Here is a 115,343-nt window from a genome sequence, read left to right on the forward strand (position 1 = left end):
ATACAAAACTAAAAATGGGAGCTTTAAGCTCCCATTTTTGCTGAGTTTTTCAATTTTTAGGTAGTAGCCTAGGCTTCAATAAATTACGCACCTAAACGCATTAACTTTTCTTGAATCGCATCACTGACAAAGGCATTTAGAGAATTACTTGATGCTAAAACCGCCTTACGGTGCAATTCAGGGCTAATACGGACATTAAAAGTGCCTTTGAATGGTTGATCAGGAGATTTTCCTAGTTCAGCACATGATTCTAAATAGCCGTCTACAGATTCCTGAAAAGCTTTCTCAAGGGCTTTTAAAGTTTCCGCTTCATAGGTGATAAGATCACGAATAAAAGCAAGTTTTCCAAATAACTCACCTGTTTCAAGATCAGGCTCAATTGTTCCGAGATAACCTTTGTATTTTAAATAGCTCATAAAAATCCCTCCTGCTTGAGTGCCTGTTTTACAGCTTTCAATGCCCCACCTTTGATTTCATTTTCAGGGTGTGGTCTATGCAGTAAAATCATATGTTCAGTTTTTTCATTAAAAAACCGAACACGAGAGCCTGCCATTTCAAATTTTTCATAGCCGAGCTGGCTCAGTAAAACGACTAAATCTTTATATGGAAACGTATTTTTTGAATTTCCAAATTTTTCCAATAACTTTTCCGTTTTACCCATATTTTAGCCCTACTCAGTTACGACTAAGTATAGTCCCCTGAAATTAAAAAATGCAACTGAATTTAGTTGCATTTCATATAACAACCATTATGTTAAATGGAATATAAAAAACAGTTGACATAAATACATTGTGTGCAATTATATTGCACACAATGTATTTATTTAAAGGTAATCAAAATGAGTAATCTTTATTCTACCCAGGTTAAAGCAATCGGTGGACGTTCAGGAAATATTCGTAGTGAAGATGGTATCTTAGAACTAAAATTGGCTTTGCCAAAAGAATTAGGTGGTAAAGGTGATGCAACGAATCCTGAACAATTATTTGCAGCTGGCTATGCTGCATGCTTTGGAAATGCAGTGATCCATGTAACTCGTAGCAATAAAGAATATAAAATCCGTGATAACGATGTAGAGGTCCTGAGTACTGTTGGAATGGTTGCTAATGGCAATGGTGGATTTGCCTTGACAGTACACTTAGATGTCACACTTTCAGGTATTTCACAAGCTGATGCAGAGAAAATCGTGGAACAAACGCATCAAGTATGTCCTTATTCCAATGCTATTCGAGGTAATATACAGGTGTCTACCACTGTCTATACCAAATAAAAAGCTATGTCCAAGAATCAGCTTTGCTTAGATGAGCAACTATGTTTTCCTATTTATGCTGCATCTAATTTAATCGTAAAAGCTTATCGCCCTTTTCTTACACCTCTCGGACTCACTTATCCTCAATATTTAGTGATGTTGGTTTTGTGGGAAAAAGAATGTGTAAGTGTGGGTGATCTTGGACAAATTTTACATCTTGATAGTGGAACATTAACCCCACTATTAAAAAGAATGGAGACATCTGGTCTAATTAATCGATCACGTGATCCTAATGATGAAAGACGAGTTCTTATTTCATTAAAAGATAAAGGGCGAGACTTATCTGCTGAAGCAGAAAAGATTCCTAAAGAGCTTACCAAGAACATTGAGTTTGATAACTTAAATCAATTACGAGATGAATTAAAAGTATTAGTTAATCTATTATCAGAAAGAATTTGAGACCTCTTAATATCTGATAATGGAAGCCTGTTTACTTTCAAGAATCAATTAGTTTTTCTAAAATAAACATAATACACCTTATACGAAGTCAAAAAAATATATCTATATGATAATTAATGAAATTGTAATAACTATTCATAATGACCATTATGTAAAATGGATATGATAGAAGTGTACTAGTGAGTACACTTCTATCATAAAAAAGAGAGCTGCTAGCTCTCTTTTTTATGTTTTATTCAAAATGAAGTTGATATTTATCCGTCGTAATCTTGATCTTGAGGTTCTTATATTTTCGTTTTGTGGCACTCAGGGCTGAATCTGTCACTTCTGCATAAAATTTAGGGTCATTCATTAGATCATTAAATAGTTTATATCCAATCAATAACTTACTAGATTTTTTCTTTTCCTTTAGATCATTTTCAATCAACTGATCCAATTCTTTTACAGAAAAACTATGCATATTACCCTCTATAGTATCTTTCTGATAAAACAGCATACAGACTTAGCAAGAGGATTTAAAGCTTATTAGATAATTGATATTTATGAAATTGTGAGAAAGATAATATATTAGATTTATCTATTTAAGTTAAGTTTTTCTAAAAATAACATAATACACCTTATACGAAATACTTGATATTTATCATTAAATTTCAGTATATTAGATCAAGCCGTTGTGGGGCATAGGGTACCAGAGCGGCTTTTTATTGATTATTTATGTTCCACGCTTAAAATTCGAACAATGTTTCATGATTTTTATAAGTTAAACTAAATTTAGTTGCCAATCCCAATAAGCTATTCACTAACTTGTAAATATCGGTATACCGCCTGACGACTAATCCCAAAAGCTTTTCCTAATGCCATTTTTGATGGATACTTCCCTTCCCTCCATGCTTGTCGTAAAGCTTCAGCTTGGTCAGGCTTTAGTTTATGCACCCGACCTTTGTACTTCCCCTGAGCAGAGGCGAGTTTTATTCCTTCCTTTTGCCGCTCTAAAATTATCTCACGTTCGAACTGTGCAAAAGCACCCATCAATTGCAGCATCAAATTATCCATCGGGGTGGATTCGGCCGTAAAAGTAATATTTTCTTTTACAAACTGGATGGCAATCCCTCGTTTGACCAGTTTATCTACTTCAGTGACCAAATCTTTCAGGCTTCGCGCAAAACGATCCATGGAATGTACAATCACCCTGTCCCCTTCCCGGACATAGTTCAACATTTCCTGAAATTTAGGTCGGTCAGTATTTTTACCTGAAGCACGGTCAACAAAAATCCGGTCGACTTCAATTCCCTCAAGTTGACGTCCAGTGTTTTGCTCGACAGAACTTACCCGGATATACCCTACTTTTTGGCCTTTCAATTTTTCACGCCCCAATTGGATAAAAATGAACAATTTCGTAAATTATAAATCCTTAATACTAAAGTTACATGTTATTTATGATTAAAAATCATTTAAATGATACATAATTTCATGAACTTTCAGATTGTAACTTTAGGGTATACCCTATTTTTACATATAAAAATAACACTTCTTACTTTTATAAACAAGCTTATAAAAAGTAAGTTATCTAGAATTGGGATTAGGTAAAGAATCTAACTAAATTCATGAAATATTGAACGAATAGTGGTCTCCGACAAACCCGGTACGGTTCAGTTTGTGGAGGGTGGTTCAATAAGCAGCACACCATTCTTGTGTGCTAATTCCTGATGCATTTGCTGTGCAGCAGGAATTAGTCCACCATGTTTCGCAATATATTCTGCCTTTCTTTGCATGAACTCTGCTTCTCTTTGTTGAGCTCGCTCTATTGATTCATCAGGCTGTTGTTGCGGTTGTATCCCCTTATAATTATAGAGACCGACACCACAAAGAAGCAGAATAAAAAAAGCGATTTGTTTTTTAAGAACTTTATTCACTTGTGCTCATCTCTATAAAATACCATCGCTTGTCCAAGCAGGAAAATTCCATTCTTTTTAAGAAAAATGACTCTGTTATCTTATTCATCAATATATTGATATTGTTAAATATTTACAGAGCCATTTCCTTATCATCTTAAAATACGACTACATTCAATCCACTCCCAGCCCCTTAAACACAGCATCCACCGGATCTGCATAGAAACTGGTCTGGAACTTGGTAAACAGTTCCACAGGAATCGTAGGGATATCTGCCGCACTACTCATTGGCAAAGCAACCTTCTTGGCACCAGCATCAAAAGCAACTTGCAGACATTCGGCAATACTTTCCACCGGAGTCACAGAACCACCCAAACTCATATCACCCAGTACCACCATCTGACTTTGTACCGATCGTCCTAACAGGCCAGAAGCGAAAGCCACTAAACTTGGTAAGGCAAGATGGCTGAGCGGCCCGGTATTCTGTAATTCAACCACATGTAAGTGGAAGTCATGTTCCAGCACCTTACTGCCACCCGAAATCCGGGATGCATTGGCCTTGAAGTAATCAAAAGCAATCTTGACCTGTTCTTTGGCACTGCTTGAGTTCCATAAGCCAGATGTCGCCAACTTTCCTGAACCTTTAGTGACTTGAAGTTCTAAGCGGTATAAGCCTGGCATGCCCTTATTACTGAGGCCAATGGTATACAGGAAACCTGGTTTAGCAGGACCTTCAGGAATCAGTCCACCTCCCCCCTGCTCTTTTACCGATACAAAATGTTCTTCTAAGGTATCATTATCGATATAGCTGAAATGCACATCATAGAATTCCATCCCTCCAATTTTCTTCAGCTGTTCTTTGACCCGACGGCGCACCTGCAGCGCATATTCCAAGCATTGCCGTACATCTTCTTTATTAAACTGACCGTGTGGGTAGAGCAACTTCATCAATCCAGAAACCGTCTTGCGAACGGCAATCACATCGCGCTGATTCAGGTTATTTCCGAGTTTGAAGTACTTCTCAATGGCATCCGCAAAACTACGCTTACGCATTTCCCGGAAGAATTCAGCCAGATAATCAACGATTAGACCATAACGGTTGGTGAAGAACTCCGGACGCATTTTTGGAATTTCCCAACCCGGGATATAGGCATGAAAGCGATCAAAGAATGCTGAATCGATCATTGCTTCAGGGAAAGGTGCCAATAGATGGCTGGTTTTGACCAGGGATTCAACACTTTGGTTAATATTACCCACAAAAACCATCGAAGCTGAGGCTTCCATCTGTTCACGACCACGGGCAAAAGATCCTGAGGCCATGTAGTCTTTCATGATCTGAACGCCATCTTTATCCTTAAAGGAAATACCGGCAACTTCATCAAAGGCCACCACATCCCACAACCCCACCAGACCAATACGGCGGCTACTCATGTTATAGAACAGATTGGCGACAGTGGTTTGCCCACCTGAAACTAGAATACTATTCGGTGAACACTCTTTGTAAATATGGCTTTTCCCGGTACCGCGTGGTCCAAGTTCACAGACGTTATAGTTATTTTCAACGAACGGAACCATACGCGCTAATAGGTGCCATTGCACGTCCTCTTTTAACGAAGCCGGTTCCATGCCGATCGAACGGATTAAACTCTCGCGCCACTGATCAGTGCTTAATGCTGCTCTGCCACTGAAAAGTTCATCCATATTCATATTCGGCATTTGAATCGGCTTGAGTAAACTCACCCCAAATGGAGAATTGGTTTGTCCTTCTTCAAAATAGTAACTGAGCGTAGCAATGACCCAGATACCACCAACAAGTAATTTTTCATACTCTTTGACGATGCCTGCCGAGATTTCGGCATCTTTGATGCCCAGATTACTAAATGATGCTTCGTATTTGTCTTTACGCTCATTCAGCTTTACAGTCACCCGATCAATGACCTTATAACTGCCCCGTTCACGGACCAGGGATTTCACCTTCTCGGCTTCATCCGGTCGGACGTAGTTCTCAGCCAGTACGGTCTTTACGTTACGTAGTCCCTGTTCAATGATCTCTGGATCATCCGAAGCACAGTACATCCCTAGCAGGTATTCGAGTACATAGACCGGGACATTGGCCCCTTCTTTGATCAGTTTAGTTAGATCCTTGCGTACCACCCGCCCAGCAAAGTGTTCATTCAGCAGCTGATCCAGTTCTTTATCGTTAGCAGATTCCATGTAGGCTACGCTCTATCGTTAATTCGTTATTAGAAGAAGTCATCGGTAAATGCCAAATCAATGGTGACCTTATAGCGTTGCATCTCGATATTCAGGTCTTTGTCCTTCAGTACCAGGAAGTAATCTTTCTTACGGTCAAAATCAGTGCCAGACAATGACAGCCTGACCTGCTTGACCCGATCGGCAACAGAGTCTGTACTGCTATCAAAAGTCAAAGTTTCTTCACTGGAAACTTTGAGATCCCCATCATAAATGGCAATGGATAAAGTCACTGGCATGACCAGCTCACTGACAGCTTCAGTTTGCATCAAATCAAACTTCTGGATGTTATTGACCATCTTCAGCGTGGATTTGGTAGAAATGACCTCAACTTTACGCTTGGTGCGCTGTCCAGCCTTTTCACCACGTAGCTGTTTTACAGTCAATACCGGCACCACAATTTCCTGAGGCATGATGCCGCCATGCACGAAACGTGAGCCTCCTACAAAATGGAAACGGTTCGCCCCTTTTGGAATCCAAAAATCAGTCGCAGATAATGTGCCTGCCGTAGCTTGGGTTGAGCCTTTCCAGGCTTCCTTGCTCTCTGGTAAACCATGCCCAATCACATAGCGTTTTTTGCTCTTCAATGTATTGGTAGGTTTTTCAGTCAAGCTTGAACGATCCGCAGATTCCAGTTTACTTTGCTGGAACAGGAAGCCATGGTCGGCTGTAATCAACAGGGTAGAAATATTGAAGTGCATTAAGATTTTGCGGCTGAGTTCGGTCAGCTCTTCAATGGCATGTTCTACCGCCATAAAGGTTTCTGATTCTGTCGAGGCGCTGTCACCGCGTGCATCAATCACGTTGTGATAAACGTAAATCAGCTCATGGTCTTTCAGCGCTTCACGGCCTTCATCACGCGACCAGCCTTTTACCATTTCAGCGGTGACTGCCAGACCATTATAGGCCGCCAGAATTTTGGATCGTGCTGCAGTACCCTTGCTGGATTGTCCATCTACTAAAACATCATCCCCTGCGGCCTCTTTGTACTCCAAAGTTTGATGCGGCAACAACGAGGCCATGCCAAGTGTGGTGTAACTGGGTACAACACCCAGCTGTGAAGACAAGGTCGCTTCAGAATAACGCTTTTCATTGATACGATCACGCAATTCTACCGCAGCTTCATAGCGGAAAGCATCACTGATAATTACCACAATACGGCGTTTCGTTGCAGAACTGAGTAAGGATCTGACGTGAGTATCGTAGAAGTTCTGCTGATTTGGGATATCTGCCACTTTCCAAACATTCAAGCGTTGCTCAGCTTCAACCCGCTCTCCCCAGTTACGTGCCAAGTGGTCAATAAACCAGTAGGAATAGCAATTTTCGACTTCTTCATCGAGTTTTTTCAGGATATCGACATGAGCGCGTTGAGAAGCAGCACTGTAGTGGCGATAGGCCATATCAAAGCGATACAACTCTTGCTCGTAGGCTTTATACAAGGCTTCGCTAGAGTCGAAATAGAAACCGGCATCAAACAGCAGTCGCAGGCTGAACAGCTCAATCGCTGCCTGCAACGCTGTATAGACGGTACGGTATTTACGGCGGGTTGCATCGTCCTTATGTTTGGACGCCCAATAGCCATCCAGACGGGTAGAAATAATCGTTCTGAAATGTTCCAGTTCAGCTTTGGCTGCTGCAGGGATATGACTGGCCAAATCAACAATGATCTTTTGTTCAATCACTTCAAAAGTCATGACATCGAGCAGCTGCTCCAAATCAAAAGCCCCGACCTTTTCTTGGATCCGCAGTGCATTGGCCACGGTCTGGGAGAGTGTATCGAAGGTTGGGTAGTATTTGGAGCTGTCTCTCCAGCACGACAAAAAGGCTCTAGCTGTTGCACGTGAACTGACAGATGACATCACCAGTTCTTGAGCCCATAGCGGTATATCGCCCAGGCTTTCACAGAAACCTGTGCTCATCAAACGGATAAAGAACGTACCGAGCTTGAATGGTGCTTCCCCATTCAATTCTTCAACCGATGCTGGATAACCAATTTCCGCCTGTAATGCGGTGACTAAAGCTGGCACCAGTTGGAATTTTTCCAGTTCAGCAAAGGATTCCGGATTGACTTCCAGAGCCAGGTTCTGCTGTACCATTTCATCTGCCAGTGCCAGAACGATATGCATAAGTTCGGCACTGTCGGCCTTGACCACAGCTGCAATCATGGCCATATCCAGATTCTGTTCATCTGCATCAGACTGAATATAGCGTTTCAAGGTGCTCAGACGGGCTTTGGCTTTAAGGAATTCTTCACGTTTGGCCAGATGTTCTCTTAGACTCTGCTGCTGTAAACCCAGCTCATTGAAAATAATCGAGAAACGATCGGCATAGAAGCTGCGTGAATACAGCTTGATATCCAGTAACCAGTCTTTTTCGGTCTCAGGCTCTGGGCTTGGGAAATACAGCAAGTATTTGCCCTGCTGATCCTCAAGTTCCAGTTTAAGCTTAATCGCAAGGCTGGATTCTTCTGCCATATTCAGAATCTGGACATCATTTAGCTCTAGGGCTTTGATTTCTTCAGTAAATGACTGTTCTGCATCATACCAAAAGACAATTCGGTTCTGTTCAGTATAAAAGGCTTGTTCCAGGCCTTGTTGAAGTTGACTTAAGTTCATGCAACCACCTCTGCATGATCTAGTGTGGAAGAAAAGCTATTCATCACTTTTCCCCCGTCACAGCTTTCACTTCAGCCAACAAGTCCCCAAACTTACCGTAGTTCACTTTCACCCCATCATCTAGATCCAGTGATATACGCTGATCGGCATAGTGACGCAGTTTTTCCTCAAAGCTACTCAGTTCAGCCTGTTGTTTATGTAAGTTCTGTAATTCTTTCTCTTTACGTTTAATTTCAGCAGCTGAATCACTGTTTTCGATTTCACTTTGCAAAGAATTAACCATCGCTGCCATTTTTGAAATCAGTGGCATCACGTATTCGGTACGCATACGTGCCAAAGTACTTTCGTTATAGCGGTGCAAGTATACCAACGCCTGGAAAGCGCCTTGTTTACCACTGCTAAACAACCAGTAGATCGGTCGCTTTTTATAGGTCTGCATGTGGTCTTTATAGAACTTGCTTGCTAAGTAACGGCGGATTGTATCTTCAGCGGTTTCATTGGCTTTTTTGTCCAAGCTTTCTGCCAACCACAGCATATTAGCGTCTAGTGTGTCTTTACCCCAAACCGCAGTTAAGAACTCTCGAATACGGTGTGTAGCATCGTCTTCAAACCAGTGCATTTCGGTCAGTGGAATAATACCGTCTGCATCGGCTGGGAATGTTTGATAACGGTTGGCATCAAAGTCTTGATTGCCTGCATGGGCATAGATCAGACCTGGTTCGTCCAAGCTATAACGCCCCATCATGCAACCAAGTGCATAAGACACTAAACGCTGGCTGTCTTTTTCACGGTTGGCACGGGTGAGCGTGATTTGCGCATCAGGAACTTCTGGAGTCAGTTCATCCTGTAAACCATAAGCGTCAATAAACAGCTTATTGTTTTCTTCTTCCAGACGTTTCATTTCAGCCACGGCATCAGCATTTTGCTGTTGCCATGCATTAAACGCTTGTTCTAGATTTAGCTGCTGAGTACGAATAACTGTATTTTGAGTAAAATCCCATGAAGTTTCGTAGGAATCCCAGTTAAATTTAGCTAAATTTACTGCTTTACAAGCATTTATTTGGACATTGTCTGCGACTAGAACTGGAATCTTATTAACATCACCTGTAGTGAAATTTAAAGTTGGGCATAAATCTTTAGCAATCATTCTGCCTAACTTAGAGTTCAATGATGCTGATAACTTCATCCAACTAAATTCATCATTCTTAGAAAAAATCGCGGACCCTCCTTGGTCAAACAAGAACCCAGAAGGTAAATACCTGACGCTAAATCCACCTGATGTAACTACAGTCCAAGTTAGACCCTCTTGGAAATATTTTTCAGAATTCCTTAAATTAGCTTTATTTTCACGTAGTTGCTTTCCATTTTCTTCATAATTAATAAAATAGTCATGATTACCATACCATTTACGATATTCTCCCCCTTTAGCTAATGGAAACCATTTTTTCCCTCCTAATATTGAACTTTTATTTATACTAATTTCTTGCCACATTCGTAAAAAGTAATCTATAGAACCATTGGTATCTAATCCCTTTACAGCCCTATCATTAAGTAAGTTACATTTTTCGAATAACTTATAGCTCCACGATTCCACCCAATACGCCACTGGACTACCTGGAATTTTCTTAAAATCATCTGGTTTTGCTGTTTTTAGTCGCTCATTTTGTACAGGGAAATGTTTGGGAACCCCATTTTCATTTAAATCATTATTTTCACAATAGGAAAAACTACCCGAATAATTCCTTATATGGTTATTTATCATGACTGTAGCAGCTGTACCAAAGGCAATTCCCATTACCCCATTGCCCATATGCACCATACAAGACAAAGTCCGATCCTGTAGCAACTTTTCACGCATTGCTTCATAAGACGACAAGAACATCCAACTTTGCATGGTGACCATGCTATTAAAGCCACTGTCCTTACACCAGTTAAAACCACGTTCAATAAACATGGCAAACAAATCTGACTTGCTGTCTGGGAATTGCTTTTTGGCAAAATCTTTAAGTGCTGTATTCATGCCCTTACCACCCATATAAGGCGGGTTGGCAATGACAGCATCATATTGTTTAGCGAGTAATTTAACTTGTTGTAATAAAGGTAATAATTCTTGTGCTGATTGCTGCGAAAAAATATCCCCTGATTCTACTGCTGTATTTAGCTTTGTTTCTAAATCAGACAGTTTCTTAGCGAATGCTTCAGGGATTTGAATCAAAGAACCAAAGGTCGAGGCATGTTCAAACAAGTCCAGCAGCTCTTTTAAATCAGCCTGAGCAATACCGGTATTTGCCAAATCCTGATTCAATGCGTCTAAACGTTCAGGTTGACTATCTTGCAGTGCAATAATATTCAGCTTCGGTGGATTGCTAAATAAACGGCGGTCATCCTCACGTGCTTTCATCAATAGCGCAAAACTCGCCAATTGTGCCGCACGGGTATCAATATCAATGCCGTACAGGTTATTCTCCAGAATCAAACGTGGAATATCCCGGCTACGGTAACCACGTTCTAAATAAATCGCTTTTAAGCAGTCATAAGCTTCCACCAGAATATGCCCCGAACCACAAGCTGGATCGAGTACCGTAATGCTTTCAGGGTTTAAAGTATCGCCATCTTCACTGATCCTCACATCAATCAGCTGTTTCAGCTGTGCATTGACTTCGTCGCTTTGCTCAACTGGCTGAATATAGTATTCCCACTCACTGGCAAGCGTACTATCCGGCTGTGCCATCATCCATAGACAACCGACACTATTCTGTACCAGGTATTTCACAATCCAGTTCGGGGTGAAGAGTTGCGTCGCTGCAGGAATATCCTCACTCTTGACGACTTTACCAATCACCTGGTCTTTCTTTTCAGAAATATAGAATTGATATAACCAGCCAATAATCTGCACATCCGACCAATCTTCTTCCGGAATACTGGTCACTAAATCACGTATCAAAGAGTCGGTTTTGGTCAGGTTATCCGGTAACAGTAGTTCAGACTCATCCGACACCTGTTCGAACAGGAGTGGCATGACTTGATTCAACGCATGACATTGAGCCAGTAACAGCTCACGATACAGCTCTTCGTCTTTATTGCCATCCAGCTTAAGCTCAGCCACACGGCTAGCATCTAAACCCGGTAGGTCGATATCCAGACATTCTTCCAAAATCTGTGGCAAGCCGGCACTGCCATCAGCACTACTCAACACACGGCGGCCATGATCGAGTAAGCCTTTGCATTCCATGTAGCGAATCGCACAGAGACGGTTAAACCAGCTGTAAGCGATATAATCAATCGTCTGCTCAAAACTGCTGGTTTGAATGCGTTTGATCAGCTTCTCACGTGGTTTCATGACTGAGAGTGGAAAAACCTGATCGCCAATCAGCAGCAAGTCGCCTTTCTGTTCAGCCGGTAAAATGCTGTCTGCGGTGATGCCATACTTGGCGGCCTGCTTGCGCATGGCTGCGATAAAATCATTTCGTGCTTGCGGTGCGTATTTTTTAATATTACTGGTATTCATCTTTAAACCTTTAATTAATGACTGATGCTGATATCCCTAACCCAAGTTAGCGGATACGCACACGCTTTTTATCACTCACAATTTTTTTCAATTCAGCTTTAAGTGCGTCTACAAACTGATCCACTGATTCTTCTGTTTCCAGATAGACACTGCTGGAGGTTTTGCTGTAAATGCTAGCAACATCAACTTCTACCACTGGTTTCGGTGGCACTACGGCGATTGCGGGCTTTACAGGACTCGCAGCAGGTGCTGATGTAGCTGGGCTGGAGGTGGTTGCAGTGTTGGTTACACTCTCGGCTTTGCTCTGAGCCAGTTGTGCCGCTTTGGCCTGACGCTGGATTTCCGCCTCAACTTCGCTTTCCAACTCATACAAGGCTTCATCAAAACGCTCGACGCTGGTTTGGGTTTGCAGCATATAGATGGTGGACAGGCTAGTTTCCACTTCAATATCCGTTTTCAGCAGTTGTAGTGGGCGTAATAGCTTGTTACTCAGCTCAGCGGTAGCGATGCCACTGTTTTTAATCTCGGCTTCCAGCTGCTTGATCTTGTCATCAATGTGTTCTATCGCCTGGTTGCGCTTCTCAGTCAGCAATTGCTCATTGACGCTTTCCACTGTGCGAACCAAATCAGCCACTTTATTTAACAGGCCATAGGGCGATTCAAGGGTGGCAATACGATGTAATTCGGAGAGGGCTTTTTTTGCCACCTCATCACTGCCCAATGCCTGTTTGTTCTTCTCAAAATGACGTAAGGCCTGTTGCAGTTGTTGCCAGCTCGGCATCTGGTTACTAAAGAATTCATGAATATCACGGTAGTCTTCTTCCAGATCCAGATAGTCGTCCTTGTTCTCAACCACGGCCTTAAAGAAATCGAAGCTGTCGCTATTGGCCAGCAGACGTTCCAAAGTCAGAATCGACTTTTCAATCACTTTCTTACCCGGGAACTGCCCGACATCAGTTTTACTCTTATACGACTTAAAGTTGGCTAACCAGTTTTTAAAATGTTGGGTATAGAATTCAAACAGCTCTTTTTCTGTCGCTGGTCCCATGGCCGAGAATAGGTCTTGGGTCAGTTGGCGTGCCTGTTTCAACACCTGATCATCAGTCTGGCGTTTTTTAATGATCGACACATCACGGCGACGGCGGCTGTTTTGTAAAGGCTCAAAGGCATCTTTTAACTGTAAGCTGCCGCCATTTAGCTGCAGTGAAACCCGCCCCATTGCCGCCAACTGCCCCACCAGCAGTAAAATCTCGGCATCCGGCCAGCCATAAGGACGTTTGGCAAAACGATCTATCACATCTGAGACTAGAATACGCTCTGTACCAGTGGCCCGTAGTGCAATGTACTGCTCCACTTCCTGTAGGGCTTTCGGATTGCTCTGTCCGCCATCCAGAGACAATCCGAGCTGCGCCATATCATCCACAGTCAAGACGGCGTTCAGTTCACGCCAGGCATCCTGCTGATAGACCTGCAAATAGCTCAGTTTGGTATAGGTGTTTTCCAGCAAATAACGACAAGCCTCATCCAGCTTGGTGGTTGGACTTGAAGATGAAAGTTGTAGATGTTGACCCAAGGCATAACTTTCCGCGTCCAGCAATATTTCTTCGACCCGGGCACGCAGGCGTTTTTTACGCTCCTGATTCTCACGACCACGGTCTGCCAGAATACGGGAAATATCGGACTGAGTGCCATCATCATTTAAGCGGATGAATTTATTGGTTTTCAGCCAGGTGCGCAGTTCATTAAAGAACTGTTTATCGTCTGCCAGTTTAAACAGCACTTGTCCTTCGGCCTGAGTACTTTTACCAATACAGTAAGCTTCAGTGTAGAGGTTGTATTCCGTATCCAGTGGAGAAATGATTTCAACTTTCAAATCGCTCTCATACTTGCCATCCAGGCTATGGCTATCTAGGAAACGACCAATCTGATAGTCCATCTTGTTGGCTTGATGGCGGTATTTGTTCTGATCGCGCAGTAAATCTTTAAAGATCAGATTGGCTAACTCTTTATTTTCTTCTGAAGCTGCTAAGTCAGTGGCTTTAATTTTGCGGGTAATGTCCCGCTCTTCATTGGTCAGGAACAGGAACTCATCACCATTGCGGGTAATCAGGCTCTCTTTTTCCAGACGCTGCAGGCTCTCTTCAATCCGCTTGCGCAATGCCAGCTTATCTTCATCAATTTTCTCAATCGACAAAGTCACCAGGTTATCCAATGTGCCTTTGATGATATCGACATAGCGGATCATGAACAGGGTACGCAGCATCTGCACATCAAAACCATCCAGGGTCTTATTCTGCCCTGCCTGGTCGATGGTACGCTTCACTGCTGTATCCAGGAAGCCTTCCACTGAAGTATAGAAGCGGTGGAAAGGAACCAGTGCCCCGACTTCATCTGTGGCAATCGCATTCGCGGCCATCTGGAACGCATCCAGCATGGACCGTTCACCATAGGCCAAGTGTGCACCGGTCGCACCGACTTTACGGATTTCTTCAAATACTTTTTGCACCAGCTGGAAATGGTACGGCGCAAAAGGATAGTTATGAATAAAACTTTCTGGCCCCTCATAGTTCTTGAGGGTTGGACCTGAACGGTCAAAGGTAATCTGATTTTTTAAGATATCGCCCTTTTGCTCAAACACCGATCTGAGCAATGCTTCTGCTTCTGGGGTTTTGCGTAATAAACGTTTCTGGATGACTTCATCGGTATTGGAACTGGACAGTGATAAACGGGTTTTAAAACGTCCAGCAATCTTGGAGAAGTCATTGGCTTTGGAAGAAGACATCTCACCTAAAACAGCATCGATGTCTGCCTGTGAGGTGACAATAATCCAGGCCCGACCTTTACAAATCGTACCCAGGTTTTCAGTAATGGTTTGCAGTGTCAGCATCAAGCGGGTATCGCTTCCAATAAACTGCCCCACTTCATCTACCAAGAACAACATGCGTTGCTGGGGTCCTTTGCTATCTAAGTATTCTTTCACCCACTGACAGAAGTTTTCAACCGAAACACTAAAGGTCTGCTCAGAATCTTCAAACCATTTATGCGCAGCTTCTGCTGATAAGTTGAGGGCTTGGGAAATTGCGGTTTCGACATCATCCTGATAGAACTGATAGCCGTCACGTTCTTCTAGCCAAGACATGCCGCTAGATTCTTCAAAAGCCTGTTTAAAGCGCTCATACACCCCTTTCTGGCTCAGGTGACGTTCCATATGTGCAATATGTGGATGGTCAGCACTAAAACCCTGATACTCGTTAAACACGCGTAAAAACACATTCAGAATCGGATTGCCGTCATCATTGGAGCTGGCTTTACTGTCTATATTAAATAGGATGACATCGGCATGATGACTAACCGCTTTACCAATATCCGCACGGATAAACGCATCCCGGATTTTGCTTTCATCAAAGAATTCTGCAGCACTGCGTTCGTTACCTTCCGCGTCACGTGCCACTTTATTGGCCAGAATATACGACAAGGTTTTCAGGAAATGTGATTTACCAGAACCAAAGAAACCTGAAATCCACACACCGACTCGGTTGGCAATCGAAGGATCGCTTAGATCTGTGCCATAAGACTGGAAAAAGTCACGAAAATGCTTTTCCAGCTCATTGGTGACCACGTATTCATCGAGTTCCTGATATACCGTGGTATTGTCATTCTGGTCTGCCTTGACCACCCCGTTTATTGCACGATCTAATGGCTTGTAAAAAAGTTCTTTAATGTTCATCTCAATCCATTCCCCCGAATTCTTATTTCTATTTGCCGTGTTTAAGGCACTAATCTGAATGCTCTGTAGTAATTGTTGCTTGGAATTTTTCCAAATAAACTCATCGCTTGACCGTCGTAATAGCCTGGGTAAAACAGCACCACTGGCTTATGCCCCAGTAACGAATGCAAACTATTCAATAAGTGATGGGCACGTAACAGTGGCCAAACCGACCCTACCCCAGTCATCAACACAATATCTTGCGCATTGGTGGCATATTTACTCACCAGATAAGGCGCGAACTTATCCATATGCAGTGGGCCCTTTAAGGCTTTGAGCAGCGCTTCATCGCCTTTGGCTTTTTGCATTTGAATGGCTTTATCGATGAAGTTACGCTCAGCCAGATAATCCACCACGGCTTGCAGCAGGTTGATATTCACCACCTTCAGCTGACTGTGTTTTTTCTCCAGCATCCCGTCTAGAAAATGCAGATATTCGCGCACTTTCAACTCATCTTCAGGTGCATAATCAAAAATCCAGAAGCCAATTTCATTGCCCAGTCCTTGCCCGGTGAGAAACTCGGTGGAAAGAATTCGCTCTGGAATCTGGTTCAGACGCTCATGTATTGTTTGACTCATTGCTGCCCCTCTACAACTAACGCGTCCATACCGACACTTCCATAGATCTTTTAATGCGTTGTTTATAATGTTCTTCCAACAGGCTACGCAGCTCTGCTCTGACGATCACGCGCTGCAACTCCAGCTTACGGGTACTTTTTAAGTAACCGGCTTCTGCCAGCATGCGAAACACCACCTGCCCCATTTTTTTCTTGCTGGACTCTTTCCAATCACAGATATCCGGATCACGTTGTGAGCGTTCATCCAGAAAATCTGACCAGATATAACTGTCCAAGTATTGCGCCTGGGAGATATAGGCATCCCTCATCACCGTTTCCATAAACTCAAGCAGCAACAGGTTGCGTTCCAGTGCGCCACAAAAAGCCACCTGGGTCGCCAGCTCATCATCCCCATCACGCAAAGCTTTCCAGAAATCAGGCTCTAAGCGCTCAAGACGCTTACGAATGGCAGTGGCGTTACGTTGGGCTGAAGCAGGCGTTCTTTTTTGCAGAATATTGTCAATCTGAATTGCCTGATGCCATTGTTCTGGAGTCGCTTCTCGTAATAACAGATCAGCGATCAGCCGGCTTTCACGCACCATCAGGGAGCCACCAATCAGGTCACTGTCATAATGAAATTGTTCTAACATGGCCAATCTCCTATGAGGCCTGATCAAACAGGTAAGACGACAGCTTTTCGATATCTGAGCGTTGTAGTACCAAGGGATATTTCAAGGCATCATCCGCCTCAGCCAGCGTGATCGCGGCCTGATATCGCTGCAAGGTATAGTGAGCCAGGGCTTTTTTCACCGGAATCTGTAATCTGCCATCAGGCATGCCGAAGTCTTTTTCGACCAGCACTTGTTGTGATGAGTTCAATTTTGGATTAGGGATCAGCGTCAGTACAATTTCTTCATTCCATTGCTGATCCTGAGCAGGGTCTACTGACTCAATCGCCACCACAACAGGTGTGCGATCAATCCTGGAGAGTAAAAAGTCCTTAAACTGCTTGCTCTGATGGCAATAGGCACGGACATGCCAGCGAAAACCGGTATACACCAGGGTGTGTGGGGAAATGATGCGTTCATGCCACTGCGGATTCTGCATCGAGGCATAAATCATTTTTAAAGTGTTTTGGTTTCGGCAGGCACGCAAAACTTCCCGAATCACTTCAGGACGTACACTGCGATCAGGTAATTGAACTGCTGCAAGATTCGGTTCTGGCATCGCTATCAGGGCATGCGATTCACTAACCAAGCCTGACAGCATATTGAGATATTCATTGATATGCGCTGTAGTCAGTACAGGCTGGAAGCTGGCTTTAGGCACATAACCCTTGACTGAGGGGTCATGAATCAAGGCATCGGGGTTATACAGCGTATTATAGCGCTTGATATCCGCAGAAGCCTGCTGTCGACTGAGCCCAAACCAGCTCATCAAACGATTGGTAACCAAACGACCTTCCCAGTAAGCAAGCAGCTCGATCGCTCGCATTCGTAGCAGGACTTCATGCTTATCTGTCGTCATATACCAATCAGTCAATAAATAGCAGCTTTAAGATTACCCTACAGCAAATATACAGTAAACATTTTTGACGGTATTTAAAGGTAGTATTGCAATCATCAGATAAAAAATATACTAGTATCCTGATGATAGCCGTCAAAGTACGATCTCTAGCAGATCATGGATCCTAGTATAGCGCGTGAATTGAGCTAAGTTTTAGAATGAGAGCAATATGGGTTTTAGATTTCGTAAAAGTATTAAATTATTCCCGGGTTTTAAAATTAATCTGACCCATAAAGGCATCAGCAGTGCCAGCATTGGCAAACCTGGTGCTTCTCTAAATATTGGGAAAAAAGGTACGCGAACCAGTGTCGGTATTCCAGGTACGGGACTATCTTACTCTAAACACCAGCCTTACTCTAAAAAGACCCGTGTTCCACAACCGACATCGCTAGAACACACGGAATATAATCCTCAGAATTTAGAACAACCGAAGACAAAGATCTGGCCTTGGATTATTTTTGGAATATTGTGTTTTATGGTGGGTGCCGTCATTTTTTAGCAAGAACAGCATTGTATTTTAATCAAAAAAAATGCCCAGATGGATGAATGGGCAAACTAAGGAATTAATATCCTTCAGAAACTCCAGCGCAATTCTCGCTACTTTCAGTAAGCGACTCTGGCTCAATCATGATGATCTGACTCAATCGAGTCGAGGTAAATCAATCCATCACAAATGGAGCAGAAATTATGCTTGATCACACTCTTGGTTAATGCTGAAAAGTCTTTGAGTTTTAATTAATAAATAAGAGTATCCATGTCTACCCTCAACTTTACTTATTTTCAGATAGCAACCAATCGAGAGCACTCATTTTTACAATACCATTATAATTCGCTTCAGTCCCTATCGTGTCTAAGGTAAGCAAATACTTGGGATACGAATCAGAAATTTTCTGTAATGGACGTAACTCTCGGCTGAGTGTCTCCTCATTGAGCGTTTCTAATGCCACCTGATAATAAGTTAAATTCTGTAAAGTATCGACAGCAACAAAATCAATTTCATATTCATCAACCCGCCCTACATAGACCGTATAACCTCGTCTGACAAGCTCAAGATAAATCACATTTTCTAAGATATGACCTTGATCAGCATTAGCATCAGGCAACATAATCCGGCGCAATCCGACATCAACTAAATAGTATTTTTCAGAGGATTGTAATAACTCACGCCCGCGTACTTTAAATTGTGCGGCACTATAAAATAACAAACTGTCCTGTAAGCCCTGAATATAGCGTTTCACTGTTTCAAATGAAATTTTAACCCCACTTGAAACAAAGGTATTTTTAATTTTATTGATGGAAATAGGTGAGCCTGTCACGCTTGCCAAATATCTTGCGACACGCTCGAGAGAATTAATATCGGCAGTATTCAAACGGGGAATAACATCTTTAAACATTACACTGGCATAGACCGCTTGCAAGTAATCATAAGTTTCCTGCTGGCTAGTCATGGCAAGCGTATAAGGGAAACTACTGCGCGTATACATGGCATACAAATCACGATTGGATAATTGTTGGATGATCGGATTATTTTCAATATGCCACTGTTTAAATTCTTGGAATGACAGAGGTAGAACATGTTGCTCGATATAGCGTCCTGTAAGTAAAGTCGCAAGTTCTCCACTTAGAAAGAATGCATTTGAGCCTGTAATATATAAATCGATATAATCCCGAACATATAAAGAGTCGACTACTTTCTCAAAATTTGTAACATGTTGTATTTCATCTAAAAAAACATAGTTTTTTTTACTTTTATCAACTTTGGACAATACATAATCATGTAGTTTACGGTAATCGGTGAGTTCTTCAAATTCCATAAATTCGAAGTTGATGGCAATGATGTTTTCGGCTTGTACACCCTGTGCTTTTAGGTCTTGTTGAAACATCGCCAATAAGGTGGATTTTCCAGAGCGACGCACACCTGAAAGTACTTTAATGACATCACGGTCTTGCCATGTATTCAGAAATTTTAAGTAGCCATCACGTCGAATATTAGCGCTTCTCATTATTTACACTTAGAATCTAAAGTTTTAATAAATTCTATCAAAGTTTAGAACCTAGATGTAAAAATATTCAATTTTAAAAAAATTTAAAGTTTAAGTGAAACATTCAAAGCTACTGTTGAAGCATGCAAACAGTAGATCTGATCAAAATCCAAATTCTGTCTTTTTGATTATTTTCCATGTTATGTTATTTCATTGATGCTACGAGTTAACTGCTATATAAATTAAGTGAAAAGTAAAAGGAATTAATATGTTAACTAGAGTGGAACTCATTTTTGTTGTGCTGATGGTCTCAGCCTTAATCCTCATTGCTTATGAAATGCTAAAAGGTTTATTTTAGGGCATCTATACAATTTTTGATCAAAAAAAAGCCCACAGAGGGAATCTATGGGCGAAACTAAGGACCTTGACGGTCATTCAGAAACTACAGCTAGTTTCTGGTTGTGATTCTAAAGTGAATTAAAAACAACCACATTGGCTGAATATATCAAAAGTTAAATCATTGATAAATTTTAGAAAATTAATTTACCCCCTCTGCTGCTCAATACAGTAATTCACCAAACAAATCCGCTCTAATCTCTTCCAGGCTCAGATCTGATTTCATCCTATTACAGATGGGATGAACTAGCAGGCCATTCTCTAGAACGCCTTGCCCACCTACGGCTTTGGCAATCCTATGATCCGATTCAGTAGAATCAAGATAGATCAATCCATCACAAATGAGGCAAAAGTTATGATTACCCACCAGAAAATTGTGCTTAAGCAGACTCTTGGTTAATGCCGAAAAGGCCTTTGGCTTTGACCGAGAAATTGGACTAATCGACTCCACATATCCCACCACATTCTTGACTACTGCATCATCATAACCACCCAAAAACCTTTCGACATAGAACTCGTTAAAGTTTATGTACTTGAAGGCCTTAGACATGGACAGAATAAAGGTATTCAGGCATTTCTCATCATCAAGATCAACATCCATTTCCAAGCTTAAGCAAATAAAGGCTTTATAGACAATTTGTAGCCGATCATAGCCCTTGATACCACTGCCGAACTTGCCGACCGTTTCGGTGGTCGCCACGGGGAAATTGGCGATCAAGAACTCAATACTACGGCGTACCCGGGTGAAGTCCTTGAAACTAATCGTTCGATGATGAATCTGCATGCGGCTTTCATGAATTTCATACACAATTGAAAACCATGCAAGAAAAGAAGTAATCTGAAAACGCTGATCCTTATAAAAATATAAGTATGGATGTAAGCCCAAACTCGGAACCCCAGCATTTTTTACAGGCGTCGCTATTCTGCAAAGAATAGTCAACAGATGCGACATTAGGTTTTCAACGCGCTCCCCCTGATTCAGACTCATAATATTATGAATCTGATCACCCGCAATGATATTCATCAGCTCATTGACCAAGCCAATTTTTTTGCCATGACTCATTTCATTGTCTAATAAAATGGTCGAAAAAAGTAGCTGGTGGATCCTCTCCCCTAACTCAATCAACTCATTTAAACGTGTATATTGGAGCTCTTCTAGGTTAGATTTATTGTCATTGATATAACAACAGGCATAGATCGCATAATACGCGTCACTACCGCGATTTCTTAGGTGATATTCCTCATATTTATCTAAACGTTTAGTATCTGAGTTAATCGATTGAAATACCCGTCGCGCATCTTCCGGAGTTCCCAGTACCTGCCTGAAACTGATTTTAATATCGCCTAATTTCGATTTTTTTTCTGCGAATTCGGCATCAGTACAAATTTTTTGAAAATCAGCGAGATCTCCTAAATAATTGCGGAGGTAACGAATATCTTGTTTTTGTGGATCATTGAAATTAGGTGATTGAGTGACTTGCTCATCCGCAAAATATCTATTAATCCACGCATAGATACAGGAAAGACGATGTGCTCCATCAATAATGTAAATATTGCCGTGTATATCTTTCCAATACAAAATGCATAAATTGATGTTTTGATCTTCTGTGCAATCCTCAATAAAGTTTGCAATTTCTTGCACGCTCCAACATTCCGTAGAACGCTGGTTATCCGCCTTAAATAAACATTTGATGATTGGATGCTTTTCAAAATCAGTCAGTGCCACTTCAAAATTGTCACGCTGCATTGAAGGTGACATTTCTTCTGGCAACATGACTTTACGCTGAATAATATTGGTCAATAGTCGTGTAGAACCCATTTCTTATTTTCTCCAGGCAACACTTTCCTACTTTCGCTCAAGTACGAAATTTGAAAATGTATATAGTTCGATTTGGTTAAAGCTGTGAATTAAATGACCGTCAATATCCAGTCAGCGCTAACAAAAGAGACCTAAGAGAAATGGGGGGATTAGATAATAAAATCTTCATGTTTAGTACCTGTAGTTTAGAATTAACTATCTACAACCATCTTTTCCACGAGATGGAGGTAGACCAAACAGGGGTGGAAATACCGCACTACAGAAGACGGCCAGTCATAGACTGCCCTGCCTGGCCTACCATAATGGCAAACTAAGCATAATAAGCACAAAAAACCGCTAAAGCGGTTTTAATGCTTCTGTAGTAATTTTCAGGTTTCCACGCCCGATTACAGATTTTGCTGTAACGTAATTATCATATGGGTATCTTTTTCTTTGGTCAAACCGAATTAGAATTTTTTTATTCATTTTTAAATAAAAAAATATAAATCGATAACATATGGATCAAATTGAAAGCAAAGAACAAATCAAAGTCGCTGATTCCTAGGCCCATTAGGTTGAACGATATATGCTTAGGCTATTTGCACAAGGAAGGATGCTATCTTAACGTGAAAGAGGACTCCACCCGACAGTCAGGGTAGAGGTGAATTTCACAGATTTTAACCTTGTTGGTTTTGAATATATGTTTTAATAATGTCCAAAGAAGCACCACCACACGACCCTGCAAAATATGAGCGTGACCACAAAACAGGTTTTGCATAACTACCACGTAAATCTAAAAACTCATTCCTCATTTTTCTGCTTGTTACTGATTTTAAGTTATTCACCAATTTACTAAGCTGAACTGTCGGTGGATACTGAATAAGCATGTGAATATGGTCAGCTTCACCATTACATTCCTTTAATTCCGCATCAAATTCTTTGCAAATTTCAGACACACACTCAGTAAAATATTTATGATGCAACTCACCTAAAATTTTCTTTCTGTACTTGGTAATAAATACTAAATGTACGTGTAAATTAAAGGCTGAATGTCGATTTTTATATATTTCAGTCATTGTTTGAATGCTTGTTTAATGCTAGTATTTATATATATTAACACATACACACTCATTTATGAAAATCAACAAAGCGTATAAATTTAGGCTTGAGCCTAATGCGGAACAGGAGCTTGTTTTAAACAAGTTGCTTGGCTCTGCACGTTTTGTTTGGAATCAAATATTAGCTCTCTCATTTGAGATGCTTGCTAATAATGAGCGAATCAATAAAGTTAATTTAGTTAATAAAATCCCTGAACTACGCAAAAAGCCTGAATGTGCTTTTTTAGAAAACAGTTCAAATGGTGTTTCACTTCAACAAAAAGTTCGTGATCTTGGCGATGCTTGGGCTAAATTCTTCGATAAAAAAGAACAAGCCAAGTTAAAACAAAAGCCTTTCAAGCCTAAAAAACCAAAATTCTTTAAATTAGCGGATGGCAGTGAAGTTCAACTTCGACCACTCATGCCACGATTTAAAAAGAAATCCGATGGTTATGATTCGATTCGTATTGTTCAGTTTGATAGATACTGTTGGGTTAAAGGCAATCAGGTTAAGTTGCCTAACGATATTGGTGTTGTGAAATTCAGAAAATCACAAGATATTTTAGGTGATATTAAAAACGTCACAATCTCAAAGCATGTTGGGAAGTGGTATATTTCTTTTGGTGTTGAAAGCACATTAGAAACCCCTATCCATCCATCAAAATCAGCCATTGGTGTTGATCTTGGCATCAAAAAATTGGTGACAACCTCAACAGGTCAGGTTTTCGACCCGATCAATAGTTTTAAAGCCAATCAAGTAAAGTTGGCTAGACTTCAACGCAAGATAAAAAAGAAAACAAAATTCAGCAAAAATTGGAAAAAACTTAATTTAAAAATTAACAAGTTACACCATCATATTGCCAATATTCGGCATGACTACTTACACAAAGTCACGACAACTCTCAGCAAAAACCACGCAATGATCGTAGTTGAGGACTTAAAAGTAGCCAATATGTCGAAGTCAGCAAGCGGAACAATTGAGAAAAAAGGAAAGAATGTGAAAGCCAAATCAGGCTTAAACAAATCAATCCTAGATCAAGGTTGGTCAATGCTTGTGGGTATGTTGGAGTACAAGCAACAATGGCGAGGTGGTTTACTCGTTAAAGTTGACCCCAAATATACAAGTCAGACTTGTAGTTCATGCGGTCATGTTGCAAAAGAAAATAGGCTCACTCAGGCAAAATTTGAGTGTATTGAGTGTGGCTTTAGTGAGAATGCGGATATAAACGCTTCTCGCAACATTTTGGCGGTGGGGCACACCGTTTTGTCTGTGGAGGGAAGATGCGGTAAAGGTCGCCCTACGAAGCAGAAAGCCAGCGAAATCCGTAAGGAAGTCGCCTAAGAGCATTTGCTTTTAGAATCCCCCACTTGAACATCGTGAAAGTGGTGGGAGTATGTCAAACGGCTTCTAGCAGCATATTAAATGCAAGGTATGATGTAGTCAGGTAAATGATATTTATGCACACGTAGCTGTCTTGAACAAATTCACAGAATTTGGCTGCACTTATACCCAAATTGTCACTTGAATTTAGCTCAATTAGGGTAGCGCTGTCTTTCAAAACTTTATGTAATAAAGCGTGCGTAAGTCATATTTACTTAAATTCTGATATGATCTCTAATCACCAAATATCGTACACTCAACCATGCTAGTACCCATCGCACGGCGCTTAATGACGCTTGTTGAGACATAATTCTAAAATAATCATATTTATTATGTTTCATCACTATCGGAAAAAACTGATGTTCTGTAAGGATTGAAAGCATAGGTTCATCCTCTGCCGTAAAATGCATCAATACTTTTGTTACATTACTTTCATACAACCATTTTTTTATTAACCAATTATAAGTTTCTGATTGGTTTTGTTCTAAATAATCAAATCGCTCTAAAATCTCTTGTGCAGAATTAAAATCTACAGCACTGAGTAATTCAGGCAAACGTGCTAACTTTCCTTGTGTCGATAATGGATGTCTTCCTATATTTGAACCACGTTTACCTGAAGGAATGTTTGACATCGTAATTAAAGCTCTCTTCCAGGGCTCAATATCTAATTGTGGCTGCCCCTGTCCAGAAATAAGATACCGCTCAATATCTTCAATCTTTTGAAACAGTTCGTGTTTAATTACTTTACCCGTCGAATTCCCTCTTTTTTGAGCATAGATTACCCACCTCTGACTTTCTATTTTTTTGAGCACATATTTTTCGATGGTATCTCTCAACTCATATTTTAGATTACCATTGTGTTGGTTAATCGCTTGGAAATGCCTGAATAAATTACTCCGACTCATGACTCGCTTAAAAAATGCACTATGTAAATTGGGTTGCTGTTGTTGCATGCTATAGGCATAAGTAGCTAGAAATAAGATATGAATATAATGCTTTAATGTTGTCGATTCATGTAAATGTCCAAGCACTCGACTAATCGCCTTAATCCCTTGCCCAACCTGTCCTTCATTGCCTACTAGCGTATTAAATTGCTCATTCGATGGCATCCAAGTTTGTAGCCATGGCAGTTCTATCGTCAGCGCTTTAAAATCCACCACTGTTTGCAAACACTTTAAAGTATATGCACTTGCAAACGTATGTCTTAAATGATGTAAGCTGAGATCAACATCTCCAGTGACTTTCTTTAATATTTGAGATATTTGATCAAAAAAAGTCCTATGCTCACTGTTCTCATCGGAAATTAATATTGAATCTTTTTTATTCTTATAAATATCATCTAATCCCTTTTTAATCGTCTGGCTTAATAAATTCATCGGAACAACACGTTCTGATCCAAGTGTTTTTAACTGATGCTCACCATAAGGACGAATTCTGAGCATATCCTCATCAATATCTAAGGGCCGTAAATGAAGCGCCTCTGAACGGCGTACACCCATCGCCGCAGATAAACGAAAATGACGCTGAATCTCTAGGCGTAAAACAGTATCATTCACCCCAGATTCTACAGATTGTAATATTTGAACGATCTGCCGCACTTCATTTTTTGAAAAAACTTTAGCACTTGCTTGATGCGCTGTACGCTTTTGTAACCTTATACGATCATCATTTAACTGAATTAAAAAATCCCTAAAGCGATTCCACGCTGCGAGATGCTTGCGGTGTGGAAAATGCTCTTGCGTCAACTCCATCCATTTTTGAAATACATCTTCATTAATCTGGCTATCTTTTGTTAAATCTTCTGAAAACCCCAATATACCTGCACTGACGATAGCTAAATGTAGATGAATCATATTTCGATTCTGTAGACTTAATTCTTCTGCATCACAGCGTAAAATCAACCATTGCACAAAGCATGTTAATAAATTGACTGAGTAGCGATTCGTTTTATTACTAGCAAGCTGTTTAAGCCAAATGCTTGATCTAGATTCACCTTTTAGTTGCTGAATCATCGCTAAAATATCAGACAAATGTAGTTGCTCATCGTCTATTTCTATTTCACTTTCTGGCTCAGTGCTATCTAAATTTGTGGTTAATTTTTCATATTCGAATAAGCGTAATAATTCATTTATTGAAAGATCTTCAGTCAGGACTTGGCCTGATATATAACCTGCAATCAACGGAGTGCTATTTAACATCACATTTTGCTGTAAAGCTTTCAACCATTGAGCTAACGATAGAGTTGACTTAACCCCTATTTGTTTTAAATATGTATTAAAACACTTTTGCCAAGCCGTTCTTTGTTGATTTCTTGGCTGTGCTAAAATCTCTTCTAATCGGGGCTGTAGATACTGTCGGTCTACTAAAATTAACGTCGAGACATAAGGACTTAACATTACTGTACGGCGTATCTTTGTCACAGATCTATCATTATTCACTGTCAGTTCAACGAGCCGACTATTCCCCATAGCGACTATATGTTGATCAGAAGCAATAAACTCCAACATCGCTTGTAAATGGCTCACTCTGCACAGTTGTGAATACATGGAGAGTACAACCAGCAAACGTCCTATTTCAACATCACAATTTTGATGTTCAGGTAAATGTTCTAAATCCTTCTGAATATGATCAAGTAAGTTTTGTTCTATATAACACCATGTACTAAAACTATTTTCAGATGTCAGCCATGTACGATGAGCCTTTTGAGGTAACTGAACGAATAAAGGAATTTTCGCTTCATCGCGAATATAAGCACAATATGCTTTAATCGCTTGAGGCAAATCAATATTTTTATTTTTAGCTAAATTTGAGGCTAATAGATGGCCAAGCTCTAAAGCTACTTGTGGCTCAGGATTTTCCTCAAAAATCAGCTGATAATAGGACTTATAGTCTGGGTTTTTCAGCCATTCTTTTACATCATTTTCTGAAAACTCTATTCTAAGCTTTGTCTCTACTTGTACTGTTTTAGTCTCTTGAGTTAAAACAAATGTAGGAACATTCTTGATTTTTAAAAAATCAAAATCTTCAATACACTCGAAACCTAATTGTTTTTGCAAGTTTTCTTGTACATCAAGCCACTGTTGTTTAAAGGCTGATACAGGAAATACGGATAATATATCCCATGGATGACGACCCCGTATCCAGTGCCCAAGTCCAGCGTCCTTGAACCTCCCAGGTAACTGATTACGATCAGAGCGAACCAACTTCCGTGCCCAATTTCTAATTAAATCTTCAATCTGATGAGGATCATACAGTTGCACAGCATAAGATGATAAATCAACACGTAGCTCAATTTGCTCCCCCAACATTCCCATCAAACCACGTAAACTTTGAATTTGTTTGATCAATGCTGGAGTCAATGGCACATAACGATCAGTTGATTCATTTTGATGATGCTTATCTTGAATCAAGGCCCAGCCTTGCTGACTGATCCACTTTGGAAAGGGTTGTTTAATCCCTCGACCAGCTGTGGCAAGATTTATCCATAATTCCGTATATGACATTAAGTACTTAAAGAACATCTGCCAATCTTTCTGTTCATTGGCTTGATATATATAATTTTTTATTCGTGCAATTTCATTTTGTATTTCAATAATCTTTATTCCAATTGGGCTACCCACCCGCTTATTGGAAGAGTATATATATTCAGGAATATTAATTTTTATCGTTCTTAAACAAGCAGCCCAGAGTTGCTCAAGTTGCCTCTGTTCAAAAGAGGCATAATGAATCAAGTTATCATAATTTCGACCTGATGCATTCGTCACTGCTTTAACGACAGCTAAATCACCTTGGCTATGATCATATAACAACCGTGGAAGAATATCTCGAATGCTTTTGAGGCTGATTTCTAGCTCTTTAGGTACACGGTTAATCAGTTCACTCGCGTCACGTTCAACTGCAATATGCTGTCTTGTAATCCCAAGATTTTTGACTTGACTCACCAAATCATTGAGTTCAATCGGTAAAATCAAATGTAACTCGTTGGTCCATGGCACGTGAAATTTAGATTTTTTTGGCTTTTTTTTGAGTATTGGTGTCCCAGCTAAAATACTCAATACATATGCAGATAAAGTATGATCATACTTAATAGTAATATTATTATGACCAGTAATATTATTATGACCAGTATTTTGACTAAAACTTGGCGCTTTAAATTCACCCACCGGACGTCCGGTGAGCAAGCTTAATATCAAAGCTAATTTTGCGCGTAACATCATGCTGGTATCTGTATGAGATGGTTGACAGAGTCTAAATACTTCTTGAATTGAATTTAAGGACAATCGCGATTTGGTCCAAACTAAACCAACATTTGCAGCTTCAATATGTTGAGAAGTCGACTTAGATGCATAAAACCCTCGAAGTAAATCGGATTGTTCTGCCAAAAAAAATCTAAACAAGGGCTCCAATGGTGTTTCATCTTCTTCAATCTCATCATCCTCAAATACATCTGAGACTAGACCACGATGAATTTCATCTACATCTTCTAAAGGTTGAATAGCAATACTTAATGAACCATATCGTTGCAGGATCAATTTTTTGTGCTTTATCCCTATACGGTGTAAAAACTCTCGACGTTTTTCGTTATTTTTTAGCCGATTATTTCGCCAGATTTGTGATAAAAATAGCTTTAATGCATAATAAATTTTATTTAATTGTTCATCATTATTATGAACAGACATTAACTGAATCAGTTGCTTCGGTGAATTTTGAAGCAGTGAAGCTTTTACATCTTCTAAAATCTGTGTATTACCAGCATCACCTAATAGCCTAATCGCTAAAAAGGCATTGTACACACGAGATCCTTTTTGGTCTTTCAGCTTTATGCTTCCATCACCCTTTAAATAACTACTATAAAGCTCAAGAGCATGTACCCTGTCTTGAAAATGAAAAATTTGCTCTAAAAACCAAATAATTACAGTATCAAAACTCTCATTATTATGATTTTCTCCTGATTTAAGCAAGAGCAAATCACAAATTCCACTGTCTCCAGTAAAGGGGCGCAACGGCGTGGGGTTATGTTTATTTTTATCCGTTGTTTTTGAAAAAAAATGTGAATATTCCTCAGAATACTCTAATGCACTAATGATCTCTAAAGTCTTAAGCTCATCACGAAATTTTGGTAATTCATTATCACCAATCAAGGTGAAAATTCGCTGACAAATGACAACGATACCGGCTAAGCTATAATGTGCACGTAATAAAAATAATGCTCGGAGGAGTTTTTGTTCTTCTATAGGGGTATTCTGGTTTATCCATTCTAGCAGTTGCTGAAAATAAATATTCATAGCCTACTCCTAAGACGATAAATCCATGCTTTCCCAAAGTCTGTTAAAGCTAAAGCAACTTCTGCCGTTGGCGCCAAACGAACAATTTGCTTTTGATATTTTTGATACAGTTCTTCTAGTTGAGGTAAAAGCACAAAAAAGTCAGCTATGTGAAAATAGGGTTGCACAGACTTGCCCAGCTCTTTCACTTTAATTCTTTCTAATGGCAAAAGCTTCTGGGCGATATAACCAGCTAAAACATTTTCGATTAAAAAAGTACCACTCACCACTGGTGGTGCCCAACCTACCAGTTTTTTTACAAAGGAAATAGGCAGCTTATCTAGATAATCCTGTGTATTTAAAAATAAAATCATTTCTTCTGGATCTAAACGCTTTAGCCGAAGTTGGTCTGCAACCACCATCTTGTCCTGTGCTTTATCCATTTTTCCCCAGTGTCTTCTTTTCACACTGTCCTGTAGAGTTTTTACCTTACATAAATCCCTATCGACAGCAAGCAATAACTTACGATATATCGCGAGCAGTAGTAATGCTTGATTTTTAATTTTTTCTGAAAACTCACTGCTTATTTCCCCATTGAGTAACATCATTTTCAAAACTAAAGCTGGGCATGGTTTTTCAAACCTACCTTCAGATATTGTCAATGCATCAATGAGCAATGGTGTCATCATTTTTTTCTGCACAGGTAAATTATTTTTAGCGTTAAAATAATAGAATACCATAGTCCCTAAATTAACAAAGTAAAATCAAATAAATTTTATATTTACTAAATAAGTATCTGGATTATATGATTTATTTACTAACCTTATTTTTATACTAAATCAGTTCAATCACCTGTGATTTAGGGGCCCCTAGGGCATAATTAAAATCATAGTCTTCCAGGGTTTTGACTTGAGGCAGGCCTGAGAGTTTCATCAGTACCTGCTGACTGCGCTGTTGCCTGGCAGCATATTCATGCGTCAAGATCGCTTCAACAAAGTCGGCATAACTTCCATCTTGACCTAATGTTTGTTGTGCATGATGTGACCATTGTGATGCGATGGCAGGCAGATTGAGCTTTTGGCAAAGTTGCTCTATACGGTCGTATTGCAGATTCATCATGAAACTCCCAGCAACTGGTCATATACCGATAAGGGATGCTGCAAACTCTCGTAGGGCATGACATGCTCTGCTGCTGCAACAGGTACAGTGCAGGAACCTGTATCTGATTGCGGTAATGGCGTAAATTTTTGCTGCTCCTGTTGCAGTCGAACAGCCGGTTTTTCTTGCGTGGTGGCATGAATCCGCTGATTGGCGGTTTCATGCAGCCACCGGCCAATGTGGGCATTGGCGACATCAACATCTAACAGTAAACCCGAAGTCTTCAGGCTTGCTTTCAATGGCACAATAAAGCTTGATTTGAGGTATCCATTAAAGCGTTCAACTTTGCCTTTGGTCTGTGCACGGTAGGGCTTACATACGCGAGGACGAAAGCTGTATTTCTTGGCGCAGTCGAGCAGTTTGGGATTCCATTTATGCTGCCCCTCCTGATAGGCATCCCGTTCAATCATGATCGTTTTAGCGTTATCAAACAGGATTTCTTGAGGTACTCCTGCAAAGAACTGAAATGCATTTTCTAGACCATCGATCCATGCATCGGTACGTTCATGATCATAAAATTTCACGAAAGTCGCTCTGGAATACCCTAATGTTGCGACAAAGGCTTTTAAAGTCGTGTTGTTGCGTCGAATCGTGGTGAAATCCACCTGCATTTGTTGGCCAGGTTGGGTTTCAAAACGAATGATCGGTTCCGGTTTGGCAACTGGTTTTAATGTTGCAAGATATTCCCTCAATATCCTGATCTTTCCTGGATATCCCAACCTTAAAATTTCCTGGTAGAGCACGACAGCAGGAATCCATTCAGGATGAGCTGCATTTACACGTTGGAGTAAATAGGGTTTATATGGGTCAAGGATACTTATTCTAGGCTGTATACGCTGATACTGAGGTGTGGTGTTTTGCCGTAAATATTTACGTACGGTATTTCTGGACACCCCCAGTTGACGACTAATGGCTTTAATAGATTTACCTTGTTGATGAAGTATTTGGATTGTCACTGCTTGCTCCAAAGTTAACATGTTGAGCAGTCCAAAATGACCGCTATATTAACCAAGGGGGTCAGTTTTTAAATGCCATTAGGGGGTCATTTTTACACTGCCGCTAACATAGGTAGAAAGGAGTAATCCTTGCTTAGCTCTCAGTGCTCCCCATTGATCTGTTCGCAATTCAAAACCTTCACCACGTCCATCACTCGTGTCTGTCTCTTTCGGATGGCTAAGATTACCTAGATTGAGCTGTGATGCCCCATGACTACTTTGTAGTTGTGTGCTGATCTGTCCAGTCGTATCGTCAAAACGAAGTTGGCCAAAGCCATCGCCTTGGACTTGTTTGGAGCGAATCCCTGAAAGCTTCATGGTATCGGGAAGTTGTCCTTTTTGATCAAACTTAGTTGGACTACGATGTGCTTCATGAATGCGACAAACGACATATGGTCGGTCGATATTGCCATCAAAGAAATTAATCACCACAATCTCACCAATACGCGGTAAGAACCGTGAACCATAACCTTCTCCTGCCCAAGGGGTGAGCACATCTACCCACGCTGAGTCAGTGTCAATATTATTCGCGCCTGAACCATTGTCATGCATATGGTCATCTGTTCGAGTAAACAGAAAACGGATTATAATCCGTCCCCATTCATCGATATGAATTTCTTCACCCTCGACGCCTACGACTTTGGCACGTTGTGGGTGGGTCTTAGGGCGATCTTCAAGTGGCCTGTAAGGTGGAACAATGTCAATGTTTCGACGTTGTAAAATAAGGTTATTGGCTTGGCGCTCATCTTGATTGTTGGTATGAATTTCGGGCTGTTGCCAATGGCTTTCTTTGAGTAAGGCGGTGACTTGGTCAGTTAGATCTTTAGGCAAATTATTTTGGTTATAAAAGGTCTTTGCTGTGATTAGAAACTCTTGATCGGAACCTTCATGTTGATCAATTTTAGGATGTTCTTTGAACTTAAACCAATACCCGACATGTGCATCACGTACTGTTGAAGTCGCACTAAAGTACTTGGCTTGCGAATTGAAGTATTTGCTTAAATTTTCATTCAGTTTTTCAATTTGTTTGTTGCCAGACTGAGTTGCACCATCTTCACCTTTGAGGTCTTGTATCCATGCAGGACTGATGTGAAAGGCTTGTTCTAAGCCTAAACTTACTACATCTTGATTATCTGAATGCTGATGTTTTGTGAGTACCGAGCCTGCACCTTCTTCTTGTGCTAAAGCATCTGCTTGCCATCTTTGAAGGTGTACCGCAGTTAGTTGTAGAGAACGCAATCCTGTGAATGCTGTGATAATGTCTTGTCATTCTGTAGCACTACTTCGATGAAAACGAATATTGCGACGATCTAATGCTTGAAATTGGGCATTATCATCAATTAAGCGTAGCTTTTGTGGTTTGATCTGTTCAGATGAACTCCATACTTGATGCTGTGCTTCATCAATCAGTGTAGTTACACCTTCAGAAGCTAAAAGTCGTTTAATAAAGTCGTAGTCGGTTTCATTGCTCTGCATGATGAAGGGACGAACATCATAGCTTTTGCTTAATCCGCTTTTATCTAAGGTTAAGCTAGAAGCGAGTAATGGGCTTTTCACTTAAATCCAAAACATCAAACAAATCAGATGCACTTTCAAATCATGGGTCTTGGTATCATTAATAATAAATTCAGTAGGATTTCCATCCGCATCCACAACTAAATGGATTTTAGAACTATTTCCACCAACGTTATTAGAAATAGCTTGGTCTTTCACTCCGGTCGTATGTTGATGCACTCGCATATGAGATGCATCAATAGAAACCTATTCTAGATTTGCATCATTTGATAATAATTTAAAGACTTAGACCATTGATTATGCGCCAGCATTGTTGTAATACATAACAAGAAGGAATGTGGTTTGTCGATTGAATTTTACTTTCTCACTATTTTTTATACAACAAATGTCAACAGCATCTAACTTTTATAAATATATATTATAAAAAAATTGTTTTTAATTAACATTAATTTTATTACTAGGTATCACCAAGATTATACTATCAGACATATTTTAAAGAAAAGAAGTGTAGCAAGTTGCTACACTTCTTGATTTTTCTCTACCAACTCTTTCAATAGATTTTCTAATTTTTCCAAACTAGCATCATCAAAATGAGAAATTTTTAAAGAAACCTTTAATAACTTATCATTAAATTTAATATTTCCAGCAACTTTCCCAGCATATTCAATTTTTTTTACAAGCGATGTTGATGGAGAGTCATTATTATCTTGAACTAGATATTTCGTAGCTTGTGCAACAGCCTTAGTTTGCTCAAGTTGGCCATTCTTTACTTTTGTCCAAACAGTTAACAAGGCTTTTTCAGCACGTTGTTTTATTTCGTCGTGATCTGCAAGAAATTTTTTAAAAGCTGTTGCAGCAGTTCGACCTAATAACTGGGGCTCATTTACCAAATCATTCAAGATGGCTTTAGGCAACTTTTCAAAAGATAAATATTTATACATGTCTTCGCGATTTAAGCCTAAAGACTTCGCTAAACGTTGTTTATTTTTCTTTAAATTTTCATCTAAGCCTACTAGACCAATATAGATTTCGAAGTCTGTTAAATCCTGGCGTTTTAAATTTTCAGCTAGTGTAAGTAGTGAAGCTTCTTCATTATTTGCATCAATAATAATTGCTTCAATGGTCGATTTTTTTAGAATTTCATGCGCACGTAATCGACGTTCACCTGCAATCAGTTCAAATTTTAAATTTTCAAGTTTACGAACAGTGATGGGTTGCAACAAACCAACTTCATCGATCGATTCAGCCAGTTCTTTGATTTCCTGCTCATCAAATTTTCTACGCGGTTGATAAGGACTCCGTGAAATGTCTTCAATGGGGACATTTCGTCTAAATTCCTTTAATTCCTTGATATTATCTTTTTGAGCTAATTGATGCTTTTGAGTATTTTGTTTCAGCTTTTGAGCTAAAAGTTCTTTTGCAGTTGCCATAAAATTCTCAATCAGTTAACTTTAGCTAAAACTTCTTTAGCTAAACTTTCAAAAGCCTTTCGAACCTTTCCACTTTTGTCTAGCTTAAGTAAAGACTGCTGCATAATTGCGGCTTGATTTACTTTTGTACTTTGTGGAATAGTCGTTTCCATAATATAGCCCACTTGCTTAAATGCTTCATCACGAATGAGTTTACAAACATTTTGTCTCTCATCGTGCTTAATAAGTAGTGCACCTAATAATTGTAACTCCGGATTGATTCGCTTTATTTTTTCTAAATGATTAAGTAAGTCTGTAACACCATATAGACCATATTGTGAGCCAGATTCAATCGGGATAATTACATGTGTTGAAGATGCTAAAGCATTACTCGTCAATAGTTTTAAACTTGGAGGGCAGTCAATTAAAATAAAATCATAAAGATCTTTTAATAGTTCTAATTTTGTAGTGAGTTCTTCTGATGGTCTTGGCGCATCTTCTTTTAATTGGTCCTCAGTTTTTCCTAAATTGAGAGAACCATAAATTAGTGAAACATTATCAAAATTAGTATCTTCTTCTAAAGCGTCAGTAAGTAATGAGACATCACCTACTAATAACTCAGCGGTTGTTACTCCAATTTCACTTGGATGTTTTAAACCAATATGCAAGCTAGCATTTGCTTGAGGATCTAAATCGATTACAAGCACTTTTTTTCCTAAGTTTGCTAGCTCAGAGGCTAAATGAACAACTGTTGTTGTTTTACCACAACCACCCTTGTGATTCGCAACAGCAATAATTTTTGCAGACATACTTGTCAAATCATTCTATATTTACAATTACTATTAATATAAATAACTTTGGGCTAAGTTACCACACCTTTTAAATTTAAAACAGTCATTTGTATAACGCTAAAGCAATTTTAAATTTAAAGTTTTATATAGCTAGCTTATTTAATAATTAATAGTAATTAATAATTAAGTTAATTAATAATTAAGTTGATATTTTTTATTTAAAAACAATAGCATATCAACTTTAAGGTGGAGGGTTTGTCACCTTAAAGTGGAAGAGTTGTCCTCTATAAGTGGAAAGATGATCACTTAAAAGTGGAATATCTGTCACTGTAAAGTGGAATATTTGTCACTTAAAAGTGGAGTGTTTGTCACTATGGTGGAATGTTTTTCACTGTTAATTATAAAATATATGTATTATCATTTAAAATATATATAAAACAATTATTTATAATGTTGATAAGTTAGTGAATTTAAGTGCAAGAGTGGAAAAAAAATCACTTACAAAAATAATATTGTGGATAAAGTTGCAAGGCTTTTTTTTACTACACCATTTTTTGATATATTCATTGATCTAAGAGTGGAAAGAATTTCACGCACTCACCCTAGAATGCAGAAATTTTGTTCTTATGACTAAACTCGATATTTTTTTTCAGTGATCTGCGTTTTTAAAGGTGGAAAACTTGTCATATCGAAATAGGTTAATTGATTATTTAAAATCCATTATGGGTATTTATTCATCAATCCGTATTTCTATAAAGAATCAAAAACATCTAAAAGTGGAGTATTTGTCATCTTGGGGTGGAATTTAAAAATATATTTCCACTTTAATTGATTTTTACCTAAATTTGGTGACAAATATTCCACCTTAGGTTTTTTAGGTGAAAGTGTTGAATCTTTTTCCACTTTTTTATATAACATGCATAATCAAGTTAAGCACACTTAAAATAGTTAATACACTTTATGTCAGAACTAAGCCATAACAAAGAAGAGCTGGATTCAATCCCGTACTGCATAGGTAATATTCGTCACAATGGGGTTGTAAGTACTAGCAATCGTTTGATACGACCTATTGAATTGTCAGCGAATGAATATAAAGCACTTTTATATGCGATGGCTGTTGCCAATTACGGTGAGAAGAATCATATCGATAAAGAGATTAGTGAACAAACATACATTTATCTGTATAAAGATGATTTAGCTGAATTACTGGGATTAAGTAAGCGAAATTCAATTAATGTAGCCATTGATCGAATTTACAAAGAACTTTCATCCCGTGTGGCGCACTTTGTAATTGAAGAACCTGTAGATGATATAAAGAAAAAGACTAAAAGAGTTCACTCGGTTGTCCCTATTATCCGTGAGTTAAGATGGGAAGATGATTCAAAGAATGCACTTCAAATCAGATTTACCAGTGAAGTATTACCTTACTTTACTCAATTAGCTGGTGGTAATTTTACTACATACCAACTAAAACATTTATTTGCTCTAGATTCAGTTGCAAGTATGAGTCTTTATACCTATTTCATAAAAAACGAATTCAAATTTAAGACTCAAGAAATCTACGAAGTTCCATTATTATTAGAGAATCTCAAAGCTCTAATTGATATAAATGAAACTAAATATGACCGTTGGGTCGATTTTCGACGTTATGTATTAGATAAAATTGTAGCTGAAATTAATGAAAACACCGATCTACAGTTAGAATATGAAACAATTAAAAAAGGACGCCCTATTGTAGGCGTAAAATTTAAACTACATCATCGTGGTTTTGAAAAGCCTGTAATTGAAAATAAAAAGGCCGAAAAATTAAAGATCTACTTAGATGTTCCATTTGAAGATAATGCTGAGGTAAAAGATCTAGGTGCAAAATTCGATACCACTGTACGTTCATGGTATATTTTTAATGATGATGCTAATTATTTACAGCTTGAAAAGTGGTTTAAGACTGTAGGTTGCCTCACAGACTCTCAAGCAAACGTTGTTATCAATGATTCATTATTTCAAATGGATTTTGCTGAAGTTGGAATGAGCTTAAGTGACTTTAAGAGAAAAATGAAAAATAAATTGAAAACTGATAGTAAATTTGTGGAAGACATCAAGGATCGTCTAAATGAAATTTTCGGAAAGGATATTATCTAGGAGTGTAGCAACTTGCTACACTTTTATCGGCTATTCTTAGTTCAAGAAACCACTTATAACTTTAATTAGTAAAACAGTTATATTGAACGTTTATTTCAACAGAGATGGATCCGGAAATTTGAACAACTCCTATAATTGATATTCTGCTCCTCAAATGATGTTATAAACATCAATATATGGAGTATTTTATGGCACGTAGACCAAGAAGAAATCATTCAAACGACTTTAAGGCTAAGGTAGCACTTGCTGCGATCAAAGCAGAAAAAACACTTGCTGAATTGAGTTCTGAGTTTGATGTTCATCAAAACCAAATTATTGACTGGAAAAATCAATTGATCTCAGCTTCCTCACAAGCTTTCGATCAATCAAAAGCTCCATCAGAACCCCCCATTGATCTTAAAAAGTTACATGTAAAAATCGGTGAGCAGGCATTAGAAATTGATTTTTTAGAAGGTGTGTTGAAGAAACTGGACTGCTTCAACCACAAAAGTTAATCGACCACTCACTTCAGATTTCAGTATCTAAAAAGCTAAGTTATTGAAAGTCTCTCGTGGTTGTTATTATTATCGCCCAAAACCTGTTAGCTCATCAGATCTGAAACTGATGCGATGTATTGATGAATTACATATGCAATATCCTTTTGCAGGCAGTCGTATGATGCGTGATTTGTTGAAACGTCAAGGGCATCATATAGGACGACGTCATACACGTACTTTAATGAAGAAAATGGGTATTCAGGCGTTATATTGCAAACCAAATTTAAGCCAGGCTAATCAAGCTCACCGTAAATATCCATATCTGCTCAAAGGATTGGCTATTCAGCGCAGTAATCAAGTGTGGTCTACGGATATAACGTATATCCCTATGGCAAAAGGCTTTGTTTATTTATGTGCTGTGATTGATTGGCATAGCCGCAAGGTACTTGCGCATAGGGTATCGATTAGTATGGAGGTGGATTTTTGTATTTCGGCTTTAAATGAAGCGATTGAAAAATATGGATCACCTGAAATATTGAATACAGACCAGGGCAGTCAGTTCACCAGTGATGCATTTATTGATGTATTGAAATCAAATGGCATTCAAATCAGTATGGATGGTAAAGGTCGATGGATTGATAATGTGATGGTTGAACGGTTATGGAGAAGCGTTAAATATGAAGAGGTGTATCTCAAAGCTTATAGCAGTGTCACCGATGCGAAAAAGCAATTGAGTGCATATTTTGAATTTTATAATTTGAAACGACCTCATTCGAGTCTGGACAAAATGACTCCAGATGAGTTTTACTATGACCAGCTACCACAACAAAATAAGGTAGCTTAACTAGAGCAGAATATCACTTATAAATAAGCTTTTAGTTGTTCAAACAAGTGGGACCACCTCTATCTGAATCCTGTGCTTGACTTGGAAATGTCCATATAGGACATTTCTATTTGGTTATTAGGGCAGCAGCTCTCGTTTTTTAATGTGGAAACTGCTAGAATACTTGTACGCCATTGACGTACATAGAATCTATGTTATTCATTGAAACTAGTATCTTTACCAAGCAAATCAAAGACCTTGTATCTGATGAGGAATATCGTCAACTTCAACAAGATCTATTGGTTCAACCTGATAAAGGTGACTTGATCAAGAATGGTGGTGGCATTCGGAAAGTACGTTGTGCTCAAGGGAATAAAGGTAAAAGTGGCGGTATCAGAGTAATTTACTATTGGGTAAATGAGGATGATCAAATCTTTTTCTTGGTGGCTTATCCAAAATCTGTAAAAGATGATCTAACGGATAAAGAAACCGCCATTCTGCGCCAACTCGTGAAGGAGCAATTTCATGGATAACAATTTATTTGATGACTTGGTCGCTTCGATTAAAGAAGCTGGAGCAATCAAACGCAAAGAGATCAAAGCAAGTCGAACAACCGAACTTGAATTACCTGATATTAAGGAAGTCCGAGAAAAAACTGGTTTAAGTCAAAGCGAATTTGCTGCACGTCTCCACATCAGTCATCGCACCCTGCAAAACTGGGAACAAGGCCGACGCTATCCGACAGGACCAGCGGCAACATTAATTAGAATCTTAGATGCACATCCTAGCCTTATTTAAAAATATTCATTAAAAATGGGAGCTTAGCTCCCATTTTTTGTGTTATTCCCCAATTAAAATGTCTATGCGATAAACTATTTAAAATGTCCTATAAAAAATGAGCTGATTAATTATCATATTCGGCTCTTGTTATGAGCCGAATAAGTGCTATATTCAACTCATCTGAAATTTTAGATGAGCGATTGAAAATGCAGAAATGGATTTGGCAAGCAGAAAACTGGACAAATTTTACATGGCTAGATTCAGTTATCTTACCTAAAACCAGACAGATACATCAAAAAATAGGGATTATTCTGGGGCAAAGTCAGCATGATTTAGCAAAAGAGCAATTCACCCTAGATACTCTGCTTGCCAATCTTGTTGCTTCATCTGCGATTGAAAACGAAACGATCAATGTTTTTTCACTACGATCATCTCTAGCTCAACGCTTAGGTGTCACACTTGAACAGCCTTATCCAAGCTCAGATCGATCAGAAGGTTTAGCCAATATCATGCTAGATGCGCTTAACGATGTTAAGCAACCATTGACTGTTAATCGTCTCATGCAGTGGCATCGTTGGCTTTTCAATGACCCAGATTGGACAATGCACCGTTTACGCATTGGTCAACTTAGGGGGGCAGAGCCTATGCAGGTCGTTTCAGGTCGATTGGACTATCCTAAAGTGCATTTTGAAGCACCGCCAAGACAAGGCTTAGAAGAACGCTTAAATGCCTTCATAGATTGGTTTAATCAAAGTCTAAATGATTCATTGCTTGATCCTCTGTTACGTGCAGGTATTACCCATTTATGGTTTGTTACCCTACATCCTTTTGATGATGGTAATGGACGTATTACACGTACACTTACAGACCTTTCTTTAGCTCAAATGGATGAACAGAGCATTCGTTTATATGCTATGTCTACTGCGATATTGAATAAACGTAAAAGTTACTATGAGATATTAGAACAAACTCAAAAAAATGATTCTGATATCACCGATTGGCTAGTTTGGTTTTTAGATACATTGAATGATAGCCTTGAAAAAACCTTAGTACAGATCAATCGGACATTATTTAAAAGCCAGTTTTGGCATAAATATTCAAATTTAGCCCTGAGTGAAGAACAGCGCAAAGTCCTCAATCGTTTATTAGACGGTGGGGAAAATGGCTTTGAACATGGTATTAGCGCGTCACAATATCAAAAAGTTGCTAAAACAAGTAAGGCGACAGCTACTCGTCATTTATCTGACTTACTTGAGAAAGGTTGTATCGTCAAATTGGAAGGTGGGGGACGTAATACACGCTATCAGATCAATACTCAGTTATAGAAATTGCCTAACTTACTGTCTAACTTTTGGGGGTCAGATCATCCTGTCGGGCTTTTTCGTATTGGTTCGCTTGGCATGACTCCTGTCGTACCGCCGATCCTTGTGCGATTATTTATTTTTATTCTGCGGAACGTCCTGTTCTCTTATGACTTCATGATATTGAATACAAGGGATTGTGAATATCCGCAAAACCCCTAAATACATGTGCGCTCAGGCGTACAAAATTGGTGGATTTTTATCCCAAGAGTTGTCCGCAGAAATTGGGGATAATTTAAGCCAGCGCTGTCTTGATAACGCAGAGAAAAATGACAAATTGATTAAATATTGATCAATTTTATTGGCAAGAAGTATCAAAATTGCTTAAAAAGAAACCGACTTGTTTCCAAGTCGGTTTTTTGCTGTTTTTTGGGGTGAGTGATAATTTTTAAGTTATTGAAAAACAAGGATATTTTAAAAAGATGTTATTCACCAATTAAAATGTCTATGCGATAAACCATTTAAAATGTCCTGTTTTTAACCACAAGAGTCAAGCACAGGATTTAAGTTTCTTTGTTCAACAACAGCTTTCTGAGCTTTACGACTTGGCATACTTTTCTTGAGACGGGAACGTTTATTCTGTTTCTCCAATTCCTCATGTTGCTGCTGGATATGGGCCAGGACCGAACCTAATCTTTTATTCTCAACCACTTCATTCTGCTGTAGTCCAGCCAGTTTATTGAAGACGCTATAGTTGATCTTCCGTCCTTCATGCATGATTGCCACAGTACCATCCGGGTACTCCAGAAATGAAATGTATTGCCCAACAAGCTTATGATTCAGCTCTGTCGGTTCAAGCATATAAATACACTTGTCATAGGTCAGGGTCAGATTCTTGGTGACCTTACGCGGTTCCTGCCAGGTAAAAATATCATCCAGTTCAAGATCAGATTCGGTTAATGGCCGATGCAGGTTCTTTGAGTTTCGCGCACATTTGGCGAACTTCTGATTGAACTGCTCAATAAAGCAGGGTAACCATATATTGGCCTCTGCAATCGAACCGATGCCTTCCAGGCGCATCTCTTTGATCAGACGGTCCTGAAGGGTTCTGTTGGCACGTTCCACACGACCTTTGGCTTGGGGTGAGTTGGCAAAGATAATATCGATGTTCAAATTATTCAGAATCCGCCCAAATTGCGTAATCTGGCTGTCTTGCCTGGATTTTTGATTAACTCTGAATATCGAATGCTTGTCACTATAAAAGGCTAGAGGTTTGCCGTATTGTTCAATGTAGGCTCGGGTTGAAAGCATGTAGTCAAAGGTCGTTTCAGCCTCACAAAAGCGCAGATGCAACAGCTTTCCAGTAGCATCATCGATATAAACCAACAAGCAGCATTTTGCAGCGCGTCCTTCAAACCAGTCATGATATGAGTCATCAATTTGGATCAGTTCACCGAAGCAATCCCGGTTATAACGTGGCTGATATGGACGCTTCAGGCGCTTGGATCGCGGAATCCACAGGTCATTGGCCGTCATCCAGCGCCGAAGCGTTTCTACCGGGATATTCAGGTCAAATATGCTGCTGAGCTTCTCATGCGCCAAGGTGGGTCCAAAGCCCAGCAAATGTTCAGCAATAATGGAAAGGCACTTTGATTTTAACAAGTCATCATGGCGACGATGGCCAGGTTGACCACGACTGGCATGTGCCATACCTGAGACACCATCTTGATTGAGCTTTTGCAATAACCGGGTAATTTGACGGGTGGAAAGATTTAGGATTTCAGCAGCACGGACCTGGGTAATACGATGATCTCGAACGTCTTGCAGAACTGCAAGCCGTTGAATTTCTTTGTCAGACATAGTGATCAGCATCTATATTTATATCCAGTCCATGGTGATAAAAACCATCATAAACTAGACATTTTTATTGGTGAGAATATAGACACTTTAAATGGGTTCTAACAATGTTATTCACCAATTAAAATGTCTATGCGATAAACCATTTAAAATGTCCTGTTTTTAACCACAAGAGTCAAGCACAGGATTTAACTTTCTTTGTTCAATAACAACTTTCTGAGCTTTACGGCTTGGCATATTTTTATTTGTTCTTGAACATTTATTCTGTTTTTCCAATTCTTCATGCTGCTGTTGAATATGTGCCAGAACTGCACCTAACCGTTTATTCTCAACAATCTCATTTTGCTGTAGCCCAGCCAATTTATTAAAGATGCTGTAGTTGAGCTTTCGGCCTTCATGCATGATGGCCACAGTGCCATCCGGGTACTCCAGAAATGAAATGTATTGCCCAACAAGCTTATGATTCAGCTCTGTCGGTTCAAGCATATAAATACACTTGTCATAGGTCAGGGTCAGATTCTTGGTGACCTTACGCGGTTCCTGCCAGGTAAAAATATCATCCAGTTCAAGATCAGATTCGCTTAATGGCCGATGCAGGTTCTTTGAGTTTCGCGCACATTTGGCGAACTTCTGATTGAACTGCTCAATAAAGCAGGGTAACCATATATTGGCCTCTGCAATCGAACCGATGCCTTCCAGACGCATCTCCTTGATCAGACGGTCCTGAAGGGTTTTGTTGGCACGTTCCACACGACCTTTGGCTTGGGGTGAGTTGGCAAAGATAATATCGATGTTCAAATTATTCAGAATCCGCCCAAATTGCGTAATCTGGCTGTCTTGCCTGGATTTTTGATTAACTCTGAATACCGAATGCTTGTCGCTATAAAAGGCTAGAGGTTTGCCGTATTGTTCAATGTAGGCTCGGGTTGAAAGCATGTAGTCAAAGGTCGTTTCAGCCTCACAAAAGCGCAGATGCAACAGCTTTCCAGTAGCATCATCGATATAAACCAACAAGCAGCATTTTGCAGCTCGACCTTCAAACCAGTCATGATATGAGCCATCAATTTGGATCAGTTCACCGAAGCAATCCCGGTTATAACGTGGCTGATATGGACGCTTCAGGCGCTTGGATCGCGGAATCCACAGGTCATTGGCCGTCATCCAGCGCCGAAGCGTTTCTACCGGGATATTCAGGTCAAACATGCTGCTGAGCTTCTCATGCGCCAAGGTGGGTCCAAAGCCCAGCAAATGTTCAGCAATAATGGAAAGGCACTTTGATTTTAACAAGTCATCATGGCGACGATGGCCAGGTTGACCACGACTGGCATGTGCCATACCTGAGACACCATCTTGATTGAGCTTCTGCAATAACCGGGTAATTTGACGGGTGGAAAGATTTAGGATTTCAGCAGCACGGACCTGGGTAATACGATGATCTCGAACGTCTTGCAGAACTGCAAGCCGTTGAATTTCTTTGTCAGACATAGTGATCAGCATCTATATTTATATCCAGTCCATGGTGATAAAAACCATCATAAACTAGACATTTTTATTGGTGAGAATATAGACACTTTAAATGGGTTCTAACATTAAAATTTCGTATAATCGCCATTATGTTAAATGGAGAGAAAATTAGTCTAAAATTCTTATATATTCTTTTTGTACCCCAGTTAAGATACTCACAAGTTGTTTCTTTAAATTATCAGCATCTTCTTTATAATCAGTATTCCAATCATTCCATTCAGTTGGTCTGTTAGCTAAATCCCAATCGCATAAAGCTAACCCATTTATTACTTCCATATCGAAAATTAAAGTACCTAATTGCTCCTGCATTTCTATAGGGAAATTATCTTTAAAACCATCGTAAATATTTTCAACATTTTTCGTAAATTCAGCATAGTGGTAATGAGTTTCTGTGGGTCTCGAATAGTTCTGTACAAATTCTAAAAGTTCATTCATTTTATTTTCCCTTACCATCAATTTTCCCATGCGATACTGTAACAACATTGATCCTAGCCAAAATAATGGACAGTACTTCCCTCTAAAGATAACGTAACGTTAACTTTGGAGATACAAGAAATGGGCAAACGTTTTAGTCCTGAATTTAAACAGCAAGCAATTGATTATGCACTTTCAAACTCACACGAGTCAGTAGCTGCAATCTCTCAGAAATTAGGTGTGGGTTATTCAACATTAGATAAACGGATTCGTGAAACCAATCCGGCAGGTTCAAGCAAACGTCAACTTTCACCAGAACAACAGCGGATCCTAGAATTAGAGAAAGAAGTCAAACAGCTCAGGGAAGCCAATGACATCTTAAAAAAAGCGCATGTGTACTTTCTGACAGATCATGCCAAGAAAAGTACACGGTAATTCAAGATCTAGCTGTGAATGGAGTCACTGTATCTTCTGTCTGTAAATGCCTGGGTGTCAGCACTTCAGGCTATTATGCCTGGGGTTGCTGCGCATATGCGTCCATTCCTCGGAAATATTAGTACGACACCTTCACGTGACTTACCAGACTCTCAAAACTGCCACGACTTTTGTCAGTATTTGATTGATGCACCGCATAAATTCGGAATGACTGAAGAAGAACTTATCGCAGCCAAAACAGACGGTCACATGGATACCAATTCGATTCATCCAGGCTGTATTTTGATTTGTCCTGTGAAAGTACTAGGTGCAGGTGTCTACATGGGGGATATGCATGCGCAACAAGGCAATGGTGAAATTGCAGGACATGCCACGGACGTTTCAGGTGAAACAGAATTAAAAGTAGAAGTGATTAAAGGCTTAACAATTGACGGCCCAATTTTACTTCAAGCACCAGATGACTTACCACCAATGGCACGTCCATTTACCAAGGAAGAGCGTGAAAAAGTGAAAGCTTTAGGTGCGCGTTGGGGACAAACTGAGATTGAGGAAAGTGCTCCAATCACATTTATGGGAACAGGTAAGAACCTCAATGATGCAACGGACAATTCATGATTACATCCATTATTATAATCATGAAAGAATACAACTAAATTTAAAAGGATTGAGCCTTGTTCAATTCAGAACTCAATCCTGTTGTTAACTAAACTGTCCAAGATTTGGGGTTCAGTTCAAATGGGCGGTTTTTTAGTTGCCTAGATTGTAGTAATGGTCCAGTTGTCTCATTTGGTAGTCGCTCATTTCAGCATCCTTAAAGAATTCATCTCTTGACTCAAGTACATCTCGAACATCCTTTATGATCTCTTTTGCCTGAAACTCGGTTAACCCAAAGGCATTGCAGCGACTCAATAGATTTTGCGCCGTTCCGATTCGGCCTTCTTCTCCCACGGCGATCGCATGTTCTTTTGGGTAAGATGCGCGAGATCCGTGCGGTAGAACATCAAATAGAGGGCTGAGTGAATAATGATGATTTTTCATGTCATGCATTAAGAAGCCATGGTTTTTTAAATGATCATCTGTATTACTGATCATCACATTCAAGACCATGCGCTTATATAGCTCTAATTGATTGCTGATTGCGTCATGGCAAATTTGACTGCAGATCTTAGACAAATGCATATAAGACATCTTTAAGTCGTCTACGCGCACTTTACGGATGTTCATAAGGCTGTGTGCGCTGATGTAGTGTTTCTTTCGCTCAGGGCAGTTACGATCAAAGCGCTCAACAAGCAAAATAGGGTTGCCTTCAACTTCTTCAAGCTCGACATTGCTGACATTCAAACCTAAAGCTTGCGCCATCTTCATTGATGCATATTCAACTTTTGCATTATCAAAGAGGTCATCGGATTTATTGAATTTCGCAATCCACTCAATGCCTTTGTGCTGTACGACCACTTTAGGTCGCGCACCCCCCATTGATGACCCATGGTGAATGAGTTTTGATAAATAATTATCGGTCATCATGCTGATCATGTTCGGGTCTTGGTGCTGATCAACTGCTTTAGATAATTTTAAGTAAGCCTGTAAGTCAGAGAATTTAACAAAGGATTCTTTGCCAACGGTTTTGACCGCTTTAGAAGACAAACTCGCCACTAAGCACCCAACTGCATTACCACGTGCCGCAATAAGCCATTCAATTTGATTGAGTGGTACGCGAGTGTGCTGGGTTAACGTAAGCTTACGACCCCAATTGTCGGGCGTAGCATCTGCAAGTACGCCAAAGCCATCTTTAGCTGCAGTGGTGTACGCCGTGTTGGGTGTAATAAATGGTAGGTTAATTGGATCAAGCTCAAATGAGTTATTGAGATCCAAATAGCTCTTACCATAAATAAAATTATAGATTGAATCTTTGAGCGCATATTGAGCAACAACTTGCGGCGTATCGCCTGTATCCAAAAAAATGTAGCAGCTCTTAATTTCTTCTTGCATGGATAGGTTTTTAGAAGTCATCACTCATATCCTCTGATTTATTATTAGCGCGGACTCGAACTTTTTTGGTAGCGAGTGCTTTTCCAACTTCGTCATTTTGTGGGTTCGCAATACTAAGCAAACTGTCTTCCAAGCCAAATACAACGAGAATGGAAATAAGATTTTTTAGGTTAGAGCTGGGTTTGCCGCTTTCAAGTCGTGAGATTGTCTTTTCATCCACATGCACACGGTTAGCCAATTCGCTAATCGTCATATTCCGGTTCATGCGTGCTGTTTTAATGTTACTCCCGATCTGAACTAACAGATCTTCAACACCCTCAAGCATAAAATCACTTGCTGCTCTTTTCATGAAAAATCTCCTAAATACGGTCATTATATACAGATTAACCGACTTAAGCAGTATTTTATGGGTGTTTTTAAATTATATTTGTAAGAGATTTTAAGCTCTTGAGCCTATTTGCAGGGTTGGTGCATAATTTAAATTGACTTGAGAGGAAGTGCGCTGTGTAAGTGTGAGAAATAAAAGAAAGGTAAAGTAATGGATCAACCGAAAATTCTTTTGGAAATGGAGCAATTTTGTGAAACTAATAGCAATGTAAGGTTAATGCTCAGGGAAGTAAGTCGTTATCCTTTAGGTGAATGCGTCATGGAACGTATGTCATTAAAAACGCAGGCCATGCAGCGCATAGATGACATGGTAATGTTTCATAGGTTTGCAATGTCTGTACATAAACAGTGATCTTAGCCAAAATAATGGACAGTACTTCCCTCTAAAGATAACGTAACGTTAACTTTGGAGATGTAAAAATGGCTAAACGCTTTAGTCCAGAATTTAAACAGCAAGCAATTGATTATGCGCTTTCAAACTCACACGAGTCTGTAGCTGCAATCGCCCAGAAATTAGGTGTGGGTTATTCAACATTAGATAAATGGATTCGTGAAGCTAACCCAACAGGTTCAAGTAAACGTCAACTCTCACCAGAACAACAGCCCATTCTAGATTTAGAGAAAGAGGTCAAACAACTCAGGGAAGCCAATGACATTTTAAAAAAGGCGCATGTGTACTTCCTAACAGATCATGCCAAGAAAAGTACACGGTAATTCAAGGTCTAGCTGTGACAGAAATTAAGGTTTCATCTGCCTGTAAATGCCTAGGTGTTAGCACTTCGGGATACTATGCTTGGCGGAAGCGACAGATTTACGCTACTCAAAAATATACTGATTTAAAAGCTGTATATTGGCAACACCATGCTCGCTTAGGAGCACCTTCATTAGTTCATGACATGCATGATTTAGGTTACTGCATGAGTGAACGTACAGTTGGAAGGATGCTAAAAAAGCTTGGTTTACGCAGCAAGATTTCCCGCAAATATAAGCATACAACTGATTCAAATCATCGTTTGCCGACGGCACCGAATTTGTTAGATCGCCAGTTTACAGTCACTCGGCCAAATAGAATTTGGACGACCGACATAACGTATATTCACACCAAAGAAGGTTGGTTTTACTTATGCGTGATACTAGATTTATTTAGTCGTCGTATTGTGGGTTGGCAAACCAGCCATCGAATAGACCGTCAATTGACGTGTGATGCATTTAATTATGCAATGGCTCGTAAGGGGTATCCAATGGATGTTATGGTCCATTCTGACCAAGGCTCACAATACTGTAGTCGAGATTTTAGAGCGCTATTGTTGACGAATAACTGCATTCAAAGCATGTCTAGACGAGGCCTTGCGCAGTATACTGCTCATGGGATAATGCGGTGACGGAAAGCTTCTTTCATACATTGAAAGGTCATGTGGTACACGGGAGTGTGTTTACTACCCGAAAAGAAGCCAATGCTGTCTTGTTTGAATATATTGAGATTTACTACAATCGAATTAGACGGCATTCTGCAAATGGCTGGTTAAGCCCAGAAGCTTTTGAACAGAATTATTTCAAGAATTTAGAGGGACCGATTGTCCACGATACTGTCTAGGATCATCTCTGCATTAGTCACAATAATGTCCCAAATTTCACGCATTTTATTGGCTTTACTAGTTTTTTTTCCCTTGTATGGTACTGCTTGGCTTTTGCGTATTTTGTGGTACAGCCCTTGCTTTACAACCACAATCACTTGTTTTGGGATCCGCAGATACTCGAATCATCGCAAGTTTTGTGCTACTACCTAAAAATCTTGTGTAGTTAGTCATTTGTTTTTGATCAGGAGGGTCTTTGCTGTCCAAAAACTTAATTTCGACCCAATGTAAAATATTATCAATCGTTGGCACTTTCATAATATCTTTCACCACAATGACATCAGCCCCTATTCGATGATCTCCTCCTGGGGTTTCCATAAATTTATGTCGCGGAGGATTAGCCCCTGAAACCATCAATGGTTGTTTGCTTTTTATGTCATAAATCACTTCTGCTTTAATTGGACATTTATGTTCCATCACAATATCTACCAAGGCAAAAATCACTTGTACCGCTTTTTGTCTAAGATGGCGTACCCCCCCATAAACTAATCACCTTATCAGCCATGGTTTCTTTTCTTGGGGCTTTTCCTGTTACACCACCAATCTGATTGCTAAAACAGCAAACTTTACAAATCACTGATTTAAATAAAATTGGTTTCTTGGTGTAAACCTCATACCACGCCCCGACCCTTGAAGCTTGTGAAGGTGCTGTAGGTTTAGTTGAACCACTAGGTTGTGGTGTTGTTGAACCTCTTTGCTCTTTTTTAATATCCGTTACAACTTCTGTTGCAAAAGAAAAAAATAAACTCAATCAACTCTTGGGCTATATCTGCGCCAATATCTTTCAAAAAGGGAATTAGATGTTTTTTTACCAGTTCGGTGGTAACTTTAGCTGCCTGATTTAATAACTTTTTTAGGACATAGAGTAAAGCTCTTAATAAAAATGCAAGTACAACATAAACAGCAGCAGCAATAACTGGAGCAACCATAATTTTCTCTTATTCTTCTATTTCTAAATCAATATCATCAAATTCATCTTCTGATCCAGTCAGTGAAAAGCAAATGGCTTTATATGGATGGTCAACAATAAATGCTCAATGCGCACCAACTGCTCGTTTTGTGATGTTTGGTTGTAATACAGCATCTGATGACAAAGTTGTTAGAGTGTTTGCTAAAGATTTATCTGAATGTTCTAATTTTCAAAATGTACAAGTATGGGGACAAACTGGACCTGCAAAACCTTCATTTTATCCAGATAAGAGAGATAGTAGTGTCTTAAGAAATATGGGAACTGGTTGGACAGTCAACACTACTTATATGGTGGCTTCTACGCCAGGTGATGGTTGATATACGCTGAATTATCAGGAGACTTTCCCTTGGGAGATTCTAGGCAGCCAACTTATAAAAGTCTTCGGCCATTTGATTTGGTGTCTTAAAACCCAAACCCTTTTGAATTCTTCGATGATTATAAAATAACTCAATGTATTTTATAATATCTGCTTTGGCTTCTTCTCTGGTTTGATAGTTGTAATGATGCACTAACTCATTTTTCAGTATTCCCCAAAAGCTTTCAATCGGTGCATTATCGTAACAGTCTCCGCGCTTGCTCATTGAACCTTGAAAACCATATTGCTCAAGTATATTTCGATATTCATGGCTGCAATATTGACTTCCTCTGTCTGAATGCACAATCAGTTCTTTGGTTGGTTTTTGATTGTGAATAGCCATATTTAGCGCATTACAAACAAGCTGTGTTGTCATGCGCTCATTTAAGCTATAGCCAACCACTTGCTTCGTGTAAAGGTCTTTTACCGCTGCTAAATACAGCCATCCTTCAATAGTCCATATGTACGTAATATCACTTGACCATGCTTGATTTGGTCTAGTCATTGAGAATTGTTGCTCCAGCAGGTTTTCATAGATCGCTCGATTATGGTCACTATTCGTAGTCCTTTTAAAACGCTTGTGTCGCTTACAATACAGGTGGTTCAGCGCTTTTATCTGACGTACAGCGTACATACTCATTTTTATACCCTGAGCTTGTAAGTATTTGGTTAATCGAATATAACCATAGCTCTGCCTGGTCTCCTCATGGGCTATTTTCACCAATATCGTCTGTTGATTTCGTTGAATCGTTCTTTTGCTCACGCCTCTCTTGAGCCAATCATAAAAACATGAAACTGAAACATGAAGTAATCGAGCCATTAAGGTAATTGGAAAAGAATATCTTTTTTGTTTCATATAGGCGTACCTTACTGACTTTCTTTGGCAAAGTACGCTGCTGCCTTTTTTAAAAATTCACGTTCCATTTCAGCTATTTTGAGCTGTTGTTTGAGTTTTTTATTTTCTTCGAGTAGAGCGTTTAGATCAGGTGAATACTGTTTTGTACCTGCTAAAGTTCCAGCCTTTGCTTTGGTATTCCAATTTGAAAGAGTTTGCATTGAAATGCTAAGTTGTCTAGCTGTTTCCGAGACATTGCCTTGATTGGCTTCAATTAATTTGATGGCTTCAGCTTTAAATTCTGTGGTGTAAGTCTTGTGTTTCTTGCTCATGGTAAACTCCTGATGAGTGTGTTTAGTTTACCAAGTTAAAACCTCCTATTTTTTCAGCACACATCAGGTTTTGCTGCAACTCGTGGTGTGCCACTATTTTCTCCACCTGCTCTACCCATGAAAAAATTTATCAATGGTGTATTAATAGAAACAGCATTCCAAAATCAATTTAATGATCATAGGAATAACGTAAATTGAAGAAAAAAATTGGAATTTTTATCATCCTTATAGGCCTAATTATGGTAATAGCTACTAATTTTGAAAAGAAATATGAAACTCAGATCAGTATTGACTTAGATGAAGATGTAAGGAAAGATAATTTAAAAATAATAATAAATACATATGGTTATTTACTAGATGGTTATGAGTCAAGTAAACATATTGGTCAGACAAATACGTATTTATTTTTATATAAGGATGCTCAGATTCAAGATTATAGAAATACTAAAATCAATAAATATAGTGATTATTATATCTACGCTAAATATGGAAATAAGTATGCAAAAATGAAGTATACAAACTCTTTAGTTATGGGAAATGACCCCAACCTTGGCAAGGTCACCGAGATTTATTTCATTAAATGACTCCAATTATAAGTATATGATTTAATTATTAGTATATGGTTTTTTTGTGGGGTAAAATTTTGATCAATTTAGATCATTTAATGTTGTTTTAGTCACTTTATTTTAGACGTTTTAGTTTATAAAAGTCACCTATGTTTTGATACTGATTTTCATGAGAAATAAAAATAATATATAATTTAATATAATGACTCTTAATCCTCATGAAAATGTTTTATATTCAATTCAATAAATGAATATTATGCTCAATCCTATTTTGGATCATTTGCAGAGTCTCTGCTTGAATTTGTCCAGGTAATAGATCATGAGCGATATTGCTGAATCGGATTGCAACCTTACAAATAGAGCCAATAATTTCATCGACTTCTTGAGCAGAAAGTTCTGCTTCCTGAGTACCAAGTTTTACAAGAGCTTGTCGAGGAATATCCAGTGCCTCACCCATGATATCCATTTGATGATATCCACCTGGCCCTTCACAGAAAGTAACATCATAGGCAGGGGCGAGTTTCCATTGCCCATTTTGAGACATCAGAAATGAAAAGTTTTTGCAATGATCATCTCGATTATTGAAGACTACATTGAAAACAGCTCGCTTGAATGCAATTGCTTTTTCGCGAACATCATTGGTGCAAAAGTGTGCAGCGCGAAGAAAGTTACTGTAGTCTAAACTCCCTGGTGATTTAAAATCAGCTCCGGTGAAGGCAGCTAAACTTTGCATAGGGATACGCATACCATCATGGCGGTCAAATCTTTTTGATGCAAATGCGGTTAATCCATTCGGAAGAGTAAAATATTGAGTATCAGGGGTGTCAATATCACAATGACGTAAACATTCTGCATAAACAGCTTCAATTGCACAAACTTCAGGATGCTCTTGCTGAGCGGGAAATTTGATCAGCCAGGCTTCATGTTGATGTGAGCTAACTGTTGAGAATTCGTTGGTGACAGGATCACGATAGACGAGTGCTTTTGGCCTTGCACCTTGTGGTGATCCACCCATAACTAATAAATGCTGTAAAAATTCAGCACCTTCTCCTTTGAGAACTTCCTGGACTTCTTGGGCGAGTTTAAGCAGTGGAATATTTTCAGTTAATGCTAACTCAGGTGCTGAAGGTTCAAAGGATAATGCCCCCATCGCATGTGTATTAATATACGTGAGTCTTTCTAATGGCCCAATCCGTGCTGGATTGAGTCCATTTTTTTTAAATAAGCGATCCATAAGGAGCATGCCCCAACCATCGGGTAGGGCATCATATATAGGACCTGGCAATCCCATTTGATGTGCAGGAAAGTTCGTTCTTAATGGGTCACCTTTTAACGGAAGTAGGTAAGAGGAAAGTTCTAAACCTTTACTGATCGCTTCTGCACTGTATTCAAAGGCGATTAATGGTCGACCTGTGATTGCGGTTGAGGAGACCAGTGTACCCCAAAGCCAATATTCACCCCATCCATTGTAGTAAACATTAAGTTTTTTGAGCATGGATTTATTTCCTTTTGATACGTTGGCGAGCCGTATTGCTCTCATAGCGGAGAATGTCATCTACACTGTTTAAATGAGGTTTAAAGAGTTCCTCTAATTCTTTTAATCGACCCAGTACCATGGCAACGCGTACTAAATTTTCAAATGAAACATTTCGACCAGCTTCCAAATTAGATACTGTATTTACACCAATACCAGCACGTGTAGCGACGTCTGCCTGAGTCATTTCCAGATAAAGTCGTTCCTTACGAAGCCTTTCACATAATAAAGTAACAACTTCTTCAGGTTTTTTGAATATTAAATCCATAATATTGGGTCTTATGTCTATATATGTGTATTAAACCACAAAATAATGGAGTTATAAAATAAACCGACTTAGTCGGTAAGGAGGGTACTTTATTGGCCTGATTAGATCCTATTAGATTAAAGAAGTCTAATTAGACATTTACAATCTAATAGAGTCTAACAACTTGCTTTAAGCTCAATCAGTTTCGCGTGGTGTCGCGAGGAACCGTGATTTGCTATCAGTTCAATCTGGAATATCTGACACAAGTGGTCTGGAGTAATGAGGTCGATGGGCAGCTCTTTGCCTTTCTTGATACCTTATTCAGTACCGATTTACAATTTATTCATCATCTTCCGCAAACATTGCTTCAATTTCATCCCAGTGCGGAAATTTATACTTGTTTTTATTCACTTCAAATTGCAGGCCTACTGCATTAAGTATAGATTCAAATATGCTAAATGAGCCTGTAAAGTGGCCATTTTCTATCTCTGAAATTGTTGTTTTATTAACGTTCGTTTTTTCTGAAAGATTTTTCTGTGTATAGCCCAGAGCTTTTCTTGCCAAACGTATTTCTTTACCTATTTCTTCTCTTGAAGCCATATCAATTCTAACCCTAGAAATTTGTTCGCTATATAGCAAACTTTTATAGTGATTTTTGAATACCTTTGAATTTATAGGGTTCGATTTTGCCTTAAATTATTTGAATAGAGCTCATATGTGTATAGGATTTTTAATCCTTTAGAATTAGGCTAGCCTGTCTCTTGATGTAAAATCAATAATACTTGGACATCTATTCTTGTTTTATCTGGACATTTTTTTCTGCTTTAGGGTTAAATGAAACTACACAAAGATGTGGAACTTTGATTAAAGAACAGGCGTGGAACAGTAAAATTCAACAAAAAAGCCGTTCCAGTGTGCTGTTTACTGGAACGGCTTTGGTTAAGATATTGATAATTATAGGAAAATTCAAGCTGTTATTCACCAATTAAAATGTCTATGCGATAAACCATTTAAAATGTCCTGTTTTTAACTACAAGAGTCAAGCACAGGATTTAAATTTCTTTGTTCAATAACAACTTTCTGAGCTTTACGACTCGGCATACTTTTCTTGAGACGGGAACGTTTGTTTTGTTGTTCCAGTTCTTCATGCTGTTGTTGAATATGCGCTAGTACAGAACCCAAACGTTTATTCTCAACGATCTCTCGCTGGTTGAGCTGACTTAATTTATCGAAGATACTGTAATTGATTTTTCTACCTTGGTGTTCAATGGCTACCGTACCATCCGGGTATTCCAGAAACTCAATATACTTGCCGATCAATCGTTGATTTTCTTCTGTTTTTTTTAGGATATATACGCATTTATCATATGTAATCGTCAGGCTGTTTGTAACTTTGCGAGGTTCACGCCAGGTAAAAATATCATTTAACTCGTCAGCGGTTTCACTGACAGTCCGGTGTAGATCCTTGGGATTAATGGCCATCTTGGCAAATTTACGATTAAATTGCTCAATAAAGCAGGGCAACCATGCATTGGCTTGCTCAATCGAACTAATGCCTTCCAGACGCATTTCTTTAATCAGACGGTCTTGAAGCGTTCTATTGGCTCGTTCTACACGGCCTTTAGCTTGGGGTGAGTTGGCGAAGATGATATCGATATTGAGGGTACTGAGCACACGTCCAAATTGCGTGATCTTGGTGTCTTTATTGCTGCTTTGATTCACCCTGAAGACTGAATGTTTGTCGCTGTAAAATGCTAAAGGCTTACCGTGCTGTTCGACATATAAGCGTGTTGAAATCATATAGTCAAAGGCTGATTCTGATTCACAGAAGCGTAAATGCTGTAATTTTCCTGTGGCATCATCGATAAATACCAGTAGGCAGCACTTGGCAGAACGGCCTTCAAACCAGTCATGATATGAGCCATCAATCTGGATCAGTTCACCGACGCAATCTCGGTTATAACGAGGCTGATACGGTCGTTTCAGACGCTTGGCGCGAGGAATCCATAAATTAGCTGCAATCATCCAAGAACGTAGTGTTTCCACTGAAATATCAAATCCATGAACAGTGGTGAGCTTTTCATGCGCTAAAGTGGGTCCAAAACCGTGGAATTGCTCAGCAACAAGATTGAGGCACTTGAGCCTGATTTCTTCAGGAAGCCTGGAGTTGCTGGTTTGGCCACGTGCAGCATGTGCTAATGCAGCTGGGCCTTGAGCTTTATATTTCTGCAGTAATCGTCTGATTTGACGTTCTGAGATATGAAGTAGCTGAGCAGCCTGAGGTTGAGTTATGCGTTGATCTCGAACGTCTTGCAGAACAGCAAGACGTTGAATTTCTTTGTCAGACATAGTGATCAGCATCTATATTTCATATCCAGTCCATGATGGTTAACCCATCATAAACTAGACATTTTTATTAGTGAGAATATAGACATTTTGAATGGGTTCTAACATTTTGAGTTCGTATAACGTGTATTATGTTAATTTAGCTTACTCTATGAAATTATTCAGGAATATTAACCAAACGGCTATGTTGCACAAAGATTTCATAACTATATGATTTTAAAAGTTTTGATTGTTTTTTGATCCAAAATTAAATTTATTTAAATCAGATGCTTACATATTTATGCAACAAAGCCACTCGGTTTTAGTTTTTGATAGAGTTTCAAATCTTTTTAAAAATAATGTGCATGAATGTATGCATAAAGCATAAATAAAGTACCTAAAATACCTGACACTATAACCAAGTAATGTAGATAAAAAAATACAGGATACTTTTTCAACATTTCCTTTAACTGGGAATCACCTATTTTTTGATATACATTATTCCCATAGTAGGTTTTAAAAGAAGTATTAAACTTTATATTTGATAATTCTCTCCAATAGGCACTGGGCAACATACTCAAATGAAAGAAATCAAATGGTTCCATCAATCTTGTAAATCGTTTCTCATTCTTATATAAAATTTGGCAAATTCCTTTTAGATAAATATTGGTATAGATATAAAGGCTTATGAAAAATACCCACAGCAAAATAAAAAATAAAAGCCCCAACGTTATGAATGGAATCTTTTTAAATAAAATTAGTATAATTTCCATACTTATTTGCTTACATTTTCTTCAATAACATCATAAGCCGTTCCTGCACCCCATCCAACAATCTCAGATGTACCTTTAGCGGCAATAGCAGCTCCAGCAGCAACAATACCAATTAATCCTGTTCCACCTGTCGCAAGTCCGACAATTAAATAACTTGCATAAATTCCAAAACCAATACCAGCGCCAACTTTAGCAGTCTCAACAACTGTTGTTCTTGCTTTGTCTTCGGGTGCAGCTTCATACACTTTTATGCTCGAACCTACAACATCCGTAGCAATAGACACATAACCCGCTATCTTTAGTTGTGTCGCAAACTTACCTATTTTGCCCATTTCTTTGGCGTATTCTTTGAGTCCACCTTTAAAGTTATTGTCTCTAACCAATGCCGATTGCTTCAACATACGGCGCATATTGGTAGTTTTAATCGACTGATCCCAACGCAAGAATTTCTTAGTTCCTTCGTTATCTAACTCCCTATACAAGTTTGCATACTTCTGTTTGAACTGGGTAAAGTTTTTAGGGTTTGCTAACCCTAAGCCTTTGGCTTGTTCTTCAGCATACTTTAGAGCGAGTTCACCATGTATTCGATATTTTCGACTGGTTTTCTCTTCTGCCATTACTAAGGCAGCATCTGAAAGGTCTCTTATCTACCTCCCCCCAATAAATCAATACTTTATCTAAATATCTTGCTGTAAAATATATCCTGCTACTAAAAGCAATAATCCCAAACCTGATGAAATAAAAATAAGATATTGAAAAATAAAGTAAAACCTATACCCACTAAGCAACTCTACTAACTGCCCCTTATTTAACTGGTAATAAAACTCCTTGCCATACAACTTTTTAAAAGATTTATTATATTTAATATTTAATACCTCTCTCCAAAAAGTAGTTGGTAGAAAACTAAGGGCGATAAAGTCAAAAGGTTCTAAAGGACTACTATATTTTTTCTCATTATTAAATATAATTTTGCAAACACCCCTTAAATTAATATTTAAATATATATAAAATACCAAATACATGAATATAGAAAGAAGAATAAATATAAAACCAAAAGCGAACAAGGCAAATATATGATCTGAAACCAATAAGTTGATAATTTTATTCATTTATACTTTCCACTTTATCATACATATATCCCGCACCAACGCCAGCAATTTCTGATGCACCTTTCGTAGCAAGTGCAGCCGATACTGCTACAATTCCAATAACAATTAATCCTGTGCCACCTGTAGCCAAACCGACAATTAATGCTGCTGTAAATGTGCCAGCAACAATTCCAGTTCCTAACTTTGCTGTCTCAACCACTGTTATTCTTGCTTTATCTTCAGGTGCAGCTTCATATACTTTTATGCTTGAACCTACAACATCCGTAGCAATAGACACATAACCCGCTATTTTAAGAAAAAAACCGAGACATTAACTCGGTTTTCAATAGAACGCTAAAATTTATTTAAAAAATATACTTCTCTAATCCTACACCCAAAAATAGAAGACATATACCGAGAAAACCTGACAACATGAAAGAGTAATGAAAATAAAAGAACATTGGATAATTTCTAAACAACTCTGTTAACTGAGAGTCACCTATTTTGTAATATACATTATTCCCATAGTAGGCTTTAAATGATGTATTAAATTTTATATTTAATATCTCTTTCAAATATGCACTGGGTAAGATACTCAAATAAAAAAAATCAAAGGGTTCCATTAATCTTTTAAATCTCTTCTCATCCTTATATACTATTTTACAAATTCCTTTTAAATAAATATTGGTATAAATATAGAGACTTATTAAAAAAAACCATAGTAAGACAAAGAAAAAAAGACCTATTAAACTAATAAATAAACCTGGTCTATCTTCAAACATGGACAATAAAATTCCCAACATTATTTATTCCTAGCTTCATCCACATAGTCATAGGCTTCACCTACAACATATCCTGTAAGTTCTGATGCACTTTTTGTAGCAAGTACAGCAGAAAAAGCAACTATACCAACTACCACTAATGCTGTTCCACCCGAAGCTAAACCAATAACCAGTACGGTTGAAAGTGCACCTAAGCCAATACCAGTACCAACTTTAGCAGTCTCAACCACTGTTGTTCTTGCTTTATCCTCTGGTGCAGCCTCATATACTTTTACGCTTGAACTTACAACATCTGCACCAATAGACACATAGCCTGCTATCTTTAGTTGTGTCGCAAACTTACCAATTTTGCCCATTTCTTTGGCGTATTCTTTGAGTCCGCCTTTAAAGTTATTGTCTCTAAACAATGCTGATTGCTTCAACATACGGCGCATATTGGTGGTTTTAATCGACTGATCCCAACGCAAGAATTTCTTAGTTCCTTCGTTATCTAACTCCCTATACAAATTTGCATATTTCTGTTTGAACTGGGTAAAATTTTTAGGGTTTGCTAACCCTGAGCCTTTGGCTTGTTCTTCGGCATACTTTAGAGCGAGTTCACCATGTAATCTGTAAACCCGATGCGCTTGTCCCTCAACCAATGATAAAGAAGCATCAACCGCCATCTTTTGCTCAAAAAATCCATCTTCTTCTTGCTTATTAAATTTAATCGTTAGGGGATGGTCATTTTCTTCAAAGATATTTTTATTAATAATCTTGGCGTTTTCTCTCAATAATGCATCGTAGAAAAATTCATAGTTTTGTGCGAAAAACACCGCATCAAAATCTTTATCCTTTTTCATTTGCTCTAAATTTTGATGTGCCTGCTGTGCTTGCTTTTTATATTCGGGTAATTCCTTCGCTGTGGTTGAATTTGAGATAATTACCACCTGCCCAGGCTGCAAAACACCCATTGAGACCAAATTAGTCAAATGTGGATTGTTCGCTTTTAAAATTCCCCAATCTTTTTCCGTCAATGGCTTTTTAAATACACGTTGCGCCCAAGTCATCACAGGTTCAGACTTTTTAACCAAATACCACGCAACCTCACCGTCATTGATTCGTATTTCTTGTATATTTTCTTTAACGTTTTCTGTTTTTCTGACTGTCGTTTTAAACTCAAAAAAACTCCATTTATTGGGTTCAGGATAGGCTTTGGCGGTAAGCGTTTTAATGACCTCGCCCCGATATTTGATTTTATACATCAACAGTCGATTCGGTTGATAGATATGAAACCATTTACCAAATCCTTTTTCATCGAAGTTTCCTTCGTCTTTGAAAATTGTCTTGCCTAGTTCTCTGTTAACAACGGCTTTGTTGCACAAAGCTATTCTTGAAGGCTTCTTCAGTAATATAATTTCCAGATGAAGAAGCCTACACCTAAAATCTATCGTACAACCAATTGGTCCTCGTATAACCAAGCTTTAATCAAGCGAGGAAATATTTCAATCTGGTTTGATCCTAAGACGCAATGGTATGCACAACCACAAGGCAAGCAAGGACGAAATCAAACTTATTCCGATACAGCGATTCAATGCTGTTTAATGATCAAATCTCTATTCCGTCTTTCTTTACGTATGGTTACTGGCTTTGTTCAAAGCCTGATTAAACTCTGTGGCTTGAATTGGACAGCACCAGATTACTCCACCCTTTGTAGACGACAAAAGCATATTGATATTGCGATAAGCTATCAGAAAAGTCATGATGGGTTACACCTACTTGTCGACTCTACGGGTTTAAAGTTTTTAGGTGAAGGCGAATGGAAGCGTAAAAAACATCAGCCTGAATACCGTCGGCAATGGCGTAAACTGCATATTGGTATAGATGCTGAAACACTGCAAATACGTGCCGTTCAGCTTACTACAAATAATGTCAGTGATTCACAAGTACTAGGTGATTTACTGGATCAAATTCCACTAGATGAGCGAATAGATTCTGTCTATACCGATGGCGCGTACGACACGAAGTGCTGCAGAAAAGTGATTTCAGATCGTCAAGCACATGCAGTAATTCCACCCAGAAAGAATGCCAAGCCCTGGAAAGATTCTAAAATAAGTTCAATAGAACGAAATGAGTTACTTCAAACGGTTAAACATTTAGGTAGAACCCTATGGAAAAAATGGTCGGGTTATCACCGTCGTAGTTTGGTGGAAACCAAGATGCATTGCATCAAATTATTAGGTGATAGGCTGACGGCAAGACATTTTCAAAGTCAGGTCAATGAAATTCATGCGCGTGTGGCAGTTCTGAATAGATTTACGGAATTAGGTAGACCTCGCACCCAAGTTGTGTCTTAAATTTGAATGGATTGGGGAGAACTCAGCTTTTGAATGTTTATGCAACAAAGCCGTTAACAACTAAAAACTGGAAGGAAAAGTCTTTATATTGCAAAGGTGGATTTACTTTAAACTGTAATCGTGAATAGTACGTTGCCATGTTATTCTTCTTCTCCACCGACTTCTTGCGCTTCTTCGATTTCACTCGCCATCACATGAGTCACAAGATCTTGAGCTGATGGTGTTGTATTCAGTTTCATTAAACCTTCGGCATTGGTTACGCCTTTCTGCAAATTACCTGCTTGATCAATAATAAAATAAGGCTTATTTGCAAGTGGAATATTGTCTTTCGCTTTCACTAAATATTGAAGAATATAAGGTTGGTTAGCGACAGGCAAGGTCGGAAGTTGAGTTGAAACTTTCGCTCCATTCTTAAACAAATGCTGCCCTGCTTTTGCTTCGAATTTTGCAGGGGTAATAAAAGTAATTCCTTCTTTATTAATAATTATTTGAGAGCCACCAGCCACTTTATGTCCTTTTAATTTGACAATAATGGTCGTGAGAATACAATAAAATCCCAATCAGAGCATTAACTTTCTCGTATGACGTTTATCATCTCAATCCAATTAGAAGATAGTATTATCGTTGCTGCTGATAAACGTGAAGCAACCGAAGATTATGAATTCCTCTCGGATGATTCAGATAAGCTCTATTTTTGGAAGGATGGCATCATTGCTGGCACAGGGGAAAAAACTGTTTTAGATCGTGCAGTTGAGTTCTTTATTAAATTATCCAAATCCAATCTTGAAGACCTGCCAAAGTGCCTAAAAATATCAAGAATGATGCGAGAGCTAGAAGTACATCATTTCCATATTCAAAACTCAAAATTGACCTATTCTGAATATACCGAAACAGGTGCGCAACTTACATCAATACAGCCTGATGAGCATGGTGAATACATCGCAAAGAAATTTGAAACCAACGAGATTATATTATCTTTCTTCAATCCTGATATTTCGGCTATCGTTGCGAATCTGCAAGATTTATATGCCAATCTTAGACCATTTTCTTCATTTGAAAATCAGAATGACTGGATCAATCATTATTTGAATCATTTGTGTCAAATTTTTAAGATTCAAGCCCATAAGGATAATTTAATGAGTCCTTGTTTTGATGTGTACTTTCAAAACAAAGAGACCTATATATATGGACATATTGCCAATACACATACGGCATTAGCAATATAATTTTATTGAATGACAGTAAGCCAATTCCCATTGTCCAGTCATAATGCCACATCATGGTGATGTCATTTAATTCTATTTTTTACTGTGACAAGTGTGACAGATCAAAATAATTTTCTTTATTACACGTAGTTATAAAATAAATTTTGTCAGTAAGCGTCCGCTGAACACACCTTATGAATTCATCCTATAAGCCTTAATTTAGTCCCCACTTAAAAACAAGTGGGGACTAAAATTTATGACTACAAATCACCAGACATCCATCGCATCTCTTGCGAAAAGACGAAGAACATACAGTGCTGAATTTAAACAGCAGATCGTTCAGGCTTGTAAAGCACCGGACGTTTCAATTGCTTCAGTCGCTTTGCAACATGGATTGAATACAAATCTTGTATCCAAATGGATTCGCTTAATTGATGCTAAGCTAGGGAGTAATCGCTCACCACTACCGAATAAACCTGCATTTATTGCCTTATCTTGCTCTGCACCATTAGATCCTACTCCTACTGACATGTTAACGGTTCAAATTACCTTACCCCACTCAAAAGCAGAAATTGGCTTGAAATGGCAAGTATCAGAAATATCTGCTTTAGCAGAATTACTCAAGGCACTTGCAACATGATCCGCATTGATGAAATCTGGTTGTCTACTCAGCCCATGGACATGCGTGCAGGAATGGATACTGCCATGGCTCAGGTGGTGAGAGCCTTTGGCTACATCAAACCGCATTGTGCTTACCTGTTCTGTAATAAACGTGGCCATCGCATGAAAGTGCTGGTACATGATGGACTGGGCATCTGGCTGTGTGCCCGGCGGCTGGAACAGGGAAAATTCCACTGGGCTAAAGTTCACCAGGGTGAAAATGTAGCTCTCAGTCCAGAACAGTTACAGGCACTCATTCAGGGTTTGCCCTGGCAGCGCATTGGACGACAGCAAGTGGTCACAATGCTCTAAACTAGGCTGCTACATTCTACTATTCTCCAAACGTTCTATTTCCTCTGCGTCATGACCTCAGGCATACTGCGGTCATGAATACACTGCCTGACTTAAGCCAACTGACCCATGAACAACTGCTGGAATTTACCCGGCAGTTGGCGATGCAGCATCAGTCTCTGGCACAATCAAATCAAGAATTGGATGCCAAAGTTCAGCATCTTTCTATTCTCAATCAAAAATACGAGCATGAACTGGCGCTGTTTAAAAAGCATAAATTCGCCCAAAAGAATGAACACTTAACGGCAAAACAAATCCATCTATGGGACGAAGCGGTCGAAGAAGATATCGCAGCCGTTGATCTGGAATTAGAACGATTAAATGCAGATAAAACCGATGCAGCGACACAGAAAGCCAAAACCAATAAACCTAAACGTCGACTGCTGCCAGATCATCTACACACCATCCGTATTGAGCATGAACCTGCATCAACCCAATGCAGTTGTGGCTGCCAGTTACGTCGTATCGGCGAAGATATCAGTGAAAAACTGCATTTCAGACCGGCACAGTTCTACAAGGAACAGCATGTTCGTGGCAAATGGGTCTGTGATCAGTGTGACACCCTGACTCAGCAAGCGATGCCTGCCTATGTGATTGATAAAGGCATTGCTTCACCTGAACTGCTCAGCCATGTGCTGGTATCGAAGTATGCCGATCATTTGCCGCTGTACCGTCAGCGCCTGATCTATCAGCGGGCTGGCATTGATCTGTCCAGATCCACTTTATCTGACTGGATTGGTCGCTGCGGTGTGGAACTGGAGCCTCTGGCTAATGCCTTAAAAGAGGTGGTGCTGCAACAGCAGGTGCTGCATGCAGATGAAACACCAGTCACCATTATGCGGATGGGTGAGAATGAGAAAAAACCGAAGAAAGGTTATGTCTGGGCCTATGCCACCACACAGTACAATCCAGTTCAAGCCGTGATCTATGACTTTCAGGATAGTCGTTCAGGTCAGCATGCTGAAGCGTTCCTGAAAGACTGGCAGGGCCATCTGGTCTGTGATGATTACAGCGGTTATAAAGCACGCTTTAAATCAGGTCAGGTCATTGAGGTGGGCTGCATGGCCCATGCGCGTCGTAAATTCCATGAACTGCATGTGACCAAAAAAAGTCAGGTCGCTGAACAGGCATTAGTGCTGATTCAGAAACTGTATGCCATAGAAGCAGAACTCAGGAAAAAGACCGATAGTACAGCAGAACAGCGCCGCGAATATCGGCAACAGCATAGTCAACCGGTGATGCAACAACTGTATGAATGGCTCAACCAACATTATCTGACGGTGCCATCGAGTTCTCCAACTGCCAAGGCGATCAATTACAGCCTAAAACGTTGGCAGGCACTCTGCCGCTATCTGGATGATGGTAATTTGCCTATAGATAATAACTGGATTGAAAATCAGATGCGTCCCTGGGCGTTGGGACGTAAGAACTGGCTGTTTGCTGGCTCGCTGCGCAGCGGCCAACGAGCTGCCAATATCATGACTTTAATCCAGTCAGCAAAGCTGAATGGACTGGATCCGTATGCCTATTTAAGTGATGTGCTGAAAAGGCTGCCGACGCATAAAGTGACCCAAATAGAAGAATTACTGCCACACCGCTGGAAATCCGACCAAAATTAAAAAATAGGCATGGGATTCAGCGGACGCTTACGAAAAAATAAAGCATTATGTCTGTGAGCCGCAGAGTTTTGTACCGTTGTTGCAAACGGGCTATAGATGTTTTATCAAGCTTTCAGAAACGTCTGACTATACTCAATTTTAGCATGAACATTATTCGGTTTATAAAGATCCGATACGAAAAGCCGAAACACGAAAAAATAAAGCTGAATTGGAGCGGATCCTTTTGATAGAGCTACAATGTTGGTAAGCAACATTGAGATCATTGATACATCTCTAGAATTAAATGACCAAAATGGAATTTATCAAGTGTAGTTTATACAGCGAAAAGACATATTTTGGCTGACATCCGCTGTTTCATCACGTTCTTTTAGAATGGCTGTAGGAGGGGCTTTTTGACGGTAGATATTCATGCCATCACCGCCCCCAGCATTATCACCACCTTGTGTAAAAGAACTGCGCATGACTTTTTCTGTGCCTTGTTTGGGTCCTTGTGGATTGTTAACAGGTGACTCTGCATAGTAGTTTTCACTATACCAGTCTCTGACCCATTCTTTATTGTTTGTCACCATATCGTAAATTCCCAAAGGATTTGGCGGAACTTCTCCTAATACAGGGAGATGCCTAAAACTTTTATAATGGTATTTTATCTTATTGGCTTCAAGTTGCTTATAGCTTGCAATATTTACCCCATTTTTCATGGTGCCATCATTGGTTGCATAGAGAAGGTATTGTCCACGGTTTCGGGCCGCGTATTCCCATTGCGCTTCTGTTGGCAAATCCATTTTTTGCCCCATTTGGTTACCTAACCAATGACAATACTTTTGTGCATTATACCAATTCGTACCCGCGGGGAGTTTGTGAAAAATCTCTTTGGGATACTTTTCTATATAAGTCGGTAATGCCTGATATGTGGCTTTAAGGTAGATCAAATAATCTTGCAGAGTAATTTTATTATTGGTCATCTTAAAGCTGTCCAAGACTACTTTATGCGCTGGTTTAGTATTAGGATTACGGGAATAGCCGTAGTGACTACCATATGGTGGCTTTTCGACATTTCCTTTACGATTTTGTACAGCCATACTATCCGGAACTGATTCTTCAAGTTCTTTAGTGATCATGCCAAAATCCCCCATAATGAATGAGCCACCTTGTACATTCACCATATTTTTCTTTGTGCGTTCGACGAGTTCACGAATTTCATTCTGTAAATTTGGATCTGTAACTTTCTGATTGGCTTGCTTTTGAGAAGATGCATTTGGCTCTGATGGCGTTTTAGCACAAGCCGCTAATGTCAGGCTTGAGAGGAAAATAAAAGCGATTTTTCGATTGATCATATTTTTTAAAATTATAGAGTTGTTTAAATATTATCAAAGAATAAAACAAATTTAATATCTCAAAAAGTAAGTTTTTATATTTATTGAGTCAACTCTAAATATGGCTACCAGCTAAGATTTACATCAAGGTCATGCAAGCATTATCTTAATTTTACTTAACCCGAAGCAAGATTAATTGATCCATGGCGTAACACACTGGTCAACTCGTACAGCCTCTTTGTTTGATATGACAATTTGCATGAATGGTTTAGATGGGCTTTGTTGCTCAAATCTACCGTTAAAGGCTTATTCAACATTATAATTCTCAAATGAATAAGCCCACATCTAAAATCTATCGCACAACCAATTGGCCTTCTTATAACAGAGCATTAATCAATCGAGGAAATATCTCTATTTGGTTTGATCCCAAAACTCAATGGTACGCTCAACCAAAGGGCAAGCATTGTCGAAATCAAACCTATTCTGATGCTGCTATCCAATGCTGTCTGATGATTAAATCTTTATTCCGTTTGTCTTTACGTGTGGTCACTGGCTTTGTTGAAAGTTTTATTCATCTTTGTAGATTAGATTGGACAGCCCCGAATATCAGTGATATTCGTATTCCACCATTTGTAGAAGACAAAACATATTGATATTGCAATCAGCTACCAAAAAAAGTAGCGATGGGCTGCATCTACTCGTAGACTCTACAGGCATGAAGTTTCTAGGTGAGGGCGAATGGAAACGCAAGAAACATGGACCTGAATATCGTCGCCAATGGCGTAAACTTCATATTGGTATAGATGCTAAAACCCTACAAATACGAGCAGTTCAGCTTACAACCAATAATGTCAGTGATTCACAGGTGCTTGGTGATTTACTTAATCAGATTCCACAAGATGAGCGGATTGACTCTGTTTATACTGATGGAGCTTATGACACCAAGCAATGCCGTCAGGTCATTGCAGATCGGCAAGCGCATGCGGTGATTCCACCTAGAAAAAATGCGAAACCATGGAAAGATACAAAGAGTAGCTCGCTAGAGCGAAATGAATTGCTTCGAACAATTAAACGTTTAGGCAGGACACTATGGAAAAAATGGTCAGGCTATCATCGGCGAAGTTTGGTTGAAACTAAGATGCATTGCATCAAATTATTAGGAGATAAACTCAGTGCAAGGAGTTTTGATAGCCAAGTGAATGAGATCCATGCACGTGTAGCAGTCCTTAACAGATTTACGGAATTAGGTCGACCACTTACCCAAGTTACGCCTTAAATTTGGCTTAATTAGGGGCGCTTTGCATTTCAAATCTTTGTGCAACAAAGCCCTTGGGAATAACAGAGAGCAGCTCTCGTTTTTTGATGTGGAAACTGCTAGAATACTTGTACGCCATTGACGTACACAGAATCTATGTTATTCATTGAAACCAGTATCTTTACCAAGCAAATCAAAGACCTTGTATCTGATGAGGAATATCGTCAACTTTAACAAGATCTATTGGTTCAGCCAGATAAAGGTGACTTAATCAAGAATGGCGGTGGCATTCGAAAAGTACGTTGTGCTCAAGGGAATAAAGGCAAAAGTGGCGGTATCAGAGTAATTTACTATTGGGTAAATGAGGATGATCAAATCTTTTTCTTGGTGGCTTATCCAAAATCTGTAAAAGATAATCTAACGGATAAAGAAACCGCCATTCTGCGCCAACTCGTGAAGGAGCAATTTCATGGATAACAACTTATTTGATGACTTAGTTGCTTCGATTAAAGAAGCAGGAGCAATCAAGCGCAAAGAGATCCAAGCTAGTCGAACGACCGAACTTGAATTACCAGATATTAAGGAAGTGCGAGAAAAAACTGGTTTAAGTCAAAGCGAATTTGCAGCACGTCTCAACATTAGCCATCGTACTCTGCAAAACTGGGAACAAGGCCGACGCTATCCAACAGGACCAGCAGCAACATTGATTCGAATTTTAGATGCACATCCTAGTCTTATTTAAAAAAAATCATTAAAAATGGGAGCTTAGCTCCCATTTTTTGTGTTATTCACCAATTAAAATGTCCTGTTTTTAACTGCAAGAGTCAAGTACAGGATTCAACTTTCTTTGTTTAATAAAATTTTTCTGAGCTCTACGACTCGGCATACTTTTCTTGAGACGGGAACTCTTATTCCGTTTTTCCAACTCTTCATGCTGTTGCTGGATATGGGCCAGAACCGAAGTTAATCTTTTATTCTCAACCACCGAATTTTGCTGTAGTCCTGCTAATTTATTGAAAACACTATAGTTGATCTTCCGTCCTTCATACATGATGGCCACAGTGCCATCTGGATACTCTAGAAATAAAATGTATTGCCCAACAAGCTTATGATTCAATGCTGTTGGCTCAAGCATATAAATACACTTGTCATAGGTGATGGTCAGGTTCTTCGTGACTTTACGCGGTTCCTGCCAGGTAAAAATAACATCTAGCTCAGCATCAGATTCCGTTAAAGGGCGATGCAAGCTCTTTGGGTTTCACGCACACTTGGCGAACTTCTGATTGAATTGCTCAATAAAGCTGGATAGCCAGACATTGGCTTCGGCAATCGAACAGATGCCTTCCAGACGCATTTCCTTGATCAGACGATCCTGAAGTGTCCTGTTGGCACGTTCTACACGGCCTTTGGCTTGTGGTGAGTTAGCGAAGATAATATCAATGTTTAACTCATTCAGAATTCGCCCAAATTGCGTGATCTGGCTGTCCTGACTGGATTTCTGATTGACTCTGAACACCGAATGTTTGTCACTATAAAGGGCCAGTGGCTTGCCGTATTGTTCTATATAGGCTCTGGTCGAAAGCATATAATCAAAGGTGGTTTCAGCCTCACAAAAGCATAGATGTAACAGCTTTCCAGTGGCGTCATCGATATAAACCAGCAAACAGCATTTAGGGGCTCGACCTTCAAACCAATCATGATATGAGCCATCGATCTGGATCAGCTCACCGAAGCAATCACGATTATAGCGTGGCTGGTATGGGCGTTTAAGGCGCTTAGATCTCGGGATCCAAAGCTCATTGGCTGTCATCCAGCGACGTAGCGTTTCTACAGGAATATCTAGAGCAAACATAATGCTGAGTTTCTCATGAGCCAAGGTCGGCCCAAATCCCAACAGATGTTCAGAAATAATGGAGAGGCACTTTGATTTTAACAAGTCATCATGGCGACGATGACCAGGTTGACCACGACTAGCATGAGCCATACCTGAAACACCATCTTGACTGAGCTTGTGTAATAACCGGGTAATTTGACGGGTTGAAAGATTAAGGATTTCAGCAGCACGGACTTGAGTAATACGGTGATGCCGAACGTCTTGTAGAACAGCAAGGCGTTGAATTTCTTTGTCAGACATAGTGATCAGCATCTATATTTCATATCCAGTCCATGATGGTAAAACCATCATAAACTAGACATTTTTATTGGTGAGGATATAGACACTTTGATTGGGTTCTAACAGGGAGATTTCGTATAATATAGATTATGTTAAATTAAGTATACTTGAATATTAGCGTTAGTGTATCAAGCATTAAAATTTAGCGCCTACATTCAAAGGCGCTTTTTTATTAAAACTTAATTTTTTTCACTATAGAGGCTTTCATTAAATTTGAAGCGTACCGGGTTTGTCGGAGACATTTTTATTTAAGTTAGGCCACCTGACCTAACGGGTTAATCTTATCATAGTACATTGCTTCAAACTCAAAAGGAGGTACATAACCCAATGCGCTGTGTACACGCTTTTTGTTAAACCAATCTACCCAATTTAATGTCGCAAGTTGTACATCCGCTAAACCTTGCCAGTCTGCTTTTAAATATTCAATCACCTCTGTTTTGTATAACCCATTCACTGTTTCAGCCAAAGCGTTATCGTATGAATCACCATTTGTACCGACTGACGCTCGTGAATTTGCTGCTTCTAGACGATTGGTATAGCGACTGGAAAGATATTGCACACTTCTATCGGAATGATGAATCACATTCTTTGGCATCCCTCGATCATGCAATGCTTGCTCAAGTGCATCGAGCACCATATCTGTATTCATCCGTGTAGATACTTTCCATCCAACAATTGCTCGTGAGAACACATCAATAATAAAGGCGGTATAGACCCAGCCCGAATGAGTTTGAATATACGTAAAGTTACTCACCTGAGATACCGTCTTGGTAGTCAATCAGGTTTTGAGATTATTCGACCAATAAATAATCTCTTTGATAGGCAGTCAGATGTTTTAAAACGCCATAACACCTTGTATACCTAGCTTCTGTATCAATCGAGCAACTGTACAACGTGCGATAACATAACCTTCACGTTTCAATTGTTGCCAGACCTTAAGCACACCATATCGGCCTGAACTTTCTTTCCAAATTCGTTTAATTTGTTCAGCATGATGCTCATCATGTAGACTTCGTTTCGCTCGATGTTCTGGATTGTCAGCGAGATCTAAAGTTCGTTAATAGGTTGAAGCTGAGATCGGTAAAATCCTACAAATCGCATCAACACCGTATAACACTTTATTATTATGGATGAAATCCATCATTATTTGTGTGGGCGGTCGAGCTCCGCCTGGGCGAAAGCACGCTTTAATTCTTTAATTTCACGTTCCATTTGCTTCATTTTTTCTTGATCAGATATCTGTTGTACTTTAATAGGATTTTGCTGATCTAAATGCTTTTGATGCCAGGCACGAAGTGTTTCAGGAGTACAACCAATCTAACGGATGGCTCTAGTCCTCCTATTTTTCAAGTCAATTTCTTATCCGCGATTCGGGTTATATAGAAACTTTTTAGATGAATATTCAATCTTCTAATATTTTATTAGCAATTTTCAAATGTGATTCTGCACCTTTTAGATAAACTTACTCGTGTATATGAATTTTATCGTATAAAAATGGGAGCAAAGCTCCCATTTGACTTCTAGCTACTTTTCTAAATTTTGGCTAAATAAAATTTTTCTCTTTAGCACCTTCTGAATCTAAATAGTTCTCTAAAGAATCATCGAGAGCTTCTAACCAAGGCGTATGATGTGGTCTTGCCATTTTTCCAGTCATAACTGAACGATACGTTTTATCTCTAAATTCCATAATATTTTCTTTCTTGTGCTTTTTCCATTGCATGAAAATATTATGCACCCCATCAACGTCAAAATTAGGGTAATCTGTTTCACTAATTAAATATTTCACATATTCACCTTGGAAACGTGCTTTCTTTTCATCTGTACTTAGAGCTTTCTCTTCTAAATGCTTCTTCTCAGTATGATGTTGCATTTCCATGATATTTGGCAAAGAAATTTTACCTAATATGATATCTCTAACATACCAAGCTTGGGCATCAAACATATTGAAGGTATACCATTGATCTTGCATACCTAGATAAAATAAGCGGGGATTTTTTTCCCATACCACACCTTGGTAAAGATCTAGTGGATATAAACAATTGTGTGTTCTTAAACGCAATTTATCTTCGATAAATGGGAAATGATGAAGATAACCAGTACACAAAATAATCGCATCAACTTTTGCTGAAGTACCATCTCCAAAATAAGCTTTACGTTCATCTACACGTATTAGCTGTTTTTTCTCAGACCAATTTTTCGGCCATCTAAAATCCATCGGTTTGTTACGATAACAACTATAGATTTGCTTTGCGCCATATTTGTAGCATTGTGAACCGATGTCTTCAGCCGAATAGCTACTGCCCACAAGCAGTACCGTTTTATCTGCAAATTCACGGGCATCACGAAAATCATGGGCATGTAAAATACGACCATGAAAACGATCAAAGCCTTTATATACGGGTACTTTTGGTGTCGAAAAGTGCCCTGAGGCTACAATCACATAGTCAAACTCTTCCACATAGTGTCTTTGGTTCTTGTAATCTTCTACTTCAACAGTAAATTTCTTTTTATGTTCATCGTAGCAGACATGCTGCACCGCGGTATTGAATCTGACCAAATGTTTGATCTTGGCTTTTTCCGCACGACCCTTGATATAATCCCACAACACTTCTCTTGGTGGGTAAGAGGCGATGGGCTTTTTAAAATGTTCGTCAAACGTATAATCCGCAAACTCTAATGCTTCTTTTGGCCCATTAGACCACAAGTAACGGTACATACTGCTATGAACGGGCTCTCCATTTTCATCTACACCTGTACGCCAAGTATAGTTCCATTGCCCCCCCCAATCACTTTGTTTTTCAAAACATATAATTTCGGGAATTTCTAGACCTTTGGCCTTTGCTGATTGGAATGCTCTTAATTGTGCCATGCCACTAGGACCTGAACCAATAATTGCTATTCTAGTCATCGCTATCTCCATTAGTTTTAATAGCTTCGCCTATCTCCAATTTTGATTTTATTTAGGATCGTAAGAATAGTTTATGTACAAACCTAAATTTATAGATTAAGGATAATCCACTCAAAATAGGATGCGAAGTAAAAAAAAATATTGTAGGCTACATTTATATTGGATATATAACATACAGAAAAGAATAAAAACTATATCATAAAAACTCATATAAAAATATAATATAAATAATAATATTAAATATAACAATTTAACTTCTAAATTTTTTTAATTTAATTTTGAATAACCTGAAGATCAGTGTAAAAAATCCTTACAATATAAAGCTTTAATGCAGAAGATTATCAAACAACGTTTCATATCCTAGAATTTTAATCGTATATTTAACATAAAATCTCTTATGCGAAATTAAAATTGTAACTCCAAAAGGCTTTGTTGCATAAATATGTAAGCATCTGATTTAAATAAATTTAATTTTGGATCAAAAAATAATCAAAACTTTTAAAATCATATAGTTATGAAATCTTTGTGCAACAAAGCCTTCCTAAAGTAAACTGAGCTTCTGAAAGTTCTTTTTTTGACGACTCCTCAAAATATTTTAATGCTTGTACATCATCCTGCTTTACGTACTTACCTTCTTTATACATAACTCCGAGGTTATACAAACCTATTTCATCATTTTTCTTCGCTGCTTTTTCAAACCAATAAAATGCTTTTTCATAATTTTGATTCACCCCTACCCCATCATAATACATACGAGCAACTTCAGTTTGAGCTTTTGAATGGCCTAGCTCAGCTGACTGCATCAGTAATGAAAAAGCTTTTTTATAATTTTTTTCCTTACCATTAAGACCTAGGTAGTAATCACCAGCTTCAACATACAACTGCTCTGAACTTTTATTATCTACATGTGTACCTTTTTGAAAATTACTTTCTTTAGTACAAGCGGCAAAAAATAGACACATTATTGTACAAAATAATATCAATCCATTTTTTTTCATACTCTTAACCTAACCTTTAATCTGCACCAGATGGGTGATTTTCTAATCCAGGATCTTTTTCAGTGGCAGTCCGATTCAGCAGTCGCCTTAAGTTCTTTATAAAAAGCCCGAAAGGGCTTTTTTTTATCAACACTCATAATTAAATAGCTTTGCTAAATAAAACCGTGAATTAAAAATATCATTTTAAATTTAATTGATCCATTCTTTAGGAACTTGAGGGATTTTAGATGTTCTCACACAAAGCCTTCTAATTAAGAATTGAGGAATACCAAAAATCAAAAGATTTAAATTAAAGTCTGAAGGTAATTTCACTTGATCTGTGAAATAATCTCGCTCTGAAAATCTTAGTAGTTTAAGTCTAAACCAAGTTTCTCTTGCTATCTCTTTACGGTCAATGACATTCGGGGCATAGTAATGAATATTATTTTTTAATTTTTCTAAGTCTTCACCCGCCATATAGCGTCTAAAAAACTCCCAATGACCTTCAACCAAACTTAAGCTACGAAATCTAAATGGAAAGACGACCACTTGTTGAATGATCTCATTTTGATCAATCAGTGAAGCATTCACAGCGTATTCATGATTTTCATTAATATTTATAGAAAAATGATAATCACTCCATGGAGCTGAAATCCATTTTTTTTGGTAAGGCTCAAAATAGTGTAATTCTTGCTTTTTACGGTTAAAAATTAACGGGTAATGTGTATAGCCAAATAATTCGCGACCGAATGAAATATTAAATATTTTTATTAAAAGATAAGTACTTCCAATCAGGGCAAAAGTCCCTATTATAAGAGCAAAAGATATTTCATTTTTAAAAAGTGCATAAAATAGAAAAAAAAGTAAAGAAGAACTGATTATTAATAATATGACGGAGAACCATATAGAAAAAATTGATGGCAATCCTCTAATTTCGTCCCAAGCATCAGTACAAACTAGGTAATCCTCATTAATTTCCTGAATATTAAAATAAGGTATCAGTTTATTTTTTAGATATTTATCCCGTTCTAAATTAAAATTCGTCAAACCTCGTTCGTTAATATAAGTCAATACTTGTGGTTTTTCATGGTTAATCTTCAAACCTTTGATCAAATTCTGATTTTCATAACCATAGTTACCACTCATAAGAAACCTCCATATATAGTTTTACCACTTGTAATCCGTACCACTTACTTCTTCGACAGCTAAGATATAATTTTTCTCTAAGTTATCTAAAGATAATCCTGCATTTGATGTCCCCCAGGCGCTTTCTTTCAGCCAGATCCTAAGCTGCTGTCTGCGATTATAATCAGCGTAATAATCCACTCCAAAACCTACTATAATTAAAGCAACTCCCCATCCAGTCGCTCCTAACCCAGTAAATGAGCTGACATGAACGTTGTACCTTTACGTAAAAGATAAGTTGAAGCTATTAGCGAGATTCCAAATGCTCCATCAAAAATCTTGCTAGTTTTATTATTTCGATTAAAAGAAATCCAAGCATTTTTGAATTCTAAAGCAGCAAAAATGGTAGCACCACCATATAAACCACCGCGAGCAATTCTCGTGGCCCAACCTTTTAAATATCTTAATTTTGCTGATTCACCAACCTGCAATATTTTCATTTGAAGCTGACGGTCTAACACATCCGCAACGTTGCCAAATGTTGCCGCAATTACACCTATAAAATTAGTTCCCGTTTGTAAATTCACTCCTGTAACCATGCCTTACGTAGTGCTAAACCATCTAGATGGCCAAACACTACAAATTGGAGAGCGCTTAACCGTACGGCATAGTCATGCTCACCCAGTACAACCAATAGATTTTCCTGAAAGATTTAAAGGGGTAATTAATCCAAACTTTGACAACTCTGTCCGCTGTGTAGTAAACCAAACTAAAAAAATTATGTAGTCTCACCCAATACAGCTATATCAAGTTTGATGGAGTTGTATTTCCTGATTTTCAAATAATGCATACGTTAAATGACATTCATTCCCGAGTCGAGACACATGTTTTAAATATATTAATAATGGCATTTTTACATGTTACAAAATACTTGATCTTTATGTCCAAACTACTCATGCTAATTGTCATATCAAACAAACAAGCAGTTCGAGTTGTCCAGTGTAATCCCCCTATAGATCAATATCCCCTTGGTTTCGAGTTAAGTCGAGTTTGAGATAATGCTTGCATGACCTTGATGTAAACTTAAGCTGTTAGACCTATTCAGAGTGGCTCAATAAATAACAAAAACTCTCTTTTTGAGATATTAAATTTTCTTTATTTCTTGATTGTATTTGCTTTATTTTTTGGCAATATTTTAACAACTCTATAATTTTAAAGAATATGATTAATCAAAACCTAGCTCTTATTTTATTATCTACTTTTGCTTTAAGTGCTTGTGCAAAAAGTGCGAATGAGCCACAAACTCCTTCTACTAATCAAAATAGTGCTTCTCCTGAGCTACAATCCAAAATTCAAAAATTGGTTGAAAAAACCAAAAAAAATATGATTTTTGTGGATGGTGGCACCTTTATGATGGGGGACTTCGGCCTACTCACACGTAAAGATAAACTGCCTATTGTTGGACTTTATGCTGCTATGCCTGCACATAAAGTGACCCTTGATAGTTTTAGTCTAAATGCATATAAAACCACATTCGATGATTTTGATATTTATACAGACAGTTTAGGTTTACCTCGTATAAGTATGGAAAAAATAACTAAAAAGCTACGCCAACCTATGGCACCAGCAGGGATCAGTTGGCAACAGGCATCAGATTATTGTCTATGGTTAGGAAAACAAGTCGGTATCCCTATGAATTTACCTACTGAAGCCCAATGGGAGTATGCTGCCCGAAATAAAGGACAATATGTCATATATCCTACAGACAATGACAAGTATGAAACAGGTCGTAATGTCTGGAGTGATGAGCAAAGAGATCAAGTCAGTAAAAGTTTAAATTTTAGTGCTACTGTTCCTTTGCTAGGTCATTTCCCAGCAACACCTTTAGGGTTCTACGATATGGCAACCGATAACTATGAATGGATGTCCGATTGGTTTGATCCACAGTATTATAAAAACTCACCTGAACTCAATCCACAGGGTCCTAAGTCGGGTAAATTAAAATCCGTAAGGAGTACACGTCAAGAAGGAGCAGCACAAAGTTTAGCTACGGGAGGCAGTGTTACTACGATTTATAGGGATGGAATGGAACCAAATCATCAATCAACTAGCCCCAATGTAAATCCAAATAATAGTACATCTGTGCGCTGCGCTTCCAGTTCAGCGAAACCTTTTCCTAAGCAATAAATTTAAATTTTCCAACATCGGATGGCTTATGCCATCCGAGTTTTATCAACATCTTTGTGACTATACATATCCAAATCTAACTCTTCGATTGGTTTGGGTGCTTGTACTAAAAAAACTTTCAGGTTTCTCTAAGCCTTCAGCTATTTGTATTTGTCTAAACTCAGGTGAGTCAATACAATGCTTATGTGACTTTAATGCAGGCGTTGGGTGGTAGCCCGATTCAGCAGTTGCCATAAGTCTAGATGTAAAAAAAGCCCTGAGGGCTTTTTTTGATTCAAGATATCAGAATCTTAGAATGTACCATTTCAATATTTTGCAACTTGCCTTCAATTTTTTTCATTTTTCGTGTCAAAATAGTCTTCAGGAAAAGGGTCTTTTCCTATCAAAACATCTCTATATTTCATCACACTCGGGTAAAAGCCTTCACTATCTATAAGTCTAGATTTATATAAATCTTGTTCCTTTACATCTGAAAAATTTAGCTGTTCAAATACGTTTTCTGAAATTTGTGCTAATTCTCTCAAGTTATTTTTACCCAATAAAAAACAAAACATTAGGAAAAAAGAAAAAAGAAAACTAACTGAATAAAAAATCAAAATATTAAATTTTATTCTATCTGTACTAATATCATCGATATTAAAATATTGAAAAATAATAATAAAACTAAATAAAATACAAAAAACTATAGACATTATGGTCGCAGTTTTAAACAAAGATAAATATGTCTTGTTTTTAGATCTACCCATCTCATATGGCATATGTAACAAACCTTTTTTAGGATCTAAAGCTGCATATACAAAATGGTATCCTTCCTCTTGCTCTTCACTTATGACCATGATTAAAGGTGTATTATTTTTAAACTTTACACCAGTGAACTGACCAACAACGCGAATTCCGTTAACCTCACCTCTAAAAGTCTTTCCGTCTCTACCTTTTGCAGCTAATGCCATAATGGGCGCGTTACTCATTAAGGAAGTACTACCAGCCAGTGTACCAATTAACGAAGTATTCGCAGCATGTTTACCTAAATTACCAATGGACAAAATTTTAGAGTTTTCTACTTCAAGATTATTAATACGACCTTCAATTTTTATCATTTTCATTGTCAAAATAATCCTTTGGATAGGAATCTTTACCAATCAAACTTTTTCTATAATCTAAAACACTGACATGTAAACCTTCTTCATCGATCAGATATGAGTTAAAAAGATTTTGATTTTTAGGTTGTTCAAACTCTAATATTTCAAAAATTTTCTCACTGTATCGACCTAAAAAACCTACATTATCTTTACCAATTAAAAAGCTAAATAGTAGACCAAACGAAAATATAAATGACACTAAATAAGAAATTATTAATTGATTTTTAAAGTCTACGATATCTTTTTCATTATCAGCATTTGAATAACCTACCAAAGCAATGATAGTAAAAAAAAAGCATGAAAATATGCTTAGTACTATTGCCCATTTAAGTAAATGTAAACAATGCTTTTTAAATGAACGCCCAGAATCATACAACATATGAAGAATCCCTTTATTTGGTATTAACACTGCATAAGCTAAATAAAACCCTTTATCTTGCTCTTCACTAATAATGATAACAACTTGATCCCCTTCATTAAATTTTACTGTAGTAAATTGCCCAATAACATCAATCCCATCTATTTTAAAAGTAAAAGTTTTTGCTCTCCTACCTTTTGAAGCGAGAATTAATATTGGGGCTGCACTTAAGAGTGAAGTACTTTCTGTCAATACTCCTAGCAGAGCTGTAGTTGCGACTTGTTTACCAATATTTTTAAAAGGCTGTATAACAGAATCTTCACATTTAAGGCCTTCTATTTTACCCACAATTTTTTTTGCATTAATCATTTATATACTCTGTAAGGCCTCACTAAATGCCTTATCCTCCTCCAATATATTCTTAAATTTACTTTTATCTAAACCAAAAGCTGATTTACTACACCAATTCTCAAGTTCGCTATCAAAAGGCTTTGTTGCACAAAGATTTCATAACTATATGATTTTAAAAGTTTTGATTATTTTTTGATCCAAAATTAAATTTATTTAAATCAGATGCTTACATATTTATGCAACAAAGCCCAGTCATCCTAATGAAATCCATACACTTATAGCCATGTTAAACAAATACACAGAATTAGACCGACCTCATACCCAAGTTAATACTTGAATAAGATTAACTCATGGATAACCTATCTTTAAAATTTTTATCTAATTAATAAAGTCAAATAAACCTATTAAAAAAATTATAAATAAGTTATCACAAATACTCCAACTCTATATTTTCCAATTCATCATTGCGGCAATAATTTACTTTTCCTTCACTATAAGACAAAATGACTAGCCATTTTTTTTGATTAAATGGTAAAACCTCATTACCTGCAAAATTTCTATATTTTTCTTTTTCTGGAAATAGTGCACCCAAATAAATTTTCTCACCAAAACAATATTCAAAAAAATTATTTTTAGCTGATATTTTTCTCCACCCATCTTTTTTTAATTTATTATCAATTTGTGTAAAATCACTTAAAGAAAGGTCAGACTTATTTATTTGAATCACTGAATATTTATTATCAATTTTATCTATTAAGACTTCTTCATTGGGTTTAAAATCTTTAAAGAATTTATAATTAATTGTTTTAAAGTATTCCCCTTCTTTAGTAACTTTTGTATTTATACAAGATACTAATATAAAAATACTCATTAATAATAGAATTAGTTTTGAAATAATCATTTTCTATTAGCCTTATTTAAAAATTCAATTTGATAAATACGCTGACTTGAAATTACACCTTCCGACATATCAATTCTTGGGCTACCGCCACCCATCTCAATTCCAATATAGGCAACCACTTTCTGCTTATTGTTTAACAAACTCAGGTTATTTACATTAACAGTTATTTTTTTTGATTGATGTCAAGCAGATATAAAAGTAAACCTACTCATTAAAAATATAAAAAAATATTTCATAACATTTCCTTTAATCTAAATAAACCTTGTCCACCTAAATCTATTGCATGATAGCCTATTTTTCTTGGTACTTCGGGCAATCTACTTAGCAAACGAAGAAATACTTTATTTATCTGCTAATTCTTCAATTTTTTCATTAGTAGCCGACCATAACCCCATCGGATCAACCCATTGATTCGGGTCTTTTACATACGAAGAATTATTTAAACCACCAAACAATCCTATAGGGTCTTTACTTACATACCTTGCCTTTCGTAATTTTAAAGTAGTGCTTTAAAATTTCTCAGGCTCATAATAACGGCAACGGTTATAATGTAAGCCAGTCTCTCCATCATAATACTGTCCTTGGAAGCGAATACTTGTTTGCTCTAATAAATTGTCACTAGTCTTAATCTCTAAAGCTGTGCCCCATGTATCTTGCTTAATTTCCCATATACATTCACCTAACTCATTTGTTAAAGTCTGCGGTGTTCCAATTTGGTCACAGTGATAAAAGGAATCAGCTAAAGTTTAGCTCTATTTTTACAAGTAACTGTAGATCAAATTTATGTCTTTTGTGCAGTTAATCGGTTCCTTTATGCTTTTAAAACCGTCACACCAAGCGTTTATGTTATTAGTATTATTTTTTAGTGAACCAAGTAAAAAACATAAAAAATAGCCCTCCTATTATTCCTATACCAATGCAAGTAATGAAATATAATATTATCAAATGTGTTTCCATAACTTTATCATTAATAACATCAATCAACATCCCCAAGAGGAAAGCTGATATACCTAAAACTATTCCCTTTATAAAACCTGCTAGATAAGGATAATTTTCAGATTCATAATTGGATATAAAAAATGATAAAATTACTTCAACTAGAATTGTTAACATTTTATTTATCCTGCTTCTTATCATCAGAGGTACTACTATTAATTGCTCTAGATGATGTTTGTTGTAATGCAAATTGATTTGCCCAAATTACTAATCCACCAGTATTTTTCCAGCAATGGCTGTAGGCACACCCGTTGTACCAACAAATGGAACTTTAGCTGTTTGTGCCATCGCCTCCCCCCAAGCTCCAAAAGCAGCTCCCGTACCTACGGCAACTAAAGATCTAGATCCATCCCATTGTAAACATTTACATTTATACATATCTTTTGCTTGTAAACTACTATCCACCAGTTGTTTTTACCACAGCCTGTCCCACTGGCGTTGCCGATATATTTTTCGCATTTTGTAAAACCGCTTTCGATAAACTCGGTATACTTTTTATTCCTTCTCGACCTACTTTTAAAACCACTGGTGCTGCCTCTTTTCCACCTACAATAGCATAAGGGGCATAACCCGCTACGGCTACTGCTCCTAGGTTATTTATTTCTCATAGCACCTTGAGCCTTTAAATCCTGAGCGAGTTGCGGATCTTTAGCCAAAGGTGACATAGTATTTGGAAGTAATTTTGCTAATACTCCACCGTTACTGCTAACTTTACTATTATTGATTACAGGAAAATCATTCCTTTGACTTTCTGTAGAACTTACAGCAGGCATCTTTGCTCTTATAATCCTCCCTCTTTCTCCATCACTTTGTATTAATTCTAGTTGAGTTTTATTATTTGATTTTTTTCTAGATTGCTGCACCATATTCTTAATTTGATTGTTGCCTTCCTCGCTGGCAGAATCAGTTAACCAAAATAATCCATTATCTTTCCCACCCATCAACCCCATCGGATCTACCCACTGATTCGGATCACTTACATAACTACTGTTATTTTCTCCCCCAAACAAGCCTATTGGATCCTTACTCAAATACCTTGCACTATATGGCTCATAATAACGATAACGGTTATAGTGCAATCCTGTTTCACTATCGTAATATTGTCCTTGGAATCGGATATTGGTTTTTTCAAGTGAGTTTTCACTCGCTTTGATCTCTAAATAAATGCCCCATGTATCCTGTTTGATTTCCCAAACGCACTCACCTAACTCATTACTGAGTGTTTGTGGTGTACCCACTTGATCACAATGATAAAACATAACGCGTTCTAACTCTGCTTTATTCTTTCTCGTTTTTACTTTCCATACAGGGTCTTTATAGATGGAATAAGGTTCTGTTTGGAACCTTGAGTAGTCTGGTGTTTCAATTAATTTAATAAATCCTATATAACCCGTTTGCAGCAGCGGTACAAAACTCTGCGGTTCATAGACATAATGCTTAGTGTAGTTTTCTTCAACGTCATTAGATTGCTGTGACTCCCAAATCATCAGGTCACCGTCCCAGCCGAATAAGGTCAGGGTTTGCGCATTTTGATTTTTCTTGTATAAACGCCTTCCAAATACATCATAACCATATTCAGTCGCCTGACCATTAAGCTCACTTTGGATCAAACGGTTCAGGTTATCCCACGTCAGTTTTAATGTTTTACCTGCATGGCTGCTTTCAATCACATTGCCTTGCGCATCGTATTTATAGTTTTTACCCTGATATTGAGCGATCAAATTACTTTTCACTTGAGATGCCTGCGTGGCAATCGGGTCAATTAAATTCCCCGCAGGGTCAAAAGTAAAGCTTTCCGTTTTATGCACACTTTGACTCTGTATCAAACGGCCAACCGCATCATATTGATAATTCAGCTTGCCTAAATGGCTGTTATCCACCTGCGTGAGTAGATAATTTTGATCATCCTGCCCCGCTCTAGCATATGGATTTATGCTAACGGCCATATAAAGGACTCTACCTGTAAATGTCCCAGCAGCTCCACCAACAAGTGCGGCTTCAACTTTAGCAGTTTCTACAGGCTTTGTTGCACAAACCTATCTGTAAAGGCTTTTTCAGCGATATAATTTTCAAATGAAGAAGCCTACACACAAAATCTATCGCACAACCAATTGGCCCGCATATAACCGAGCACTCATGAGTCGCGGAAATATTGCCATTTGGTTTGATCCTGCTACGCAATGGTATGCTCCATCAAAAGGCAAACAAGGGCGAAATCAAACCTACTCCGACGCAGCTATCCAATGCTGCTTAATGATTAAATCCTTATTCCGTCTATCTTTAGTATTGTCACTGGCTTTGTGCAAAGTCTGATTAAACTTTGTGGATTAAATTGGACCGCACCAGATTACAGTACGCTTTGCAGAAGACAAAAGCATATTGATATTGCAATCAGCTACCAAAAAAGTAGCGATGGGCTGCATCTACTCATAGACTCTACAGGCATGAGGTTTCTAGGTGAGGGCGAATGGAAACGAAAGAAACATCAGCCTGAATATCGTCGCCAATGGAGAAAACTTCATATTGGGATAGATGCTGAAACTCTGCAAATACGTGCTATTCAGCTCACAACCAATAATGTCAGTGATTCACAGGTACTTGGTGACTTACTCGATCAGATTCCACAAGATGAGCAGATTGACTCTGTTTATACCGATGGCGCTTATGACACCAAGCAATGCCGTCAGATCATTGCAGATCGGCAAGCGCATGCGGTGATTCCTCCAAGAAAAAATGCGAAACCTTGGAAAGATACAAAGACCAGCTCGCTAGCGCGAAATGAATTACTTCGTACTGTTAATCTTGCGAAGCAGTGCTTCTCAGGCAGGACATTATGGAAAAAATGGTCCGGCTATCATTGCCGAAGTTTGGTCGAAACTAAGATGCATTGCATCAAATTATTGGGGGATAAACTCAGTGCAAGAAAATTTGATAGCCAAGTCAATGAAATTCATGCACGTGTAGCAGTCCTCAACAGATTTACGGAATTAGGTCGACCACTTACCCAAGTTACGCCTTAAATTTGGCTCAATTAGGGGGCTTTGTATTTCAAATCTTTGTGCAACAAAGCCAGTGTAAAATATATCCTCAAACTTAATCATGCAATCAACTCCCTTAAATTTCTTAATTTTTTATGTTACTATTAAAAAACCATTAGCTAAAATTAAAATCAATCAATTGGACAACCAGTTAATTGCTTATTTCTATCAACATCTTTATAGAAAGCAACCCAAACATACACCCTATTATTATCTAAATCATCCCGGAAATAATTACCCTCCCTATCTTTTAATACCTGTTGGTTGGGATATAAAACTCTTATAGATTCATTTTTACCCCTACAAAAAACCCAATATTTATTATCTATTATGTAGTTTAAATACCATCCATTATTTAAAATTTTTTTTATTGTTTTATCAAACCTTTCATTTGAAAAATTTTTCTTTTCCAAACTTAAGGTAACCATATTATAGTATGAATTACCACCATATGATTCAACAACATAGCCATCATTAAAAATTTCTTTTAAATCTTTAGAAAACCTACCATTATATTCTTTTTCATTGGTAATGCATCCTACCTGCAGAACACTACAGAATAATATAAAAATTAATAATAATTTCATTTTAACCTCAAAAAGATTTATGCCATTGATCAAGAACATTCCCTATACTAGCCCCTTCAGGTGCCTTATTAAGAATACGTTCTATTTCTTTTGCTTCCACTTCTCTATTTATTTTTTTCAAATAGTCTACAGGAGATAAGTTTTTGTCACTTACTCCTCCGAAACTTAGATCCCATCATGGTGTACCAATACCTAACTCAAATGCAAATGGTTGTTTTCCATTTATAGTATTCGCTACCATATCTTTATTTACAACGGTACTTCCCCCAAACTTAATTAATGCACCAGCATTTCCAGATAAAGATGCTCCTTGAATAAAGTTATCTGTAATTTCTGTGTAATTTGAGCCTTGACCATTAAATATACGCCCCATCAGGCTTTGTTGCACAAACTTATCTGTAAAGGCTTTTTCAGCGATATAATTTTCAAATGAAGAAGCCTACACACAAAATCTATCGCACAACCAATTGGCCCGCATATAACCGAGCACTCATGAGTCGCGGAAATATTGCCATTTGGTTTGATCCTGCTACGCAATGGTATGCTCCATCAAAAGGCAAACAAGGGCGAAATCAAACCGACTCCGACGCAGCTATCCAATGCTGTCTGATGATTAAATCTCTATTCCGTCTGTCTTTACGTATGGTCAGAGGCTTTGTTCAAAGTCTCATTCATCTTTATAGATTAGATTGGACAGCCCCAGATTATTCCACTATTTTAGAAGACAAAAGCATATTGATATTGCAATTAACTATCAAAAAAGCAGTAATGGTCTCCATCTACTCGTTGATTCTACTGGCTTAAAGTTTTTAGGTGAAGGCGAATGGAAACGTAAAAAACATCAGCCTGAATATCGTCGCCAATGGCGTAAATTACATATTGGTATCGATGCTGAAACCCTTCAAATACGCGCTATTTAGCTCACAACCAACAATGTGAGTGATTCACAGGTGCTTGGTGATTTACGGGATCAGATTCCACAAGAAGAACAGATTGACTCCGTCTATACAGATGGGGCTTATGACACCAAGCAATGCCGCCAGGTAATCGCAGACCGACAAGCGCATGCGGTGATTCCACCAAGAAAAAATGCGAAACCTTGGAAAGATACAAAGACCAGCTCGCTAGAGCGAAATGAATTACTTCGTACTGTTAATCTTGCGAAGCAGTGCTTCTCAGGCAGGACACTATGGAAAAAATGGTCAGGCTATCATCGCCGAAGTTTGGTAGAAACCAAGATGCATTGCATCAAATCTTACGAAGCAGTACTTCTCAGGTGATTGGCTTAGTACAAGGAATTTCAAAAGCCAAGTCAATGAGATGCATGCACGTGTGGCAGTATTAAATAAATTTACGGAGTTGGGCGGACCTCACACCCAAGTTGTCACTTAAATTTAGATAACTTGGGGAAAGTTTAGCTTTTGAATGTTTGTGCAACAAAGCAATTATAATCTGAAAAAATTAAGCTCATTTCATTCAAATATAATGCTTCGCTTTTATTCACTTCATTTTTCAACTGACTTAAGATCTGCCCTCTTTCTATTTTATTCTTTTCACAACTACATAAGAAAAAAATTACTGTAATCATTAAGAATAATTTCATATTATAGCCCTCCAAAAGAGCGCATTAATCTAATTGCATAAAGCTCGGTATCTTTAGTATTTCCTATTAATTTACTGTGTGAAAAGTCAAAATACGTTAAACTAGGTGTGGATATAAGCTCCTGTATTTACTTGAACTTCACCACTCGAAACAGGCACATCAGCACCGACAGCAACTCCACAAGGAAAACCAAATGAATTTCCATCTAAAGTTTGATCTGTTAGATATTCTCTATTCACCTTGGAATCTAACTCAAGTTATTTTTAGCGACAGAACCAGTGAGCTAGCAGCCTAAAATTTCCTAAGTGGAAGTCTCCTGTTATTTCAGCACGCATCAATCATTTAAAATACCCCAAAGCTTTTAACTTAGGAACAAATTTTTTATTAAAATAAATTATTGAAAAACTACAAACTAATGCAAAAGAAATCAAAGTAAAAGCAAAATAAATATTGTTTTGATCAAAATATATATGGAAATCATCTACAAACTCATGAATATGAAAAAAAGGAAAAATAAAAGCAATAGCAAACAGTAAATATAATAAAGAACTAAATACCACTTTAAAAAAATGACCAAGTATACTTACTTTAATTAAAGCTTTAGCATAAAAATTTAAAATTAAAATCATATAAATCATATATAACAAGAAAAACATAGCCGTTTTAAACCAAATCATTAACTATCTCACTAATTATTTTGCACAAGATGGCAAGGTTATTTTCCCAGTACCCATTAATTCACCAGCACCTGTTATTTTACCCTCTAGTAATGCCCCTGCTAGTTTGCCTGGAGTTCGATTAATTCCAGAAGTACCCAATGGTTTATTCATCAAATCTACTCTCATATATGGAGCCCTTTGAATTACTGCCTTATTCACAGATCCTCCAATGCCACCACCAACCATAGCTCCTACTACAGCACCAGCATCATAATTACACATATTCGCAACTTCCTTCTTCGCAGCAAATAATCCCACACCTTGACCCAGCACTGAAGAAACTCCTGCACCTCCTGCTGCACCTACAGCATGTGATGCCCAAGGATTTACAGCCCCCACTGCACCTCCTGCAACACACCCAATTGCAGCACCTTTCCACTCTCCTGTTGTATAACCACCAACAGCACCAGCTATGCAGCCATATGCAGCACCAGCAGCATTTAAGGGAGTTAATCCCAATTGATCGACCCACAGATTCGGATCACTGACATAAGCAGAATTATTTAATCCACCAAATAGTCCAATCGGATCTTTACTCACATACCTTGCACTAAACGGCTCATAATAACGGTAACGGTTATAATGTAATCCAGTTTCACTATCGTAATATTGCCCTTGAAAACGAATACTTGTTTGCTCTAATAAATTGTCACTAGTCTTAATCTCTAGCGAATGGTGCAAGTGGTATTAGTAAGCTTATTGCAGCAACAATTGCGCAGAAAAAAGCTGTCGATAACAAAATTTTACTCCATCCAGCAATTAATCCCCCCATTAATGTGCATATATCAGTATCATCACCTGCTATGTACTCCATAATTTCACCCAAAGTCACACAAACTATTCCTACAACTGATGCTTTAGCCAATTTAGCAAAGTTTTTAAGTGTGCCAAGTGATTGTTTTACACCTAGCTGCGATACTCTCTGACCTAAAGCTTATTAATGATGTATTAAGTAAAAGTTTTAACCCTAGCATGTGCTAAAAGGCCTATAAGCTTATGTCCATTAATTGTTTGTTGTACTACTATTTTAATTTCATCTTTCACGATCCCACTTAAACTAAAAAATGGAATTATTATAGTTTGGACTAGGGTCTTTGCATGAATTTCATCATTTATATATCCAACGGCTTTGTTGCACAAACCTATCTGTAAAGGCTTTTTCAGCGATATAATTTTCAAATGAAGAAGCCTACACACAAAATCTACCGCACAACCAATTGGCCCGCATATAACCGAGCACTCATGAGTCGCGGAAATATTGCCATTTGGTTTGATCCTGCTACGCAATGGTATGCTCCATCAAAAGGCAAACAAGGGCGAAATCAAACCTACTCCGACGTAGCTATCCAATGCTGCTTAATGATTAAATCCTTATTCCGTCTATCTTTACGTATGGTCACTGGCTTTGTGCAAAGTCTGATTAAACTTTGTGGATTAAATTGGACCGCACCAGATTACAGTACGCTTTGCAGAAGACAAAAACATATTGATATTGCGATTAATTATCAAAAAAGCAGTGGTGGGCTTAACTTGCTGGTAGACTCTACCGGTCTAAAGTTTTTAGGTGAAGGTGAATGGAAAAGGAAGAAACATGGACCTGAATATCGTCGCCAATGGCGTAAACTTCATATTGGTATAGATGCTGAAACCCTTCAAATACGCGCCATTCAACTCACTACAAATAATGTGAGTGATTCACAAGTGCTTGGTGATTTACTCGATCAGATTCCACAAGATGAGCAGATTGACTCTGTTTATACCGATGGAGCTTATGACACCAAACAATGTCGTCAGGTCATTGCAGATCGGCAAGCGCATGCGGTGATTCCACCTAGAAAAAATGCGAAACCATGGAAAGATACAAAGATCAGCTCGCTAGCGCGAAATGAATTACTTCGAACGGTTAATCTTGCGAAGCAGTGCTTCTCAGGCAGGACATTATGGAAAAAATGGTCCGGCTATCATTGCCGAAGTTTGGTGGAAACCAAGATGCATTGCATCAAATTATTAGGCGATAAATTAATGGCAAGAAGCTTTCCTAGTCAGGTGAATGAGATTCATGCACGTGTAGCAGTCCTCAACAGATTTACGGAATTAGGTCGACCACTTACCCAAGTTACGCCTTAAATTTGGCTCAATTAAGGGCGTTTTGCATTTCAAATCTTTGTGCAACAAAGCCGTAAATAGACCAAACTACTTATCACTCTCCATAAGAAGTTTTGTATCATCTGGTATTTCATTATTTTTTATTTTCTGTAAATAACTTTTAGCAATTTCTTCATTATTACTTGCAGCAAGTGTTAGCCACTTTTCTGCTTTTACCAAATCTTGAGTTACTCCATTAGTTCCAAAAAAATAGGCTGTACCTAAATTAAGTTGAGCAAGTGAAGACCCCTTAGATGCAGCTAACTCTGACCAATAAATAAATTTCTCTCCACTTTTTGGTACGCCCTCACCAAATGCATATAATCCAGCCAATTCATTTTGGGCAATTACATCCCCACTTTCAGCAGACGTTTCTAAAAGTTTTAAATAATTTTCCTTATCGCCAGCTTCAGAATATTTCTGTATTTTTTGATATGAATCTTGCTCCGTTGATGTAATCTTTTCTGAATCAGGAAGTGTATTCGTTGATGTACCATTACTACAACCACTTACCATCAATAGGCTGAAAAAGATAGAATAAGAATATTTCATTTACTAACTCCAAAAATTAAAAACTTGACGGAAACCATTGAGAACTCGGAGGTACATTTAAATACACAGGATTTTCTTCTTGATATCTTTTCCCCAGTTCTTGTAATCGCTTCATTTCAGTACATTTGCCACTTGAGTTGCATTAGGCATAACTAATGCAGCGGTCTTTTGCTTCATCCAATAATGTAGATGCGCCGACAGGACTTGTATTAGTATAGACTACCCACCCATCGAAAATGCTTATGGTGAGGCAGGTAAACTATAATTAGCTAATGCTGGTACTGCTACTCAGCATGCTGAGTTATATTTTCTTGCACACTGCTTTTTTGGTCATTATCACTACACCCAGTTAACCCCAATAAAATTGCTAGTAAAAGTATTTCTTTCATTTATTTCTCCTTATTTTCAGTTATTTTACTTTTTAATAAATGACTATAATTGGTAAGAAATAAAAAAACCTGCTAATACTTTTCTCTTTAGTTACAAAAACAAGAAAATAATTTTATTTAAAAAACCTATCAAACAGTATCTTTTCATATAACCCCGGAAAATAAAGCTTCATTATTATAAAAATGATTACATAATGAAGCCTTTCCATTTATTTTTATCTAAGAATATTTAAATTATTAATTGCGTTCAAATGTCCTTGCTTAGCTGCTTTTTCATACCAAAACTCAGCTTGCTTTTTATCTTTTTTTACATACACGCCTTGCTCAAAGAAAACCCCTAAATTATATTGTGCTTCAGGATTACCTAGTTCAGCAGCTTTTCCAGAGAAACTAAATGCCTTTTCATAGTTTTCCTGATCCAAGTACATTTTTGATAACCCCTCATATGCCCGTGAAGGATTATCTTGGACTCCTAATAAATACCAACGCTCTGCTTTTTCAAAATCTGGTGATCGACCAAAATCTTTAACTCTATATAGTTCTGCCAAGTTCAATTTAGCATCTTTGTTACCATACCTATTTGCTTCTAAAAAACATTCTTCAGCCTTTTGAAAATCCTTATCTTTTCCTAACCCAGCAAAATAAATCATACCTAATGAATTTATAGCTTCATGGTTATTAGCTTTTGCAGCCTTTTCAAACCAATAGTAAGCTTTATCATAATTAGGTTTGATATTATCTAACCCATTTAGATAGACCCATCCCATTAGATTCTCTTTTTCATCTAAGGATAAATCTTTTAAATTAAGAATTTCACACTGCTTACTACTACTTCCTGCTAATTTACACTCTTCCTCGAGCGTAGGGAACTTGTCCTGTTTATTCAAATTTGTACAAGCAATTAAGCTACATATAACAATGCTTATAGCGGCAATAAACAGAACTTTATTTTTGAGCATTATTATGCTATCTCTTATAAATTACAGAAAATTATTTGAATACTTACTGTTTTATCTTTTCTTTAGCACTTGAGATGCCTTGCTCATATGCTTTATTAAAGTAAAATTGAGATAAACTTTCATTTAACTTATTATAATCTGGAGATGAATATATGACCCCTAAGTTATAAGATGCTTGTCCTTTACTCATTTTACTAGCTAATTCAAAATACTTAATAGCTCGATCCACATCTTTAGTGATACCATTACTATTTATCAAATTAATACCCAAATTTAAAGCAGCCTCAGCATTATTTAATGATGCAGATTTTTCCCAGTAATTATTACAAATTTTATAGTCTTGTTTAACAACCACACCTTCGCAATATATCAACCCTAACTCAAATAATGAAAGAGCATCATTTTTTTCGGCTGCACTTTTTAAATAATTTAACCCTTCTTCAATATTTCCTTCTTCAATATAAATAGAGCCTATAGAGCCCATTGCATCAACATCATTCAACTTAGCAGCTTTAAGATAATATTTTTTTGCATTTTCTATACTTTTTTGAACTCCAGTTCCAGTGTAGTACTTAAAACCAGTATTATACATAGCGGAGACATTTCCATTATCTGCCGATTTTTTTGTCCACTCAAATGATTTTTTAGTATCATAAGTTCCACTCAGCGCTTTAAAATAAATATCTGCCAATATTAGTTGAGCATCACTATTACCCTCTTTTGCCAAGTTTTCATAAATAGGTTCGAGTCTTTTATAATATTCTTTCTTTTCATCAGAGTTTGATGGTGCAGCTTCTGCTTGTGATCTTAACTGCTCAGCTTGTTCAAATGTCATATTTAAATCAGATGATGTATTTGAAGCATTACAAGCAGTAATACATATACTTACAGCTAGACTCACTAATAATTTCTTTTTCAGCATTTTGTACATAACCTCTTAAAAACTCATTTTGTTAAAAATGTCATTAATGTTGACATTATTTGGCGGAATATGTGCATGAGAGCGAGGATCATACTCAGGAATGGTTTTGGGATCGATATATGATCGAGGCTTTGGTTTAGGTACACTTTTTTCACATCTACCATTTCGACCATTACAAATGGGCCCACGTGGGTCATTTGTAAAACAAGCTTCAACCTTATAGCTAGATAAACTAGGTATAACATGTCCACTTGAAACTCCAGCACTAGCAGCGACTCCTCTATCATATGTCGACATTAAGCCATCACTAGATGCTTCACCTAAACCAGTTTTACCAAAACCTATACCTCTAAATAATACAACACTAGCACTTACATCTCCCCACCCACCATTCAATGCGTCTTTATAAACACCATCATATGGTCATGAAAAGTTACTGATCTACTTCCTGCCGCTCCTAAAGTGCCCCCCCGCCCATATGAGCCACCACCAACAACTATTGATGCGACACCTCTTTCATTATTTAGGCATTGGGATCTTAAATCATATTTAATTCCTGTTCCGGCAAGAACACTAACTTGATAACTTGAACCAGTCCATTCAGTTAACCCCATCGGATCAACCCACTGATTCGGATCACTCACATACGAAGAGTTATTCAACCCACCAAACAATCCAATCGGGTCTTTACTTACATATCTTGCACTATACGGCTCATAATAACGGTAACGGTTATAATGTAAGCCAGTTTCGTCATCGTAATATTGGCCTTGGAAACGAATATTAGTGTCTTCAAGCAATGCATTAGTGGCTTTTATTTCTATAGCTTCACCCCATGCATCCTGTTTTATTTCCCAAACACACTCACCTAACTCATTAGTCAATTTTTGTGGCGTACCCACTTGGTCACAGTGATAAAAAGCAACTCGTTCCAACTCAGCTTTATTCTTTCGGGTTTCTGTTTTCCAAATCGGATCTTTATAAACCGAATAATCCTGATGCTGAAATTGGGCATAGTCAGGCGTTTCTAAAAGCTTGATAAACCCTGTATAGCTTGTTTGCAGTAGTGGTACAAAACTCTGTGGTTCATAGACATAATGCTTAGTGTAGTTTTCGTCTAATTTATTAGATTGCTGTGACTCCCAAATCATCAAGTCACCATCCCAGCCAAATATAGTCAGGGTTTGCGCATTTTGGTTTTTCTTAAATACGCGTCGTCCAAATACATCATAACCATATTCAGTCACCTGACCCTGATGATCACTGCAAATCAATCTATTCAGGTTATCTCATGTCAGTTTTAATGTTTTGCCTGCAGGGCTGCTTTCAATGCAGACAAGTCATTTTAGATCGAGATGCACATGCGATCATTCCACCTAGGAAGAATGCAAAGCCGTGGAAAGATCAGCAAGCGAAGTCAGTAGCGCGGAACGAGTTATTAAAAACAGTCAAACAGCTAGGTAGATCGCTTTGGAAAAAATGGTCAGGCAGAGGTGGTCCCACATGTTTGAACAACTAAAAGCGTATTTATAAGTGATATTCCGCTCTAGTTAAGCCACCTTGTTTTGTTGGGGTAGCTGATCATAGTAAAACTCATTTAGCCTTGCGAAGCAGTGCTTCTCATGTCTAGACTCGAATGAGGTCGTTTCAGATTATAAAACTCAAAATATGCACTCAATTGCTTTTTCGCATCTGTGACACTGCTATAAGCTTTGAGATACACCTCTTCATATTTAACGCTCCGCCATAATCGTTCAACCATCACATTATCTACCCATCGACCTTTACCATCCATACTGATTTGAATGCCATTTGATTTCAATACATCAATAAATGCATCACTGGTGAACTGACTGCCTTGGTCTGTATTCAATATTTCAGGTGATCCATATTTTTCAATCGCTTCATTTAAAGCCGAAATACAAAAATCCACCTCCATACTAATCGATACCCTATGCGCAAGTACCTTGCGGCTATGCCAATCAATCACAGCACATAAATAAACAAAGCCTTTTGCCATAGGGATATACGTTATATCCGTAGACCACACTTGATTACTGCGCTGAATAGCCAATCCTTTGAGCAGATATGGATATTTACGGTGAGCTTGATTAGCCTGGCTTAAATTTGGTTTGCAATATAACGCCTGAATACCCATTTTCTTCATTAAAGTACGTGTATGACGTCGTCCTATATGATGCCCTTGACGATTCAACAAATCACGCATCATACGACTGCCTGCAAAAGGATATTGCATATGTAATTCATCAATACATCGCATCAGCTTCAGATCTGATGAGCTAACAGGTTTTGGGCGATAATAATAACAACCACGAGAGACTTTCAGTAACTTAGCTTGTTTAGATACTGAAATCTGAAGTGAGTGATCGATTAACTTTTGTGGTTGAAGCGGCCCAGTTTCTTCAACACACCTTCTAAAAAATCAATTTCTAATGCCTGCTCACCGATTTTTGCATGTAACTTTTTAAGATCAATGGGAGGTTCTGATGGAGCTTTTGATTGATCGAAAGCTTGTGAGGAAGCTGAGATCAATTGATTTTTCCAGTCAATAATTTGGTTTTGATGAACATCAAACTCAGAACTCAATTCAGCAAGTGTTTTTTCTGCTTTGATCGCAGCAAGTGCTACCTTAGCCTTAAAGTCGTTTGAATGATTTCTTCTTGGTCTACGTGCCATAAAATACTCCATATATTGATGTTTATAACATCATTTGGGGAGCAAAATATCACTTATAAGTGTTGTTCAAATTTCCTGATCCACCTCTGGCTATCATCGGCGAAGTTTGGTTGAAACTAAGATGTACTGCATTAAATTATTAGGCGATAAACTCAGTGCTAAGAACTTTCAAAGCCAAGTCAATGAAGTACATGCCCGTATAGCCATTTTAAATAAATTTACAGACTTAGGCAGATCACATACCCGAGTTGTCACTTAAATTTGAGTTGCTTAAGGGAGTTTTACTTTTTAAATCTTTGTGCAACAAAGTCATTACTTACTAATTACCTTGTAAAATAGCTTTTATGTAGCTTAGTTTCTCTAGATCTTCCAAACTTTTGGTTTTCATATAAGTGCTATTTTTCATAAATTCTTCTATTTTTTTTTCAACTTCTGACTTTTGCACTGTACTTAAATTATCAAGAATAATTGAAAATTCAGGTCTATTATAATAAAAATTCATTACAACCACTGCTATTAATTCAGTAAATGTTTCATCATCTACTTTATACGGTAGTCTATTAATTTTATACATAAAATCATCAGAATCTTCACATACAAAATTATACCCTGTATCTTCAAACACTTTTATTGATTTTTCACTAATATTCAATATTTTACTTTGAACTTTGAATTTTTCAATAGAAATTTCACACTCTTTATCGATAAAATACCCACTACCAATTAAATATATAAATAAAATAGTGCAGCAAAAAATAACAGTTATAAAAAATTTTTTCATTACTCAACATCCAATATTCCATAAAGGTCAACAAAATCTGGCTTGTGTCCAAATTTCCTTTTGCTTTCTAAATCCCCTCCTTTAAAAACAAGCGCTTTATGCTTGTTCGTTTTTTGTATAAAACTAGATAATTTATCCCACTTCACATTTCCATTTTTTGCTCCCATTGAAGAGGGAATAGTCACACAGCCTGTACTATAAGTTCCTGGATGAAGTCTAAAATAGCCTCTCATTTTCTTGTTATTAAAATCATAAATAAAATCATCTGTATGCATATCGACTGCATAAAGCTTGTACCAATGCTCTTTACCTTCACCCTCATGTGGGATTATCCAATATCTCCCTCTTGGAATAGCTTGCGACTCATCTAGTGATAAATTAGTTACTTGTTGAGTCATATGATCTACACTTGCATATCCACCTGTGAAAACGCCATTTATACCTATTGTTTCTTTTGAATCTAAATCAGAACCTTTAATTGTTCCATTCGATTTGTTAAAAACAATATGTACAATTAGTCCCATAGGATCCACCCACTGATTCGGATCACTGACATAAGCTGAATTATTTAAGCCCCCCATCAACCCAATCGGGTCTTTACTCACATAACGTCCACTGTACGGCTCGTAATAACGATAACGGTTATAGTGCAAGCCTGTCTCAACATCATAGTATTGCCCCTGAAAACGGATATTACTTTGTTCTAACAAATTGTCACTGGCTCTGATTTGCTGCGTATTGCCCCACGTATCCTGCACGATCTCCCAGACACATTCACCACGTTCATTACTTAAGGTTTGCGGTGTTCCCACTTGGTCACAGTGATAAAAAGCAACGCGTTCTAGCTCTGCTTTGTTCTTTCTCGTTTCTGTTTTCCATACAGGGTCTTTATAAATTGAGTAAGGTTCACGTTGGAATTTTGAATAGTCTGGGGTCTCAATCAGTTTGATAAAGCCTGTATAGCCTGTTTGGAGTAATGGTACAAAACTCTTTGCTTCATAGACATAATGCTTAGTATAGTTTTCATCAGCATTATTAGATTGCTGTGACTCCCAAATCATCAGGTCACCGTCCCAGCCAAATAAAGTCAGGGTTTGTGCAGTTTGGTTTTTCTTAAACAAACGTCTTCCAAATACATCATAGCGGCTTTGTTGCATAAACATTCAAAAGCTGAGTTCTCCCCAATCCATTCAAATTTAAGACACAACTTGGGTGCGAGGTCTACCTAATTCCGTAAATCTATTCAGAACTGCCACACGCGCATGAATTTCATTGACCTGACTTTGAAAATGTCTTGCCGTCAGCCTATCACCTAATAATTTGATGCAATGCATCTTGGTTTCCACCAAACTACGACGGTGATAACCCGACCATTTTTTCCATAGGGTTCTACCTAAATGTTTAACCGTTTGAAGTAACTCATTTCGTTCTATTGAACTTATTTTAGAATCTTTCCAGGGCTTGGCATTCTTTCTGGGTGGAATTACTGCATGTGCTTGACGATCTGAAATCACTTTTCTGCAGCACTTCGTGTCGTACGCGCCATCGGTATAGACAGAATCTATTCGCTCATCTAGTGGAATTTGATCCAGTAAATCACCTAGTACTTGTGAATCACTGACATTATTTGTAGTAAGCTGAACGGCACGTATTTGCAGTGTTTCAGCATCTATACCAATATGCAGTTTACGCCATTGCCGACGGTATTCAGGCTGATGTTTTTTACGCTTCCATTCGCCTTCACCTAAAAACTTTAAACCCGTAGAGTCGACAAGTAGGTGTAACCCATCATGACTTTTCTGATAGCTTATCGCAATATCAATATGCTTTTGTCGTCTACAAAGGGTGGAGTAATCTGGTGCTGTCCAATTCAAGCCACAGAGTTTAATCAGGCTTTGAACAAAGCCAGTAACCATACGTAAAGAAAGACGGAATAGAGATTTGATCATTAAACAGCATTGAATCGCTGTATCGGAATAAGTTTGATTTCGTCCTTGCTTGCCTTGTGGTTGTGCATACCATTGCGTCTTAGGATCAAACCAGATTGAAATATTTCCTCGCTTGATTAAAGCTTGGTTATACGAGGACCAATTGGTTGTACGATAGATTTTAGGTGTAGGCTTCTTCATCTGGAAATTATATTACTGAAGAAGCCTTCAAGAATAGCTTTGTGCAACAAAGCCCATCATAGCCATAACTTGTGATTTGACCATTGTGGTCACTTTGAATCAGGCGATTAAAGTTACCTAATTAATCTTAAGAAAAATTTATAATTCAATAGGTTTTTATATTTTTTCAAAGATTGGTTCAAATTTATAATACTAGATGCTCTTAACAAGACAAAATACGCTGTAGTAACACCGCTTTAAACATTAGTTGATGGGAAACGAATTGGGCTAAGAAAAATTTAGCTCAAATTTAAACTGACAGTCACTATTAAAAATGAGTAACTGTCAGATCAAGTCTGAGCTAGTACACCTTATATATTTTGAGATTTTCTTAAACCATACAAAAGCATAAAAAAAAGCCCTACAACAACACCAATACCAAGTGAAAAAAGCAAAGCATCAATATTTCTATGCATATCCATACTTGTATGATTAAAATAATTCGGTATAAATTTGATTAAAAAACCAACTGCACCAACAATAATTCCTTTTAAAAAGTTTTTTAAATAAGTTTCATTCTTAAATTTATAATTTGCAATTGCTGCTCCTAAAATACCCATTATAAATATTTCACTCATATTTATTTCCTCAATTTCAAACTATTATGCAACTCATTTCAAGTCACTCTCTTTAGGACTTTCAGTACCACTATTAATTGCTAAATCACCAATTTTTCCCATTCCCTCTGCCATACCAAAAATAGCTATACCTTGCCAATTTTTTTCACCTATGTGTTTCGCAATATTTAAATATCCAACTTCTTTAACACCTGCTGCTTTAGCCATACCGCCCCCCCAAACACCTGTGACAGAACCAACCGTACCTGTCAAAAATATATGATTTGCATTAAACATATTGCATTGACATTCTAAGCTATCATAGCCTTGTGAAATTGCATCTAATCCAGCGGCACTAGCTCCACTGCTAATTGCAGTTTGAGTTAAGTAACCTGAAGATGCATATGCTCCTCCCCCTACACCAACTGCATATGGTGAAGCAGCAATAGTAGCCCCAACCGTCCCTACATTCCTCATACCTTGTCTATTTTTGAGAACATTTGCTGTACCTTTATCCTTCGCAAATGGTGACACAGTTCCTGGAAATAAAGTTCCAAGAATTCCCCCTGCAGAACTATTATTTTTTCGAGTATGAATAGAGTTTGGAAAATCATTGCTTTCACGTGTTGTTGGAATTACTGTTGGCGTATTTGCTCTTGCCACTCTCCCTTTCGCAGCATCGGACTCCAATAACTCTAAATTAGTTTTAGTGTTATGTTTAACCTGCTTAGTTTTCTCAATTGTTTCATTATTTGATTTTCGAGCTGAATCACTTAACCAAAATAATCCTCTATCATCATTTTGTTGCAACCCCATCGGATCCACCCACTGATTCGGGTCAGTTACATAACTACTGTTATTTACCCCCCCAAACAACCCAATCGGATCCTTACTCATATATCTTGCACTATACGGCTCATAGTAACGATAACGGTTATAATGCAAGCCTGTTTCATGGTCGTAATACTGCCCTTGAAAACGGATATTAGTTTGCTCAAGTAAATTATGAGAAGCCTTTATTTCTAAAGCTGTGCTCCATACATCCTGCTTAATTTCCCATATACATTCACCTAGCTCATTGCTCAATGTTTGCGGTGTACCGACTTGGTCACAGTGATAAAAAAGCACCCGTTCCAATTCAGCTCTGTTTTTTCTCTTTTCGGTTTTCCATATCGGGTCTTTATAAAATTGAATAAGGTTCTGTTTGGAAACGTGAATAGTCTGAGGTTTCAATCTACTTAATAAAACCTGCATAGCCTGTTTGAAAAAATGGTAAAACTATTTGGTTCAAAAAATAATGCTTGGTGTAACTTGTATGCTGTAAGTTCTCTTGTATTTTATTATTGCTTTGAGTGTAATGTTGCGACTCGAAAATCGTCAAATCACTATCCCAACCAAATAATGTCAGGCTGTGTTCCACTTAATTTTGATTAACTATTTGACTTTGTTCAGATATTCGTCTTCCAAATATATCATAACCATAAATGGTGATTTGACTATTGTGATCACTTTGGATTAAGCGATTAAGGTTTCTGCTTATTTGGCTGGTTTCAATCACATTTTTTTGGTAAATTTAATACACATATTTTTCAAACACCTACACCTAAAATATTTTAAAAGTCTTCATTTTTTTTATCTGGAAACAAATATTCAATTATAAGAAAAATTACTGAAACTACAATACCTATCGTTTGAGTTATTAAAAAGAAAAACATTAGATCATTAAAAGGCATTATATAATCATCATTAAAATAATTATAAATAACGGCTAAAAAAAATCCTGTTAACCCCAGTAAAACCCCCTTTATAAAACAAAACAAATAGGGATGATTATCTGCTTTCAGATTAGATATAAATGTACCTAACACAATTTCAATAATTATATTGAACATATAAAAGTACTTCCTTTATTATTTACTGTACTGTGGTTCATCTAACTTTAGACTCGGATTCTCTTTAATAGGCTTTGTTGTAATAGATTTTACTGCTGTTTGACCATAAAATATTCTTTTTCCAATAGTATTTGTAGTATTTTTGTAGAAATTCATAGCTGTAACATATTCTACTCCATTTGCTTTAGCAAGATTTGCGCCAACTCCTCCTGCTAATGCTCCCACACCAGCTACACCAAGAGTTCGCTTATAATTATAGGCATTGCATTTACATCTAACACTATCAAATGTTTGAAAACCACCGTCTACTGCAGCAGAACCAACAGCACCCATTATTGGTGCCTTTGCACCTGCTCCAAAACCGCCACTAATTACTGTAACTCCATATGGTAAAGTAGCGGCGGCAGCTCCAACTGTACCTACATTTCTCATTCCTTGCTGATTTCTTAAAACATTTGCATCTTGCTTATTTTTCGCAACACTTGACATAGTTCCTGGCAATAATGCACCCAATATTCCAGTACTTGGTCTATTTTGTTGTTTGGATCTTGCATCTTTTATTTTTGAAACTTGCCAAGCAGCTTTTTGTTGAGCGAATCTTTCAGCTGCATGCTTTTCAACTAACGCATTATTCGCAGCAACTTTTTCCCTTTCCCCTTGTGCCATCAACCCCATCGAATCGACCCATTGATTCGGATCGCTCACATAAATTGAATTATTTAACCCACCAAACAACCCAATCGGATCTTTACTCACATACCTTGCACTATGTGGCTCATAATAACGATATCGGTTATAATGCAATCCAGTTTCATGGTCATAATATTGACCTTGGAAACGGATATTGGTTTGCTCTAATAAATTATCACTAGTATTAATCTCTAAAGCACTACCCCATGTATTTTGTTTGATTTCCCAAATACATTCGCCCAGCTCGTTACTCAAAGTTTGTGGCGTCCCTACTTGGTTGCAGTGATAAAACGCTACTCGCTCTAATTCAGCCCTGTTCTTTCTCGTTTCGTTTTTCCATATCGGGTCTTTATAGATTGAATAAGGTTCTGTTTTAAACTTTGAGTAGTCGGGTGTTTCAATTAGTTTAATAAACCCTGCGTAACCTGTTTGCAGCAGTGGTACAAAGCTATTCGGCTCATAAACATAATGTTTGGTGTAGTTTTTATCATGCTGAGAATTGTCTTGATCTTTGTTTGACTGTTGCGATTCCCAAATCATCAGATCACCATCCCAACCAAATAAAGTTAAGCTGTATTCTGGTTTGTTAATCTTAAATAAACGTCTTCCAAACACATCATAACCATAGCTTGTGATTTGACCATTGTGGTCACTTTGAATCAGGCGGTTTAAGTTATCCCATGTCAGCTTTAAAGTTTTACCTGCTTGGGTCGTTTCAACAACATTCCCTTGTGCATCGTATTTATAGTGTTTGCCTTGATATTGGGTGATCAGGTTATTTTTCACTTGTGATGACTGTGTTGCAATCGGGTCAATCAAGTTACCTGCTGGATCAAAGGCAAAGTTCTCAGTTTTTTGTGGGCTTTGGCTTTTGATTAAGCGTCCAATTGGATCATATTGGTAATTCAATTTTCCTAAGCGATTATCATCCACTTGAGTCAGTAAGTAGTTATTGTCATATTGATAATGGCGTTCGGCTTGGTATTTTACTTGTTGCAACTGGTTTGGCGTTTCTTGTTCAGGTCGGATGATCTGCGAACTGAGCAATCCAACTTCATTGTAGTTTTTGGTTTGAATGAGACCATTTGCCAACATCCGTGCCGTTTCACGATGTAAGTCATCGCGCTGGAACGCCACCATGTCTTGTTGGTTAAAGGCGATGCCGTAGATATGCCCGGAACCATAGCTGAGATTAGTTTGCACTTGTCCATCGGGGCGGATGGTTTTTGTTAAATTACCTAACTCATCATACTCATAACGCAGTACTGCAGTCAGTGGCTTTAAATTTGGCACCTTGTAATGCTGATGTTCACGTACCAATTGACCGAGTGGATTGCGATAGAAATCAATCTGACTGACTGCATTTTTGGCTTGGCTCAGTTGGTTATTCAGGTTGTATTCAAATTCTTCAATTTGGCTTACACGTGTTTGCACATGGGTATAAGTTTTCGAAGCGATTGCGCCATCTGCAAAATATGCAAATTGAGTAAACACATTCGGCTGACGGATTTGGAACAGCTGACCGTTTTCATTGTAGCTATAGTGCTTTTCTTCGCCATCAAAGGCTTGTTCACGCGCCAATTGACCATAACGGTTATATTCAAATAAATATTCTGCATGATTTTGATTGATCAGCTTTTGAATACGGCCTTGCTGATCCCATTGGTAGCCAATTTGTTGACGGTTCGCATCTATACGCTGTTCGAGCAAACCCGCAGCATTATAACGGTACTGCGTGCTTAAACCTTTGGTATCCGTATGCTTGAGCAAGCGCCCTTCTTCATCATGCTCAAATTGTTCTTTTAAACCATCAGGATAGACAATTGCTCTAAGCTGACCTTTGTCTTTACCTTCTGAGCTGTAGATATATTTAATCTGCTGCGCATTAGCAGACTGCTGGGCCGTCAGTGCGCCTTCTTCATCGTATTCCCATGCGCTTTCTTTACCTGAACAATCGCTATATGCGGTCATTTGCCCCAAATCATTGTATTGAATTTTTTTAGCGCCGCCTTTGGCATCAATGATTTCGACAACTTGATTATCATTGTTGTATTTATATTGCGTGATATGACCTAAAGGATTAATTTCCTTCGTTACATTACCGTCTGCATCGTATTCTTTTTTCCAAATATGACCTTCTGGATCTTTAGTTTCCGTCAAATTTCCTGCTTCATCATAGGCAAAACGGATGATGCCCCCATTCGGCTGTACAATTTTAATCAGCTGATCTTGCTCGTTATAAACTTGTTCGGTTTCTAGGCCTGCAAAATCAATTTGACGGGTAATGCGTTTTTGACTGTCACGCGATAGCCATTTTTCACGGCCATCGGCTAAGCGTGTCCGATAGGTAAAACCATCTAAGTCAAAATAATAATAGGTCGGCACATCATAAGCATCATATACAGCAACTTGGCGCAGTCGTGGATGCCACTCCAAACGGGTCTTAAAGCTGCCGTCATCTGCCCATTCCGCTATGGCTTTGGCATTTGCTTCTTTGGATTCATAGCGAATATTATGCCCACGCCCTGTACGGTCGGTATAACGGGTCAGCTGATGCGCATCATTATATTCATAGCTGCGCACGTGGCCATTTTGATCTACAGCCTTAATTAAATTGCCTTGCGTATCATATTCATAACGTGACACTGGCTCTGCCTGTTCATCCACAAAAGCAGCGATAACTTTTACTTGATCATTAAAGGCAAACTTGAGCTGGTGTTTAGCTTTCTTCAATTGAAAATCAATACTTTGCAGATAAGCCTGCTGTTCAAATAGTAAATAACTTAAAGCAACTTTTTCATCTGTTTCTTCATTGAATTGCTGAATCAACTGATAGTGTTTTCCGCCATTAAAGCTGTGAAAATGGAAACTCCACGCTGAACCAAAGTTTAGTAGCAAATCTTCATTTTCTAAAGGTTCTACCCTAAAGCCTTCATAAGGCACCGTGTATGCTTCATAGGTAATTGAATCTGGTAGCTGATGCTTGCGCCCATTACTATCAATAAACAAATAGCCGTTTCTATTTTGGATGATGACATTCGAAAAAGACATCATCCAACGAGCGCCTATCATGCTGCCATCAAACTCATGCATTTGCGAATTATATTGACGGCTAAAGCTAAAACCCACTTTAGGTAAATTAAAATCGGTGTGATTGACCCGTTCAGCACCTATAGCATAACTAATACTGTTATCAGTTGCTGAATCACTAGGTGTAGCATCCTCATTTGGAATCGAACAAGTCGAATCATTCAATGCGTCAGCCTGTAAAGCTAAAAACTCTAAAGTATCTCCTGTTGTATGTTGCTCATGCTCGCCAGTTTGATTAATCGGCACACTGGCATTGGCTTTGTTACCTTGAGTTTTAATGGCTTTTAAGGTTTCTTGAATTAGCCATGCCAAACTGTATTTTAGACCTGCGTTAGCTTGACGTTGAATTTCATTTGGAAATGAACTCAATGCCTGAGTTGCTTGAGTTTGTAGCAGCGTGCCTGTTTGTTCTTTCCTTATTTTAGGCAGCATATTGGCAAGTGCGCTAGTTTTACTTAAATCAATCAGCGGTTTTGCCCAATTGCTAAATTGTTCTGTCGGATCACGCTTTTCCGCAGTTGCACCAAAACTAATAGTGGGTGAAACCAGTCCTGACTGAATCGGCGCTGCAAAAGTATTTAGAATAGACGTGCCTAAAGTTGTTGCGCCACTTAATAATGCGGGAAGTTTGGCCTGTGTTTCAGTCAGAAACTTTTCTAAATCCCCTGCAATCTGTGCATTCAGATGCAAAGACATACGGCGAAGATCGGCCTCTTGAATTTTGCCATTTTCTGGATAGAGCTTTTCAGCCATTAGCCCCAACAAAGGACGCAATGCCATACGCACATGCGCTTCAGCTTTAGGTTCTAAATACAAACCTATTAGGTTCATACTCAGCACTGCTATTTTTTGTACAGCGGCATCACCTTGTTCTGGATCGGTTGCAAATAATAGTAAGTCCAACACTGCACCTGAAAGTGCAAAAATATTGGCTACAGTAGGGACATTTGCTTTGGCTTTTAACTGCTCTAAACTTGTATTACCACACGCTTTTAAATAATCCTGAATTTGATGTGCAATAAACTTATGATCTTCTGTATGCGTCACACTCTCTAAGTTAAAAATCGCCAGTTCAACTGCTGGCTTACTTGTTGTCTGTTGTTCTTGTTGAACATTTTGCTCAGTTGTCATGTAAAAACCTATTACTCAAATTCTAAATATTTAAAATTGTGTTTTGCTGTCGCTCTTATGAAGTACTAACCATTGTTCTTTTTCGGTCGTGTGGTTTCACTGTAAGTGAGGTAAGGACTTGAATATTGTTTCCGGTCCACCCAATCATCATCACTAGCAAGGACAGGTATCGCTTTTTCTGGTGCAGCTTCCGCTACTTTTATTTCAGGCACTTTAGGCACTGCGACTGGTGCAGCTGTCACATTCGTAGGCGTTGCAGAGCCTTCTCGAATGGTTTCCGTATAAGTCAATGCGCGTGTGGAATAAGAAATTTTACGGCCCACTATATCCTTATCAATGGTTGCTTGTGAGTTCTGAACTGCGGCAGCAGTTGACCCAGAAACGATGCCGTTACTCATTCCACTTCCACCTAATACGCTGGATAAGCCTTGTGCACCCTGACCCAAACTTGCCATTTGTGAAGCAGAAAGTCCCAAGTTGAGTTTCGATGAAATTGCAGATAGTGCGGAATTGGTGACTTGGTCTTTAAATTGATTTAATGCCTGTCCACCTAGATCTTTTAATGCATTTTTTCCGATATTTTTTAAAGAATCGGCATTTAAATTAAAGAGATTATCTTTTAACTGTGATGTTAAATTTTGCCCCAACGAACCCAATGTATTTTGTAAAAAGTCCGAAGCGCCTGGTACCACTTTTTCCGCCCAATCATAGTTGCGATTAAAGTGACTAGACTGATCCCACGCACTGCGTGGATCTTTATCAAACTCCACTTTCGCGGGTCCCGGTGCAATGCCTGTAACTTGTGCAAAGCCATTGCCATCGAGTTTCCCTGAAACTTGTTTACCTAAAGCATCAATCACTTTAAAACCGGTGCCACTAAAGAAATCTTGCCCCCCATAACTTTTAAGAAGTTCTAAGGCACCTTTCAAAGGGTTTGAAGCAGGAAGTTGTGTAGACTTGCTTGCACTCGATGCAGGTTTAAATAGATGCTGCCCTGCATTTACTTCAAATTTACCGCCTGTCTTAGCAAGAATTCCCGAGCCATTTAAAGTAATTTGGGAAGAAGCTCCTGTGATCACAATCTCTTTAGGACTGCTAATCTCTATTTTGTCTTCAGTAGAAGAAATCGTAATTCCTTTTTTTGCCAAAATATCCAAAGCATCAGACTGTGCCTGAATTTCGACTTTACTTTGCGCTGCTATTGCTTTAATACCACCTTGAGCTGCAAATAAGCTAACCTTACCTAAAGCTTGTCCCACAATATTTTTTTGCGTACTCAGGTTAATGCTATCACCGGCAATCTGATTAATCATACCTGTTGCAGATAAATGAATATCCTCTGGTGTACTAAGTGCAATACCATCCACTGAGTTAAGTAAAAGAATGGCTTTTTTAAATTTAGCGATATCTTTTTCTATTTCACTGGCAAAAGCTTTGAGCTGTTCAACAGATTCAATTTCATCTGTTTTTTGTTGCTTTGCAATATCACTTAAAGACTTACTATTACTATGACTCGTCTCCAGCTGTGTTCTTGCAATCTCTGCATCTAAATGTTCACCATTGGCCTTTTCCTGTTTATAAGTCGACACCAATAAACCTTGTCCAGCTCGTACTGCCCCCCATTGATCGGTCCGCAGCTCAAAACCTTCACCCCGACTTTCACTCTCAACCTTTTCTTTAGGATGACTTAAATGACCTAAATTCAGTTGTGTTGCACCATGGCTACTTTGCAACTGCGTACTAATTTGTCCCGTGGTGTCATCAAAGCGTAATTGACCAAATCCCTCTCCCGCCACTTCTTTAGAACGAATTCCCGCGAGTTTTTTGGTATCTGGTAATTGTCCTTTATTGTCAAATTTAGTGGGACTACGCTGCGCTTCATGAATACGACCCACGACAAAAGGTCGGTCAATGTTGCCATCAAAGAAATCAACGACGACTATTTCACCAATTCGAGGTAAGAAGCGTGCGCCATAACCTTCGCCAGCCCAAGGGGTCAACACATCAACCCAAGCCGAGTCTGTGTCATTATTGTTCGCACCTGCACCACCATCATGGCCATGATCATCAGAACGGGTAAACAGAAAACGGACTTTTATCCGCCCCCATTCATCAACATGGATTTCTTCACCGGCAGGCCCCACAACTTTAGCACGCTGTGGATGTGTTACTGGTCGATGTGTAAGTGGATTAAATTCAGGGACGGTCGTAATATTTCGACGTTGCAAAGTCAAGGTATTGGCTTGGCGTTCATCCGCATCGCTTTGTTTGACTTGCCACTGACTTTGATGGATCAGTTGTGTAACTTGATCGGTTAAGTCTTTGGGTAAATTATTTTGGTTATAAAAAGACTTGGATAAAATCAAAAACTCTTGATCAGCACCACGATGCTGGTCAATCTCTGGATGCTCATCCAATTTGAACCAATAACCAACTTGTGTATCACGCACGGTACTTTTAGCAATAAATTGTTTGGCTTGAGCTGCATAATAATCACTAAAATTTTGATTGAGACGTTCAACTTGAGCACTATTAGAGGCAGTTGCAGCATCTTCACCATTCAGATCTTGCATCCATGCAGGGCTCACATGCCATGCCTGCTCTAAGCTTAAGCTCGCATTATCTTGATTTTGACTATGTAGGTGCTTGCTTTGTACTGCACCACCACCCTCGTCCTGTTCAAGCACATCCGCTTGCCACCGCTGCACATGTACCGACGTCGGTTGCAGACTGCGCTGACCGATAAAACTGGTCATACTGTCATTTTTTTCAGTCGCACTACTGCGATGAAAACGGATATTACGTCGCTCCAAAGCTTGATATTGGCTATTTTCATCAATCAAACGTAGCTTTTGAGCTGCTATGGGTGTCACAGACGATGTTACAAAAGATTGAGCTTCATCAACCAACCAATGAATGCCTTCACTGCGTAGTAAGCGAGTAATAAAATCATAGTCAGTTTCATTACTTTGCATCATGAATGGCCGGACGTCATACTCTTTTTTTAAGCCACTTAAGTCCAAACTTAAACTCGCTGCAAAAAGTGGGCTCTTTTTTTGCCATTCCTTAAAAATAATCTCGACCACATCTTTGACCGATTTATTCATAAACACACGGCTATTACGACGCTTATGCCATAATGCCGTTGCATCTTCTAAGGTCAACTTATATAGCGTTAATGCACCATCACTTTGGCCTTGAAATGCTTCTGTAATGATCCCGGTAATACGAAAAAGTTGACCCGCATCGGTTACCTGATCGATTGCGACTTGTGTACCAATAAATTGTTTGAGTTCTAAGGTGGCAGAAGTTGAGAGACAGATGAGCTGAACATTCAAACCTTCACTTAAGGCATGTTCCCCATCAATACGTTGCAAGAATACTTGTTCATTCAGCGTGGTATTGGAAAATTGAATATGCAAGGCACGTTTTTGTGGACTAATGCCCAATTTCTCAAGTGCAGAATAAATATTGTTCAGCATCGTTATTATCTAAAATCAGATTTTTATAAAATATGCGGGGTATTTAATCAAAAAAACTCATATTTTTCTAGGCATAAACTGCCTGCTTTGTTGGGTTTTATGTAAGTAAAAATTCAAATTTCCACATTAATTCTTTATGTTATTTTTACTCTATTTATTTCTGCATTAAAAAAATATAGAGACCATCAAACTAAACTTCAGGTCTCTTCATACCACCTTACTGCTTTGCATCACGATTTATTGGTATTTAAAAATGCGTGAATATTCTCCAATTGTTCTTGTGCTTCGACATAGCCTTGCAAGGCCGCTTTTTCCAAATATTGCTGTGCAATTTTAAGATCACGCTCTACGCCCATGCCATGAATATATAGATAAGCCAACTTTCCAAAATATGTTAAAAGGCTAAGTGGATTTCATCGAACTCAGGTTTCTACAAAGTGTAGTGTAATCTGGTGCTGTCCAATCTAGACCGCATAGTTTAATCAGGCTTTGAACAGAGCCAGTGACCATGCGTAAAGACAGACGAAATAGGAATTTAATCATTAAGCAGCATTGGATTGCTGCATCAGAATAGGTTTGATTTCACCCGTGTTTATCAATGGACGGAGCAACCATTGGGTCGCTGAATCAAACCAAATTGATATATTTCCTCGATTGATCAAGGCTTTATTGTAGGTGGACAATTGGTTGTACGATAGATTTTTGGTGTGAGCTTATGAGTATTATATTACTGAATAAGCCCTTAGAGGTAGGTTTGTGCAACAAAGTCCAATTAGATTAAGTTAGGTTTAATAAGTTTAATATATTTCTTTAAATGCTATGTCCAGTGCGTCATCAACAGATTTATCTTGTTGTACAACAATTTGTCTAACTTTTCTTAGCTTCAGTCAGATATAAGACACGCCCATCTTCCTGCATGACACGGGTATGTTCTAAATAATACAGAATTGCTCTTTTTGAATGTAGAATCGCTTTTAGATCAGATGGATTAAGTTATTCCATTTATTTTCTCCTTTTGAATATTTAATCAAAAAAATTGCATAAAGAAGTTAGTAATTTAGCAATACGACAAGTTATGACGTTTAAAATGATTGCTTATAGTGCAAATTAAATGATTTTAAATCAGAGTAGGAAATTTAATATATATCTACTATAATAAATAAATATAGCCAAAATAGAAACTAATATTTTATTTTAATACATATATGAATCAATATTGCACACTTCAAATTTTTCAAAATAACGAATGGCAAGATTGCGCTATCGTTGAATTAATTGCTAATCAAGAGCAAGGCTGGAGAGCATCTACACGAACGTCATACTTATTTGAATATGCTATTGAACATATGGATTTAAGGGATGGTCATGCTCTATCATTCCAATTTCCAGTCAATGTACAAAACAACTTAGAAAACCAATGGCCAGCATTTCTCATGGACTTGCTACCTCAAGGTTATGGGCGAAAGGAGCTTTTAAATCAGCTGGGTTTTTCAATTAATGCAGAAGAACAAGCTGATTGGCCCCTACTGAAATCTGGGGCAGGTAATCCTATTGGTAATCTACGAATTAAAGAAGCTTATGACTGGCTTCAAGATCATTTTCCGACAGTGAAACCTCGTGGATTTAGCCTAAGCGAAATAATTGAAAGGAAAGAAGATTTCATTGAGTCACTTGCATCATATGGCTTATTTGTTGCTGGTTCTTCAGGTGTTCAAGGTGAATGGCCTAAACTATTACTAACACAAGGATATGATGGTCTGTTTTATTTAGATCACAGTCTTCCAGATGAACTAGCAGCAAAGCATTGGCTAGTTAAATTTAGTCGTGGAAATGATCAAAAACTGGAAAAAATACTGTTACATGAAGCAATTTACATGAAAATAGCTCGGTATTTAGGTCTAAGAGTGTTCAAGGACTTGGAACTTCACCAGAGAACGCTATTTATTCCACGTTTTGATCGCCAAATTATCAATGGTAAAGTCGAAAGAGTTGCACAAGAAAGCCTAGCCTCTTTAAGTGGTAAAGCTGGCTTCGGCGTTAAAATGACACATAATCAAATCTGTACATTGATCATGGAATGTTGCTCATCACCAAAAGCTGAAATTTTTGAATATTTGAAACGAGATATTACTAATGTTGCATTAGGAAATAAAGATAATCATACCCGTAATACCGCAATTCAACGTTTAAATGACGGTACAATTCAATTAACACCCCTCTTCGATTTTGCACCAATGTGGCTTCATCCTGACGGAATTGCACGTACTACACGTTGGGAAAAAGATGACCATGGAGGAATGCCTATATGGGGATCTGTCATAACGCAAATAGAAGAATGTACAGGAATAGATTCAACTGAAATTAAACATACAATAATTCAACAATTGCCACTGTATGAAAATTTGCTCGATGAAATGAAAAAAATAAATATAGATGATGAGATTCTACAAAATAGTCATCATCGTATATTGAATATATGCCAACAGATTCAGGAGCTTTCTAATGGATAAACGTTATAAGCCTATGACGGCAATCGAGCAAATGAATAAACGCTTACAAGTCTTAGAAAATATAAATAACAATCCTGAGTGGCAAATTTACCAGATTGCATCATACATTAGAAAAGAACTACATTTAACATTAAATGAAATGAGTAAAATTACTAAAATTGCACCACAGACTTTACAGAAAATGGAGCAACCTGATAGTAATCCAACATTAGATTCTATAAATAAGTTGTTAAATGCATTTGGTTTAAAATTTATTATTAAATCAAAATAGTTTAATTTAAATTACCTATAAACTAGATTTTGATTTATTTTCTAAATAGTCACCCCACCACTGCATCATATCAGCTCTTTGTTGAATATAATCTGCATGGTTATAACTAGCACGTGTTTTATTCTTATCTACATGTGAAAGCTGAGCCTCAATCCAACTATCTTGAAATAAGCCAGAATCATTTAAAATAGTACTGAATGTTGATCTTAAACCGTGTGAGGATAGCTCATTTTTTTTGTATCCCATCTTACGAATGGCTGAATTTATTGTGTTAAAATGCAATGGCTTATCTTTAATTTTTGGGCTGGCAAAAACATAACGATCGCCTTGTGACCACTCTAGTGCAGATCTAACAATGCTCACCGCTTGCGATGATAATGGAACTAAAAAATCAGGAATATCATAACCTGCTATCACTTTTCGACGATATTGCTTGATATGTAAAGCAGGTATTTTCCAAAGATTATTATCAAAATCAAAATGATGAGGTTCTGCAGACAATAACTCTGCCCCCCTGACTCCAGTATATAATTTAAATAGGATTGCTTTTTTTATAATCGGATCTGTATTTAGTTGAGTTATTCTAAGAATAAAATTAGAAATTTCTTCATCTTTTAAATAGGGATAATTTTTCTTTAATTTCCCTTTCAATAATATTTTATTTAGACCATAAGCTTGATTATAATCACAGTATCCCATTGCAACTGCAAAATCATAGATTTGATTTAAATAGCTATACGCTTTTTTTACAGGTTCCTTAACTCCCCTATTTTCAATCTGCTTAATTACCTTAACTAAATCAGTTCTTTTAATTTTACTAAAATCTATATCACCAATAACGGGATAAATGTCATTTATTAAACATGCATTCGCCAATTGGATTACACCACCACGTGGTTGATCTTTAAATGAATTATTTGTTTTAAACTCTAACCATTCTTCACAAACAACTTTAAAAGTTTGAATTTTCTCCTGAACTAAATTTTGTGTAGAAAATTTAGTTGCCTTATAGGAGTCTCTGGCCACTCTAGCCTCTTTGAGATTCATCTCAGGATATGTACCTAGAGTGACTCGTGGTCTTTTACCCGTTTCTGCAACTGAATATCGATAACTCCAAGACTTTTTTCCATTAGGATCGACTTTTAAGCTTAAACCATCATCATCAGCTAAAAAGTAAATTTTTTCTTTTGGATATGACTTTCGTACTTGTGTTTCCGTAAGACTCATAAATTTTTATAAACCAGCATAATGATCCCCATTATCTTAATTATATCAAAAATAAGCATTATTATGTGATGCGTATATTACGCATCACATAAGAATTTATATATATGTTTTTTATGAATATTATTCTGAGTTTATAAGTTGAGTTAACCAAAAAAGTAACCACTGTTAAAATCTGTATTAAGCAACAAGAATTAGTAATAGTTAATCATTACTCTGCAATGGGTTTGTTTTAAAGACCTCGCAACCAAGCCTTTTTTACTCAAACGGGTGTCGGTACTTTAATTGCGGAAGGTAAAGAAGTCCGTAACTTTGGCGGTAAAGACTATATTTTAGAACAGACCATCACCACAGATATTGCCTTGGTTAAAGCCTATAAAGCAGATAAAGCTGGCAATTTAATCTTTAGAAAACTGCGAGAAACTTTAATTCCGAATGTGCAATGGCCGGCAAAATGACGGTGGTTGAAGTTGAGCAGATTGTCGAAATTGGTGAGCTAGATCCAGATGATATCCATTTACCCGGCATCTATGTCAACCGCTTGGTACTCAATACTGCGCCCAATAAACGCATTGAACAAATGACCCTAAAAGTGGAGGCTTAAATCATGGCTTGGACACGTAATGAAATGGCGCAGCGCGCAGTACAAGAGCTTGAAGATGGTTTCTATGTAAATTTAGGAATTGGCCTTCCAACGCTGGTTGCAAATTATATTCCTAATGATATGAATGTCTGGCTTCAATCTGAAAATGGCTTATTGGGTATTGGTGAGTTTCCAACGCAAAAAACCGTTGATGCAGATTTAATTAATGCTGGAAAACAAACGGTGACGGCACGTTCAGGTGCTGCCTTTTTTTCCAGTTCTGAATCCTTTGCTATGATTCGCGGCGGTCATATCAATGTGGCAATTTTAGGAGCGATGGAAGTTTCAGAAAGCGGTGACTTAGCCAACTGGATGATCCCGGGTAAAAAAGTCAAAGGTATGGGCGGTGCAATGGATTTGGTTGCAGGTGTACAAAAAATTGTTGTTCTCATGGAGCACTCAGCAAAAGATGGCAATCCCAAAATTTTAAAACAGTGTACGCTTCCATTAACCGGTAAAGGTGTGGTCAACAGAGTGATCACAGACCTTGGAGTTTTAGATATTACCCCTGCTAGAGTTGAGCTTGTTGAGCTTGTTGAGCTTGTTGAGCTTGTTGAGCTTGTTGAGCTTGTTGAGCTTGCTAAAGATGTAAGTTTGGAACACATTCAGAAAGCGACGGGTGTAGAGTTAATGACAAAAAATATAAAAGTTGCTTAATTCTATAAATATTTTTTTGCAATAAAAAAGTCCACTTTTACAGTGGGCTTTAATGTGTTGACTTAACAACAAATCTTGGTAGGTATATCCAGACTCGAACTGGAGACCTCTACGATGTCAATGTTCTGGAAAAATTGAGAATATCAACAAAAGATTAATTAAAGTGAGATACAAGTTGTCTACAACGTAATTCCAAAAAAACAAATCTCTCATTTGAAAAAGATGAATTTCGTCTGCTCAGGCAAAAGCTTATATTTTTTCCATCATCATTCCCCCAAGTTTTGATGATAGGCATATAGGTATTTACTTCTCAGGAGCCGTTCATGTTCAAAGAAGAGCAGCAAATATTTGCACGAGATGGCGTAGTGATTCTGCGCGGTCTTTTTAAAGATTGGATAGATGTTTTGGAACAAGGCGTTGCCGTCAATGAACAAAACCCAGGTCAATGGTTTCGTGACTATACGCCGGGGCAAACAGAGGGCCGCTTTTGGGCGGACTACTGCAATTGGCAGAGAATTGAGGCTTTTGACCAATTTATTCGTAAGAGCCCCGCGGCCGATATTGTAAAAAACATTATGAATGCGCAAGCGGTACGTATGTTTCATGAGCATGTTTTGGTAAAAGGTACTGGCTCAGCAAAAGTGACACCTTGGCATCATGACGCGCCTTATTACCCTGTAAATGCAAAGCAAACCTTAAGCTTATGGATTCCGCTTGATCCGATTTCACGCGAGTCCAGTATTGAGTTTGTGGCGGGTTCACATCTCTGGGGTAAACACTTTAAAGCTCAGGGCTTTAATGGCGAATATTATGAACATGAAGGCGCTAAAGAAGAGATGCTGCCAGATATTGACGCTCACCGTGAGGACTACAGCATTCTCGGCTGGGAACTGGAACCCGGTGATGCGATTGCCTTTGACTTTCGGACTATACACGGCGCACCAGGCAATAGCTCGAAACAGCATGCACGCCGTGCGGTCTCTTTCCGCTGGTTAGGCGATGATGCCGTTTATGTCGATCGAGGCGGAAAAACCTCTCCACAATATCCGCATTTGATCGACAAATTACAGACGGGCGATGCCCTGCCTGAGGATGAATTTCCGTTCGTGGCTTGACCATTAATTTTTAAAGTTCCCTCCTGATACCAATGCTGACCCATTTTCAGCATTGGTTTTTTTATGCGCTTATGAACTTGCGAAAAATGTGTAAAAAACTTAAAAATAAATCTCATATATAACAAGATCAGCAAAAACATGAGCTATAACGGCAGCTGCCTATGCGGCGATGTCCAATTTCAGGTACTGCAAGACATCCATACCATTTATCATTGCCATTGCAGTTTATGCCGTAAACAAAGCGGTACGGGTGCAAATGCCGCATCACTTATCCACTGCAGCGCTTTTCAATGGCGCCAAGGCCAAGAACAGATTCAAAGCTATTATAAAGCTTCAGGTTTTACTTCTTACTTTTGTTCTCACTGCCGCTCTCCACTTCCAAATACTGTACGCAATACCGATTGGATCTGGATTCCACTCGGCCTATTAGCTCAAAGCCCTGCCATATCAACCC

Annotated in this window: 89 protein-coding genes, 25 pseudogenes and 1 other annotated feature (1 of these 115 running past the window's edge); of the genes and pseudogenes, 36 read left to right on the forward strand and 78 right to left on the reverse strand. The window is 38.1% G+C overall.

The features are described from left to right. Window positions 1-83: 83 nt before the first annotated feature. Together AC4CU0_RS15055 and AC4CU0_RS15060 are read right to left on the reverse strand one after the other, a co-directional pair. On the reverse strand, window positions 84-416 hold the full coding sequence (locus AC4CU0_RS15055) for a type II toxin-antitoxin system HicB family antitoxin (RefSeq protein ID WP_004812232.1): 333 nt from the start codon (window positions 414-416) through the stop codon (window positions 84-86). After that, a complete protein-coding gene (locus tag AC4CU0_RS15060) occupies window positions 413-661 on the reverse strand; it encodes a type II toxin-antitoxin system HicA family toxin (RefSeq protein ID WP_004812233.1) in 249 nt (82 codons plus the stop codon). Before AC4CU0_RS15060 ends, AC4CU0_RS15055 begins: the two co-directional genes overlap by 4 nt. A gap of 177 nt (window positions 662-838) precedes the next feature. Here AC4CU0_RS15060 and AC4CU0_RS15065 point away from each other — a divergent pair, with 177 nt between their 5' ends. Together AC4CU0_RS15065 and AC4CU0_RS15070 are read left to right on the forward strand one after the other, a co-directional pair. After that, window positions 839-1,267 (forward strand): organic hydroperoxide resistance protein, encoded by a 429-nt coding sequence (locus AC4CU0_RS15065; RefSeq protein ID WP_004786455.1) that lies wholly within the window; start codon window positions 839-841, stop codon window positions 1,265-1,267. A 6-nt stretch (window positions 1,268-1,273) separates the two neighbouring features. Then, entirely contained in the window at window positions 1,274-1,705 is a 432-nt protein-coding gene (locus tag AC4CU0_RS15070; protein WP_000042163.1) for a MarR family winged helix-turn-helix transcriptional regulator, read from the forward strand. Window positions 1,706-1,937: 232 nt separating this feature from the next. On the opposite strand, the gene AC4CU0_RS15075 is transcribed toward AC4CU0_RS15070, so the two are convergent. From AC4CU0_RS15075 to AC4CU0_RS15120, 10 genes are all read right to left on the reverse strand, one after another. Beyond that, window positions 1,938-2,165, reverse strand: coding sequence for a hypothetical protein (locus AC4CU0_RS15075; RefSeq protein WP_004812234.1), 228 nt, complete (start codon window positions 2,163-2,165; stop codon window positions 1,938-1,940). A 332-nt stretch (window positions 2,166-2,497) separates the two neighbouring features. Continuing rightward, on the reverse strand, window positions 2,498-3,064 hold the full coding sequence (locus AC4CU0_RS15080; protein WP_004282172.1) for a recombinase family protein: 567 nt from the start codon (window positions 3,062-3,064) through the stop codon (window positions 2,498-2,500). Window positions 3,065-3,354: 290 nt separating this feature from the next. Then, window positions 3,355-3,618 (reverse strand): hypothetical protein, encoded by a 264-nt coding sequence (locus tag AC4CU0_RS15085; protein WP_490743539.1) that lies wholly within the window; start codon window positions 3,616-3,618, stop codon window positions 3,355-3,357. A 153-nt stretch (window positions 3,619-3,771) separates the two neighbouring features. Further along, complete coding sequence (brxL, locus tag AC4CU0_RS15090) at window positions 3,772-5,811, reverse strand: protease Lon-related BREX system protein BrxL (RefSeq protein ID WP_034680344.1); 2,040 nt, start codon at window positions 5,809-5,811, stop codon at window positions 3,772-3,774. Between the two features lie 29 nt (window positions 5,812-5,840). Beyond that, window positions 5,841-8,465, reverse strand: a complete 2,625-nt coding sequence (gene pglZ, locus AC4CU0_RS15095; RefSeq protein WP_490743540.1) for a BREX-1 system phosphatase PglZ type A — start codon at window positions 8,463-8,465, stop codon at window positions 5,841-5,843. Window positions 8,466-8,508: 43 nt separating this feature from the next. Further along, window positions 8,509-11,973, reverse strand: coding sequence for a BREX-1 system adenine-specific DNA-methyltransferase PglX (pglX, locus tag AC4CU0_RS15100; protein WP_490743541.1), 3,465 nt, complete (start codon window positions 11,971-11,973; stop codon window positions 8,509-8,511). A 46-nt stretch (window positions 11,974-12,019) separates the two neighbouring features. Then, on the reverse strand, window positions 12,020-15,700 hold the full coding sequence (gene brxC / locus AC4CU0_RS15105) for a BREX system P-loop protein BrxC (protein ID WP_490743542.1): 3,681 nt from the start codon (window positions 15,698-15,700) through the stop codon (window positions 12,020-12,022). Between the two features lie 41 nt (window positions 15,701-15,741). Beyond that, complete coding sequence (locus tag AC4CU0_RS15110; protein ID WP_002010699.1) at window positions 15,742-16,317, reverse strand: DUF1788 domain-containing protein; 576 nt, start codon at window positions 16,315-16,317, stop codon at window positions 15,742-15,744. 16 nt (window positions 16,318-16,333) lie between these two features. Continuing rightward, window positions 16,334-16,945 (reverse strand): DUF1819 family protein, encoded by a 612-nt coding sequence (locus AC4CU0_RS15115; protein WP_121523422.1) that lies wholly within the window; start codon window positions 16,943-16,945, stop codon window positions 16,334-16,336. Window positions 16,946-16,955: 10 nt separating this feature from the next. Next, window positions 16,956-17,822, reverse strand: coding sequence for a helix-turn-helix transcriptional regulator (locus AC4CU0_RS15120; protein ID WP_029574627.1), 867 nt, complete (start codon window positions 17,820-17,822; stop codon window positions 16,956-16,958). A gap of 208 nt (window positions 17,823-18,030) precedes the next feature. Here AC4CU0_RS15120 and AC4CU0_RS15125 point away from each other — a divergent pair, with 208 nt between their 5' ends. Then, entirely contained in the window at window positions 18,031-18,360 is a 330-nt protein-coding gene (locus AC4CU0_RS15125; protein ID WP_000506885.1) for a DUF4236 domain-containing protein, read from the forward strand. A 131-nt stretch (window positions 18,361-18,491) separates the two neighbouring features. Here the strand turns inward: AC4CU0_RS15125 and AC4CU0_RS15130 are convergent. The 4 genes and pseudogenes from AC4CU0_RS15130 to tnpA (AC4CU0_RS15145) form a co-directional block, all read right to left on the reverse strand. Beyond that, window positions 18,492-18,593: pseudogene (locus tag AC4CU0_RS15130) on the reverse strand (HNH endonuclease signature motif containing protein); the annotation flags it as partial. Window positions 18,594-18,631: 38 nt separating this feature from the next. After that, window positions 18,632-19,864 (reverse strand): ATP-binding protein, encoded by a 1,233-nt coding sequence (locus AC4CU0_RS15135; RefSeq protein WP_001255534.1) that lies wholly within the window; start codon window positions 19,862-19,864, stop codon window positions 18,632-18,634. Window positions 19,865-20,402: 538 nt separating this feature from the next. Continuing rightward, window positions 20,403-22,058: an HNH endonuclease signature motif containing protein gene (locus AC4CU0_RS15140; RefSeq protein ID WP_180036179.1), complete on the reverse strand. Its 1,656-nt coding sequence runs from the start codon at window positions 22,056-22,058 to the stop codon at window positions 20,403-20,405. Between the two features lie 656 nt (window positions 22,059-22,714). Beyond that, window positions 22,715-23,113 carry an IS200/IS605 family transposase gene (tnpA, locus tag AC4CU0_RS15145; RefSeq protein ID WP_180036180.1) on the reverse strand — a complete coding sequence of 133 codons (399 nt, stop codon included), beginning with the start codon at window positions 23,111-23,113 and terminating at the stop codon, window positions 22,715-22,717. Between the two features lie 58 nt (window positions 23,114-23,171). On the opposite strand from tnpA (AC4CU0_RS15145), the gene AC4CU0_RS15150 reads away from it, so the two are divergent. Continuing rightward, on the forward strand, window positions 23,172-24,476 hold the full coding sequence (locus tag AC4CU0_RS15150) for an RNA-guided endonuclease InsQ/TnpB family protein (RefSeq protein WP_180036181.1): 1,305 nt from the start codon (window positions 23,172-23,174) through the stop codon (window positions 24,474-24,476). Between the two features lie 254 nt (window positions 24,477-24,730). On the opposite strand, the gene AC4CU0_RS15155 is transcribed toward AC4CU0_RS15150, so the two are convergent. From AC4CU0_RS15155 to AC4CU0_RS15190, 8 genes and pseudogenes are all read right to left on the reverse strand, one after another. After that, window positions 24,731-29,800 (reverse strand): tyrosine-type recombinase/integrase, encoded by a 5,070-nt coding sequence (locus tag AC4CU0_RS15155; protein WP_490743543.1) that lies wholly within the window; start codon window positions 29,798-29,800, stop codon window positions 24,731-24,733. Beyond that, the gene (locus tag AC4CU0_RS15160) at window positions 29,797-30,468 is read right to left on the reverse strand and encodes a hypothetical protein (RefSeq protein ID WP_180047565.1); all 672 of its coding nucleotides are present in this window, start codon (window positions 30,466-30,468) and stop codon (window positions 29,797-29,799) included. Before AC4CU0_RS15160 ends, AC4CU0_RS15155 begins: the two co-directional genes overlap by 4 nt. Window positions 30,469-30,619: 151 nt before the next feature. Beyond that, window positions 30,620-30,895, reverse strand: a pseudogene (gene istB, locus AC4CU0_RS15165) (IS21-like element ISAba8 family helper ATPase IstB); the annotation flags it as partial. Then, complete coding sequence (istA, locus tag AC4CU0_RS15170) at window positions 30,895-31,914, reverse strand: IS21-like element ISAba8 family transposase (protein ID WP_075315047.1); 1,020 nt, start codon at window positions 31,912-31,914, stop codon at window positions 30,895-30,897. The pseudogene istB and the gene istA, both read right to left, overlap by 1 nt. 87 nt (window positions 31,915-32,001) lie before the next feature. Continuing rightward, window positions 32,002-33,486, reverse strand: a pseudogene (locus tag AC4CU0_RS15175) (type VI secretion system Vgr family protein); the annotation flags it as partial. A 33-nt stretch (window positions 33,487-33,519) separates the two neighbouring features. Then, window positions 33,520-33,732: pseudogene (locus AC4CU0_RS15180) on the reverse strand (IS5/IS1182 family transposase); the annotation flags it as partial. A 233-nt stretch (window positions 33,733-33,965) separates the two neighbouring features. Then, the gene (locus tag AC4CU0_RS15185) at window positions 33,966-34,877 is read right to left on the reverse strand and encodes a ParB/RepB/Spo0J family partition protein (RefSeq protein WP_104442427.1); all 912 of its coding nucleotides are present in this window, start codon (window positions 34,875-34,877) and stop codon (window positions 33,966-33,968) included. Window positions 34,878-34,888: 11 nt separating this feature from the next. Beyond that, entirely contained in the window at window positions 34,889-35,665 is a 777-nt protein-coding gene (locus AC4CU0_RS15190; RefSeq protein WP_130075507.1) for a ParA family protein, read from the reverse strand. Between the two features lie 942 nt (window positions 35,666-36,607). On the opposite strand from AC4CU0_RS15190, the gene AC4CU0_RS15195 reads away from it, so the two are divergent. From AC4CU0_RS15195 to AC4CU0_RS15215, 5 genes and pseudogenes are all read left to right on the forward strand, one after another. Then, window positions 36,608-37,786 (forward strand): replication initiation protein, encoded by a 1,179-nt coding sequence (locus AC4CU0_RS15195; protein WP_104442428.1) that lies wholly within the window; start codon window positions 36,608-36,610, stop codon window positions 37,784-37,786. A gap of 176 nt (window positions 37,787-37,962) precedes the next feature. After that, a pseudogene (locus AC4CU0_RS15200) lies at window positions 37,963-39,106 on the forward strand (IS3 family transposase). 191 nt (window positions 39,107-39,297) lie between these two features. After that, window positions 39,298-39,618 carry a type II toxin-antitoxin system RelE/ParE family toxin gene (locus AC4CU0_RS15205; RefSeq protein WP_111861355.1) on the forward strand — a complete coding sequence of 107 codons (321 nt, stop codon included), beginning with the start codon at window positions 39,298-39,300 and terminating at the stop codon, window positions 39,616-39,618. Continuing rightward, window positions 39,611-39,883, forward strand: a complete 273-nt coding sequence (gene nadS / locus AC4CU0_RS15210) for a NadS family protein (protein ID WP_111861356.1) — start codon at window positions 39,611-39,613, stop codon at window positions 39,881-39,883. Before AC4CU0_RS15205 ends, nadS (AC4CU0_RS15210) begins: the two co-directional genes overlap by 8 nt. 188 nt (window positions 39,884-40,071) lie before the next feature. After that, a complete protein-coding gene (locus AC4CU0_RS15215; protein WP_111861357.1) occupies window positions 40,072-41,190 on the forward strand; it encodes a Fic family protein in 1,119 nt (372 codons plus the stop codon). A 513-nt stretch (window positions 41,191-41,703) separates the two neighbouring features. On the opposite strand, the gene AC4CU0_RS15220 is transcribed toward AC4CU0_RS15215, so the two are convergent. The 3 genes from AC4CU0_RS15220 to AC4CU0_RS15230 form a co-directional block, all read right to left on the reverse strand. Next, window positions 41,704-43,038, reverse strand: a complete 1,335-nt coding sequence (locus tag AC4CU0_RS15220) for an ISNCY family transposase (protein ID WP_490743544.1) — start codon at window positions 43,036-43,038, stop codon at window positions 41,704-41,706. A 147-nt stretch (window positions 43,039-43,185) separates the two neighbouring features. Further along, entirely contained in the window at window positions 43,186-44,520 is a 1,335-nt protein-coding gene (locus AC4CU0_RS15225) for an ISNCY family transposase (RefSeq protein ID WP_490742418.1), read from the reverse strand. A 135-nt stretch (window positions 44,521-44,655) separates the two neighbouring features. Then, window positions 44,656-44,982 (reverse strand): hypothetical protein, encoded by a 327-nt coding sequence (locus tag AC4CU0_RS15230; RefSeq protein WP_180022336.1) that lies wholly within the window; start codon window positions 44,980-44,982, stop codon window positions 44,656-44,658. Window positions 44,983-45,102: 120 nt separating this feature from the next. Between AC4CU0_RS15230 and AC4CU0_RS15235 the strand changes: the two are divergent. From AC4CU0_RS15235 to AC4CU0_RS15245, 3 genes and pseudogenes are all read left to right on the forward strand, one after another. Further along, window positions 45,103-45,479, forward strand: a pseudogene (locus AC4CU0_RS15235) (transposase); the annotation flags it as partial. A gap of 13 nt (window positions 45,480-45,492) precedes the next feature. Continuing rightward, window positions 45,493-46,011, forward strand: coding sequence for an acetamidase/formamidase family protein (locus AC4CU0_RS15240; protein ID WP_490743558.1), 519 nt, complete (start codon window positions 45,493-45,495; stop codon window positions 46,009-46,011). Continuing rightward, a pseudogene (locus AC4CU0_RS15245) lies at window positions 46,007-46,099 on the forward strand (IS3 family transposase); the annotation flags it as partial. The gene AC4CU0_RS15240 and the pseudogene AC4CU0_RS15245, both read left to right, overlap by 5 nt. A gap of 44 nt (window positions 46,100-46,143) precedes the next feature. On the opposite strand, the gene AC4CU0_RS15250 reads toward AC4CU0_RS15245, so the two are convergent. Both AC4CU0_RS15250 and AC4CU0_RS15255 read right to left on the reverse strand, forming a co-directional pair. Beyond that, window positions 46,144-47,406, reverse strand: coding sequence for a type II toxin-antitoxin system HipA family toxin (locus tag AC4CU0_RS15250; protein WP_227591938.1), 1,263 nt, complete (start codon window positions 47,404-47,406; stop codon window positions 46,144-46,146). Beyond that, complete coding sequence (locus AC4CU0_RS15255; RefSeq protein ID WP_111886070.1) at window positions 47,396-47,734, reverse strand: helix-turn-helix domain-containing protein; 339 nt, start codon at window positions 47,732-47,734, stop codon at window positions 47,396-47,398. Before AC4CU0_RS15255 ends, AC4CU0_RS15250 begins: the two co-directional genes overlap by 11 nt. Window positions 47,735-48,192: 458 nt before the next feature. Here AC4CU0_RS15255 and AC4CU0_RS15260 point away from each other — a divergent pair. Then, window positions 48,193-49,366, forward strand: a pseudogene (locus AC4CU0_RS15260) (IS3 family transposase). A gap of 58 nt (window positions 49,367-49,424) precedes the next feature. Here AC4CU0_RS15260 and AC4CU0_RS15265 read toward each other — a convergent pair. From AC4CU0_RS15265 to AC4CU0_RS15275, 3 genes are read right to left on the reverse strand one after another with little or no spacing between them, the layout of a single operon-like run. Continuing rightward, the gene (locus AC4CU0_RS15265) at window positions 49,425-49,850 is read right to left on the reverse strand and encodes a hypothetical protein (protein ID WP_257226320.1); all 426 of its coding nucleotides are present in this window, start codon (window positions 49,848-49,850) and stop codon (window positions 49,425-49,427) included. A gap of 16 nt (window positions 49,851-49,866) precedes the next feature. Then, window positions 49,867-50,157, reverse strand: a complete 291-nt coding sequence (locus AC4CU0_RS15270; RefSeq protein ID WP_257226319.1) for a hypothetical protein — start codon at window positions 50,155-50,157, stop codon at window positions 49,867-49,869. Then, window positions 50,111-50,335: a hypothetical protein gene (locus AC4CU0_RS15275; RefSeq protein ID WP_257226318.1), complete on the reverse strand. Its 225-nt coding sequence runs from the start codon at window positions 50,333-50,335 to the stop codon at window positions 50,111-50,113. The genes AC4CU0_RS15270 and AC4CU0_RS15275 overlap by 47 nt, the downstream gene beginning before the upstream one ends. Window positions 50,336-50,408: 73 nt before the next feature. Here AC4CU0_RS15275 and AC4CU0_RS15280 point away from each other — a divergent pair, with 73 nt between their 5' ends. Then, window positions 50,409-50,693 (forward strand): hypothetical protein, encoded by a 285-nt coding sequence (locus AC4CU0_RS15280; protein ID WP_490743545.1) that lies wholly within the window; start codon window positions 50,409-50,411, stop codon window positions 50,691-50,693. A 39-nt stretch (window positions 50,694-50,732) separates the two neighbouring features. Here AC4CU0_RS15280 and AC4CU0_RS15285 read toward each other — a convergent pair. Then, a protein-coding gene (locus AC4CU0_RS15285) for an IS3-like element ISAba22 family transposase (RefSeq protein WP_490742568.1) occupies window positions 50,733-51,898 on the reverse strand; the annotation gives its coding sequence in 2 pieces (ribosomal slippage) (window positions 50,733-51,640 and window positions 51,640-51,898; 1,167 coding nt in all). 194 nt (window positions 51,899-52,092) lie between these two features. On the opposite strand from AC4CU0_RS15285, the gene AC4CU0_RS15290 reads away from it, so the two are divergent. Next, entirely contained in the window at window positions 52,093-52,482 is a 390-nt protein-coding gene (locus tag AC4CU0_RS15290) for a hypothetical protein (protein ID WP_490743546.1), read from the forward strand. A gap of 217 nt (window positions 52,483-52,699) precedes the next feature. On the opposite strand, the gene AC4CU0_RS15295 is transcribed toward AC4CU0_RS15290, so the two are convergent. The 8 genes from AC4CU0_RS15295 to AC4CU0_RS15330 all read right to left on the reverse strand — a co-directional run bounded on the left by AC4CU0_RS15295 (window position 52,700) and on the right by AC4CU0_RS15330 (window position 60,577). Next, window positions 52,700-53,959, reverse strand: a complete 1,260-nt coding sequence (locus AC4CU0_RS15295; protein ID WP_180108329.1) for a type II toxin-antitoxin system HipA family toxin — start codon at window positions 53,957-53,959, stop codon at window positions 52,700-52,702. A 4-nt stretch (window positions 53,960-53,963) separates the two neighbouring features. Continuing rightward, window positions 53,964-54,266 carry a helix-turn-helix domain-containing protein gene (locus AC4CU0_RS15300; protein ID WP_111886029.1) on the reverse strand — a complete coding sequence of 101 codons (303 nt, stop codon included), beginning with the start codon at window positions 54,264-54,266 and terminating at the stop codon, window positions 53,964-53,966. 318 nt (window positions 54,267-54,584) lie between these two features. After that, window positions 54,585-54,845, reverse strand: a complete 261-nt coding sequence (locus AC4CU0_RS15305; RefSeq protein WP_180036186.1) for a helix-turn-helix domain-containing protein — start codon at window positions 54,843-54,845, stop codon at window positions 54,585-54,587. A 426-nt stretch (window positions 54,846-55,271) separates the two neighbouring features. Further along, window positions 55,272-56,594 carry an ISNCY family transposase gene (locus tag AC4CU0_RS15310; protein ID WP_490743547.1) on the reverse strand — a complete coding sequence of 441 codons (1,323 nt, stop codon included), beginning with the start codon at window positions 56,592-56,594 and terminating at the stop codon, window positions 55,272-55,274. Window positions 56,595-57,345: 751 nt separating this feature from the next. After that, window positions 57,346-57,960 (reverse strand): hypothetical protein, encoded by a 615-nt coding sequence (locus AC4CU0_RS15315; RefSeq protein ID WP_228154778.1) that lies wholly within the window; start codon window positions 57,958-57,960, stop codon window positions 57,346-57,348. 60 nt (window positions 57,961-58,020) lie between these two features. Then, complete coding sequence (locus tag AC4CU0_RS15320) at window positions 58,021-58,452, reverse strand: hypothetical protein (protein ID WP_075167881.1); 432 nt, start codon at window positions 58,450-58,452, stop codon at window positions 58,021-58,023. Next, window positions 58,445-58,729, reverse strand: coding sequence for a hypothetical protein (locus AC4CU0_RS15325; protein ID WP_257226312.1), 285 nt, complete (start codon window positions 58,727-58,729; stop codon window positions 58,445-58,447). The genes AC4CU0_RS15320 and AC4CU0_RS15325 overlap by 8 nt, the downstream gene beginning before the upstream one ends. 504 nt (window positions 58,730-59,233) lie before the next feature. Beyond that, window positions 59,234-60,577, reverse strand: a complete 1,344-nt coding sequence (locus AC4CU0_RS15330; RefSeq protein ID WP_490743548.1) for a hypothetical protein — start codon at window positions 60,575-60,577, stop codon at window positions 59,234-59,236. Window positions 60,578-60,616: 39 nt separating this feature from the next. Here AC4CU0_RS15330 and AC4CU0_RS15335 point away from each other — a divergent pair, with 39 nt between their 5' ends. After that, window positions 60,617-61,549, forward strand: a complete 933-nt coding sequence (locus AC4CU0_RS15335) for an IS5-like element ISAha3 family transposase (protein ID WP_004812228.1) — start codon at window positions 60,617-60,619, stop codon at window positions 61,547-61,549. A 140-nt stretch (window positions 61,550-61,689) separates the two neighbouring features. Here the strand turns inward: AC4CU0_RS15335 and AC4CU0_RS15340 are convergent, their stop codons facing one another. After that, entirely contained in the window at window positions 61,690-62,055 is a 366-nt protein-coding gene (locus AC4CU0_RS15340) for a hypothetical protein (RefSeq protein ID WP_104488279.1), read from the reverse strand. 75 nt (window positions 62,056-62,130) lie between these two features. Here AC4CU0_RS15340 and AC4CU0_RS15345 point away from each other — a divergent pair, with 75 nt between their 5' ends. The 4 genes from AC4CU0_RS15345 (at window position 62,131) to tnpC (ending at window position 65,384) form a co-directional block, all read left to right on the forward strand. Continuing rightward, window positions 62,131-62,775 (forward strand): hypothetical protein, encoded by a 645-nt coding sequence (locus AC4CU0_RS15345; RefSeq protein WP_490743549.1) that lies wholly within the window; start codon window positions 62,131-62,133, stop codon window positions 62,773-62,775. A gap of 235 nt (window positions 62,776-63,010) precedes the next feature. After that, window positions 63,011-63,394 carry an IS66-like element accessory protein TnpA gene (gene tnpA / locus AC4CU0_RS15350; protein WP_490743550.1) on the forward strand — a complete coding sequence of 128 codons (384 nt, stop codon included), beginning with the start codon at window positions 63,011-63,013 and terminating at the stop codon, window positions 63,392-63,394. Beyond that, on the forward strand, window positions 63,391-63,726 hold the full coding sequence (gene tnpB / locus AC4CU0_RS15355; RefSeq protein WP_043974827.1) for an IS66 family insertion sequence element accessory protein TnpB: 336 nt from the start codon (window positions 63,391-63,393) through the stop codon (window positions 63,724-63,726). The genes tnpA (AC4CU0_RS15350) and tnpB overlap by 4 nt, the downstream gene beginning before the upstream one ends. Before the next feature lie 74 nt (window positions 63,727-63,800). Then, entirely contained in the window at window positions 63,801-65,384 is a 1,584-nt protein-coding gene (gene tnpC / locus AC4CU0_RS15360) for an IS66 family transposase (protein ID WP_180110187.1), read from the forward strand. Window positions 65,385-65,686: 302 nt separating this feature from the next. On the opposite strand, the gene AC4CU0_RS15365 is transcribed toward tnpC, so the two are convergent. Continuing rightward, window positions 65,687-66,718, reverse strand: coding sequence for a formylglycine-generating enzyme family protein (locus tag AC4CU0_RS15365; protein WP_490743551.1), 1,032 nt, complete (start codon window positions 66,716-66,718; stop codon window positions 65,687-65,689). A 308-nt stretch (window positions 66,719-67,026) separates the two neighbouring features. On the opposite strand from AC4CU0_RS15365, the pseudogene AC4CU0_RS15370 reads away from it, so the two are divergent. The 3 genes and pseudogenes from AC4CU0_RS15370 to nadS (AC4CU0_RS15380) all read left to right on the forward strand — a co-directional run bounded on the left by AC4CU0_RS15370 (window position 67,027) and on the right by nadS (AC4CU0_RS15380) (window position 68,694). After that, window positions 67,027-67,973, forward strand: a pseudogene (locus tag AC4CU0_RS15370) (IS5 family transposase). A 222-nt stretch (window positions 67,974-68,195) separates the two neighbouring features. Continuing rightward, window positions 68,196-68,429, forward strand: a complete 234-nt coding sequence (locus AC4CU0_RS15375) for a type II toxin-antitoxin system RelE/ParE family toxin (RefSeq protein ID WP_180187314.1) — start codon at window positions 68,196-68,198, stop codon at window positions 68,427-68,429. Beyond that, window positions 68,422-68,694: a NadS family protein gene (gene nadS / locus AC4CU0_RS15380; RefSeq protein ID WP_490743552.1), complete on the forward strand. Its 273-nt coding sequence runs from the start codon at window positions 68,422-68,424 to the stop codon at window positions 68,692-68,694. Before AC4CU0_RS15375 ends, nadS (AC4CU0_RS15380) begins: the two co-directional genes overlap by 8 nt. A 69-nt stretch (window positions 68,695-68,763) precedes the next feature. Here nadS (AC4CU0_RS15380) and AC4CU0_RS15385 read toward each other — a convergent pair. The 6 genes and pseudogenes from AC4CU0_RS15385 to AC4CU0_RS15410 all read right to left on the reverse strand — a co-directional run bounded on the left by AC4CU0_RS15385 (window position 68,764) and on the right by AC4CU0_RS15410 (window position 75,722). Beyond that, a pseudogene (locus AC4CU0_RS15385) lies at window positions 68,764-70,098 on the reverse strand (ISNCY family transposase). A gap of 280 nt (window positions 70,099-70,378) precedes the next feature. Beyond that, window positions 70,379-71,442: pseudogene (locus tag AC4CU0_RS15390) on the reverse strand (IS3 family transposase); the annotation flags it as partial. Continuing rightward, window positions 71,195-71,312 (reverse strand) — a sequence feature (AL1L pseudoknot). It overlaps the preceding pseudogene by 118 nt. Before the next feature lie 226 nt (window positions 71,443-71,668). Further along, a complete protein-coding gene (locus tag AC4CU0_RS15395; RefSeq protein ID WP_180036244.1) occupies window positions 71,669-73,033 on the reverse strand; it encodes a trimethylamine monooxygenase in 1,365 nt (454 codons plus the stop codon). A gap of 512 nt (window positions 73,034-73,545) precedes the next feature. Beyond that, window positions 73,546-74,031, reverse strand: coding sequence for a tetratricopeptide repeat protein (locus AC4CU0_RS15400; protein ID WP_180036243.1), 486 nt, complete (start codon window positions 74,029-74,031; stop codon window positions 73,546-73,548). 189 nt (window positions 74,032-74,220) lie between these two features. After that, window positions 74,221-75,156, reverse strand: a complete 936-nt coding sequence (locus AC4CU0_RS15405) for a hypothetical protein (protein WP_180036242.1) — start codon at window positions 75,154-75,156, stop codon at window positions 74,221-74,223. Between the two features lie 224 nt (window positions 75,157-75,380). Further along, complete coding sequence (locus AC4CU0_RS15410) at window positions 75,381-75,722, reverse strand: hypothetical protein (RefSeq protein ID WP_257226325.1); 342 nt, start codon at window positions 75,720-75,722, stop codon at window positions 75,381-75,383. 634 nt (window positions 75,723-76,356) lie between these two features. Between AC4CU0_RS15410 and AC4CU0_RS15415 the strand changes: the two genes are divergently transcribed. Both AC4CU0_RS15415 and AC4CU0_RS15420 read left to right on the forward strand, forming a co-directional pair. Then, window positions 76,357-77,322: a formylglycine-generating enzyme family protein gene (locus AC4CU0_RS15415; protein ID WP_490743553.1), complete on the forward strand. Its 966-nt coding sequence runs from the start codon at window positions 76,357-76,359 to the stop codon at window positions 77,320-77,322. Between the two features lie 158 nt (window positions 77,323-77,480). After that, a pseudogene (locus AC4CU0_RS15420) lies at window positions 77,481-77,558 on the forward strand (hypothetical protein); the annotation flags it as partial. Window positions 77,559-77,648: 90 nt separating this feature from the next. Here the strand turns inward: AC4CU0_RS15420 and AC4CU0_RS15425 are convergent. From AC4CU0_RS15425 to AC4CU0_RS15455, 7 genes and pseudogenes are all read right to left on the reverse strand, one after another. Next, complete coding sequence (locus tag AC4CU0_RS15425; RefSeq protein ID WP_257233090.1) at window positions 77,649-78,425, reverse strand: putative type VI secretion system effector; 777 nt, start codon at window positions 78,423-78,425, stop codon at window positions 77,649-77,651. Beyond that, window positions 78,406-79,188 carry a putative type VI secretion system effector gene (locus AC4CU0_RS15430; RefSeq protein ID WP_180107059.1) on the reverse strand — a complete coding sequence of 261 codons (783 nt, stop codon included), beginning with the start codon at window positions 79,186-79,188 and terminating at the stop codon, window positions 78,406-78,408. Before AC4CU0_RS15430 ends, AC4CU0_RS15425 begins: the two co-directional genes overlap by 20 nt. A 409-nt stretch (window positions 79,189-79,597) precedes the next feature. Continuing rightward, on the reverse strand, window positions 79,598-80,071 hold the full coding sequence (locus AC4CU0_RS15435) for a hypothetical protein (RefSeq protein ID WP_180036158.1): 474 nt from the start codon (window positions 80,069-80,071) through the stop codon (window positions 79,598-79,600). 386 nt (window positions 80,072-80,457) lie between these two features. Beyond that, window positions 80,458-80,805: pseudogene (locus AC4CU0_RS15440) on the reverse strand (RHS repeat-associated core domain-containing protein); the annotation flags it as partial. Window positions 80,806-80,926: 121 nt separating this feature from the next. Next, window positions 80,927-81,184: a hypothetical protein gene (locus AC4CU0_RS15445; protein ID WP_180036159.1), complete on the reverse strand. Its 258-nt coding sequence runs from the start codon at window positions 81,182-81,184 to the stop codon at window positions 80,927-80,929. A 90-nt stretch (window positions 81,185-81,274) separates the two neighbouring features. Further along, window positions 81,275-81,445 carry a hypothetical protein gene (locus tag AC4CU0_RS15450; RefSeq protein WP_490743554.1) on the reverse strand — a complete coding sequence of 57 codons (171 nt, stop codon included), beginning with the start codon at window positions 81,443-81,445 and terminating at the stop codon, window positions 81,275-81,277. A 548-nt stretch (window positions 81,446-81,993) separates the two neighbouring features. Further along, a pseudogene (locus tag AC4CU0_RS15455) lies at window positions 81,994-82,971 on the reverse strand (RHS repeat domain-containing protein); the annotation flags it as partial. A 169-nt stretch (window positions 82,972-83,140) separates the two neighbouring features. On the opposite strand from AC4CU0_RS15455, the pseudogene AC4CU0_RS15460 reads away from it, so the two are divergent. Then, window positions 83,141-84,087 (forward strand): annotated as a pseudogene (locus AC4CU0_RS15460) (IS5 family transposase). A gap of 149 nt (window positions 84,088-84,236) precedes the next feature. Here AC4CU0_RS15460 and AC4CU0_RS15465 read toward each other — a convergent pair. Together AC4CU0_RS15465 and AC4CU0_RS15470 are read right to left on the reverse strand one after the other, a co-directional pair. Beyond that, window positions 84,237-84,692, reverse strand: a complete 456-nt coding sequence (locus AC4CU0_RS15465) for a hypothetical protein (RefSeq protein ID WP_490747095.1) — start codon at window positions 84,690-84,692, stop codon at window positions 84,237-84,239. A gap of 175 nt (window positions 84,693-84,867) precedes the next feature. Next, entirely contained in the window at window positions 84,868-85,080 is a 213-nt protein-coding gene (locus AC4CU0_RS15470) for a hypothetical protein (RefSeq protein ID WP_490747096.1), read from the reverse strand. A gap of 41 nt (window positions 85,081-85,121) precedes the next feature. Here AC4CU0_RS15470 and AC4CU0_RS15475 point away from each other — a divergent pair. After that, a pseudogene (locus tag AC4CU0_RS15475) lies at window positions 85,122-86,084 on the forward strand (IS5 family transposase). Between the two features lie 549 nt (window positions 86,085-86,633). Here AC4CU0_RS15475 and AC4CU0_RS15480 read toward each other — a convergent pair. Both AC4CU0_RS15480 and AC4CU0_RS15485 read right to left on the reverse strand, forming a co-directional pair. After that, the gene (locus AC4CU0_RS15480; protein ID WP_180036296.1) at window positions 86,634-86,972 is read right to left on the reverse strand and encodes a hypothetical protein; all 339 of its coding nucleotides are present in this window, start codon (window positions 86,970-86,972) and stop codon (window positions 86,634-86,636) included. Window positions 86,973-87,464: 492 nt separating this feature from the next. Next, window positions 87,465-87,680, reverse strand: a pseudogene (locus AC4CU0_RS15485) (RHS repeat-associated core domain-containing protein); the annotation flags it as partial. Between the two features lie 513 nt (window positions 87,681-88,193). On the opposite strand from AC4CU0_RS15485, the gene AC4CU0_RS15490 reads away from it, so the two are divergent. After that, a complete protein-coding gene (locus tag AC4CU0_RS15490) occupies window positions 88,194-89,141 on the forward strand; it encodes an IS5 family transposase (RefSeq protein ID WP_490743524.1) in 948 nt (315 codons plus the stop codon). Between the two features lie 66 nt (window positions 89,142-89,207). Here the strand turns inward: AC4CU0_RS15490 and AC4CU0_RS15495 are convergent, their stop codons facing one another. The 5 genes and pseudogenes from AC4CU0_RS15495 to AC4CU0_RS15515 all read right to left on the reverse strand — a co-directional run. After that, entirely contained in the window at window positions 89,208-89,711 is a 504-nt protein-coding gene (locus AC4CU0_RS15495) for a tetratricopeptide repeat protein (RefSeq protein ID WP_180036306.1), read from the reverse strand. Between the two features lie 604 nt (window positions 89,712-90,315). Continuing rightward, the gene (locus tag AC4CU0_RS15500) at window positions 90,316-91,059 is read right to left on the reverse strand and encodes a tetratricopeptide repeat protein (protein WP_490747097.1); all 744 of its coding nucleotides are present in this window, start codon (window positions 91,057-91,059) and stop codon (window positions 90,316-90,318) included. A 43-nt stretch (window positions 91,060-91,102) separates the two neighbouring features. Continuing rightward, window positions 91,103-91,981, reverse strand: a complete 879-nt coding sequence (locus tag AC4CU0_RS15505) for a tetratricopeptide repeat protein (RefSeq protein ID WP_163146125.1) — start codon at window positions 91,979-91,981, stop codon at window positions 91,103-91,105. A 15-nt stretch (window positions 91,982-91,996) separates the two neighbouring features. Continuing rightward, a complete protein-coding gene (locus tag AC4CU0_RS15510) occupies window positions 91,997-92,377 on the reverse strand; it encodes a hypothetical protein (RefSeq protein ID WP_180184099.1) in 381 nt (126 codons plus the stop codon). A gap of 209 nt (window positions 92,378-92,586) precedes the next feature. Continuing rightward, window positions 92,587-93,297, reverse strand: a pseudogene (locus AC4CU0_RS15515) (RHS repeat-associated core domain-containing protein); the annotation flags it as partial. A gap of 11 nt (window positions 93,298-93,308) precedes the next feature. On the opposite strand from AC4CU0_RS15515, the pseudogene AC4CU0_RS15520 reads away from it, so the two are divergent. Further along, window positions 93,309-93,500 (forward strand): annotated as a pseudogene (locus AC4CU0_RS15520) (hypothetical protein); the annotation flags it as partial. A 31-nt stretch (window positions 93,501-93,531) separates the two neighbouring features. Here AC4CU0_RS15520 and AC4CU0_RS15525 read toward each other — a convergent pair. Beyond that, a pseudogene (locus AC4CU0_RS15525) lies at window positions 93,532-94,678 on the reverse strand (IS3 family transposase). An 85-nt stretch (window positions 94,679-94,763) separates the two neighbouring features. On the opposite strand from AC4CU0_RS15525, the pseudogene AC4CU0_RS15530 reads away from it, so the two are divergent. After that, window positions 94,764-94,937: pseudogene (locus AC4CU0_RS15530) on the forward strand (IS5/IS1182 family transposase); the annotation flags it as partial. Window positions 94,938-94,997: 60 nt separating this feature from the next. Here AC4CU0_RS15530 and AC4CU0_RS15535 read toward each other — a convergent pair. From AC4CU0_RS15535 to AC4CU0_RS15585, 11 genes and pseudogenes are all read right to left on the reverse strand, one after another. After that, window positions 94,998-95,459, reverse strand: a complete 462-nt coding sequence (locus AC4CU0_RS15535; protein ID WP_180036286.1) for a hypothetical protein — start codon at window positions 95,457-95,459, stop codon at window positions 94,998-95,000. After that, window positions 95,459-95,983, reverse strand: a complete 525-nt coding sequence (locus AC4CU0_RS15540; protein ID WP_490743556.1) for a tlde1 domain-containing protein — start codon at window positions 95,981-95,983, stop codon at window positions 95,459-95,461. Before AC4CU0_RS15540 ends, AC4CU0_RS15535 begins: the two co-directional genes overlap by 1 nt. Then, window positions 95,975-96,601, reverse strand: a pseudogene (locus AC4CU0_RS15545) (RHS repeat-associated core domain-containing protein); the annotation flags it as partial. The gene AC4CU0_RS15540 and the pseudogene AC4CU0_RS15545, both read right to left, overlap by 9 nt. Window positions 96,602-96,655: 54 nt before the next feature. Continuing rightward, the gene (locus tag AC4CU0_RS15550) at window positions 96,656-97,588 is read right to left on the reverse strand and encodes an IS5-like element ISAha3 family transposase (protein ID WP_004812228.1); all 933 of its coding nucleotides are present in this window, start codon (window positions 97,586-97,588) and stop codon (window positions 96,656-96,658) included. A 350-nt stretch (window positions 97,589-97,938) separates the two neighbouring features. Then, window positions 97,939-98,205 carry a hypothetical protein gene (locus tag AC4CU0_RS15555; protein ID WP_490743525.1) on the reverse strand — a complete coding sequence of 89 codons (267 nt, stop codon included), beginning with the start codon at window positions 98,203-98,205 and terminating at the stop codon, window positions 97,939-97,941. Window positions 98,206-98,916: 711 nt separating this feature from the next. Further along, window positions 98,917-99,751: pseudogene (locus AC4CU0_RS15560) on the reverse strand (RHS repeat-associated core domain-containing protein); the annotation flags it as partial. Between the two features lie 46 nt (window positions 99,752-99,797). After that, on the reverse strand, window positions 99,798-100,076 hold the full coding sequence (locus AC4CU0_RS15565) for a hypothetical protein (RefSeq protein WP_180036263.1): 279 nt from the start codon (window positions 100,074-100,076) through the stop codon (window positions 99,798-99,800). Between the two features lie 18 nt (window positions 100,077-100,094). Further along, window positions 100,095-104,987 (reverse strand): RHS repeat-associated core domain-containing protein, encoded by a 4,893-nt coding sequence (locus AC4CU0_RS15570; RefSeq protein ID WP_490747098.1) that lies wholly within the window; start codon window positions 104,985-104,987, stop codon window positions 100,095-100,097. Between the two features lie 65 nt (window positions 104,988-105,052). After that, window positions 105,053-108,469: a type VI secretion system Vgr family protein gene (locus tag AC4CU0_RS15575; protein WP_490743527.1), complete on the reverse strand. Its 3,417-nt coding sequence runs from the start codon at window positions 108,467-108,469 to the stop codon at window positions 105,053-105,055. 230 nt (window positions 108,470-108,699) lie between these two features. Next, window positions 108,700-108,849, reverse strand: coding sequence for a hypothetical protein (locus AC4CU0_RS15580; RefSeq protein WP_490743528.1), 150 nt, complete (start codon window positions 108,847-108,849; stop codon window positions 108,700-108,702). A gap of 49 nt (window positions 108,850-108,898) precedes the next feature. Then, a pseudogene (locus AC4CU0_RS15585) lies at window positions 108,899-109,169 on the reverse strand (transposase); the annotation flags it as partial. Window positions 109,170-109,674: 505 nt separating this feature from the next. Between AC4CU0_RS15585 and AC4CU0_RS15590 the strand changes: the two are divergent. Then, entirely contained in the window at window positions 109,675-110,979 is a 1,305-nt protein-coding gene (locus tag AC4CU0_RS15590; RefSeq protein WP_180109912.1) for a type II toxin-antitoxin system HipA family toxin, read from the forward strand. Next, complete coding sequence (locus AC4CU0_RS15595; RefSeq protein ID WP_004871362.1) at window positions 110,972-111,250, forward strand: helix-turn-helix domain-containing protein; 279 nt, start codon at window positions 110,972-110,974, stop codon at window positions 111,248-111,250. Before AC4CU0_RS15590 ends, AC4CU0_RS15595 begins: the two co-directional genes overlap by 8 nt. A 15-nt stretch (window positions 111,251-111,265) precedes the next feature. Here the strand turns inward: AC4CU0_RS15595 and AC4CU0_RS15600 are convergent, their stop codons facing one another. Then, window positions 111,266-112,477 carry a tyrosine-type recombinase/integrase gene (locus AC4CU0_RS15600; protein WP_180102702.1) on the reverse strand — a complete coding sequence of 404 codons (1,212 nt, stop codon included), beginning with the start codon at window positions 112,475-112,477 and terminating at the stop codon, window positions 111,266-111,268. A gap of 248 nt (window positions 112,478-112,725) precedes the next feature. On the opposite strand from AC4CU0_RS15600, the pseudogene AC4CU0_RS15605 reads away from it, so the two are divergent. The 4 genes and pseudogenes from AC4CU0_RS15605 to AC4CU0_RS15620 form a co-directional block, all read left to right on the forward strand. Then, window positions 112,726-113,078, forward strand: a pseudogene (locus AC4CU0_RS15605) (CoA transferase subunit A); the annotation flags it as partial. A 3-nt stretch (window positions 113,079-113,081) separates the two neighbouring features. Then, entirely contained in the window at window positions 113,082-113,774 is a 693-nt protein-coding gene (locus AC4CU0_RS15610) for a 3-oxoacid CoA-transferase subunit B (protein WP_490747099.1), read from the forward strand. Window positions 113,775-114,097: 323 nt separating this feature from the next. Further along, window positions 114,098-114,889 carry a phytanoyl-CoA dioxygenase family protein gene (locus AC4CU0_RS15615; protein ID WP_111885191.1) on the forward strand — a complete coding sequence of 264 codons (792 nt, stop codon included), beginning with the start codon at window positions 114,098-114,100 and terminating at the stop codon, window positions 114,887-114,889. A gap of 138 nt (window positions 114,890-115,027) precedes the next feature. After that, on the forward strand, window positions 115,028-115,343 hold the 5' portion of the coding sequence (locus tag AC4CU0_RS15620; protein ID WP_130074958.1) for a GFA family protein. 140 nt of this gene lie beyond the right edge of the window; the window shows 316 of its 456 coding nt (coding positions 1-316); it begins with the start codon at window positions 115,028-115,030; its stop codon lies off the right edge, out of view.

The sequence above is a fragment of the Acinetobacter sp. LipI_15 genome, from assembly GCF_058242865.1.

Excerpts from the sequence above, each read along its gene's own strand:
- AC4CU0_RS15055 (WP_004812232.1), bottom strand. The coding sequence starts at position 416 with ATGAGCTATTTAAAATACAAAGGTTATCTCGGAACAATTGAGCCTGAT.
- AC4CU0_RS15060 (WP_004812233.1), bottom strand. The coding sequence starts at position 661 with ATGGGTAAAACGGAAAAGTTATTGGAAAAATTTGGAAATTCAAAAAAT.
- AC4CU0_RS15065 (WP_004786455.1), top strand. The coding sequence starts at position 839 with ATGAGTAATCTTTATTCTACCCAGGTTAAAGCAATCGGTGGACGTTCA.
- AC4CU0_RS15070 (WP_000042163.1), top strand. The coding sequence starts at position 1,274 with ATGTCCAAGAATCAGCTTTGCTTAGATGAGCAACTATGTTTTCCTATT.
- AC4CU0_RS15075 (WP_004812234.1), bottom strand. The coding sequence starts at position 2,165 with ATGCATAGTTTTTCTGTAAAAGAATTGGATCAGTTGATTGAAAATGAT.
- brxL (WP_034680344.1), bottom strand. The coding sequence starts at position 5,811 with ATGGAATCTGCTAACGATAAAGAACTGGATCAGCTGCTGAATGAACAC.
- pglZ (WP_490743540.1), bottom strand. The coding sequence starts at position 8,465 with ATGAACTTAAGTCAACTTCAACAAGGCCTGGAACAAGCCTTTTATACT.
- pglX (WP_490743541.1), bottom strand. The coding sequence starts at position 11,973 with ATGAATACCAGTAATATTAAAAAATACGCACCGCAAGCACGAAATGAT.
- brxC (WP_490743542.1), bottom strand. The coding sequence starts at position 15,700 with ATGAACATTAAAGAACTTTTTTACAAGCCATTAGATCGTGCAATAAAC.
- AC4CU0_RS15110 (WP_002010699.1), bottom strand. The coding sequence starts at position 16,317 with ATGAGTCAAACAATACATGAGCGTCTGAACCAGATTCCAGAGCGAATT.
- AC4CU0_RS15115 (WP_121523422.1), bottom strand. The coding sequence starts at position 16,945 with ATGTTAGAACAATTTCATTATGACAGTGACCTGATTGGTGGCTCCCTG.
- AC4CU0_RS15120 (WP_029574627.1), bottom strand. The coding sequence starts at position 17,822 with ATGACGACAGATAAGCATGAAGTCCTGCTACGAATGCGAGCGATCGAG.
- AC4CU0_RS15125 (WP_000506885.1), top strand. The coding sequence starts at position 18,031 with ATGGGTTTTAGATTTCGTAAAAGTATTAAATTATTCCCGGGTTTTAAA.
- AC4CU0_RS15135 (WP_001255534.1), bottom strand. The coding sequence starts at position 19,864 with ATGAGAAGCGCTAATATTCGACGTGATGGCTACTTAAAATTTCTGAAT.
- AC4CU0_RS15140 (WP_180036179.1), bottom strand. The coding sequence starts at position 22,058 with ATGGGTTCTACACGACTATTGACCAATATTATTCAGCGTAAAGTCATG.
- tnpA (WP_180036180.1), bottom strand. The coding sequence starts at position 23,113 with ATGACTGAAATATATAAAAATCGACATTCAGCCTTTAATTTACACGTA.
- AC4CU0_RS15150 (WP_180036181.1), top strand. The coding sequence starts at position 23,172 with ATGAAAATCAACAAAGCGTATAAATTTAGGCTTGAGCCTAATGCGGAA.
- AC4CU0_RS15155 (WP_490743543.1), bottom strand. The coding sequence starts at position 29,800 with ATGAATATTTATTTTCAGCAACTGCTAGAATGGATAAACCAGAATACC.
- AC4CU0_RS15160 (WP_180047565.1), bottom strand. The coding sequence starts at position 30,468 with ATGATGACACCATTGCTCATTGATGCATTGACAATATCTGAAGGTAGG.
- istA (WP_075315047.1), bottom strand. The coding sequence starts at position 31,914 with ATGTTAACTTTGGAGCAAGCAGTGACAATCCAAATACTTCATCAACAA.
- AC4CU0_RS15185 (WP_104442427.1), bottom strand. The coding sequence starts at position 34,877 with ATGGCAACTGCAAAAGAACTTTTAGCTCAAAAGCTGAAACAAAATACT.
- AC4CU0_RS15190 (WP_130075507.1), bottom strand. The coding sequence starts at position 35,665 with ATGTCTGCAAAAATTATTGCTGTTGCGAATCACAAGGGTGGTTGTGGT.
- AC4CU0_RS15195 (WP_104442428.1), top strand. The coding sequence starts at position 36,608 with ATGTCAGAACTAAGCCATAACAAAGAAGAGCTGGATTCAATCCCGTAC.
- AC4CU0_RS15205 (WP_111861355.1), top strand. The coding sequence starts at position 39,298 with ATGTTATTCATTGAAACTAGTATCTTTACCAAGCAAATCAAAGACCTT.
- nadS (WP_111861356.1), top strand. The coding sequence starts at position 39,611 with ATGGATAACAATTTATTTGATGACTTGGTCGCTTCGATTAAAGAAGCT.
- AC4CU0_RS15215 (WP_111861357.1), top strand. The coding sequence starts at position 40,072 with ATGCAGAAATGGATTTGGCAAGCAGAAAACTGGACAAATTTTACATGG.
- AC4CU0_RS15220 (WP_490743544.1), bottom strand. The coding sequence starts at position 43,038 with ATGCTGATCACTATGTCTGACAAAGAAATTCAACGGCTTGCAGTTCTG.
- AC4CU0_RS15225 (WP_490742418.1), bottom strand. The coding sequence starts at position 44,520 with ATGCTGATCACTATGTCTGACAAAGAAATTCAACGGCTTGCAGTTCTG.
- AC4CU0_RS15230 (WP_180022336.1), bottom strand. The coding sequence starts at position 44,982 with ATGAATGAACTTTTAGAATTTGTACAGAACTATTCGAGACCCACAGAA.
- AC4CU0_RS15240 (WP_490743558.1), top strand. The coding sequence starts at position 45,493 with ATGCGTCCATTCCTCGGAAATATTAGTACGACACCTTCACGTGACTTA.
- AC4CU0_RS15250 (WP_227591938.1), bottom strand. The coding sequence starts at position 47,406 with ATGACTTCTAAAAACCTATCCATGCAAGAAGAAATTAAGAGCTGCTAC.
- AC4CU0_RS15255 (WP_111886070.1), bottom strand. The coding sequence starts at position 47,734 with ATGAAAAGAGCAGCAAGTGATTTTATGCTTGAGGGTGTTGAAGATCTG.
- AC4CU0_RS15275 (WP_257226318.1), bottom strand. The coding sequence starts at position 50,335 with ATGGTTGCTCCAGTTATTGCTGCTGCTGTTTATGTTGTACTTGCATTT.
- AC4CU0_RS15280 (WP_490743545.1), top strand. The coding sequence starts at position 50,409 with ATGGCTTTATATGGATGGTCAACAATAAATGCTCAATGCGCACCAACT.
- AC4CU0_RS15295 (WP_180108329.1), bottom strand. The coding sequence starts at position 53,959 with ATGCTCAAAAAACTTAATGTTTACTACAATGGATGGGGTGAATATTGG.
- AC4CU0_RS15300 (WP_111886029.1), bottom strand. The coding sequence starts at position 54,266 with ATGGATTTAATATTCAAAAAACCTGAAGAAGTTGTTACTTTATTATGT.
- AC4CU0_RS15305 (WP_180036186.1), bottom strand. The coding sequence starts at position 54,845 with ATGGCTTCAAGAGAAGAAATAGGTAAAGAAATACGTTTGGCAAGAAAA.
- AC4CU0_RS15310 (WP_490743547.1), bottom strand. The coding sequence starts at position 56,594 with ATGTCTGACAAAGAAATTCAACGTCTTGCTGTTCTGCAAGACGTTCGA.
- AC4CU0_RS15315 (WP_228154778.1), bottom strand. The coding sequence starts at position 57,960 with ATGGCAGAAGAGAAAACCAGTCGAAAATATCGAATACATGGTGAACTC.
- AC4CU0_RS15320 (WP_075167881.1), bottom strand. The coding sequence starts at position 58,452 with ATGAATAAAATTATCAACTTATTGGTTTCAGATCATATATTTGCCTTG.
- AC4CU0_RS15335 (WP_004812228.1), top strand. The coding sequence starts at position 60,617 with ATGAAGAAGCCTACACCTAAAATCTATCGTACAACCAATTGGTCCTCG.
- AC4CU0_RS15345 (WP_490743549.1), top strand. The coding sequence starts at position 62,131 with ATGACGTTTATCATCTCAATCCAATTAGAAGATAGTATTATCGTTGCT.
- tnpA (WP_490743550.1), top strand. The coding sequence starts at position 63,011 with ATGACTACAAATCACCAGACATCCATCGCATCTCTTGCGAAAAGACGA.
- tnpB (WP_043974827.1), top strand. The coding sequence starts at position 63,391 with ATGATCCGCATTGATGAAATCTGGTTGTCTACTCAGCCCATGGACATG.
- tnpC (WP_180110187.1), top strand. The coding sequence starts at position 63,801 with ATGAATACACTGCCTGACTTAAGCCAACTGACCCATGAACAACTGCTG.
- AC4CU0_RS15365 (WP_490743551.1), bottom strand. The coding sequence starts at position 66,718 with ATGATCAATCGAAAAATCGCTTTTATTTTCCTCTCAAGCCTGACATTA.
- nadS (WP_490743552.1), top strand. The coding sequence starts at position 68,422 with ATGGATAACAACTTATTTGATGACTTAGTTGCTTCGATTAAAGAAGCA.
- AC4CU0_RS15395 (WP_180036244.1), bottom strand. The coding sequence starts at position 73,033 with ATGACTAGAATAGCAATTATTGGTTCAGGTCCTAGTGGCATGGCACAA.
- AC4CU0_RS15400 (WP_180036243.1), bottom strand. The coding sequence starts at position 74,031 with ATGAAAAAAAATGGATTGATATTATTTTGTACAATAATGTGTCTATTT.
- AC4CU0_RS15405 (WP_180036242.1), bottom strand. The coding sequence starts at position 75,156 with ATGAGTGGTAACTATGGTTATGAAAATCAGAATTTGATCAAAGGTTTG.
- AC4CU0_RS15415 (WP_490743553.1), top strand. The coding sequence starts at position 76,357 with ATGATTAATCAAAACCTAGCTCTTATTTTATTATCTACTTTTGCTTTA.
- AC4CU0_RS15425 (WP_257233090.1), bottom strand. The coding sequence starts at position 78,425 with ATGAAAATGATAAAAATTGAAGGTCGTATTAATAATCTTGAAGTAGAA.
- AC4CU0_RS15430 (WP_180107059.1), bottom strand. The coding sequence starts at position 79,188 with ATGATTAATGCAAAAAAAATTGTGGGTAAAATAGAAGGCCTTAAATGT.
- AC4CU0_RS15435 (WP_180036158.1), bottom strand. The coding sequence starts at position 80,071 with ATGATTATTTCAAAACTAATTCTATTATTAATGAGTATTTTTATATTA.
- AC4CU0_RS15445 (WP_180036159.1), bottom strand. The coding sequence starts at position 81,184 with ATGTTAACAATTCTAGTTGAAGTAATTTTATCATTTTTTATATCCAAT.
- AC4CU0_RS15450 (WP_490743554.1), bottom strand. The coding sequence starts at position 81,445 with ATGTATAAATGTAAATGTTTACAATGGGATGGATCTAGATCTTTAGTT.
- AC4CU0_RS15465 (WP_490747095.1), bottom strand. The coding sequence starts at position 84,692 with ATGAAATTATTATTAATTTTTATATTATTCTGTAGTGTTCTGCAGGTA.
- AC4CU0_RS15480 (WP_180036296.1), bottom strand. The coding sequence starts at position 86,972 with ATGATTTGGTTTAAAACGGCTATGTTTTTCTTGTTATATATGATTTAT.
- AC4CU0_RS15490 (WP_490743524.1), top strand. The coding sequence starts at position 88,194 with ATGAAGAAGCCTACACACAAAATCTACCGCACAACCAATTGGCCCGCA.
- AC4CU0_RS15495 (WP_180036306.1), bottom strand. The coding sequence starts at position 89,711 with ATGAAATATTCTTATTCTATCTTTTTCAGCCTATTGATGGTAAGTGGT.
- AC4CU0_RS15500 (WP_490747097.1), bottom strand. The coding sequence starts at position 91,059 with ATGCTCAAAAATAAAGTTCTGTTTATTGCCGCTATAAGCATTGTTATA.
- AC4CU0_RS15505 (WP_163146125.1), bottom strand. The coding sequence starts at position 91,981 with ATGCTGAAAAAGAAATTATTAGTGAGTCTAGCTGTAAGTATATGTATT.
- AC4CU0_RS15535 (WP_180036286.1), bottom strand. The coding sequence starts at position 95,459 with ATGAAAAAATTTTTTATAACTGTTATTTTTTGCTGCACTATTTTATTT.
- AC4CU0_RS15540 (WP_490743556.1), bottom strand. The coding sequence starts at position 95,983 with ATGGGACTAATTGTACATATTGTTTTTAACAAATCGAATGGAACAATT.
- AC4CU0_RS15550 (WP_004812228.1), bottom strand. The coding sequence starts at position 97,588 with ATGAAGAAGCCTACACCTAAAATCTATCGTACAACCAATTGGTCCTCG.
- AC4CU0_RS15555 (WP_490743525.1), bottom strand. The coding sequence starts at position 98,205 with ATGAGTGAAATATTTATAATGGGTATTTTAGGAGCAGCAATTGCAAAT.
- AC4CU0_RS15565 (WP_180036263.1), bottom strand. The coding sequence starts at position 100,076 with ATGTTCAATATAATTATTGAAATTGTGTTAGGTACATTTATATCTAAT.
- AC4CU0_RS15570 (WP_490747098.1), bottom strand. The coding sequence starts at position 104,987 with ATGACAACTGAGCAAAATGTTCAACAAGAACAACAGACAACAAGTAAG.
- AC4CU0_RS15575 (WP_490743527.1), bottom strand. The coding sequence starts at position 108,469 with ATGCTGAACAATATTTATTCTGCACTTGAGAAATTGGGCATTAGTCCA.
- AC4CU0_RS15590 (WP_180109912.1), top strand. The coding sequence starts at position 109,675 with ATGAATCAATATTGCACACTTCAAATTTTTCAAAATAACGAATGGCAA.
- AC4CU0_RS15595 (WP_004871362.1), top strand. The coding sequence starts at position 110,972 with ATGGATAAACGTTATAAGCCTATGACGGCAATCGAGCAAATGAATAAA.
- AC4CU0_RS15600 (WP_180102702.1), bottom strand. The coding sequence starts at position 112,477 with ATGAGTCTTACGGAAACACAAGTACGAAAGTCATATCCAAAAGAAAAA.
- AC4CU0_RS15610 (WP_490747099.1), top strand. The coding sequence starts at position 113,082 with ATGGCTTGGACACGTAATGAAATGGCGCAGCGCGCAGTACAAGAGCTT.
- AC4CU0_RS15615 (WP_111885191.1), top strand. The coding sequence starts at position 114,098 with ATGTTCAAAGAAGAGCAGCAAATATTTGCACGAGATGGCGTAGTGATT.